Annotated in this window: 92 protein-coding genes, 14 tRNA genes, 3 rRNA genes, 1 pseudogene and 3 riboswitches (2 of these 113 only partly in view); of the genes and pseudogenes, 28 read left to right on the top strand and 82 right to left on the bottom strand. The window is 36.2% G+C overall.

All coding sequences use genetic code 11. The features are described from left to right. From AAG068_RS01425 to AAG068_RS01400, 6 genes are all read right to left on the bottom strand, one after another. Positions 1-63, bottom strand: a tRNA-Asp gene (locus AAG068_RS01425); it reaches 13 nt to the left of the window's first position. 46 nt (positions 64-109) lie between these two features. After that, positions 110-185 (bottom strand) — tRNA-Val (locus AAG068_RS01420). 4 nt (positions 186-189) lie between these two features. Continuing rightward, positions 190-264: transfer RNA gene (locus tag AAG068_RS01415), tRNA-Glu, on the bottom strand. 8 nt (positions 265-272) lie between these two features. Beyond that, positions 273-363 (bottom strand) — tRNA-Ser (locus tag AAG068_RS01410). Between the two features lie 3 nt (positions 364-366). Next, positions 367-441, bottom strand: a tRNA-Asn gene (locus AAG068_RS01405). Between the two features lie 113 nt (positions 442-554). Next, positions 555-1,013, bottom strand: coding sequence for a SprT family protein (locus AAG068_RS01400; RefSeq protein WP_342716682.1), 459 nt, complete (start codon positions 1,011-1,013; stop codon positions 555-557). A gap of 195 nt (positions 1,014-1,208) precedes the next feature. Here AAG068_RS01400 and cmpA point away from each other — a divergent pair, with 195 nt between their 5' ends. Beyond that, complete coding sequence (cmpA, locus tag AAG068_RS01395) at positions 1,209-1,325, top strand: cortex morphogenetic protein CmpA (RefSeq protein WP_001143642.1); 117 nt, start codon at positions 1,209-1,211, stop codon at positions 1,323-1,325. Positions 1,326-1,382: 57 nt separating this feature from the next. On the opposite strand, the gene AAG068_RS01390 is transcribed toward cmpA, so the two are convergent. The 6 genes from AAG068_RS01390 to acpS form a co-directional block, all read right to left on the bottom strand. Continuing rightward, on the bottom strand, positions 1,383-3,551 hold the full coding sequence (locus AAG068_RS01390; RefSeq protein ID WP_342716681.1) for a Tex family protein: 2,169 nt from the start codon (positions 3,549-3,551) through the stop codon (positions 1,383-1,385). A gap of 67 nt (positions 3,552-3,618) precedes the next feature. Then, complete coding sequence (gene ndoA / locus AAG068_RS01385; protein ID WP_000635963.1) at positions 3,619-3,969, bottom strand: type II toxin-antitoxin system endoribonuclease NdoA; 351 nt, start codon at positions 3,967-3,969, stop codon at positions 3,619-3,621. Between the two features lie 4 nt (positions 3,970-3,973). Then, positions 3,974-4,261: an antitoxin EndoAI gene (locus tag AAG068_RS01380; protein ID WP_000004570.1), complete on the bottom strand. Its 288-nt coding sequence runs from the start codon at positions 4,259-4,261 to the stop codon at positions 3,974-3,976. A gap of 309 nt (positions 4,262-4,570) precedes the next feature. Further along, positions 4,571-5,740: an alanine racemase gene (gene alr, locus AAG068_RS01375; RefSeq protein ID WP_000390601.1), complete on the bottom strand. Its 1,170-nt coding sequence runs from the start codon at positions 5,738-5,740 to the stop codon at positions 4,571-4,573. Between the two features lie 118 nt (positions 5,741-5,858). Beyond that, complete coding sequence (locus tag AAG068_RS01370; RefSeq protein WP_342719695.1) at positions 5,859-6,809, bottom strand: LolA family protein; 951 nt, start codon at positions 6,807-6,809, stop codon at positions 5,859-5,861. A 156-nt stretch (positions 6,810-6,965) separates the two neighbouring features. Beyond that, a complete protein-coding gene (gene acpS, locus AAG068_RS01365; protein ID WP_342716678.1) occupies positions 6,966-7,325 on the bottom strand; it encodes a holo-ACP synthase in 360 nt (119 codons plus the stop codon). Between the two features lie 92 nt (positions 7,326-7,417). Here acpS and AAG068_RS01360 point away from each other — a divergent pair, with 92 nt between their 5' ends. Continuing rightward, positions 7,418-7,966 carry a rhomboid family intramembrane serine protease gene (locus AAG068_RS01360; protein WP_342716677.1) on the top strand — a complete coding sequence of 183 codons (549 nt, stop codon included), beginning with the start codon at positions 7,418-7,420 and terminating at the stop codon, positions 7,964-7,966. A 162-nt stretch (positions 7,967-8,128) separates the two neighbouring features. Here AAG068_RS01360 and uvsE read toward each other — a convergent pair whose 3' ends face one another. From uvsE to AAG068_RS01290, 14 genes are all read right to left on the bottom strand, one after another. Continuing rightward, complete coding sequence (gene uvsE, locus AAG068_RS01355; protein WP_342716676.1) at positions 8,129-9,091, bottom strand: UV DNA damage repair endonuclease UvsE; 963 nt, start codon at positions 9,089-9,091, stop codon at positions 8,129-8,131. 95 nt (positions 9,092-9,186) lie between these two features. Continuing rightward, the gene (locus AAG068_RS01350; RefSeq protein WP_098669235.1) at positions 9,187-10,773 is read right to left on the bottom strand and encodes a DEAD/DEAH box helicase; all 1,587 of its coding nucleotides are present in this window, start codon (positions 10,771-10,773) and stop codon (positions 9,187-9,189) included. A 305-nt stretch (positions 10,774-11,078) separates the two neighbouring features. Next, positions 11,079-12,455, bottom strand: a complete 1,377-nt coding sequence (gene murF / locus AAG068_RS01345; RefSeq protein WP_342716675.1) for a UDP-N-acetylmuramoyl-tripeptide--D-alanyl-D-alanine ligase — start codon at positions 12,453-12,455, stop codon at positions 11,079-11,081. A 61-nt stretch (positions 12,456-12,516) separates the two neighbouring features. Continuing rightward, positions 12,517-13,602, bottom strand: coding sequence for a D-alanine--D-alanine ligase (locus tag AAG068_RS01340; protein ID WP_342716674.1), 1,086 nt, complete (start codon positions 13,600-13,602; stop codon positions 12,517-12,519). 232 nt (positions 13,603-13,834) lie between these two features. Next, positions 13,835-15,106: an MDR family MFS transporter gene (locus AAG068_RS01335; RefSeq protein WP_342716673.1), complete on the bottom strand. Its 1,272-nt coding sequence runs from the start codon at positions 15,104-15,106 to the stop codon at positions 13,835-13,837. Between the two features lie 106 nt (positions 15,107-15,212). Beyond that, positions 15,213-16,628: an amino acid permease gene (locus tag AAG068_RS01330; RefSeq protein WP_342716672.1), complete on the bottom strand. Its 1,416-nt coding sequence runs from the start codon at positions 16,626-16,628 to the stop codon at positions 15,213-15,215. Between the two features lie 232 nt (positions 16,629-16,860). Further along, positions 16,861-18,033, bottom strand: a complete 1,173-nt coding sequence (locus AAG068_RS01325) for a homogentisate 1,2-dioxygenase (protein ID WP_342716671.1) — start codon at positions 18,031-18,033, stop codon at positions 16,861-16,863. After that, a complete protein-coding gene (locus AAG068_RS01320; RefSeq protein WP_342716670.1) occupies positions 17,999-18,955 on the bottom strand; it encodes a fumarylacetoacetate hydrolase family protein in 957 nt (318 codons plus the stop codon). The genes AAG068_RS01325 and AAG068_RS01320 overlap by 35 nt, the downstream gene beginning before the upstream one ends. A gap of 66 nt (positions 18,956-19,021) precedes the next feature. Beyond that, positions 19,022-20,140 (bottom strand): 4-hydroxyphenylpyruvate dioxygenase, encoded by a 1,119-nt coding sequence (gene hppD / locus AAG068_RS01315; protein ID WP_342716669.1) that lies wholly within the window; start codon positions 20,138-20,140, stop codon positions 19,022-19,024. Positions 20,141-20,450: 310 nt separating this feature from the next. Continuing rightward, positions 20,451-20,570 carry a DUF3948 family protein gene (locus AAG068_RS01310; protein ID WP_342716668.1) on the bottom strand — a complete coding sequence of 40 codons (120 nt, stop codon included), beginning with the start codon at positions 20,568-20,570 and terminating at the stop codon, positions 20,451-20,453. A gap of 33 nt (positions 20,571-20,603) precedes the next feature. After that, complete coding sequence (locus AAG068_RS01305; protein WP_001984868.1) at positions 20,604-20,720, bottom strand: DUF3948 family protein; 117 nt, start codon at positions 20,718-20,720, stop codon at positions 20,604-20,606. Positions 20,721-20,753: 33 nt separating this feature from the next. Further along, a complete protein-coding gene (locus AAG068_RS01300) occupies positions 20,754-20,870 on the bottom strand; it encodes a DUF3948 family protein (RefSeq protein ID WP_001984868.1) in 117 nt (38 codons plus the stop codon). Between the two features lie 33 nt (positions 20,871-20,903). Beyond that, entirely contained in the window at positions 20,904-21,011 is a 108-nt protein-coding gene (locus AAG068_RS01295; RefSeq protein WP_000664237.1) for a DUF3948 family protein, read from the bottom strand. Between the two features lie 40 nt (positions 21,012-21,051). Beyond that, positions 21,052-21,159, bottom strand: coding sequence for a DUF3948 family protein (locus tag AAG068_RS01290; protein ID WP_000664237.1), 108 nt, complete (start codon positions 21,157-21,159; stop codon positions 21,052-21,054). 450 nt (positions 21,160-21,609) lie between these two features. Between AAG068_RS01290 and AAG068_RS01285 the strand changes: the two genes are divergently transcribed. Continuing rightward, positions 21,610-22,482, top strand: a complete 873-nt coding sequence (locus AAG068_RS01285; protein ID WP_076870259.1) for a Cof-type HAD-IIB family hydrolase — start codon at positions 21,610-21,612, stop codon at positions 22,480-22,482. Positions 22,483-22,521: 39 nt separating this feature from the next. Here AAG068_RS01285 and AAG068_RS01280 read toward each other — a convergent pair whose 3' ends face one another. The 6 genes from AAG068_RS01280 to AAG068_RS01255 form a co-directional block, all read right to left on the bottom strand. Further along, entirely contained in the window at positions 22,522-23,487 is a 966-nt protein-coding gene (locus AAG068_RS01280; protein WP_342716666.1) for an ABC transporter ATP-binding protein, read from the bottom strand. Further along, entirely contained in the window at positions 23,484-24,464 is a 981-nt protein-coding gene (locus AAG068_RS01275; protein WP_342716665.1) for an ABC transporter ATP-binding protein, read from the bottom strand. Before AAG068_RS01275 ends, AAG068_RS01280 begins: the two co-directional genes overlap by 4 nt. A 10-nt stretch (positions 24,465-24,474) precedes the next feature. Beyond that, entirely contained in the window at positions 24,475-25,398 is a 924-nt protein-coding gene (gene opp4C, locus AAG068_RS01270) for an oligopeptide ABC transporter permease (RefSeq protein ID WP_000447987.1), read from the bottom strand. A gap of 13 nt (positions 25,399-25,411) precedes the next feature. Beyond that, positions 25,412-26,368 carry an ABC transporter permease gene (locus tag AAG068_RS01265; RefSeq protein ID WP_000860742.1) on the bottom strand — a complete coding sequence of 319 codons (957 nt, stop codon included), beginning with the start codon at positions 26,366-26,368 and terminating at the stop codon, positions 25,412-25,414. Between the two features lie 103 nt (positions 26,369-26,471). After that, entirely contained in the window at positions 26,472-28,199 is a 1,728-nt protein-coding gene (locus AAG068_RS01260) for an ABC transporter substrate-binding protein (RefSeq protein WP_342716664.1), read from the bottom strand. Positions 28,200-28,440: 241 nt separating this feature from the next. Then, the gene (locus tag AAG068_RS01255) at positions 28,441-30,141 is read right to left on the bottom strand and encodes an ABC transporter substrate-binding protein (RefSeq protein ID WP_342716663.1); all 1,701 of its coding nucleotides are present in this window, start codon (positions 30,139-30,141) and stop codon (positions 28,441-28,443) included. A gap of 237 nt (positions 30,142-30,378) precedes the next feature. On the opposite strand from AAG068_RS01255, the gene AAG068_RS01250 reads away from it, so the two are divergent. Beyond that, positions 30,379-30,576, top strand: coding sequence for a hypothetical protein (locus tag AAG068_RS01250; protein ID WP_342716662.1), 198 nt, complete (start codon positions 30,379-30,381; stop codon positions 30,574-30,576). A gap of 243 nt (positions 30,577-30,819) precedes the next feature. Here the strand turns inward: AAG068_RS01250 and abc-f are convergent, their stop codons facing one another. Together abc-f and AAG068_RS01240 are read right to left on the bottom strand one after the other, a co-directional pair. Then, on the bottom strand, positions 30,820-32,700 hold the full coding sequence (gene abc-f, locus AAG068_RS01245) for a ribosomal protection-like ABC-F family protein (RefSeq protein ID WP_342716661.1): 1,881 nt from the start codon (positions 32,698-32,700) through the stop codon (positions 30,820-30,822). Between the two features lie 125 nt (positions 32,701-32,825). Next, positions 32,826-32,960 (bottom strand): RAxF-45 family protein, encoded by a 135-nt coding sequence (locus AAG068_RS01240; protein WP_000830642.1) that lies wholly within the window; start codon positions 32,958-32,960, stop codon positions 32,826-32,828. 420 nt (positions 32,961-33,380) lie between these two features. Here AAG068_RS01240 and AAG068_RS01235 point away from each other — a divergent pair, with 420 nt between their 5' ends. Both AAG068_RS01235 and AAG068_RS01230 read left to right on the top strand, forming a co-directional pair. Further along, on the top strand, positions 33,381-33,509 hold the full coding sequence (locus AAG068_RS01235) for a hypothetical protein (RefSeq protein WP_003266122.1): 129 nt from the start codon (positions 33,381-33,383) through the stop codon (positions 33,507-33,509). A 21-nt stretch (positions 33,510-33,530) separates the two neighbouring features. Next, the gene (locus AAG068_RS01230) at positions 33,531-34,439 is read left to right on the top strand and encodes a DUF4931 domain-containing protein (protein WP_342716660.1); all 909 of its coding nucleotides are present in this window, start codon (positions 33,531-33,533) and stop codon (positions 34,437-34,439) included. A gap of 11 nt (positions 34,440-34,450) precedes the next feature. On the opposite strand, the gene AAG068_RS01225 is transcribed toward AAG068_RS01230, so the two are convergent. Beyond that, positions 34,451-34,984: a transglycosylase SLT domain-containing protein gene (locus tag AAG068_RS01225; RefSeq protein WP_342719694.1), complete on the bottom strand. Its 534-nt coding sequence runs from the start codon at positions 34,982-34,984 to the stop codon at positions 34,451-34,453. A gap of 251 nt (positions 34,985-35,235) precedes the next feature. Between AAG068_RS01225 and AAG068_RS01220 the strand changes: the two genes are divergently transcribed. Continuing rightward, entirely contained in the window at positions 35,236-36,885 is a 1,650-nt protein-coding gene (locus AAG068_RS01220; protein ID WP_342716659.1) for a polysaccharide deacetylase family protein, read from the top strand. A gap of 35 nt (positions 36,886-36,920) precedes the next feature. On the opposite strand, the gene AAG068_RS01215 is transcribed toward AAG068_RS01220, so the two are convergent. The 6 genes from AAG068_RS01215 to AAG068_RS01190 form a co-directional block, all read right to left on the bottom strand. Then, on the bottom strand, positions 36,921-38,426 hold the full coding sequence (locus AAG068_RS01215; protein WP_342716658.1) for a DL-endopeptidase inhibitor IseA family protein: 1,506 nt from the start codon (positions 38,424-38,426) through the stop codon (positions 36,921-36,923). A gap of 120 nt (positions 38,427-38,546) precedes the next feature. Continuing rightward, on the bottom strand, positions 38,547-39,335 hold the full coding sequence (locus AAG068_RS01210; protein ID WP_342716657.1) for a TatD family hydrolase: 789 nt from the start codon (positions 39,333-39,335) through the stop codon (positions 38,547-38,549). Between the two features lie 745 nt (positions 39,336-40,080). Next, the gene (locus AAG068_RS01205) at positions 40,081-40,437 is read right to left on the bottom strand and encodes a YxeA family protein (protein WP_342716656.1); all 357 of its coding nucleotides are present in this window, start codon (positions 40,435-40,437) and stop codon (positions 40,081-40,083) included. A gap of 139 nt (positions 40,438-40,576) precedes the next feature. Beyond that, the gene (locus AAG068_RS01200) at positions 40,577-41,413 is read right to left on the bottom strand and encodes a YitT family protein (RefSeq protein WP_342716655.1); all 837 of its coding nucleotides are present in this window, start codon (positions 41,411-41,413) and stop codon (positions 40,577-40,579) included. A gap of 118 nt (positions 41,414-41,531) precedes the next feature. Beyond that, the gene (locus AAG068_RS01195; RefSeq protein WP_342716654.1) at positions 41,532-41,861 is read right to left on the bottom strand and encodes a PH domain-containing protein; all 330 of its coding nucleotides are present in this window, start codon (positions 41,859-41,861) and stop codon (positions 41,532-41,534) included. A gap of 148 nt (positions 41,862-42,009) precedes the next feature. Continuing rightward, a complete protein-coding gene (locus AAG068_RS01190) occupies positions 42,010-42,987 on the bottom strand; it encodes a LacI family DNA-binding transcriptional regulator (RefSeq protein WP_342716653.1) in 978 nt (325 codons plus the stop codon). A 305-nt stretch (positions 42,988-43,292) separates the two neighbouring features. Here AAG068_RS01190 and AAG068_RS01185 point away from each other — a divergent pair, with 305 nt between their 5' ends. After that, positions 43,293-43,388, top strand: coding sequence for a DUF3948 family protein (locus AAG068_RS01185; RefSeq protein WP_001060010.1), 96 nt, complete (start codon positions 43,293-43,295; stop codon positions 43,386-43,388). A gap of 73 nt (positions 43,389-43,461) precedes the next feature. Here the strand turns inward: AAG068_RS01185 and AAG068_RS01180 are convergent, their stop codons facing one another. Continuing rightward, positions 43,462-44,067: a lysophospholipid acyltransferase family protein gene (locus tag AAG068_RS01180; RefSeq protein ID WP_098669214.1), complete on the bottom strand. Its 606-nt coding sequence runs from the start codon at positions 44,065-44,067 to the stop codon at positions 43,462-43,464. 337 nt (positions 44,068-44,404) lie between these two features. Here AAG068_RS01180 and AAG068_RS01175 point away from each other — a divergent pair, with 337 nt between their 5' ends. Continuing rightward, the gene (locus AAG068_RS01175; RefSeq protein ID WP_001060007.1) at positions 44,405-44,500 is read left to right on the top strand and encodes a DUF3948 family protein; all 96 of its coding nucleotides are present in this window, start codon (positions 44,405-44,407) and stop codon (positions 44,498-44,500) included. Positions 44,501-44,560: 60 nt separating this feature from the next. Here AAG068_RS01175 and AAG068_RS01170 read toward each other — a convergent pair whose 3' ends face one another. Together AAG068_RS01170 and AAG068_RS01165 are read right to left on the bottom strand one after the other, a co-directional pair. Beyond that, positions 44,561-44,701, bottom strand: a complete 141-nt coding sequence (locus AAG068_RS01170) for a YrzO family protein (RefSeq protein ID WP_000894069.1) — start codon at positions 44,699-44,701, stop codon at positions 44,561-44,563. Positions 44,702-44,722: 21 nt separating this feature from the next. Then, positions 44,723-45,691, bottom strand: coding sequence for a DMT family transporter (locus AAG068_RS01165; RefSeq protein ID WP_342716651.1), 969 nt, complete (start codon positions 45,689-45,691; stop codon positions 44,723-44,725). Between the two features lie 127 nt (positions 45,692-45,818). Here AAG068_RS01165 and AAG068_RS01160 point away from each other — a divergent pair, with 127 nt between their 5' ends. Together AAG068_RS01160 and AAG068_RS01155 are read left to right on the top strand one after the other, a co-directional pair. Further along, a complete protein-coding gene (locus tag AAG068_RS01160; RefSeq protein ID WP_163254643.1) occupies positions 45,819-46,685 on the top strand; it encodes a LysR family transcriptional regulator in 867 nt (288 codons plus the stop codon). A 255-nt stretch (positions 46,686-46,940) separates the two neighbouring features. Then, a complete protein-coding gene (locus tag AAG068_RS01155) occupies positions 46,941-47,042 on the top strand; it encodes a DUF3948 family protein (protein ID WP_001060018.1) in 102 nt (33 codons plus the stop codon). A gap of 217 nt (positions 47,043-47,259) precedes the next feature. Here AAG068_RS01155 and AAG068_RS01150 read toward each other — a convergent pair whose 3' ends face one another. Next, a complete protein-coding gene (locus tag AAG068_RS01150; protein ID WP_342716650.1) occupies positions 47,260-48,207 on the bottom strand; it encodes a helix-turn-helix transcriptional regulator in 948 nt (315 codons plus the stop codon). A gap of 133 nt (positions 48,208-48,340) precedes the next feature. Here AAG068_RS01150 and modA point away from each other — a divergent pair, with 133 nt between their 5' ends. The 7 genes from modA (at position 48,341) to AAG068_RS01115 (ending at position 56,909) form a co-directional block, all read left to right on the top strand. Then, entirely contained in the window at positions 48,341-49,147 is an 807-nt protein-coding gene (gene modA, locus AAG068_RS01145; protein WP_342716649.1) for a molybdate ABC transporter substrate-binding protein, read from the top strand. Positions 49,148-49,152: 5 nt separating this feature from the next. Continuing rightward, positions 49,153-49,827: a molybdate ABC transporter permease subunit gene (gene modB / locus AAG068_RS01140; protein ID WP_064056420.1), complete on the top strand. Its 675-nt coding sequence runs from the start codon at positions 49,153-49,155 to the stop codon at positions 49,825-49,827. 300 nt (positions 49,828-50,127) lie between these two features. Then, on the top strand, positions 50,128-50,979 hold the full coding sequence (locus AAG068_RS01135) for a GRP family sugar transporter (RefSeq protein WP_000353546.1): 852 nt from the start codon (positions 50,128-50,130) through the stop codon (positions 50,977-50,979). Positions 50,980-51,191: 212 nt separating this feature from the next. Beyond that, complete coding sequence (proC, locus tag AAG068_RS01130; protein ID WP_342716648.1) at positions 51,192-51,995, top strand: pyrroline-5-carboxylate reductase; 804 nt, start codon at positions 51,192-51,194, stop codon at positions 51,993-51,995. Position 51,996: 1 nt separating this feature from the next. Further along, positions 51,997-52,830, top strand: a complete 834-nt coding sequence (locus tag AAG068_RS01125; RefSeq protein WP_088609475.1) for an aldo/keto reductase — start codon at positions 51,997-51,999, stop codon at positions 52,828-52,830. A 152-nt stretch (positions 52,831-52,982) separates the two neighbouring features. After that, a riboswitch (SAM riboswitch) is annotated at positions 52,983-53,087 on the top strand. Positions 53,088-53,219: 132 nt separating this feature from the next. Further along, complete coding sequence (locus tag AAG068_RS01120) at positions 53,220-54,860, top strand: peptide ABC transporter substrate-binding protein (RefSeq protein WP_342716647.1); 1,641 nt, start codon at positions 53,220-53,222, stop codon at positions 54,858-54,860. Positions 54,861-55,268: 408 nt separating this feature from the next. After that, complete coding sequence (locus AAG068_RS01115; RefSeq protein WP_342716646.1) at positions 55,269-56,909, top strand: peptide ABC transporter substrate-binding protein; 1,641 nt, start codon at positions 55,269-55,271, stop codon at positions 56,907-56,909. A 41-nt stretch (positions 56,910-56,950) separates the two neighbouring features. Here AAG068_RS01115 and AAG068_RS01110 read toward each other — a convergent pair whose 3' ends face one another. From AAG068_RS01110 to AAG068_RS01095, 4 genes are all read right to left on the bottom strand, one after another. Then, positions 56,951-58,090, bottom strand: a complete 1,140-nt coding sequence (locus AAG068_RS01110; RefSeq protein ID WP_342716645.1) for a YhgE/Pip domain-containing protein — start codon at positions 58,088-58,090, stop codon at positions 56,951-56,953. A 58-nt stretch (positions 58,091-58,148) separates the two neighbouring features. Then, positions 58,149-58,730: a TetR/AcrR family transcriptional regulator gene (locus AAG068_RS01105; protein ID WP_262741436.1), complete on the bottom strand. Its 582-nt coding sequence runs from the start codon at positions 58,728-58,730 to the stop codon at positions 58,149-58,151. A gap of 77 nt (positions 58,731-58,807) precedes the next feature. Then, positions 58,808-58,987, bottom strand: a complete 180-nt coding sequence (locus tag AAG068_RS01100; protein ID WP_342716644.1) for a hypothetical protein — start codon at positions 58,985-58,987, stop codon at positions 58,808-58,810. 11 nt (positions 58,988-58,998) lie between these two features. After that, positions 58,999-59,898 (bottom strand): helix-turn-helix domain-containing protein, encoded by a 900-nt coding sequence (locus tag AAG068_RS01095; protein WP_048562984.1) that lies wholly within the window; start codon positions 59,896-59,898, stop codon positions 58,999-59,001. A gap of 172 nt (positions 59,899-60,070) precedes the next feature. Between AAG068_RS01095 and AAG068_RS01090 the strand changes: the two genes are divergently transcribed. After that, the gene (locus AAG068_RS01090) at positions 60,071-60,538 is read left to right on the top strand and encodes a YusW family protein (RefSeq protein ID WP_001221562.1); all 468 of its coding nucleotides are present in this window, start codon (positions 60,071-60,073) and stop codon (positions 60,536-60,538) included. A gap of 29 nt (positions 60,539-60,567) precedes the next feature. Here AAG068_RS01090 and AAG068_RS01085 read toward each other — a convergent pair whose 3' ends face one another. From AAG068_RS01085 to AAG068_RS01065, 5 genes are read right to left on the bottom strand one after another with little or no spacing between them, the layout of a single operon-like run. Further along, entirely contained in the window at positions 60,568-62,157 is a 1,590-nt protein-coding gene (locus tag AAG068_RS01085) for a peptide ABC transporter substrate-binding protein (protein ID WP_342716643.1), read from the bottom strand. Positions 62,158-62,170: 13 nt separating this feature from the next. Then, positions 62,171-62,944 carry an ABC transporter ATP-binding protein gene (locus tag AAG068_RS01080; RefSeq protein ID WP_342716642.1) on the bottom strand — a complete coding sequence of 258 codons (774 nt, stop codon included), beginning with the start codon at positions 62,942-62,944 and terminating at the stop codon, positions 62,171-62,173. Continuing rightward, positions 62,941-63,951, bottom strand: a complete 1,011-nt coding sequence (locus AAG068_RS01075; protein ID WP_342716641.1) for an ABC transporter ATP-binding protein — start codon at positions 63,949-63,951, stop codon at positions 62,941-62,943. The genes AAG068_RS01080 and AAG068_RS01075 overlap by 4 nt, the downstream gene beginning before the upstream one ends. Beyond that, positions 63,908-64,912: an ABC transporter permease gene (locus AAG068_RS01070; RefSeq protein ID WP_000501546.1), complete on the bottom strand. Its 1,005-nt coding sequence runs from the start codon at positions 64,910-64,912 to the stop codon at positions 63,908-63,910. The genes AAG068_RS01075 and AAG068_RS01070 overlap by 44 nt, the downstream gene beginning before the upstream one ends. Positions 64,913-64,928: 16 nt before the next feature. Continuing rightward, positions 64,929-65,846, bottom strand: a complete 918-nt coding sequence (locus tag AAG068_RS01065) for an ABC transporter permease (protein ID WP_342716639.1) — start codon at positions 65,844-65,846, stop codon at positions 64,929-64,931. A gap of 136 nt (positions 65,847-65,982) precedes the next feature. Further along, positions 65,983-66,088: riboswitch (SAM riboswitch) on the bottom strand. A gap of 173 nt (positions 66,089-66,261) precedes the next feature. Here AAG068_RS01065 and AAG068_RS01060 point away from each other — a divergent pair. Next, a complete protein-coding gene (locus AAG068_RS01060; protein ID WP_342716638.1) occupies positions 66,262-66,477 on the top strand; it encodes a DUF3951 domain-containing protein in 216 nt (71 codons plus the stop codon). Between the two features lie 18 nt (positions 66,478-66,495). Here AAG068_RS01060 and AAG068_RS01055 read toward each other — a convergent pair whose 3' ends face one another. The 6 genes from AAG068_RS01055 to AAG068_RS01030 form a co-directional block, all read right to left on the bottom strand. Beyond that, positions 66,496-66,999 carry a hypothetical protein gene (locus tag AAG068_RS01055; protein ID WP_000756533.1) on the bottom strand — a complete coding sequence of 168 codons (504 nt, stop codon included), beginning with the start codon at positions 66,997-66,999 and terminating at the stop codon, positions 66,496-66,498. 249 nt (positions 67,000-67,248) lie between these two features. Further along, positions 67,249-68,499 carry a multidrug effflux MFS transporter gene (locus AAG068_RS01050; RefSeq protein WP_342716636.1) on the bottom strand — a complete coding sequence of 417 codons (1,251 nt, stop codon included), beginning with the start codon at positions 68,497-68,499 and terminating at the stop codon, positions 67,249-67,251. 128 nt (positions 68,500-68,627) lie between these two features. Further along, on the bottom strand, positions 68,628-70,349 hold the full coding sequence (locus AAG068_RS01045; protein ID WP_342719693.1) for a DUF3981 domain-containing protein: 1,722 nt from the start codon (positions 70,347-70,349) through the stop codon (positions 68,628-68,630). A gap of 78 nt (positions 70,350-70,427) precedes the next feature. Continuing rightward, positions 70,428-70,961, bottom strand: a complete 534-nt coding sequence (locus tag AAG068_RS01040) for an MFS transporter (RefSeq protein ID WP_098669196.1) — start codon at positions 70,959-70,961, stop codon at positions 70,428-70,430. Then, positions 70,958-72,394, bottom strand: a complete 1,437-nt coding sequence (locus tag AAG068_RS01035; protein WP_342716635.1) for an FAD-binding oxidoreductase — start codon at positions 72,392-72,394, stop codon at positions 70,958-70,960. Before AAG068_RS01035 ends, AAG068_RS01040 begins: the two co-directional genes overlap by 4 nt. A gap of 111 nt (positions 72,395-72,505) precedes the next feature. Further along, a complete protein-coding gene (locus tag AAG068_RS01030; RefSeq protein WP_342716634.1) occupies positions 72,506-73,270 on the bottom strand; it encodes a hypothetical protein in 765 nt (254 codons plus the stop codon). A gap of 145 nt (positions 73,271-73,415) precedes the next feature. Here AAG068_RS01030 and AAG068_RS01025 point away from each other — a divergent pair, with 145 nt between their 5' ends. The 4 genes from AAG068_RS01025 (at position 73,416) to AAG068_RS01010 (ending at position 77,112) form a co-directional block, all read left to right on the top strand. Then, positions 73,416-74,324 (top strand): NAD(P)-dependent alcohol dehydrogenase, encoded by a 909-nt coding sequence (locus AAG068_RS01025; RefSeq protein ID WP_342716633.1) that lies wholly within the window; start codon positions 73,416-73,418, stop codon positions 74,322-74,324. A 79-nt stretch (positions 74,325-74,403) separates the two neighbouring features. Continuing rightward, positions 74,404-74,518: riboswitch (SAM riboswitch) on the top strand. An 85-nt stretch (positions 74,519-74,603) separates the two neighbouring features. Then, on the top strand, positions 74,604-75,416 hold the full coding sequence (locus tag AAG068_RS01020) for a MetQ/NlpA family ABC transporter substrate-binding protein (RefSeq protein WP_342716632.1): 813 nt from the start codon (positions 74,604-74,606) through the stop codon (positions 75,414-75,416). Positions 75,417-75,428: 12 nt separating this feature from the next. Further along, positions 75,429-76,469 carry a methionine ABC transporter ATP-binding protein gene (locus AAG068_RS01015; RefSeq protein ID WP_342716631.1) on the top strand — a complete coding sequence of 347 codons (1,041 nt, stop codon included), beginning with the start codon at positions 75,429-75,431 and terminating at the stop codon, positions 76,467-76,469. Continuing rightward, complete coding sequence (locus AAG068_RS01010; protein ID WP_342716630.1) at positions 76,444-77,112, top strand: methionine ABC transporter permease; 669 nt, start codon at positions 76,444-76,446, stop codon at positions 77,110-77,112. The genes AAG068_RS01015 and AAG068_RS01010 overlap by 26 nt, the downstream gene beginning before the upstream one ends. Before the next feature lie 37 nt (positions 77,113-77,149). On the opposite strand, the gene AAG068_RS01005 is transcribed toward AAG068_RS01010, so the two are convergent. Then, positions 77,150-77,953 carry an SDR family oxidoreductase gene (locus tag AAG068_RS01005; protein WP_342716629.1) on the bottom strand — a complete coding sequence of 268 codons (804 nt, stop codon included), beginning with the start codon at positions 77,951-77,953 and terminating at the stop codon, positions 77,150-77,152. Positions 77,954-78,359: 406 nt separating this feature from the next. On the opposite strand from AAG068_RS01005, the gene AAG068_RS01000 reads away from it, so the two are divergent. From AAG068_RS01000 to AAG068_RS00985, 4 genes are all read left to right on the top strand, one after another. Next, positions 78,360-79,652 (top strand): DUF5068 domain-containing protein, encoded by a 1,293-nt coding sequence (locus tag AAG068_RS01000; RefSeq protein WP_342716628.1) that lies wholly within the window; start codon positions 78,360-78,362, stop codon positions 79,650-79,652. A gap of 140 nt (positions 79,653-79,792) precedes the next feature. Then, positions 79,793-80,284 (top strand): RNA polymerase sigma factor, encoded by a 492-nt coding sequence (locus AAG068_RS00995; protein WP_342716627.1) that lies wholly within the window; start codon positions 79,793-79,795, stop codon positions 80,282-80,284. Then, positions 80,284-81,201, top strand: a complete 918-nt coding sequence (locus AAG068_RS00990; RefSeq protein WP_342716626.1) for a sigma factor regulator N-terminal domain-containing protein — start codon at positions 80,284-80,286, stop codon at positions 81,199-81,201. Before AAG068_RS00995 ends, AAG068_RS00990 begins: the two co-directional genes overlap by 1 nt. 240 nt (positions 81,202-81,441) lie before the next feature. Continuing rightward, positions 81,442-81,948, top strand: coding sequence for a DoxX family protein (locus AAG068_RS00985; protein WP_342716625.1), 507 nt, complete (start codon positions 81,442-81,444; stop codon positions 81,946-81,948). Between the two features lie 72 nt (positions 81,949-82,020). On the opposite strand, the gene AAG068_RS00980 is transcribed toward AAG068_RS00985, so the two are convergent. From AAG068_RS00980 to AAG068_RS00880, 21 genes and pseudogenes are all read right to left on the bottom strand, one after another. Then, positions 82,021-82,587 carry a DUF4256 domain-containing protein gene (locus AAG068_RS00980; RefSeq protein ID WP_342716624.1) on the bottom strand — a complete coding sequence of 189 codons (567 nt, stop codon included), beginning with the start codon at positions 82,585-82,587 and terminating at the stop codon, positions 82,021-82,023. A gap of 103 nt (positions 82,588-82,690) precedes the next feature. Then, positions 82,691-84,539 (bottom strand): annotated as a pseudogene (locus AAG068_RS00975) (S9 family peptidase). 266 nt (positions 84,540-84,805) lie between these two features. Then, positions 84,806-86,608 (bottom strand): glutamine--fructose-6-phosphate transaminase (isomerizing), encoded by a 1,803-nt coding sequence (gene glmS / locus AAG068_RS00970; protein WP_029439137.1) that lies wholly within the window; start codon positions 86,606-86,608, stop codon positions 84,806-84,808. A gap of 12 nt (positions 86,609-86,620) precedes the next feature. Then, the gene (locus AAG068_RS00965) at positions 86,621-86,806 is read right to left on the bottom strand and encodes a hypothetical protein (RefSeq protein ID WP_342716623.1); all 186 of its coding nucleotides are present in this window, start codon (positions 86,804-86,806) and stop codon (positions 86,621-86,623) included. Between the two features lie 286 nt (positions 86,807-87,092). Then, complete coding sequence (gene glmM, locus AAG068_RS00960; protein WP_060629225.1) at positions 87,093-88,439, bottom strand: phosphoglucosamine mutase; 1,347 nt, start codon at positions 88,437-88,439, stop codon at positions 87,093-87,095. After that, positions 88,432-89,913, bottom strand: coding sequence for a CdaR family protein (locus tag AAG068_RS00955; RefSeq protein WP_342716622.1), 1,482 nt, complete (start codon positions 89,911-89,913; stop codon positions 88,432-88,434). The genes glmM and AAG068_RS00955 overlap by 8 nt, the downstream gene beginning before the upstream one ends. Next, positions 89,906-90,727 carry a diadenylate cyclase CdaA gene (gene cdaA / locus AAG068_RS00950; RefSeq protein WP_342716621.1) on the bottom strand — a complete coding sequence of 274 codons (822 nt, stop codon included), beginning with the start codon at positions 90,725-90,727 and terminating at the stop codon, positions 89,906-89,908. Before cdaA ends, AAG068_RS00955 begins: the two co-directional genes overlap by 8 nt. Before the next feature lie 248 nt (positions 90,728-90,975). Next, positions 90,976-91,869: an arginase gene (gene rocF / locus AAG068_RS00945; RefSeq protein ID WP_342716620.1), complete on the bottom strand. Its 894-nt coding sequence runs from the start codon at positions 91,867-91,869 to the stop codon at positions 90,976-90,978. A 209-nt stretch (positions 91,870-92,078) separates the two neighbouring features. Continuing rightward, on the bottom strand, positions 92,079-93,224 hold the full coding sequence (locus AAG068_RS00940) for a glycerate kinase (protein WP_342716619.1): 1,146 nt from the start codon (positions 93,222-93,224) through the stop codon (positions 92,079-92,081). A gap of 115 nt (positions 93,225-93,339) precedes the next feature. Continuing rightward, positions 93,340-93,412, bottom strand: a tRNA-Ala gene (locus AAG068_RS00935). Positions 93,413-93,422: 10 nt separating this feature from the next. Then, positions 93,423-93,494: transfer RNA gene (locus AAG068_RS00930), tRNA-Gly, on the bottom strand. 5 nt (positions 93,495-93,499) lie between these two features. After that, positions 93,500-93,575: transfer RNA gene (locus AAG068_RS00925), tRNA-Lys, on the bottom strand. Positions 93,576-93,580: 5 nt separating this feature from the next. Next, positions 93,581-93,655 (bottom strand) — tRNA-Gln (locus AAG068_RS00920). A 65-nt stretch (positions 93,656-93,720) separates the two neighbouring features. Then, a tRNA-Tyr gene (locus AAG068_RS00915) sits at positions 93,721-93,804 on the bottom strand. 17 nt (positions 93,805-93,821) lie between these two features. Beyond that, positions 93,822-93,897 (bottom strand) — tRNA-Val (locus tag AAG068_RS00910). A gap of 5 nt (positions 93,898-93,902) precedes the next feature. Continuing rightward, positions 93,903-93,977 (bottom strand) — tRNA-Glu (locus AAG068_RS00905). A 22-nt stretch (positions 93,978-93,999) separates the two neighbouring features. Continuing rightward, a tRNA-Thr gene (locus AAG068_RS00900) sits at positions 94,000-94,072 on the bottom strand. A gap of 4 nt (positions 94,073-94,076) precedes the next feature. Continuing rightward, positions 94,077-94,151: transfer RNA gene (locus tag AAG068_RS00895), tRNA-Asn, on the bottom strand. Between the two features lie 9 nt (positions 94,152-94,160). Beyond that, a 5S ribosomal RNA gene (gene rrf, locus AAG068_RS00890) occupies positions 94,161-94,276 on the bottom strand. A gap of 86 nt (positions 94,277-94,362) precedes the next feature. After that, positions 94,363-97,285, bottom strand: a 23S ribosomal RNA gene (locus tag AAG068_RS00885). 146 nt (positions 97,286-97,431) lie between these two features. Further along, positions 97,432-97,500: ribosomal RNA gene (locus AAG068_RS00880) — 16S ribosomal RNA — on the bottom strand; it runs 1,483 nt beyond the window's last position. Together the 16S, 23S and 5S rRNA genes with 9 tRNA genes alongside form the textbook arrangement of a ribosomal RNA operon.

Here is a 97,500-nt window from a genome sequence, read left to right as displayed (position 1 = left end):
CGGGGTCGAACCGGCGATCTCCTGCGTGACAGGCAGGCATGTTAACCACTACACCACGGGACCATTTAATCTTTAAATTAATGTCATTTTAATTTTCATTATAATATTATGGTGGAGGATGACGGGATCGAACCGCCGACCCCCTGCTTGTAAGGCAGGTGCTCTCCCAGCTGAGCTAATCCTCCGAAGTGGTGACCCGTACGGGATTCGAACCCGTGTTACCGCCGTGAAAGGGCGGTGTCTTAACCACTTGACCAACGGGCCAATATGAATGGCAGAGAAGAAGGGATTCGAACCCTCGCACCGCGTTCGCGATCTACTCCCTTAGCAGGGGAGCCCCTTGAGCCACTTGGGTACTTCTCTGTATGGCTCCGCAGGTAGGACTCGAACCTACGACCGATCGGTTAACAGCCGATAGCTCTACCACTGAGCTACTGCGGAATAATGAAGACAATTTGTATCTTATAAAATTTCTCATCGTAAGTCAAGAAGTTTTTTACAACATCTTGTACAAACGTGACATGTTTATAATATACTGGATTGCGTTTTCACTGTCAAGATGTTTTCTTTATGAGAATTAGTTTCCCTTTACACTTTCCGCAGACATATTTTTTTGTATTTATTTGACGTCTTCTTACATATTGAAGTAAACACTCCATACATTCATACATATAAACCTTTTTTTCTTTCTCTTCATTTATCATTGGTTTACAAAAGCGTGGTGCACCAACTGCCTTTAATAATTCACGAAAATCCTTATCCCTGTGCTTATACCCTCTTCCTGTAATATGTAAGTGATAATGGCAAAGTTCATGTTTAACGATTCCAACTAATTCTTCTTTCCCATACATTTCGTAATATCGATAATTCAGTTCAATATTGTGTGTATTCAATAGATAACGTCCACCAGTTGTACGCAATCTACTATTAAACATCGCCTTATGTAAAAACGGCATTCCGAAATATTGTAGCGATACTTCTTCCACTAGCCGCTGTATTTCTTGCTCATCCACTTTCATTCCTCCTAAACAAAAAAATATTTTTACACTTTTCTCCTCTCTTATACATATATTAAATAGTACATATACCCATCCTCATTCAAGAAGCGTGGTTTCTAAAAACATAGCAGAAGTAGAAATCCACTCACCAACCTCTCATCAATAGTACCTTACATTTTTGAGAGTAGGATTAAACAAGGAGGGATTCCTATGCCTACATGGCTCAAAAAACAAATGCAACGCGCATATTTTGAAAAAAACCGGTATCAAATTAAATTGTTAAATGAATGCTGGTTTTATTATAGCAAAATACATCAAAGCTCATAATTCATTACACATTTTACCCCATAAAAAAAGAGCAGTTTCATCTGCTCTCTTCTCTTACTATTCAATCGGCAACATTGATAGTGCAACGCGACCTTTTTTCGTATCAATATCATCTACCCATACTTTGACGATTTGTCCGACAGATACGATATCTAACGGATGTTTCACGTATTGTTTGCTTAGTTTAGAAATATGTACCAGACCATCTTGTTTTACACCTACATCAACAAAAGCACCAAAATCGACAACGTTACGAACTGTTCCTTCTAGTTCCATACCACGTTTTAAATCTTCTAATTTCAAAATTCCTTTTTTCAGAAGTGGTTTAGGTAACTCATCCCTCATATCTCGCTCTGGACTAATGAGTGCATCTATAATATCAACTAATGTTGGCTCTCCAACTCCCGTTTCTTGTGACAACTTAGCAATCTCCACTTCTTCTAAGCTCTTTTGTAATTGCGGTTGCCCTACATCATCTTTGGATAACCCTAGATTCTTTAATAACAATTCAACATTTTTATATTGTTCTGGATGAATACCTGTTCGGTCTAACGGATTTGTACCTTCTAATATACGTAAGAAACCTATACATTGTTCATATGTCTTCGCACCTAGACGTGGTATTTTCTTTAAGTCTGTTCGTTTTGTAAATTTCCCTTCTTCTTCACGCTTTGCTACAATATTTTTCGCAACAGTTTTCGATAAACCCGAAACATATTGTAATAACGCAACTGAAGCTGTATTTACATTCACACCGACTTGGTTAACTGCCGTCTCTACTACAAACGTTAATGATTCATTCAACCTCTTTTGAGATACATCATGTTGGTATTGTCCAACCCCAACTGATTTAGGATCAATCTTTACAAGTTCAGCAAGCGGATCTTGCAGACGTCTTCCGATAGAAACAGCACTTCTTTCTTCAACCTGTAAATCTGGGAATTCCTCACGGGCTAAATCAGAAGCCGAATATACACTCGCACCAGCTTCGTTCACAATAATATAGAAGACTTCTCGTTTCACATTTTGTAATACATCAACTATAAATTCTTCCGATTCTCTAGAAGCTGTACCATTCCCAATCGCAATCATTTCAACTTGATATTTATCTATAATAGAAAGAACTTTCATTTTTGCATCTTCATATTTACGCACTGGTGGATGCGGATAAATAACATCAATATATAGAACTTTCCCCGTATCGTCTACAATAGCTAATTTACAACCCGTTCTATATGCAGGGTCTACAGCTAACACAACCTTTCCTTTCATTGGAGGTTGTAATAACAAATTACGTAAGTTCTCAGAGAAAATATGTATCGCTTGTTCTTCGGCTGTTTCTGTTAATTCTTTTCGAATCTCTCTTTCAATAGAGGATTGAATTAAACGTTTATAACCATCCTCAATTGCCAATTTTACATACTGTGCACTTTTTGAATCGTTATCACGAATTACTTTCTTATATAAGAAAGCTACTATCTCATCTACTGGTGGAACGACAGAAACTCTCAATATATCTTCTTTCTCACCGCGATTCATCGCTAATACACGATGCGGCACCACTTTCTGCAACGGTTCTTCATAGCTATAATACATTTCATATATATTCTTTTCATCTTTCTCTTCATCTTTTACAGCCGAAGACATAACACCTTTTCTAAAAGTAACATTCCGAATCCAACTACGATACGACGCTTCATCTGAAACAATTTCTGCAATAATATCTTGAGCACCTTGTAATGCTTCTTCTGCAGATTGCACTTCTTTCTCAGCATTCACAAACTCCATTGCCTTCTGATTTGGATCTTCTTTCGTATATAACAATAACCATTCAGCTAATGGCTCTAACCCTTTTTCTTTTGCAATCGTTGCTTTCGTTCTTCTCTTTTCTTTATATGGACGATATAAATCTTCTACTTCTTGCAACTTTGTAGCTTTCACAATTTGCTGACGTAATTCTCCTGTCAGTTTCCCCTTCTCATCAATAAGACGCAGAACCTCTTCTTTCCTATCTTCAAGCTGCATCATATATTGCCATCTCTCTAAAATTGTACGAATTTGCACTTCATCTAAAGAGCCTGTCCATTCTTTTCGGTAACGAGCAATAAATGGAACTGTGTTACCTTCTTCTGTTAATTGAATAACATGACGAACTTGCTTTTCGGTAAAGCCTAATTCCTTCACTAACATTTTCATTAACGCTTGTCGATTATCTACCATTTCCATATACAACCGTAACCTCCTCTATAATAAAAAAAGTTGCCCTTCAAAGAGAGCAACTTAAACTGCCGATTTAAAAATCTATTAGTCCTAAACTAATTTGTAGCGCTTCATCTACACGAATCATCATCACTTCATCTAAGTGAGTGATTTTGTCCGTTAAGCGCTGCTTATCGATTGTTCGAATCTGCTCAAGTAAAATAACAGAATCTCTCTCAAAACCGTACTTTTTCGCATCAATTTCCACATGAGTGGGTAATTTCGCTTTTTGAATCTGTGCAGTAATAGCCGCTACAATCACCGTTGGACTAAAACGATTTCCGATGTCATTTTGAATGACAAGAACCGGACGAACGCCTCCTTGCTCAGAACCAACAACTGGGGAAAGGTCTGCAAAATACACGTCGCCGCGTTTTACAATCAAAATATTACCCCCCGCTAACTAAGCGTTCTACTGTATGAGCTGCTTCATACTCTGCTAAGAAAGCTTCAGATGCAATACCAAGATTAATTTTTCCCATTTCAATGTACCCACGTCGCATTGATTCATGTTGGTAGCGTTTCTTCGTCTTATGTTGACGCAATAACAGTTGTGTTGCCTGGCAAATTAGTTCATGGCGATTCTTATTCTCTTGTTTTCCAATTCCGTCCAATTCCGTTACCATTTGCTTTGGCAACCGAACCACGATTTCAGTAGTTACACTTGATTCGGACACAAAAATACACCTCCACCGTCAACTACACACCCAAATATATATATGACACCTATTGTAATAATACCATTGTATGGAGCCTGTTGCAAAGACTTCCTTATTCCTTGCTTATGTTTTCCAATTCACAAACAAAACATTCATATTCTTTTATTTTTTATCTCATTACAACAAGAAACGGAAGAGTTTCCGCGCTAAATTCACGTTAAAGTATGTTAAAAGTAATGATAAGTAAAAAGCTTCTCGTCAAAAATGAACTTATTCTTAACTAATGAACAGTCCTCTCAAATGACAAGAAGCAAATCATACTACCTTCTATATATCGTTCAAATAATTAATTACTTCCACAACTTTACCATTCCGTATAAATATTCTCGGCACACGGAAACTGATCGTCGTAATAATTTCATAATTAATAGTTCCTGAATATTCCGCAACCTCTGTAGCGCTAATATATTCATCTCCTTGCCTTCCAATGAGTGTAACTTTCGTACCAAGAGGCACTTTACAAGGAAGGTGTATCATAAATTGATCCATCGTTACTCGACCTACAATCGGTACCCTTTTACCATTTACAAGCACTTCAAATCCTTGTAATCTTCTAAGCCAGCCATCTGCATAACCAATTGCAACGGTCGCAATCCATTCTTCAGTTTTCGTTCGATAAGTGACGTTATAACTAATTCCATCCCCTTTAATCACCTGTTTAATATGAGCAACTTTCGTATGCAATGATAAAGCTGGTTCTAATTTAAACGGTAAAAAAGGGCGTATTTCTACAGATGGAGATAACCCATACATCGCAATACCAATTCGTACTGCATTAAATGTAATCCCTTGAAAACGTAGCGTTGCAGCACTATTAGCTGTATGAACAAACTTAGGATCCACTCCGAATTCTTTCAACCAACTTAACTGCTCCAAAAATGTGTTATATTGCTTATCGAAGTAAGAAGTCTCCACCTCATCTGCTGTTGCAAAATGTGTATAAACTCCTTCTAATTCTAAAAATGGTGCACCTTCTAAGCTTTTTAAAAATCCTTTTAATTCTTTACGTTCACGTATTCCAATTCTCCCCATACCACTATCGAAATTAATATGGTATTTCATCGTAGACGAACCATCCCAAAGTTTGATTGCTTCGTCCACCCATTCTTTTTGAAAAACGGTTAACGCCACATCATTTTCAGCAGCTACATTTATATCACGAGGAGGAGAAGGACCTAACACTAAAATTGGCGCAGTAATACCGGCTCTTCGAAGCACTAAAGCTTCATCTAAGAATGCAACTGCTAACCTTGTCGCCCCCGCTTCTAATGCTGTTTTAGCCACCGGTACATAATCGTGCCCATATGCATTCCCTTTAACTACGGCAAAAATTTCTACATCACTCGGGATAAATTCTTTAATATGTGTAACGTTGTTATAAATGGCATCTAAATCCACTTCCACCCAAGTGTCACGGTAAAATGGTGCTTCTTCCATAAATACACTTCCTTATACACGATATGCGAAGCTTATTCCTTTATATGCTTCTTTTATGAAATCCACCCTTCAAACTAAGAAAAGACGTGGTGCACATATATCACCACGTCTAAGAAGTTTACTTCACTTGCTTCTCTGTAACTGAACGAGCAACCATTAATAGCTCCTTCGGCTCTAAACCTTTAGACACGAGCATATATTCTACTCCATTATGCGACCACGTTAAAGAGTCTTTCGTCAATGCTCCAATTGTAAAGCCAAGGTCAACCAATTCTCCGCTCACACTTATTGCTGACGAAGCCTCTGCAACTTTTGCCTTTTCTTGTATTAAAGTAAAGGATTTCTTACTTCCAGTGTATGTGAGTATCGCACGCTTGCCACTGTCTGTCTTCAACTCTTTTTCATCTTTCAAAGTCATACCTTGCGGCGTATCACGTGGATACAAAATAGCAAATGGTTTTTCTTCTTTCGCTGTCGTTTGAACATCTACTTGCGCTCTAGACATATTTTGTTTCGTATCAAATGCACCTTTATCAAATTTCGCATCAAATTTCACTTTTGAGAAATCTACTTTCACAAGAACATTTTGATCATTATCCATTAACTTCACCGAAACTGGTGTTAAATCACTTTTCTTCAATGTAATCTCTTGCCTCGGCAACATGTTTTGATGTTGATAGTTTGTTTTTGTTTTAAAAATATAATACTTATCTGTTTTTTCAAAAGTAAGGTTTTTCTTATCCTGCAAAATATCTCTCACAAGGGATTCATATAAATAAGCCTGGCTACTATTTTGCGGCCAATCACTTTGGAAACGAAAACTCTTATTAAGCGCTGGTGTTAATACAAATACACCTTCTTCATTTCTTAAAATAATTTGGCTTTGATCTTTTTTCGCATTTTGCAAATTCACACGATAAAAGGAAGGTTCTTTATGCCATATTTCCACCTTATACTCCTGAGGCTCATTCCCTGTTTTAATAGATAATTTTGCTTCAGCTTGATAACTTTTCATTCCTTTTACTTTTGACTCTAAATCTCTCACAACATCATCTTGTTTCTTTTCCATACAACCGACCAACACAAAAACGGTTAATAAACCGACAAGAACTAAAAACAGACGCCTTTTCATCACTTCAGCCCCTTTGCCCCTATAAATGAGTGGAAGATGTGCCTTCCTTATCGCTACCACAAATATATGAGACAAAGATATAAAATATGCAGACTAGCTTGACGAGCTTTCTAAAACCACTTGAGCAACAGCAAATTCCTTACTATGACTAATTGATAAATGAACAATATGCTCTGTACTTGTAAGAAGAATTGGCTTCCCTCTATCATCATTTCTTACTTCAATATCTAAAAAACTTACTTCTTTCCCGATACCAGTGCCTACCGCCTTTGAATACGCCTCTTTTGCTGCAAACCTTCCAGCTACAAACTCTGTAAGACGGCTTCCCTTCAGCTCCTTAGCAACATTACGTTCACCTTCAGTTAAAATACGTTCCAAAAATTTAAGCTTTCCATCTAGCATTTTTTCAATTCGATTCAATTCAATAATATCGATTCCAATCCCTACAATCATTTCAAAATCCCCTTCTTCTATTTAGCTTTCTTTTTTCATATTGTAAGAATAACAGAGAATCTTTCTGATGCAAAAGGAGTGATACTCACAACATGCTAATACCATCCGTCCGCATTTCCTTACAACCAACTGTCATCGCTTTACTTCTCATACAATTATTCATGATTATGTTAGGCGACTTTTTTCTCTTTCCTATGGCAGCTTATAATGAATATATCGCTAAAGGAGAATGGTGGCGTCTCATAACTTCTCTGCTTGTACATGTAGACTTACAACATTTTCTTTCTAATAGTATTTGTTTATTCGTGCTTGGCTCTTCTATTGAAAAACAACTAGGGCATTTTTCTTTCATCATTATTTTTTTCCTTTCTGGCATCCTTGGAAATATTTCTTCTTATCTTATTATGCCTCTTGAATATATTCATGCCGGGGCATCCGGCGGTATTTTCGGATTGCTAGGTGCACAGTTATTTCTATTGTATAGTCGATATCGTTCTTCCAATCCAAGAGACATCACTATTTTTTCAATTATGATATGTATATTATTACTATTCACTTTCTTCAATCCCTCTGCCAATCCTATCAGCCATTTAACAGGATTGATCATTGGTAGTATTTGCACCCCTTTATTGATAAAGTGAAACTTTAATCAGTGGGGGGCCATCCCCCACTGATTATTAGTTGAACCAATCGGGCTTTTACGGGCAGCCCTACTCCCACCTCCCCCTCGTATTCACCAAATTTTAAGGTGGGAGTCTTACTGCCCGTTAATAGCGGGGTAAAAAAACTCGATGGCGCAGAGCTCATTTAATATAAAAGCTTGCACCATCGACAATTTCCACATCTGTTTGTTCACTTAAATCTCTCATGAGTTGAAATAAAGACTCATCCTTCTTCTTCGCTTCAATCATACAATCAATTTGCGGAACACTTCCCTTTATCTTTTTTAAAAAAGATAAAAAAGTATCTACATCAATAAAATCCGCATGCGCCCTCGGGTCTTTTCCCTCTCTAGGACTAGAAATATGCATTTTTACTGGTAACAAAGACGATTCCCACGTATGTACAACACGCACCCAATCTTCATGCCAATCTTCTCGATTATGATTCATCATATGGTGATGCAAATCAAATACAACGGGAATGTCCAGTTTTTCTCCTAAATATAATGTTTCCTCCAGCGTAAAAGTTGTATCGTCATTTTCTAACATAATCATTTCCTGAATACTTCTTGGGACATTAGACCAATTCTCTATAAAACGCTCTAATGCGAGCTCTTTATCTTTATATCCGCCACCAACATGCATTACACATCGTTGCTTATGTTCAATCCCCATGCCTTTTAACAACTTTTTATGCATTTGTAATGTCTTTACAGATTGTTTAAAAATACTCTCCTCAGGTGAATTGAGTACAACAAAATGATCTGGATGAAAATCGATACGCATATTCATACGAATTGCATATTCACCTAGCTCTTTCAGTTTTTCTTTTAAAGGACGAATATAGTTCCAGTCTAATAACTCCTCATGATTTGCCAGAGGGATGAGCTTGGAACTAAGTCGAAAGAACGATATATCATGTCCTCTATTATGCTTTAATAGTCGCAAACAGTTTTCCAAATTCGAATTGGAAATTCTTTCAAGTTTGCGAATCGCCGCTTCTCGATCATCTATTTTTTGAAACTGCGCATACGTCATCGTTTGAGATGGAGATGCGTTTTTCAAATGTACACTCATTGCAACATACCCAAGTCTTACAAGCATGTAGCACCTCATTTCTACACAAGTTATTATGTAGTATGTACAATTACAGAAATAAAAAAAGAGAATACCGGCAAAGGGCATTCTCTTTTTTATTATTAAGCTTGCGGCTTACGACTATGATGCTTTCTTTCCCCGCGTCCGTTTGAAGATCCTGGGCGACCTTGACCTTCTCCACGACGACCACGGTTGCCATCACGGCTACCTTCACGATTACGATCACGGTTACCGTCGCGATTACGACCATCACGGTTACGATCACGGTTACGACCATCGCCACCGCGTCCATCACGACTACGATTACGGTTACCATCACGGTATCCGCCTCCGTTACCACCGCGTTTTTTAGAACCGCCACCTCTTGCAACAACTGGTGGTTCTGATGTTAAAGCGATTGGAGTTGTATCCGGCTCTTTTGTCATCATTTTTAAAGCAGCAGCTACTACTGTTACAGAGTCATTCTCTTCTAACATTTCTTCTGCAATACGCTTGTAGTATGATAAGTTCTCATTTTGGATTGTGTTTTGAAGCTTTTCAGCGATTAAACGTTGTTGACCTTCTAATGCCTCGTCAAGTGTCGGTGCTTCCATACGGTCAACTTTACGTTTTGTTGTACGCTCGATATTTTTTAATTGTCCTGATTCACGTGGTGTTACAAATAACATTGCAATACCTTTTTTACCTGCACGGCCAGTACGACCGATACGGTGAACGTATGATTCTGGATCTTGTGGGATATCGAAGTTGTATACGTGTGTTACGCCTGAAATATCAAGACCACGTGCAGCAACGTCTGTTGCAACAAGAACTTCAATAGCACCTTCTTTAAATTTACGTAATACAGACATACGTTTCGCCTGTGTTAAGTCACCATGAATACCTTCTGCTGCATAACCACGTAAATTTAATGCTTCTGATAATTCATCAACACGACGCTTTGTACGACCGAATACAATCGCAAGCTCTGGAGATTGAATATCTAGTAAGCGTGTTAACACGTCAAACTTTTTCTTTTCTTGCACTTCTAAATAGAACTGCTGAATGTTTGGCATTGTTACTTCTTTTGCTTTTACTTTAATGTGTTGAGGCTCAGTCATGAAACGCTCAGCAATACGACGGATTGGATCTGGCATTGTCGCTGAGAATAGTAATGTTTGATGTGTTTCTGGCACATCTGTTAAAATCGCTTCAATATCTTCAATGAAGCCCATGTTTAACATTTCATCCGCTTCATCAAGAACAACAGTCTCAACGTTTTGTAGGCGAAGTGTTTTACGGTTAATATGATCTAAAATACGACCCGGCGTACCAACAATAATGTGTGGGTGTTTTTTTAGAGCACGAATTTGGCGGTTAATATCTTGACCACCATAAATTGGTAAAATACGAACACGTTTATGTTTACCAATTTTGTATAGCTCTTCTCCAACTTGAATTGCTAATTCACGCGTTGGCGCGATAACAATACCTTGAACTGCTTCTTTATTTGTATCCACTTTATCTAATAGTGGTAATCCGAATGCTGCTGTTTTCCCTGTACCTGTTTGTGCTTGCCCAATAATATCTTTACCTTGCAATGCATGTGGAATTGTTTCAGCTTGAATCGGCGTAGCCTCTTCAAAGCCCATACTTTCAACAGATTGCAGTAAAGACTCACTTAATCCTAATTCTCGAAATGTTGTCAATGTTACTTCTCCTTTTCTATCCTATACTTATCATTTAAAAAAAGGCGTTTTCCGAATTTGCGGAAAAGCCCTTTTCCTGAATGCTCACGTATATAAACGGGCGTATATTCTTCGCGAAAATACTTCTAAACGTTATTACACTTTATCAATTATAAGTTTTGTATGTGTAAAAAGCAAACCCAACTGTTACCTTATTTTCATATTCAGAGCTTTTTTCTTCACTTTTATTTTTTTATATTTACTGTAAGCGCTTATTATAAGTTTCTTCTATTTTCGTAACTATCATCCCTATTTATATACACCAATTATTTCAACATCGTAATTACTTCTTCTAATTTCATACCGCGAGATGCTTTTACTAATACAACATCTTTCGCGTCAACTACTGCTTGCAACTCTTTTACTAACTCCTCTTTATTATCATACGCCTTTACACGTTCATTAGGGAAATTAATTTTCGCTCCTTCAACAATTTGAGCCCCTAATTTACCATATGTGAACACATATGCGATTTTTGCTGGATCGATTAATTTACCTACTTCATAATGAAATTGTACTTCTTGATCTCCAAGCTCTAACATATCACCAAGCACAACTATTTTTTTAGCAAATCCATCTAAACCATTCATTAAGTGGAATGCCGCTTCCATAGCTGTCGGACTTGCATTATAAGCATCGTTGATAATTGTTAATCCGCTATTTGTTTTTACAATTTCCATACGCATACCTGTCATTTGAAGCGTTACTAAACCTTCTTTCATCTCTTCCCACGTTACACCAAAATGTTTCGCAATTGCCATAGAAGCAAGCGTATTATACACATTGTGTTTCCCTAATACCGGTAGATAGAATGAAATATTTTCTTCTCTATTCATTTTAAAGTGTGTCCCAGTCGCTTGTAACGTTACAGTCGTTGGATAGTAATCATTTGCTCTAGCATCACCAAACGTAACTGTTTCAGCTATTAAGTTCATTTCAGGAACACGATTCGTTAATAACGGCTCATCTCCATTATATACGAACACTCCACCTTCTTGTAATCCTGTCACAATTTCTAATTTCGCTTCAGCAATTGCCTCACGAGAGCCTAAGTCCATTAAATGCGCCTCACCAATGTTCGTAATAATAGCTGCATTTGGACGAGCTAACTTAGATAGGAATTCAATTTCCCCACGGCTTGACATTCCCATTTCTAATACAGCTACTTCTGTATTTTCTTCTAAGTTTAAAATAGTAAGAGGCAGCCCGATATGGTTATTGAAGTTTCCTTCTGTTTTTTGAACTTTAAATTTAGTCGCAAGAAGACTTGTTACAATATCTTTTGTAGATGTTTTACCGTTACTACCTGTCACACCAATCACTTTAACATCCAATTGATCGCGATAGTTTTTCGCTAACATTTGTAATGCTGATAGTGTGTCTTCTACAAAAATAACTGGAAGATTCTCAGGTGGATTTGCTACATCTTTCATCCATAATGTCGCTACAGCTCCATTTTCAACAGCTTTATCTACAAAAGCATGTCCATCGAAACGTTCACCTTGAATCGGAACATATAGATTTCCTTTTTCGATTTTTCTCGTATCAATAGACACTCCCTGTATAGTAATTCCCTCATATCGCTCTGCTAATCCCGTACCATTTATCATCTGTTCTACTTGTTTTAACGTTCGATTTATCATGAAAACACTCCTTACATAGAGGAAGCACTATTCCTGTGAATAGTGCCTCCTCCTTTTTTTGTTAGATTGTATATTTAATTTTTTGTTTTTCTTCGTGACGATCAATTGCTAAACGAATTAGCTCTTCAATTAATTCCGGATACGGTAATCCAGTATGTTGCCATAGTAGAGGGAACATACTAAACGGCGTAAATCCAGGCATCGTATTCACTTCATTAATATATACTTCTCCATCTTCCGTTAAGAAGAAATCAGCTCTTGTTAAGCCAGCACCATCTAACGATTGGAATGCAACAATCGCATCTCGTTTAATAACATTAGACTCTTCTTCTGTCATTTCAGCTGGAATAATTAACGCTGTATCACCATCGATGTATTTCGACTTATAATCATAGAAGTCTTTTTTCGGTACGATTTCACCTACAACTGAACATTTCGGCTCATCATTACCTAGTACCCCAACTTCTACTTCACGTCCAACGATATTTTCTTCTACAATAATTTTACGGTCAAATTGGAATGCCTCTTCAAATGCATTCTCAAGTTCTTCACGATTTTTACACTTATTAATACCAACACTTGAACCAAGGTTTGCTGGTTTTACGAAGCAAGGGTATCCTAATACTTCTTCTACCTTTTCATATGCTGTTTCACGATCTTTTTCCCATGCGCTACGAATGAATGATGCATATTTCGCTTGTTTCAATCCAGCTTCTGCAAAGATGTTTTTCATAACAACTTTATCCATACCAGCTGCAGATGCTAGAACACCATTTCCTACATAAGGAATGTTCATTAATTCTAATAATCCTTGAACCGTTCCATCTTCACCATTTGGTCCATGTAGTAATGGGAAAATAACGTCGATGGCATTTTCCTCAGAACCTGCAGATGGAATGATTTCTGTACTTAATGATAACGGAGAAATCGCATTTTCTGCACCGCTCATTTTTAGAACTTCAACATCTGTTACTTCACCTGCAATACGCTCACCACGAACCCATTGACCTTGTTCTGTAATATAAATTGGATGAATCTCGAATTTATCTTGATTTAATGCTTTAATAGCAGCAAGAGCCGTTTGTAGCGAAACTTGATGCTCAGCTGATTTTCCACCATATAATAAACCTAATTTAATTTTTGTCACTGAAATCACCCTAACCAATTGTTTTCATTTTTCTATTTTAGCACTTTTTATAAAAATAGGTAGTTCCTATTTGAAATAAAATGTAACTTCCACAAATAATTAAATGACACTACTTATTGGTTTTCTACACTTTTCCACTTAACTTTCTTCATAAATATATATAATTGTAACCCACTCTAGTTATGTACCTAAAATATGTAGAAATCTCCTTTTTGTGTATGTCATCTACTTATTAAGAAGATTGTTTGGTCAGTGTGCTCTTTTGCCTTTGTTCAACGAGACGATCTAAAGAAACATATACAATACCTGCAACTACACATCCTACAGCTAAAATTGTAAATAGCAAGTGGCCAAGTAATTGATCTAATAAAAAACCTCCAAGCAGTGGACCGAATGCGCTTCCTGTAATCCACTGCAAACTCGCAGCTCCCATATAAGTCCCTCTCAAATGCTCAGGAGCTAAATTTGCTACAAACGTCATCTGTACAGGCGACATAATCATCTCACCTAACGTATATATGGCATACACAAGCATGAGTGTTATTAAAATAACTGTAACATTCGCATCAAATTCCCCAAACCACTTCGGTAACCACCCTATAAAAAATAATCCAATCCCAAACAAACATGCACCATATAACATCGTCTTTCCGACAGGTTTATCTGTGGCCCATTTTGAAATGTGAAATTGGAACAACACAACTAATAATCCGTTTAGCGCCATTAAATATGGGTATGGATTGTTAGTTCCAAAAATATCCTTCATTTCATTATCAAAGTGCAGTGGCAACATGCCTTCTGTTTGAGAAAATCCCATCGAAATAATGATACCTGCTAATAAATAAATCATTAATGCCTTATCTCGCAATACAATTTTCCACACTGCTCCTGATTCCTTTTCTTTATTCTCTTCTTTATTCGTACTCTTTGGCATTGTCTCTTGAATAAGAATGAATACAAGTAATGCATAAAATAACATCGTAGACGAGGCAATAATAAACACGAGGTTCTTCGACAACATAACTACCGAAGCGCCCATTATTGGGCCAATTGCTGCACCTATATTGTGCCCCATTCGTAGTAAACCATATGCTTCTGTTCTTTTTTCTGGCGCTGTTACATCCGCAACCATCGCTGATGCAGCTGGATGAAATAACGAATTACTTAATCCTAAAAAAACAGATAAAATCGCATAAGGAATAAATCCTTCTATAAATAAAAAACCGAGCATTAATACCGCATTACTCGTCATCGAAAATATCATAATCGGCTTTCTTCCATATATATCAGCAATTCTTCCCCCTATAATTGATCCAAAGCTTGCAGCAATTGGAGAAAGCGCCATAATAACTCCAACCTGTAATAATGAATCTACCTTATCTTTTAAATATAATGCAAAAAAAGGCATCAACATCATCATTGCAATTCCATTTAACGTCTCACCAATAAATCGTATCCATACGTTACGGTCCATCTCCCTTAACTCACGCCACGTGTTTTTCATCATTCCCCCCCTTTGTTCACCACCAATTATCTTATAACACATTCAGAAAAATGTAAATTTTCAGAACAAAAATCCACCCTAACAGAATTAGGATGGATTTTTCTACTTATAAATTTGCTACATCGTCTTCGTCTTTACTATTATTTAAAGCACTATGTTTTCGGCTATATAAGAAGTAAACCGCAATACCGATAACCATCCATATACCAAAACTAATCCAAGCTGTTCCGGATAATTGAAGCATTAAGTATAAACAAAAAATTACCGTTAACGCTGGTAAAAATGGTACAAGCGGCGCCTTAAATGCTCTTGGTAAATCAGGATGAGTTCTTCTCATTACAATAACAGCAACAGCTACAAGTGCAAAGGCTGATAAAGTCCCCATATTTACAAGATGCGCCAATACATTTAAATCTATTAATCCTGAAATAAGTGCTGCAATAATTCCCGTTGTCCATGTATTTAAAAACGGTGTTTTAAATTTAGGGTGAACTTTAGCAAGACGCTTCGGCAATAATCCATCTCTACTCATTGCATACGAAACACGTACTTGCCCATACATCATAACTAACATTACTGTTGTGATCCCTGTAATTGCTCCTACCGAAATCACTCCCGCTAAACCATCTTGTCCAATAAATTGAAGTGCAAAAGCAACTGGATCTGATATATTTAGCTGACCGTATGGAACAATTCCTGTCAAAATAAGTGAAACAACAATATAAAGAACCGTACAAATTAATAAAGATGCAATAATGCCAATTGGTAAATCACGTTGTGGACGTTTCACTTCTTCTGCTGCCGTTGAAACTGCATCAAACCCTATGAATGCAAAGAACACTGTAGCAGCTCCAGCCATGACACCATCTAAGCCAAATGGCATAAAAGGCGTCCAGTTTTCAGGTTTCACATAATTAAAACCAGCAAAGATAAAAATAAGAACGACTGCTATTTTAATAAATACCATCACATTATTTACACGTGCACTTTCACGAACACCTCTAGATAAAAGAACTGTCATCACTAAAATAATTAGAACTGCAGGTAAATCAATTATTCCACCCTTTCCTGTACCAGGGGCTGAGGAGAGAATGGTAGGGATATGAATTCCAAATCCCTTTAATAAAGATTGGAAATAAGCGGACCAACCGTTTGCCACAGCAGATGTAGCAAGTAAATATTCAAGCATTAAGTCCCATCCAATTAAAAACGCGAATACTTCTCCCATCGTCGCATATGTGTACGTATACACACTGCCTGAGACAGGAACTGAGGAAGCAAATTCAGCATAACAAAATGCAGCAAAGGCACAAGCTAACGCGGCTATCGCAAACGATAATATAATAGCTGGTCCAGAATGTTTCGCTGCTACCACGCCCGTTAGAACGAAAATACCAGTTCCAACAATTGCCCCAATTCCAAGCATAGTTAAATCCAATGCGCCCAATGTTCTTGCTAACGTCTTTTGCTTACTTTCTTGCATTAATTTTGCAAGAGGCTTCTTTTGAAAAATTTGCTTCATAACATGCTCCTCCAAGTTTTAAATTTTCTGAAAATTTTTAATTCGCCTTTTTATTTTACTCATAGCACTTCCCACAGTCAATACTTTTGTCGAAATAAGTAGAAATCTTTCGGAACATACAATAATCCTTATCGTTGTTTCTATATATCTTTCCCTAACTTTTTTTGGTATTATTATACATGTCGATTCCATAAAAGAGGCATGCTCCCTTAGTGAGCATGCCTCTTTTTACCTATTTCACAGTATGTGAACCTTCTTCAATCCAGCTATACATATACTTTTCATCTTCTGTTTCATGTGCTTGTTTTACAATACGAAGCGGACGGAATGTGTCTATCATAACAGCTAGTTCAAGTGTTTCTTTCTTCCCTATACTTCCCTCTGTTTTCCCAGGATGTGGTCCATGCGGAATTCCGCTCGGATGAAGTGTAATAGAACCTTCTTCCACACCTTTCCGGCTCATAAAGTTTCCTTCTACATAGTACAGTACTTCATCACTATTCACGTTACTATGATAATATGGTGCTGGAATAGATTCTGGATGATAGTCGTATAAACGTGGTACGAAAGAGCAAATAACGAAATTGTGACCTTCGAACGTTTGATGTACTGGAGGTGGCTGATGAATACGACCTGTGATTGGTTCAAAGTCCTCTATATTAAAGACCCACGGATATAAATAGCCATCCCAACCAACAACATCTAACGGATGGTGTCCTAAAACATGTTTATGCATATATCCTCGCGACTTTGTCATTACGACAAAATCACCTTTTTCATCATACGTCTCTAATTTTTCAGGACCACGAATGTCTCTCTCACAAAACGGACTATGCTCTAACAATTGTCCGTATTCATTACGATAGCGACGCGGCGTTGTAATTTGACTATTTGCCTCTACAACAAGAAACTTAGTCTCCCCTTCATCTGGAATAACACGATAGATTGTTCCAATTGGAATCGTTACATAATCACCTTTTCGATAGTGAATCGTTCCAAACATCGTTTCAATTTTCCCTGTTCCGTAATGAACAAATAATATTTCATCGCCATCACCATTACGGTAGAAATAATCCATCTTTTCTGTTGGATTCACTACTCCAATTAATAAATCCTCATTCCCAAGCATAAAGTTTCTTCCACTTACTGCATCGCCAGTTTTTTTATTTTCTTTCGTGCGAAAATGCCGATGAGCAAGAGCTACATCTTCTTCATACTGCAACTGACAAGAATGAGATAATGCCGCATGACCTACTTCCGTTGGCATATAATAATGGTACAAAATAGATTGCGTACCAGAAAAACCTTTCGTTCCCATTACTTGTTCGCGATAGAGCGATCCATCCTTTTTACGGAATTGTACATGTCGTTTATGAGGTAGCTCCCCCATGTGACGATAAAACATGCCCATCACCTGCTTCCATTTCTTTTTTGACCGTATTACGTAATGTACCTAAACCAGTAATCGTAAGTTCTACAACATCTCCATCTTGCAGCCACTCTTCCGTGCCCAGTTCTAAAATACAACCTGTTCCTATTGTCCCAGAACCAATCACATCGCCTGGATATAACGTAACGTCTTCTGAAGCACGTTCAATCATTTCAGCAAATGTATAGTAAATGTCTTGGAAGTTCCCCTTTGATAATAGCTTTCCATTCACATGAGCAGTCATCTCTAACTCATGACGATCACCGTTACGATAAACATCTAGTTCCTCTTTCGTAACAAGCTGTGCTCCTAATGAAGTCGCAAAATCTTTTCCTTTTGCCGGGCCGAGTCCTACCTTCATTTCTGTCGCTTGTAAGTCCCTTGCACTCCAGTCATTCATAATACAATAACCAAAAATGTATTCCTCTGCTTGCTCACGAGAAATATTTCTTCCTTCTTTCCCAATTACGCAAGCAATCTCTAACTCATAATCAAGTTTTTTAGATTTCTTCGGACTGATTACAAAATCATCCGGACCAATTACAGCACGATGGTTCGTAAAATAAAAAACCGGGAAATCGTACCATTCAGGTACAACATCTAACCCTCTTCGGCCACGAGCTGTTTTTACATGCTGTTCAAACGCGTAAAAATCCCGAATACTACTCGGATTAGGAATTGCCGCCGCTAATTGTACTTCCTCTAAGGAATATATCCCCTTTTCCGGATTCTTAATATTACGTAATACTTCTACATACTCATCCGCTTTCTCTAAAAAGGCGAACATAGAAGAAGGTAATTTCCCATCACTAGCAAGATTTATATCAATTACTTTGTCACCTTCAAGCCATCCAGCTCGCATTTCTTTCGAAGGAAGACGAAATGTAACAAATTTCATCATGATTCCTCCCTATGAAAATGAAATTTCCACCAACAAAAGAATTTTTGCTGGTGGATATCAATTTTATAAATTTCCGCGACGCTCTTGTTCTCTTTCAATCGATTCGAATAATGCTTTAAAGTTTCCTTCTCCAAATCCGCGAGAACCTTTACGTTGAATGATTTCAATAAATAGAGTTGGACGATCTACAATTGGTTTCGTAAAGATTTGTAGTAAATAACCTTCATCATCGCGATCTACTAAAATCTTTAATTCTTTTAACCTATCAATTTCTTCATCAATTTTCCCAACTCGTGCAGTTAACTCATCATAATAAGTATCTGGTGTATCTAAAAACTCCACACCATTTTCACGAAGCGCTTCTACTGTTTTAACAATGTCATTCGTTAATAAAGCAAGATGTTGTACACCTGCTCCATTGTAGAACTCTAAATATTCTTGAATTTGTGATTTTCTCTTTCCATCTGCTGGCTCATTAATAGGGAACTTAATACGACTTCCATTTGTCATAACTTTCGACATTAGCGCTGAATACTCTGTACTAATATCATCATCATCAAAATGGATCATTTGTTTAAAGCCCATAACGTTCTCGTAATAACTAACCCACTCTTCCATTTTTTCAACATTACCAACTACATGGTCTACAGCAATTAAACCTGACTCTTCAAATGGAATATCAAACTCTGCCTTTTGGAATCCTGGCATAAATGTTCCTTTATAATTTTTACGCTCTACAAGCGTGTGAATTGTATCACCATACGTACCAATAACTGCTTTTTTCAATGTACCGTTCTCGTCTGTTAACTCTACAGGTGGAGCAATTGCGACGGCACCACGTTTCACAGCTTCTGAGTATGCTTTATCAACATCGTCAACAAGTAATGCCACATCTTTTACACCATCACCATGAGTCTTTACAAACTCTGCAATACGATTGTCGCTACTTAAAGCTCCAGACACAACGAAACGCATATTTTTTTGCACAAGAACATAAGATACTTTTTCACGGTTACCAGTTTCCAATCCAGAGTAAGCCACAATTTTGAACCCGAATGCTCTCGCAAGGTAATAACTTGATTGCTTTGCATTTCCTACGTAAAATTCCAAATGATCTACATCACGTACTGGAAAAAAGTCCTCCATTTGTGCAGCTAGCGTATCCATAGATTTTTGTTTCATAAAATCCTCATCCCCCTGTAAATAGATTAAATGGTTCATACTTAAAACCAACCGAAAACGCTTCCAACATCAATTAATAGAAATTAGTTAGCAAGCTAACAAATTCTGACTTTTAAAATTTTCTATCTTTTCTGTCAAATTCCTCTTTTTTTCTTACATATAAAATTCGACTTTTTTCTCTTTAAAATAAAGAAGGGCTATTTATACTTGAAGGGATATATAGAAGAAAAATAAAAAAGACCCCAACATATTAATTACTTACTAATACGCTAGAGTCTTTATTTTTTTTGAATAATTGTATTTATATGCCTCATACTAATACTTTTGCAAGAAATAGAATCAATGATGTTAATACTACCGCTCCACCTAATGATCCTAATAAATCTGTTTTTGTTACTTGTAACACTTGTTCACTGTTCATATTCCTCATTCTCCTTTCGTTTTATAGGATTTAAAACTTCTATTACACTAATACACTTGATAGAAATACGATTAATGCTGTTAATACTACTGCTCCACTTGCTGATCCTACGAAGTCACCTTTTGTTACTTGTAATACTTGCTCTTTCATATTTTTCATTCTCCCTTCTCTTCTTTTATTACAAAACTTTTATTATACTAACACGCTTGATAGAAATACGATTAATGCTGTTAATACTACCGCTCCACTTGCTGATCCTACGAAGTCACCTTTTGTTACTTGTAATACTTGCTCTTTCATATTTTTCATTCTCCCTTCTCTTCTTTTATTACAAAACTTTTATTATACTAACACGCTTGATAAAAATACGATTAATGCTGTTAATACTACCGCTCCACTTGCTGATCCTACGAAATCACCCTTTGTTACTTGTAATACTTGCTCTTTCATTTTGCATTCTCCTCTCTTTTTCTTTTTTACAAAACTTCTATTATACTAATACGCTTGATAGAAATACGATTAACGCTGTTAATACTACTGCTCCACTTGCTGATCCTACGAAGTCACCTTTTGTTACTTGTAATACTTGCTCTTTCATCTTATGTATCCTCCTTTTTAATCAGTTATCTATATGTAATTTCTAAGAAATGTTTATTTCACAGTTTTTATATTAGCGTTACATTAAATTTAATAACGTAACGTTTGTAACATTAATGTAACATAACTATTATTACCTTGCAATATAATTACGTAAATTTTATTACACTTTTTTTACGTTTTTTTATAAACATCCTCAAAAACCTTGATTTAATGCATTTTCTACTAATTTCATGTTTGTAACATTCATGTAATATTACAGTCATATAACGAAATATCCCCATACCTACCTCTACTTTTGTTACAAAGTAAGATAAATCTTTCATTAATAAAATGGAATCTATCAAATTCTTACTGATAGTTCATGAGAGATAAAATACAATCTTTCCAAGATAAGTTTATATGTTTCCTCTATATAACTATGTATAATAAAAACAAAGAGGTGGTCATTTTGAAATTAATCGCATTAGATATGGATGGTACACTACTATCATCTAATCTTGAAATCTCCAAAGAGAACTTACAAGCTATCCAAACTGCAAAAGAGGCTGGTCATATTGTCATGATTTGTTCTGGCCGTGCAAAAGAGGATGCTTTGAAATTATTGGAAGAGTATAAACTATCTCTTCCAGTTGGAGCGAGCAATGGGGCAATTGTTTATGTGGATGGAAAAGTAATTAACTCGCGTTGTTTACAAAACGATAAAGTATACAAGCTTGCAAAATTACTAGAATCTGAGGGTTTTCCCTATAAACTATATACGAATAAAGGAGTTTATTCTCCATATACATGGCAAGATCAAGTCATGCAAGCGTTCGAAGAAAACAAGCATGCACTAGATGTTACACTTGAGGAACTTGAAAGAATTACAGAAAAACAAAAGAAATCAAACTTAATTACTGATTTCCAAAAGATTGAAGATGTTGTAAATAATCCAGAATTAGAAATATCTAAATTCTTCATTTTGACATTTAATGCAGGGCATCGCGCACAGCTATTAAGTATGTTACAAGAAGACACTGATATTATGGTTACAGCATCTGCTCCTACTAATTTAGAAATTATGGATAAGAATGGACATAAAGGAAATGGACTGAAACAAATGGCAGCCCATTTTAATATACCAATTGAAGATACAGTTGCTATCGGTGACAATTTTAACGATGTACCCATGTTACAAGTAGCTGGTTTATCAGTTGCAATGGGAAACGCTGAAGAAGATGTAAAAAAACTATGTGATGTTGTAACATTAACAAACAATGAACATGGTGTTGCTCATGCAATCGAGCAATTTGTATTAAAACAAACTTCATCTAGTAAATAAAAAAAGGACTCTTTCAACCTCTGAAAGAGTCCTTCTCTTTTATACATGATGACAAGCAACAAAGTGCTCTGCACCAGCATGACGAAATTCTGGTACTGTTTTTTTACAAACATCCGTTGCAAATGGGCAACGTGTATGAAAACGACAACCTGAAGGTGGATTTGCTGGACTTGGAATATCCCCTTCTAGTATAATTCGTTCTCGCTTTACTGTTGGATCTGGTATTGGAACAGCTGATAATAACGCTTTCGTATAAGGATGTAGCGGATTGGTAAATAACTCATCACGCGGTGCTGTCTCCACAATCGTACCTAAATACATAATTCCAATCTTCGTACATAAATGCTCTACCACGCTTAAATCATGTGAAATGAACAAATAAGATAGTCCCTTTTTCTCCTGTAACTCACTAAATAAATTAATGATCTGTGCTTGAATAGATACATCTAGTGCTGCCACAGGTTCGTCAGCTACAATAAATTCTGGGTTTAATACCATAGCTCTTGCGATAACGATACGTTGACGTTGTCCACCCGAAAATTCATGAGGGTACCGGTCAATATGATATGGGGCTAAGCCACATAATTCTAATACTTCTGTCACTTTTTCACGAACATTTTCTTTCGTCGCTAATCCGTGAGCTAACATCGGTTCACCAAGCGCTTCCCCAATTCTCATTCTCGGATTTAATGAGCTAAATGGATCTTGGAAGACCAGTTGCATATTAGGACGATGTTTTCTCAATTCTTCCTTAGATAAAGAGTGAACATCTTGCCCTTTAAACCTCACTTCCCCTTCCGTTTTTTGGACGAGACGTAAAATTGTTTTTCCTATCGTTGTTTTTCCGCTTCCCGATTCACCAACGAGGCCGAATACTTCGCCTTTATTAATAGTAAAACTTACCCCATCAACTGCTTTTACATGTCCAACCGTTCTACTAAATATGCCGCCTTTAATTGGAAAATATGTTTTTAAGTTTTTTACTTCTAATAATGGTTCACTCATTGTCCCGCACGCTCCTCATATAACCAGCAAGCTACTTTATGATTTTCATCATGTACATTCAAATTTGGTGCTTCTTCTTTACATACTTCCATACAATGCTCACAACGACCGCTAAAGTAGCAAAACTCATCCAAACCAACTAAATTAGGAACTTGCCCTGGAATAGAATATAGTTTATCTATTCGTTTTCCCATCACTGGTTTTGATTTCAACAATCCTTTCGTATATGGGTGTTTCGGATTTTGGAATATCTCTAGTACCGGTGCTTCTTCAATAACTTTCCCGCCATACATAACGACAACGTAATCAGCCATTTCTGCTACAACGCCTAAATCATGTGTAATTAATAAAATGGATGTTTTAAATTCCTTTTTTATTTGCCTTAATAAATCTAATATTTGAGCTTGAATCGTAACATCAAGAGCCGTTGTCGGTTCATCAGCAATTAATAACTTAGGATTACAACTAAGTGCAACAGCAATCATAATACGTTGTAACATACCACCGCTCAGTTCGTGTGGATAAGAATGGACGATTTTATCCGCACGAGCTATGTCGACTTTACGAATTAACTCAATTGCCTTCTTATATGCTTCATTTTTACTAAGCAGTTCATGCTCCCTTAACGTCTCTACAATTTGTTCTCCTACAGTAAAAACTGGATTTAGCGATGTCATCGGTTCTTGGAAAATCATCGCAATATCATTCCCTCGTAAACTACGAAGCTCTTTCTCTTTCATTTCTAAAAGACTTTTTCCTTCATATAAAATATCCCCACCTACTACACTGCCTGATTCAGCAATAAGTCCCATAATAGATAAAGCTGTTACACTTTTCCCGCAACCCGATTCACCTACAACACAAACCGTTTCCCCTTCTCGAACAGCAAAACTAACATGGTTTACAGCCTTTACTGTCCCTTCCTCCGTTTGGAAATGTGTTTGTAAATCTTTCAGCTCTACTACCGCTTTACTCATATTCCCTCACCTACCGTCTCATCTTTGGATCTAACGCATCACGAAGTGCATCACCAAGTAAATTAATGGATACAACTGTTATAAAGATTGCAAAACCAGGCGGAATCCATAACCATGGGCGCTTTTGGAAATCAAGTAATGAGTTAGCTGCGCTAATCATATTCCCCCATGATGGTGTAGGTGGAACGACGCCGAGACCTAAATAGCTTAGTGCAGACTCCCCTAAAATGGAACCTGCAACGCCTAATGTGGATACAACAATTAATATTGGTAAAACATTAGGAATTAAGTGATAGATAATTTTTCGGTAATCTTTTATCCCTAACACATCAGCAGCTTGCATAAACGCTTGCTCTCTAAGTGATAAAATTTGACCTCTTACAAGACGCGCAAGCCCCGGCCAACCTACTAAACTTAAAATAATCATAATGACATATAGACGATAATCAGATGGTACTTTCCACTCTGATAAAATCGCACCCATTATAATAAGTAACGGTAATCCTGGCATCGACATTAAAATATCCGCAAGACGCATAATAATATTATCAACGATACCACGATAAAACCCTGCAATAGCTCCTAATACAGCTCCTAATATCACTGATAAAACCATGGAGGCTAGACCAATTGTTAATGAAATGCGTCCGGCTTGCATAAGCCTCGTTAAAATATCTCTTCCCAACTGATCTGTACCGAGCCAATGCGAAAAACTAGGTGGTTTATTAATTAATGTAACTTGTATTTTTCCTGATGCATATGGCGAGAAAAATGGTCCTATAAAACAAAATAAAAACATAAAAATTAATGCATACAATCCTACTAGTGCCATCTTATTTTTCTTTATCTTTTTAAGAGCTTGTCGCCACGGTGATGATTCATTTTTTCTTCTCTTTTTCTCCTTTTTTTCTGTAATCACTGTAATAGTTTCCATCCCATTCCCCTCCTTACTTCAACCGAATACGTGGATCAACAACTGCATATACAATGTCCGCGAAAAAGTTTGACACGATTGTTAAACAAGAAAGAAACATTGTAAATGCCATCAATACTGTGTAATCCCTAAAATTAAGTGCTTCTAATTGAATACTACCAATTCCTGGCCAATTAAAGATTTGTTCAATAATAATCGCTCCTGAAAATAAACCTGGTAATTCAAATGCTAATAAAGTAATCGCCGGTAAAATCGCATTTTTTAATGCATGCTTATAAATAACGGTCTTCTCTTTTAAACCTTTTGCTCGCGCCGTCCGTATGTAATCTTGTCTTACAACCTCTAACATACTCGTTCTAAAGTAGCGCGTTAATGAACCCACACCAAGAAGGGTCAAAATAAATACTGGTAAGACCATATGCTTTGCTACCTCTATTACATAAGCAAACCCTGTTGAATTACTACCAACATCAATCATTCCACCGATCGGCAATAACTTAAGGTCAACTGCAAACACCTTAATTAGAAATAGACCAATAAAGAATGAAGGGAATGACATTGCTGCAAAAATACCAATTGTTACAAGCTTATCGAATAAAGAGTGTTGTTTTGTCGCTGAAAATACACCGATAATAAGTGCAATTAGCCAAATAAAAAACAATGCAACAATTGCTACAATAAAAGAGTTCCAAATAAATTTATTTAATAATGATGTTACAGGTTCTTGATATTGAAGCGAAAAACCAAAGTCTCCTTGTAACGCATTACCTAGCCAGTGAAAATAGCGTTCAACAATTGGCTTATTTAATCCGTACAATTCCCGAAGCTCTTCCGCCCTTTGCGGTGTAATCTTAGGATTCGAATCAATATAATCCCCCGGAAGAAGTGCGAACAGGAAAAAGATAATAATTGACGTTCCAAATAGTGTAGGAATCATTTGTAATAACCTACGAACGATGTACGTTTTCACCCTTTTTCTCTCCAATCTTATGCTTAAAATAGAAGAACATTTTTTCGAATCAGCACATTACTAGCCGAATGAAAAAATGCCTCCTACTTATACATTCTTCTTATTATTTTTCAATAGATAATACTGGTGAATTAGAACTAATACTGTCGTACTTCTCAGGATCAATCCCTTTAATGTTTCCATTGTAAGCTGTGATGATTCTGCGATAATTTAATAAAATTACTGGTGGATCATCACTTAGTTCTTTATATAGTTCTTTATAAATTGGTTTACGTTTCTCAATATCGACTGTACCAATACCTTTTTTAATTAATTCATCTACTTTTTCATTCTTATATCCTAAACTATTACCATCACCTTCAGAAAGATAGCTACTAACCGGTTCACTTGGATCAGTAGTAATCGGTGTAGATACTGAGGCTAAATCATAATCTCCTTTATTTACCTTCGAAAGCATTGTATTAAAATCCATAAACTCTGGATTAAAATCAACACCTAATTCTTTATAATTTTCTTTTGCTATCGGAATAAATAAATCGCCATCTTTTGCTGAGCTTGCACCATAATATATTAGTTTAAGTTTTTGACCATCTTTTTCACGAATTCCATCTGAACCAGCTTTCCATCCTGCCTCATCTAGTAACTTCTTCGCCTTATCTAAATTATATTCATACTTATTGATGCCCTCTTCTGTATACGCCCAAGATGTTGGATGAATTGGAACGTTAGCTACTGTACCGTATCCTTTAAGAGCTGTATCTACATATTTTTTGCGATCTAATCCATAAATAAGAGCTTGACGAACTTTCTTATCTTTTAAATACGGTTTCTTACTATTCATTCTTATATAACTAAATGATGCTGCTGTCTCTATTTCAACATTTGCAAACTGCAAACTCTTCACCTGTTCTAAAATTTCATCCCCATACCCAACTCCTGTATAATCTATCTCACCCGTTTGGAATAATTGGAATTTTGTATCCGGTGATGTAATTTTATAAATAAAGTTTTTGATTTTCGGTTTACCTGCATAATAATTTTCATTTGCTGTAAAACGAACTTCCTGTCCTGGGATATATTTTTCAAACTTATATGGTCCCGCAGCTATCGGTTTCCCATATAACTCTTTTAAATAATCTAAACTAGTATTTTGCTTATATTCTTTTCCATAATAAGCTTTTGATAACACTGGACCACCTAAAGCAATTAGCGCTTGTGAGTTAACCTTTTCAGTCGTAACTTTAATTGTTTGTGGATCAACAACTTGAATTCCTTCAATAGACGTCGCTTTTCCTTCTTTATATTCCTTACCACCTTTAATTGCATATTGTGAAATATCATCGCCGCCTTCATACGCTTTATCATGTAGAAGTGATAATGTAAATGCTACATCGTCAGCAGTCAATGGCGATCCATCACTAAATTTCAAGTCTTTGCGTAAATGAAATGTATATGTTAATTGGTCTGAAGAGACATCCCATTTCTCAGCAAGATCTGGTATCGGTTTTCCTTGTTTATCTGTTGTAACAAGAGAAGCAAAGATAACTGATGTCACATTGCCATCCCAACCATTCTCTTGAAAGTAAGGCAAGAAAACTCCTCCAGGTTTTGAGATACCAGAAATAAAGGTATCTTTTCTATTCTTCGCCTTATCAGGTTCTTTCGTCTTATCTGTAGCAGCGATCTTTTCAATTTTTATATTTTTTAAATCTTGCTGTTTAACCGGTTCTGTAGAAGCCGTATCCTCCTGTCCCCCACAAGCAGATAACACAAGCGAACTACTCAGTAATACCGAAAATACACCAGCCCATTTTTTTGTCTTTTTCTTCATTGTCCCCACCCTAACTTTTTAATAGTTATACCCTGTGAACTTATTACCTTATGTATGCCTCCCACAGCACATTTATAGCCAATCGGAAAAGTCGGTTTTAATCGTAAAAAAATAGATGTTTTTGAGGGGTAACAATCCTATTCCGACCTTTCCGGTAGACTTTATGGTTATTAGCTTATATCTTCCGTTATATTTTGTCAATTCTTTCTAAATAAATATTTTTAGAATTTTTTAAAAATTATTATTCTATCTTTAATTTAGGTAAACTTAACAAGATACCGTTATAGTTATCTTCTTGCAATCCTTGAATGCGTGCATTATGTGCAGACACAACTTTACTATTATTTAAGAAGATTACAGGCGGATCTTCACTCAACTCCTGATACAACTTTTTATAAATCTCTTTTCGTTTTTCAATATCTAACGTTTCTAGCGCCTGCTTCGCTAATTCATCTACTTTCGGATTATGGTATCCATCATAATTTCGTTTACTTGTCGAAACAAACTCCTCAATTGTTCCACTCGGATCGTCAATCATTGGCGTGGATACCATCGCTAAATCATAATCACCTTTTATCACTTTTGAAATCATCGTATTAAAGTCCATATATTCTGGGTTAAACCCTACACCAAGCTTTTTATAATCCTCTTTCATTACTGGAATCATTACATCATTTATTTTACTTGCTGATGAGGCAAAATAACTCACTTTCAATTTTTGACCATCTTTTTCACGGATTCCATCTGAATCAGCTTTCCATCCAGCCTCATCCAATAATTTCTTTGCTTTCTCTAAGTTATACTCATATTTATTAATACCTTCTTCTGTATACGCCCAAGAAACTGGCGTAATCGGTACATTAACGAGTGAAGCATAACCTTGGAAATACGTATCAATAACCTTTTGACGCTCTAATCCGTAAATAAATGCTTGGCGGACACGCTTATCTTTAAAGTATGGTTTCTTATAATTCATTTTAATGTAGCCGTAAGAACTTCCTGTATACACATTAATATTAGCAAAACCTAAATCTTTTAATTGTTCAACCGTCTCCACGTTTGTAGTAAAACCATCATAATCTACTTCTCCTGCTTGAAATTGCTGCAATTTCGTATCACCTTTTGTAATTTTATAAATAAAGTGCTCAATCTTCGGCTTTCCTTCAAAATAATTTTCATTAGCTACAAATCTAACCTCTTGACCAGGAATGTATTTATCTAACTTATAAGCTCCTGCTCCCACCGGTTTTCCATACAACTCTTTTAAATATTCCAGGTGCCCTTGTTTATACTCTTTCCCGTAATAAGCTTTAGATATAACTTCTCCACCGATGAATGATAGTGTTTGAGCATTTACCTTTTCAGTCGTAATCGTAATTGTTTTCGGATCAATGACTTGAATTCCCTCAATAGAGGTTGCCTTTCCTTCTTTATATGCTTGCCCACCTTTTATGGCTGTTTGACTTATATCAGTCGCTCCACTATAAGTTGGATCGTGTAATAGCGTTAATGTAAATGCTACATCATCTGCAGTTAACGGTGAACCATCACTAAACTTTAAATCATCTTTCAAATGGAATGTGTATGTAAGCTGATCCTCTGAAATATCCCACTTCTTCGCCAAAATAGGAATTGGTTTCCCTTCCTTATCGAGTCCAACAAGAGGAGCAAATATAGCTTGCGTTATATTACCATCCCAGCCATTCTCCATAAAGTGCGGAAGGAATATCCCCCCAGGACTCGGCATTCCAACTACAAAAGTATCTTTTCTCTCTTTTACTTTCGTAGGACTTTTTGATTTATCGCTTGCCTTAATAAATTCATCTTTTACTTTTGGTACATTCCCGGCTTCATTTGTACTCGCTTCCTCTTGACCACATCCGGCTAGCAATACTGATACACTAAGAAATGTAGCAATTGCCCCTTTAAAAGCATTTTTCATTGCACGCTCACCTTTACCTTCCTAATTTTTAACGATATAGAAACACAGCCTCCTTCCTGTAACTATCTTTATTTTTCCTATAAAAATAGTATGAATTAATTTCAAGATTATTCCTTTCCTTGAAACATGTCAATTGTTCTCTTTTATTTCGTATGAAAAAACTTAAAAATTCACTTCTATTCGTTCCGTATGAAACATATAATACTAATAACCAATTAACAAAAAGGGGGCGAAAACATGGACAACCTATTCCAGTACGTCCTGCACTACTTATTATTAACAATTATGATAGTCGGGGCGCTATTACTATTCCCATTCTTCCCAAAGTTCGTCCTCTTTTTAGCTTTTTTTATTATGCTCGGGATCGCTATTATCATTTCAGCAAAAGAAGATACGACACAAAAAGAAAACAGAGTTCAGCGCGTAAAGCTGTAACTCTGTTTTTATTTCCAATAATGAGTCTCTGTTTCACATACCTATGTCTCGGGAAATAATTAATCGATGCAAAAATCTCCTAATACCATTTATGTTTTAAAATTTATACAAATTGCGGAACAAAGATTTATAAAATGTACTGTTTCACGTGAAACACATATTTTCTTTTTCTCTTACAGTAAAATATCGATATAAAAAAGCGAATTCCTTCAGCACAACTGAAAGGAATTCGCTTTCTACTTTTCACTCCACAATATTCTCTAACTCATTATATAACTCCGCTCGTAACAACTCTTTCTTCGTTTTTTCCTCATACAATTGTTCAAGCATTTCAACATCAACTACTTGTTCCATCTTACACTCAAGTGTATATATATCTTCTTCTACATGCATTAACTCTGTTTCAATCTCTTCAACATTCCTAAATTCTTTCTTTTTTACAGGAGCTGTTTCCATACCTTTTCTTCCTTGGTGCTTCTGCTTTGTTACTTGTTTCTCGAGCTTTTCTTCCCACTTTTGGCGAGCCCATGCATAGTTCCCTGCAAACTCGAATAATTTACGCTCATCAATCCAATACGTCTTTTCAAATAACTTATTTAAAAAATAACGATCATGTGAAACAGCTAAAATCGTTCCATTATATTGTTCAAGAGCTTCCTCTAAAACTTCCCTTGATTCAATGTCGAGATGATTTGTCGGCTCATCTAAAATTAAAAAATTGATATCTTGATACATAAGTTGCGCAAGTCTTAATCTCATTTTTTCTCCACCGCTCAGTTGCGTTACTTTCTTAAACACCGCTGGACCATAAAATAAAAACTTAGCTAATATATGTCTCGCTTCTCCCTCTGTTACAGCTACATATTCTCTGAAAGCCTCTAATACATTACTCTTCATATTTCCGTACGCATGCTGTGATAAATAACCGATTTTCACACTACTACCAATTCGAATTTCTCCAGCGTCTGGTTCTATTTCTTCTAATAATAATTTTAGTAGCGTTGTCTTTCCTGTACCATTACGACCAACGATGGCCGCACGCTCTTGAAAACGAACATGTAAATTCACTTCGTTAAATAAGGGGTGGTCAGCAAATCCTTTACTCACTTCTTTCATTACAACAACATCTTTCCCACTTCTCTCTTGCCCTTCAAACTGAAGTCCCATTTGTTTTCGCTCTAAAATAGGTTTCTTTAGTTTTTCCATACGCTCGAGTGCACGTTCCATACTTCTCGCTCTCTTATGCAATCCTTCATTCGGAGGATTCGCCTGATTTGCCCATTCACGTAGTCGCTTAATTGCTTCTTTCATTTTCTTTATTTTCTTTTGCTGTTCTTGATAAGCTTGAAACTCCTGAAGCAACCGTTCTTCCTTTTCCTCAACAAACTGAGAATAGTTTGTATGATACACGTGAATCTCTCCATCTTCTAAATCAAAAATCTTCGTTACAACTTCATCAAGGAAATAACGATCATGTGAAATGACCATAACCGTTCCATTGTATTCTTTCAAAAATTGCTCTAACCATTCTACCGCAAATAAATCTAAATGATTGGTTGGCTCATCTAATAAAAGTAAATCTGGTTTCTGCAACAGCATGTATGCAAGGCTTACTTTTGTTTGCTCCCCACCACTTAACTCCAGAAATGATCGAGGGAATAGTTCTGTCACCTGTAAACCATTTGCCACCTTCATAATGTTCGCTTCGATTTCATAACCACCAAGAAACGCAAACTTTTCTTGGATGATTCCGTATCTCTCCATTAATTTTTGTAAAACAGAAGATTCCTGTTCTTCCGCCATATGTTTTTCTAAAGCACGCATTTCTCTTTCTAATTCCTTTTCTATTTTAAAAGCGGAACTCAATACTTCATATACAGTCATACTCTCATCAAATTTCGGAATTTGTGCTACATGACCAATACGTGTACCTTTCTTCATATGAATGGCCCCTGCATCCAAACTTTCCATTCCAGTTAGAAGCTGAAAGATTGTTGTTTTCCCACTACCGTTACGACCAACTAATCCAACACGTTCACCATTCTTTATTTCAAGCGATATATTTTCAAATATGATGTTTCCACCAAAAGATTTCGTTACATTATTTACACTACAAATTGTCATTTTCCGTACTCCTTTCAATATAAAAAACCACGGAAAAGAAACATTCCCCATGGTTTTCGGCATAGAAAAAGGAAGCTAAATAGCTCCCTTTTCACACGTTTATTAAAAAATGGGTGAAGAGATTTCTATCGTTCAATAGCTACTATGCAATTGTTAAAAAAGGACAGACGTATCCCGTTAACAACTACATCATGAAAAATCGCACGACAAAAATAGATAAAATCTAAAAATTTGGCACGTGCAGCTAAAGAACGTTTCATCTCATTCACCTCTTTCGTACGGAATTTAATACTTACTTCTTTATTATACTTTCCCATTTCATGTTTGAATAGTCATTTTTCTGAAAATAATGAAGATAGACTAAACATTTCGATAAGTGACATCAAATCTTACAAAACTGTTATGTTCACGTAATGGAAAGCGATAGTACGAAAAGGTGCCTCCCTATACAATAAAGATGTAAACAAAATAGACAACAAAAGGAGGAAACAATCATGATGAAAGAAATCGTAAAAGCAATCTTTGAGGTATTAGTGAACGGACAAGCAGTTGTAAAAGAATTAAACGAACTATAAAAAGGAGTGAAAGAATATGATGAACATGGTAAAAATGATTTTACACGCTTTAGTTGATGCGAAAGCAGTTAGCCAAGAATTAAACCAACAATAAAAAAGGGGTAAATGAATATGAAGAAAGCCATTATTGTAATCGCAAGTACAGCAATTGCCTTTTACACAATAAAAAATAGAAAAAAGAAACACAATAAAAACGATTTATATTATCCATACACATTATTAAAGAAAAAATAAAAGACAAGGTACCCTATCTTAATGAGGATATCTTGTCTTTTATTTTTCTCATTCCTTTTAAAGGATTTCCTTCCCCTTGTCCCGAATGTATTAAGCGGGATTTTTTACACATATTTTAAAGGGGCATATATACAAATGGATACACAACAACTATACTTTTTAAACGATATCGGCAAACAAAAACCAGAAAGCATCCGGAATAGAAGCGCGGCATGTCCTTTTTGTGACAGAGAAAATTTAACGGATATTTTAGCAACTGAGGAATCAATTATTTGGCTAAAAAATAAATTTCCTACATTAAAAGATACATTTCAAACGGTGCTAATCGAAACAGATAATTGTGAAGACCATATTGCGACATATACAGAAGAACATATGAGATCGCTAATTCGTTTCTCCATTAAACATTGGTTAGATTTACAGAAAAATGAAGAATTCACATCTGTGATTTTATACAAAAATCATGGTCCATTCTCAGGTGGAAGTTTGCATCATGCACACATGCAGATTATTGGAATGAAATATGTAGACTACCTCGATAACGTAGAACAGGACAACTTCCAAGGAGTAATTGTACAAAAAAACGAACACATTGAACTCAATATTTCAGATCGTCCTATTATCGGTTTTACTGAATTTAATATCATCATTGAAGATATTGGATGCATAGATGAACTAGCAAATTACATTCAGCAAACTGTACGTTACATACTGACAGATTTCCATAAAGGATGTAGTAGTTATAACTTATTCTTCTATTACTTAAACGGAAAAATCATTTGTAAAGTTGTTCCTAGGTTTGTCGTTTCACCGTTGTATGTAGGATATAAAATACCGCAAGTTTCTACAAAACTAGAAGAGGTTAAAATACAACTAGCGCGGTATTTCATGCGAGAAAAGGATGAATTTATTCCAAAAAAAACAGAGTAGGTATAAAAAACCTACTCTTTTATTACGCCTTTATTTCGATAGTACACATCTTCTAACCCGACGTTATACTTCATATTATTATCCGTCCACTCTGGACCCAAATTACCTGGCCATCCAGATGTATTTGCTATATATTTTAGTAATGCAAAATCAGTCAAGCCTTTTTGCACCCCGCGCTTATATCCTTTCATTAAATGCGGCATTGCAATTTGCGCATTTGTACGTGGATCTTTCAACTCTTCATCGGTTAAATGATCCGGTGCAAGTCCACCACCGCGATGCAATTGAAACAATCCGAATGAAGTTCCGTTATCTCCAACACTTCTTGGATTTAATCGACTTTCATGTTCGGCAATTGTAAGAGGTATCCATTCTGGAAGATTGACTTTCTTTGCTTCCTCTATAATAATTTGTTTCATCTGTTTTGCTTCTTCTGAGTCAACATAGTTTTCCTCATTTACTAATTTGCCCATTCCTTCAGACTTTCCTTGGAAATATAAGTACACCCCAAGAACAACTAAAAATCCTACAAAGAATTTCTTCACTACCTCTACCTCTTTCTTCGCTGAAATTTGTCCCCTTTCAGCCTTCTTCCCTTTACAATTACCCACATTCTATCATTCTCTTACCCTTTTATCATAGCAAATAACTATACAAATTATCATCATGCTTTAGACCGATTTTGTGAAAAAACAGCTGGTAAATACGTGCAAAAATGTAACTTTCATAGACTGAAACGCATTTTTTTTATATAATTGTAAACTGAATTATAAATATAAACTAGGAGAATAATAATATGAAAAAATGGTTGCTACTCTTATTTAGTTTACTACTATTAATTCCCGTCCCTATTTCCGCACAAAAAAACGAAAATCCAAAAGTCCTTATTTTATACAGTTCGAACGATGATCAAATTACAAGTGATACCCAAATACTGAATACACAAGTAGGACATTTTACTAATGACATAACAATTAGAAACTTAAAACAGTTAGCTGAAATAACTGATACATCTTCATATACACATGTTATTTACATAGGTGAAAAACAGGAAGAACTTTCTACTGAAACAAAAGAATTTCTAGAAAGTTTCTCAGGGTCACTACTAGTTTTAGGTCAAAATATAGAACAGTTATCCAATCGTTTTTCGTTTATCACACTTAAAAATGAAGATATAAACTCTGATACAATTGAATATCCAACACGTAAACTAAAGAATACATTAGAGGAAGAACGATCAATTAAACATCTTAATACGACTGGAACAATTCTTGCCCATGCTTTAAAAGGAAATAATACTTATCCATTAATTGTTCAACAAAATAATTCTTATTATGTTGCAACGTCAAATCTCTTCGACTGGATATCCCATTACATAGGTGAAATGTTATTTTCTTACTTCGAACAAAAGCCAACGAACAATAAGGTAGAGGCCTATTTACGTCTTGAGGACGTTCATCCAGCCGCAGATATAAATCAATTAAAAGAAATTGCTACATTACTAAAAGAGAAAAAGATTCCTTATATAATCACTGTCATTCCTGTATATACAGATCCAGATACAGGTAAAACACTACATTTAAAAGATAAACCCGAACTAGTCGATCTTTTACGTTCTATGCAAGATGATGGGGCAGCAATTATTATGCATGGTTATACTCACCAATTTTATGATAGTGAAACTGGTGAAGGTTTTGAATTTTGGGACGTAAAAACAGACCAACCAATTCGGCAACCGAAGCATGAAAAACCAAAAGCAAAAGATGATTTCCCTAATATAGAGGCTTATAATACATATGTAAAAAAAGGGGAAGAATTTGAAGAAAAATATACGACTGATCATATTGAAAAAGGCATTCAAGAACTTGTAGATGCCAAACTATATCCTGTCGCATTTGAGGCACCTCATTACACAATGTCTCAAAAAGGATATGAAATATTATCAAGGTACTTTTCAACTTATGTAGGACAACTACAATTAAGTGATACAACTTGGAAATCCATGCACTCTCCAGCATACAGAAGTACACCATCATTTTTACATGGCATGAAATTAATGCCTGAAACAGTTGGATTTATTGAAGAAGATAAGCCACATGCTATTGCTAAAATGAAAGCAAATGCTGTATCTGTTGCTAAATTATCCGATGGAGTTATTGGTGCATTCTATCATCCTTACTTAGGTGTGAAACCATTAAAAGAAGTACTAAAGGATTTAGAAAGCATTCCAAATATTGAATGGATTGATTTACAAAAAGAAACAAATGAAGTAAAAATGAAAGATATTCATATTACTACTAATAAAGACGGTATTCACGTTGAAAAACCAACAAGCGCAAGTGACGTAATAGATTATATAAAACAATATGGATTCTTCCTTATACTTGGTTTCTTCATCATTGTCTTTCTTTTATTATTAAGACGTGCGAAAAAATTAGAATCCTAATAAAAAACCACCAAGCAGAATGCTTGGTGGTTTTTTTAACTTAAACCAAAACGTGGCATGTTATTAATAACCCATTGATGATTTTCATAAATAAACTCGACTTCTACTTTTTCCGTTACATTATCATAATCATTATACGTTTCTACCTGCGCTTTTATTTTTCCATCCTTTAATTCGGCAGAAATAATTTTTGTAAATTTAGTTGCTGCTTTTGACCCTGGATCTCCAATAACATAGTGCATCTTCCCATTTAATTCTTTAAGGTACTTACTCTTCATATACTCTGCTACAAATGGTTTTGAGAAGTACGTAGATAGCGTAGTCTCTAAAGTGTTCTTCTTATTATAAGCAGGATTCACTAATTCCCCGTACGAAAAATCCCCTACTCGTTTTGGGTTTCCTGTTAGTGCAGCCATTTGAATACTAGTAAGTTCCTTCTGTGCATTCCATACTTTCTGTAACATAACATCATCTGCTAACTTCTTATCTTGTAGTTCATTTGATTTCTTTGTATCTAAATTCAAAATAGTTCCATTATCCGTATAAAGGTACATATCTCCTGCTACAAAATATAAATAAGATTTAGTTGGTTCAACCGCTTTATTATAAATTACTTTTTCATTTCCACCATTAAATTTCTTCTTATATACTCCATCCTTTTTTAAATAATAAAAAGTATCCCCTTTCACATTCATCTGCAAGGCATCCTTTACCAATAACTTTTCATTATTTTGTTGAACGTCTATTTCATATATGCCATGCTCAGCTTCATTTGTTTCAAAAGGTAACGAGAAGTCGACAACAGCATATAATTTTTCATTATCATATGTAGCACTAGATATTGTTGCATAATTTTCTTTTGACCAAGTTTTATTATCTTTTGTCACTTGTGTTCCACGATTTTTATTCCAATGTAGAATACTATCATCTATCGTTTGAGACCAACCAGAATTTTTAAATGCCGCTTCTTCTTCCTGTCCCGTTTTTAAATCCATTTTTACAATCCCTACAATATCAAAACCACCATGCTCTGAATATTTTTTCGGGTAAAATAAAGTTTGATCTTTTATATAAACATAATTTGTATCCTCTTTTAGCGTATCTAACTTTTTGCTAGATATATCATACTTCATTAAAGAAGATACTCCCGCATTCTTATCTTCATCCGTATGAATAAAATATACGTTTTTGTTTTTTATATTTATGTAAGAAGCATTTACACCCTCTACTACACGTTCCGAAGTCTGAAAGTGATCTTTCGTACGATAAATGCCCCCTGTATTTTGATCACCATTTACCGCGTAGTAAATCCATCCATTATTCTCTGTCATCTTCCCTTTATTCGAACTGTTTCCAACCGTATTCCCATTTTTCTCATTTTCTTTCATCTGTTTTTCAACTACTGGATCAATTTGTTCTTCTTTGTTTTCTTGTGTTGCATTTGGATTTATAACCTTTTTTTCTGCTTCACACCCAAACGCTGCAAGTGAAAGTGCACCAATCATCATTGTAATAGCTATTTTTCTATATACTTTCCCCATTTTCTCCCCTACTTCCTTCATCAAATTAAACACATCATAAATTATAGAAAATATTAGAAAAAATATCCATAATAAAAAGAATAAGAGTAACGCTCCTATCCTTCCAAATAAAATGAAAATTTAATCAGTGGGAGTCTTACTGCCCGTTAATGCGGGGTAAAATTGAATCGTATTTTCATATATCGTTTTCGTAACCTTATCAACAGACATGTTTTTTATAACACTTATTTCCTTTAGTACCTCTCTAATCATTCTCGGATGCGTCATAACACCGTCTTGAAATTCCCATGGTCCATCTGTTTCTACCATCATATATTCAAGAGGATAATACGAAACAATTTTTCTAATCTTCTCCTTATGCAAAACATCTGATGTAATAGAAATATAATAACCATTCCTCATCATCCGTTTCATTGTTGTTTCACTTCCTTTAAACCAATGAAAGTGTGCACGTGAAACTTTATATTTCTCCAGTAAATCACATACAATATCAGCGTCTTCATACACTGCATGCAATATAATTGGTAAATCATATTTACTAGCTAGTTCAACAAACCTTTGTAACACCGAAATATATGAATTGACAGCAATGCGCTCATCTTCTTTTCTTACATAATACGGCAAACCTACCTCACCAATTGCAACTATGTCCTCTACATGATCTTCAATTAATTTATAAATTTGCTCACATTCTTCTTTATGAATCAGTTGCTCCGGGTGAAAACCTATTGCTGGATGAACAAAGGGATATCGCTTTGCTAAAGATAAAGTTTCTTTACATGATTGATAATTCATAGATACTGCAATAAGCCCCTCTATCTCTTTGCTATTTTCCACATCTTTAAGTAATTTACTTTTCTCTTCATCCTTATATTGGTCAACATGTATATGACTATCAATCCACTTCATTTTTATTCCCCCATAAAAAAAACAAGAAAGGATCTCCCTTCTTGTTTTGTCATCTATATTATTTAACAATTAAGTTTGTTATGATATCAAATAATCCAATACATACTACGGCAACAGTAAAGTAGCTACAGAAATCTTTAATTGGAAACTTCACTACTTCTTCTTTACGCATCCCATTCTTCTCCCTTCTTACTATATCCCTAATTATTTTTATCTATTTGTATCTATTATGCAAAAAATATAAAAAATTTACTATCGAATTAACTTACGTAAACCTTACAATGTTGTAAGGTTTAAAAGAACAGCCCCATCTACATAACAGATGAGGCTTATTAAAAAGTAGTTGGTTTTTCATTCTTCATTAACATTATAAACAGAAAGTAATACAGTGAGACTTTCTAATTACACTATATAAAATTCGCTATCTTTTAACCATCGAATTACATTACAGAAGACTTACATGTTTGTAAGCTATGTGTAATGTAATTCGATAGTTTCCCTAACCTACATCTCGTAAAATAAAGTTAACAAGTAAGCCAAATAAGAAGAACACTCAATAACCAAATTACATTGCTAGTAGCTACTCTTCTTATACCTTTCACTCATGCTACTACAATGTACCCCCTTCCCCTTTATATAATAAAAAAGCCTTAGTCTCTAGAGACTAAGGCTTTTTTACGAACCTACAATATACCCATACCTAGTATTTTTATTTTCGACAAAAAATAGGCAGGGGTATATTTTGCTATCTCATCGATAAAAGTTTACTCTTTGCATTAATAGGAATATTTATCGCTTCAATTTCTTCAATTGCCTCGCCGTAACGTCCTTTTGCATACACCTTTAATGTTTCATCTCTCTTTAACATATGCTTAACAGTCTTCTTTATTTTTTGTTCTCTTCCACGTTCGTCAAATGCAATAAATTCATATTCATACCACTCATCGCCAATATGCTGACCAATTGTATTCACAACCGTATAGTATTCTTTCGTCTTATAAAATGGATTATATTTATCGATAACCGGTCCAAGTTTCGTAGGTAGTAACATTATTACTATGACTATCATCGCTATTATTGTAGTGATCATTTTTTTCTTCATAATAAACATTCCTCCTCTGCAGGATATATATACATCCATTTTAAAAAGAAGGAATACAATCTACTATTGAATCTCATTACATTACACTTACACTTTTGTAAGAATTAAAAAAAGGTGAACGAATTTACTCGTTCACCTTTTAGCTTGCTTTAAAGCCTCCACCGAGTACATCACGTACATCATGGATAACAACGAAAGCATCTTCATCTACTCGACTAATAACTTGCTTTAGCTTAACAAGCTCTTGTTTATTAATAACAACATATAAAACTTCTTTATTTTTACCAGTATATCCGCCGCGCCCCTCTAATACAGTGACACCGCGTGTCATGTTTTTCGTAATAGCCTCACGTATTAACTCTGGTTGATTTGAAATAATTGTAACAGCCGTTTTTGTATCCATTCCTTCTACAATGAAATCAATCACTTTCGCTCCGATAAATACCGCAACAAGTGTGTACATCGCTTTTTCCTGCCCTATTATAAATACGGAACCAGCAATTACAACGATATCAATAATAAGTACACCTTTACCGACGCTCCAACCTAAATATTGATTTGCTAACCGTGCTAAAATTGCCGATCCCCCTGATGTACCTCCAGCTTTGAACATACAGCCTAATCCGATACCGACAAATACACCAGCAAATAGTGCCGCTAATAACGTATCACTATTTACATGATACTCAATATGTTCTGTAACATATAAAAACAAGGATGTTTCTACAATCCCTAAAATTGTATAAATCATCGTTTTCTTATCAAAAAATTTATAACCAACAGCTAGTAAAATTGCATTTATAGCAAAGTTCACAATCCCCGGCGACCAATCAAATAAATAGTACGTAACAACCGTTAAACCAATAATTCCACCCTCTGATAGACGGTTTGGAATTGCAAAGTAATTAATACCAATTGCGAATAATAATGAGCCAATTGTAATTAGTGTTATTTCCTTTATACGTTGATTAACCATAGTTCATACCCTCCCCCCATTTGACATTGTATCACTATCTCCTAGAGGTTTAGTAGTTGTTTTTATTGCGCATTTCACCTCTTAAAAATTGAGATATTATGTTTAAACGAAGGGGTGATTAATTATTCATATTTGTTCTCACTGTATGGACAAATCGCTCCACATTCCCTTGCTGAATATACTTAGCTCTAACCGTTTCATGATTACAAGTAAATCCAAAATACGGACGGAAATATATGCTATCTATATGCAAATATGAGTACTCTTTAAATGTTGAAGGATAGTACGGAAATTTCCCGTAAAACAGGAGACGTCTAGTAGTGATAACAAAAATCCCATGTTGATAACATAACGTGAAATTATCCTTCTCAAAAATCCCCACCACAAAGGCTAAAATATTTTCGTCATTCCCCAAATACTTTTTTATACTTAATAAAAGTTCATTCATGCATATCCCTCCAAATACTATTCTTGAAAAGAATCCATGGATTGTTACAAGCCGGTTTAATTCCTTTATAAAGTATGAAACGCGTTTCCTGTCAAAGATATTTCAAAAAAATAATCCGTTATACACTTATGCACATAACGGATTAAAATTACACTGTAGATCGCTCCACAAGTTCATATGGAATTTCCACCTTTTCTAGTTTAAAATTCTCGTCATTGATTTGCCGGTAAAACACTTCAAAAGCCGCTTTCCCTATCCCCTTCAAATTTTGATCAATGGTTGTAAGTTGCAACACTTGCGAAATAGGTTGGTTATCTAAACCAATAATCGCTAAATCCTCAGGAACTTGAATACCCAATTTCCAAACTTCCGTCATAACCCCAATCGCAACTTCATCTCCTGCTACGATTAACGCTTCAGGGAGATTCTGCATACTTTTTAACTTATGAGCGACTCTCACACCATCTTCTAATGTAAAACATTCTGTGAAAATCCATTCTTCATTCACTTCTTCATCTATAGATTGCAATTGATGTTTATACACATCAAAACGCTTTTGACTACTCGGTCCTAGCTTTCTCCCCGTACAATAACCAATTTTTTTATAACCTTTTTCAATAAGGTGGTTCATTCCTAGCTGGAAAGCTGCCGAATGATTTGTATATACACTTGAGATGTTTGAAATATCATTATCTTCACAAGCAATGATTGTGCCGTAAGAAGCATACGGTTCTATCATTTCCCAATCATTCGCACGTGAACAAATAATAAGACCATCCAATTGTTTCGTTTTTAACATATGTAAACTTTTCATTTCTTCTTTTTTATTATAATTCGTTTGGCAAAGTAGCACCCTGTAGTTATGAGTTAACGCTCCCTCCATCATTCCCCCTACCATTGCATCGAAGCTCGGGTGATTAATGTAAGGGAGAATCACACCAACAATATTCGTCTTTCCTTTTGATAAATGAACAGCATTTGCGTTTTGTGAGTAATTCAACTTCTCAACTATCTCCATAACCGCTTTCCTTTTTTCTTCACTTACATACGGATGATCATTCAATACTCTCGAAACAGTCGTAACTGAAACTCCCGCCATCTTTGCAATATCTTTAATATTAGCCATACACTCACCTCTACTTTTAAATTAATAAATTCCATGAACATATGTCAAACCTTCTCATCATTACACCTCCATTCGTTTTTCTTACAAAAGTGTAATTTTCCTGTAAGCTAATTCGATAGTGACTCCCCGCAATATTTCATACAATTAAGTCAGAAACAGGGCAACAACTCTTCGAAAAGGAGCGGATTCATATGATGAACAAAGTGAAATCAAACAATTTTTTAAATACAATGGATATGGTATTTTCCGCTCTTATCGATGCAAAAGCTGTTGCTTCTACATTAAACAAGTAAGGAGAATGTATGATGAATAACATTACTTTCAACAAATTAGATTTTTTAGGACTAGCTAGCGGATCAGTTCTTCTTACTGCTTTTATTTACGCCGCTACGCTTGTATAACTTTTGTGTCCCCTTTCCCCTTTATTATAAATAGTAATAGAAAAGACGACCGTCTATGCCCGGTCGTCTTTTCTTACTTTTGATTTGATTGCAAAGCTTCCTTTAACTCCTCAAACTTCTCATTTAATTGATCTGTCATCATTTTCATAGCTGTTTTTCGATCTATTTGTTCTTCAGCATCAATTTGAATTGGGTCTCCAAAAATCAATTGCGCCTTTTTCCCTTTTATTAATTCTTTTACACTTGATGGGCCAATATAAGCTGCCGGTATTAATGGAACGTTAGAACGCATCGCAATTGTCACGGCACCAGCTTTTAATGAAACGTCTTCTGTTGATCTCGTTCCACTTGGGAAAATCCCTACAACTTTCCCTTCTTTTAATAAGCGTGATGGAATTTTAAGTGTACTCGGTCCTGGATTTGCACGATCTACGGGGAATGCATTTACATTTTTAAAGAACCAATTTTTGAATTTCCCTTCAAATAATTCTTTTTTGGCCATGTAATGAATTTCGGTCGGATACATCCCTGTAGCTAACATTAACACATCCATAAAGCTTGTATGTGTACATGCAACAACATACGGGCCGCCTTCTGGTAATTTTTCTCTTCCTTGCACTTCTACTTTCCCAGCTGTTTTAAATATATATTTCAACAAAAATGTAATTGGTTTATACATTTGTTTCGTTCCTTTCTGAACATCCGAAGTATAATCATTTTCTTAACACAATTATAACACTAAGTTTTAGGAGTTGGTAATAAAAATGAGTATTAATTGTTAAATTTCAATTCTTACAAAAGTGTAATTTTCTTGTAAGCTAATTCGATAGTTACTTCTTGCGATATTTCATACAATTAAGTCAGAAACAGGGCAACCATTATTCGAAAAGGAGCGGATCAATATGATGAACAAGATGAAAACGAACAATTTTTTAAATACAATGGGCATGGTATTTTCCGCTCTTATCGATGCAAAAGCTGTTGCTTCTACATTAAACAAGTAAGGAGAATGCATCATGAATAACATCACTTTTAACAAATTAGATTTTTTAGGATTAGCTAGCGGCTCTCTTCTTCTTACTGCTTTTATTTACGCTGCTACGCTTGTATAACTTTGTGTCCCCTTTCCCCTTTATATAGAAGAAGACGACCGTCTATGCCCGGTCGTCTTTTTAAATGTTTCTTTCTTTTAACTCTTTTAAAAGCTGTATCATTTCAGCTTGTTGTTTTATCTTCTTACGACCATTTCGATTAATTGCTGCAAGCTCACAAGCAACTCCAACGGCGAAGAAAAACAATAAACTTTCTAACATGTGAAATCCTCCCATTGTCTATTAAACAGCTTGACGTAATTGCTCTTCTTGTAATATTTTCTTATTTATATTTTCTTCTTTTCTCTGACAAACGTTATTGCGAATAAGTGCTGCAATAACAAGTAAAGTTCCTACAATATCAAACATTGTAATTTGATATCCTTGCATCATCATAATAACTAAAGTCGTAATAGGTACAAAGTTAATAAATAAAATACCATTAATAGATGATAAAATTTTCACACCGTAATTCCAAGCAAGTAATGCTACAATTCCCGGTAATGTCATCATAAACAATAAATCATATTTCACGACAGAAATCGTTCCCACACTCGGAATTGAAACATATCCAAGCGACGTAATAAGTACCGTTATAATTCCTGTAACAGTCGTACCGAATACACATGTCAATGTAGAGTAACGTAATGTCGACCAATCGCTATACGTTTGACCACCCATCGTATAAATAACCCAACCTACAACTCCAACAAATATACATGCTAGTGAAAACATGTTATCTTTCAATGTAAAAAAGAAACTCATATCGCCCTTTGTAATAACAAATACAGCTCCTAAAAAGGCGATAATCATGCTCGTTATCATATACTTTTTCGGTTTTACATGCTTATATCCCCATAAAATACAAATAGAAATCATCGGCATAAGTGCTTCCATAATTGAGGCTACCATGACGCCTGATTTCCCCATTAACATTTGACCTAAAAATACAAGTACATTATACACAGTAAACGCCATCGTTCCGAAAAAGACGAGTAACTTTCCTCTTCCCTCTAAACGAAATGCCCGTTTTCCCTCTTTCATTAACAACAATACAATCAGTACGATCGCCACCGCTCCATAGCGAATAAGCGAAAAGTAAAATGGATCTATGTATTCTAACGCATGATCAGCAACTGGAAACATTGCTCCCCATGACATACTTGCTATTAAACATGCGAAAGCACCTATTATTATTTGACCTCTTCTCACCACAATCCCCCACTTCTTTCTATTTGCACAAAGAGAATTGTAAAAGAAAAAATATATCACGTAAAATGATTCAAAATGATGTTAATTATCATTTATAATGATAGTTAACATCAAGGAGGATCGTATTATGGAATTAAGAGATTTACAAATCTTCCAGAGCGTTGCCGATCAAGGCAGTGTAAGCGGCGCAGCAAAGGAATTAAATTACGTACAATCAAATGTAACTGCACGTATTAAACAACTAGAAAACGAGCTAAAAACACCGCTCTTTTATCGTCATAAACGAGGCATGACTTTAACAGCTGAAGGAAGAAAAATGCTCGTTTATGTTAATAAAATTTTGCAAGATGTGGATGAGCTAAAACAAGTATTTTTAGATAGCGAAACACCCTCTGGCATATTAAAAATCGGTACTGTCGAAACAGTAAGTACATTACCTACCATTTTATCTTCTTACTATAAACGCTATCCGAATGTCGATTTATCATTACAAGCAGGTCTAACAGAAGAATTAATTAGAGAAGTACTTGATCACCAATTAGATGGTGCCTTTATATCAGGCCCTATTAAACATCCACTAATTGAACAATACGATGTTAGTACAGAAAAATTAATGCTGATAACACAAAATAAAGCTTTTCATATAGAAGAATTTACAACTACGCCTCTACTCGTTTTTAACCAAGGATGTGGATACCGTTCCAAACTAGAACGATGGCTGAAAGATGAAGGTTTGCTACCAAAAAGAATTATGGAATTTAATATATTAGAGACAATATTAAATAGTGTCGCACTTGGCCTTGGAATTACGCTCGTACCACAGTCTGCTGTCCACCATCTTTCTAAAGCTGGTAAGGTGCATTGTCATGCAATCCCTGAAAAATATGGTAGTATTTCAACGGTTTTCATACGCCGTAAAGATAGCTATATGACGAATTCAATGCGTAGTTTTTTAAAAACAATTGAAGAGCATCATCACATCAACATGCTTTAAAAGACATTCTTACACGGATGTCTTTTTTTCTTACAAAAGTGTAAGTCTTTCGTAAGCTAATTCGATAGTTGCAGGCGATCATATTTCCTATAATTAAGATATAAAGCAGGGCAACAACAATTCGAAAAGGAGCGGATACGCATGATGAACAAAATAAAATCAAACAAATTTTTAAATACAATGGGCATGGTGCTATCCGCACTTGTCGATGCAAAAGCTGTTGCAACTACATTAAACAAATAAGGAGAGATTATAATGAACAACATTACATTTAACAAATCAGACTTTATCGGGCTTGCAAGTGGAGCAACTCTTCTTACAGCTTTCATTTACACACTTGCTCAAGGTCTTGTTTAACACTTTGTTTCCCCAAACCCCTTTATATATAGAAAAAGCTGCTCGTCTTATAGACAAGCAGCTTTTTAGTTTGTCCCGCTTTAATGGGCAGTAAGACCCCCACCTCAAAATTCAGCGAAAGCAAAGAAGTTAGGTGGGGGATCAACTGCCCATAAAAGTCCGATTGGTTCAACTAATAATCAGTGGAGGATGAAGAAAACCCCCACTGATTAGAGTTTCACTTTATTTCATATATAATTTGACCTGTTTTCGTCATATCGTATCCGCCAATTGCTGTTAATTCATTATGAAATTCTTCCGATTGCAGAATGTCTTTCACGACTTCAATCAACTCTTCATTTTCTTTATTCTTCAAAATCACTAAATCATACTGTTCTTTCATGATTGGAATAAAGTCTACATTTACAATTTGCGAAAACTTTTCTGATCCTACTCCCACATCAGCTTTTCCATTTGCGACTTGCGTGGCAACACCAAGATGGTTTGATTCTTCCCATTCATATCCACTAATACGTTCTTTATTTAACTTTTGAATGCGCAATTGTTCATCGACTAACACCCTAATACCAGAGCCTTTTTCTCGATTTACAAATCGTATAGATGACTGAGATAAATCAGCCCATGTTTTTATATTTTTCGGATTTCCCTTTTGCACATAAAACCCAACGTTCCTTGCTAATAAATTAATCATCGTACATGGTTGTCCAACTAAAATACGTTTTACGTAAGGAACATTATATGTACCCGTTTCGCCATCAAACAAATGCAAGCTAACGATACTTCCTTCTCCTTGATACATTTTTACTAAGCTCGTTAAACTACCTTGATATGCTCTTAATATATTTGAACTTGGCAGGCGATTTTCTATACGTTTTGCCAACATATCTAACGTTAGTTCTTGTCCGCTAATAATACATGTATCCAAGCCTCTACTATCTTCGCTCTTTACAGGAGTACCTTGTATTTTCCCTGTTTTCATTTGCTTTATATATTGTTCTAAATCTGTTGCATCAATGCGCATCTGTCTACCAATTCTATAAGAAGGAAGTTCTCCTTTTTTAATTAGATCGTATACAGTTAATTTTGATACCTTTAATCGCTTCGCTACTTCTTCCGTTGTGTAGGAATGATGATCCATAGACGATTCCTCACTTTCTTCCTTCATTGTAACAAAGAAAAGAATATTTCTCCTATATTAAAAAACAACTATATCGTTCAAATTATATTCAATTATAACTAGTTATATCTAGTTATAATTAGTTATAATTGAATATATCAAAACGAAAGGGGATTTTTTTATGAACAAGTTTACATTACGATCCATCGGGGCGCTTATACTTTCTTTTCTTCTTATATTTAGCGTTGCATGTACAAACGGAGATAAGAAAGAGAAATCAACTGCTACAGAAGGAAAAACAGTTGAACTCACTATATCAGCAGCTGCAAGCTTACAAGATGCACTAAAAGAAATTGAAACACAATATAAAGAAAAAGAACCTGATATTAAACTTTCTTTTAACTTCGGTGCTTCTGGTGCACTTCAACAACAAATTGAACAAGGCGCGCCTGCTGATTTATTCTTCTCAGCAGCCGAAGATAAATTCCAAACTCTTGTAAAAAAAGGATTCATTAATGAAAAAGAAGGGAAAAATCTTCTTGGAAATGAACTTGTTCTAGTTATCCCAAAAGATAGTTCTCTTACGAAAATTCAAGATTTAAAAGATGAAAAAATTAAGAAAATCGCGCTTGGTACACCTGAATCAGTACCTGCGGGAAAATACGCAAAGGCTTCTCTCACGCATGAAAATCTATGGAATGACATTCAAAATAAAATCGTATTTACAAAAGATGTTCGCCAAGTGTTAACATATGTAGAAACAGGTAATGTAGATGCTGGTATTGTATACAAAACAGATGCTCTTATTTCAAACAAAGTAAAGATTGGTGAGACAGCAGCAGCTACTTCTCATGAGCCAATTCACTATCCTTTAGGTGTTATAAAAGAATCTAAGCACAAGAAAGAGGCGACTTCATTTTATGAGTATTTGCAGTCAAAAGATGCACAATCTATCTTTAAAAAATATGGATTTACAGTCCTGTCATAATTGCCATGAGCTTTGATGCTATTTTGTCACCAATCTTTCTATCTATACGAGTAGCTGCATGCGCCACCATTATCGTTACAATTTTAGGGACGATTATCGGACGGGCGTTAGCACGCTCCTCATGGAGATATAAAGTACTATTAGAAACTATTTTCTTATTACCAATGGTACTTCCACCAACTGTAATCGGCTTTTTTCTCATTATCATTTTTGGAAATAATAGTCCCATTGGAATGTGGATAGAATCAATATTTCAGCAGTCCATTATGTTCACATCTACTGCTGCTATCATCGCTTCTACAGTTGTTGCATTTCCGCTCATGTACCAATCAGCAAAAACAGGATTTTCTATTGCGAATGTACAAATTGAAGAAAGTGCTCGTGACCTTGGTGCCAGTGAATATCAAGTTTTTCTACACGTCACACTTCCGCTTGCATTTCCCGCCTTACTAAGCGGAATGATTTTGAGCTTTGTTCGTGCGCTCGGTGAGTTTGGTGCTACACTCATGTTTGCTGGGAACATTCCTGGTAAAACACAGACAATCCCAACTGCAATTTATATGGCGATTGATGCAAGTAATATGCAGCTCGCCTGGACACTTGTAGTTATCACTATTAGTATGTCACTCCTATTTCTACTATGTATTCAGCTTATTAACAAAAGAATTACTAACCCTTAAAGCAGCTTTTTCTAAGCTGCTTCTTTATTTCTTAGGAAATAAAAATATACCATCGGGAAATAACTGAATTTTACCTCTTATTAAAATATACATTTTATTTGAATTCACTTTCTAAAATAGGCAATTTCCTGTTATTATATGGAGGTGTTTCAAAAAATGAAGAAATGAAAACGCATTTATATCGTGAATTCTTCATCCTGTTTTAGCGATCGGTAATCTTCTACTCTAGTAGTGGGGCATTACCGATCGTTAGAACGATATGTAATTATATTGGTATAGAAAACCGAAGGGAGTCTTGTAATGGACATTTTATTAGCGCTTCTTCCTGCAATTGCATGGGGAAACATCTTATTAGTAAGCGTAAAAATGGGCGGTGGTGCATATAGCCAAACGGTAGGTATGACAATCGGTGCTCTATTCTTCGCAACAATTATGTATGTATTTACTCAACCAGCTTTAACAATGACAGTCTTAATTGTTGGTTTTATTTCAGGTTTATTCTGGGCATTAGGACAAGTAAACCAATTAAAAACAGTTGAAAAACTAGGTGTTTCAACTACTGTAACGATTTCTACTGGTATGCAACTTGTTGCAACTTCTATCTTTGGGGTTATCGCTTTCCGTGAGTGGACTACAACAACAACGATTATTCTGGGAACGATTGCAATCCTATTAATCGTAGTTGGTGTTGTATTCACATCACTAGATGACAAAGAAAATGCACAGCCACCAGGACAATTGAAAAAAGGACTTCTTACTTTAATTGTTTCTACTTTCGGCTACCTTGTATATGTAATTATTATTCGTTGGTATAATATCGATGGTTGGTCTGCTATTTTACCACAAGCAGTTGGTATGTTTGTTGGTGCGGTTGTATTGACATCTAAACATAAACCATTTAACAAATATGCAATCCGTAATGCTTTATCTGGTTTACTATGGGGAACTGGAAACTTATTCTTACTTCTTTCATTACCACGTGTCGGAGTAGCAACAAGCTTCCCATTATCTCAAACTGGAATCGTTATCTCAACATTCGGTGCGATTGTCTTCTTAGGTGAAAAGAAAACAAAACGTCAATTGATCTTTATTGCACTAGGTAGTGTTTTAATTATTGGCGGTGCTGTATTGTTAGGTATGACAAAAGCATAAACTTATAATCTATTAATCCCTGAAGCAGTTATGCTTCAGGGATTTTTTATTACAACTATTTTTTAAGTATAATAATTTTTATAACCTTATTTATATTAACCCTCCTCCCTCCATTTCCATCCTTTTCACAATAAGTCTTTTCTTTTTACAAAATTCTCTTAAAAATGGTATCGTTTTTTATAACATATCTCCACTAGAAAGGAATAAAGGATATGCTAACTAAACATCGAATTCTATTTATTGGTGCTGGTCGTATGGCAGAAGCTATATTTTCCGGATTACTTAAAACAAGCAAAGAATACATCGAAAAAATTATCGTTTCTAACCGCAGCAACGTAGAAAAGCTAGAACAATTACAAGGACGATATAATGTGTCTATCACAACAGATTGGAAGCAGCATGTTACATCTGTTGATACGATTGTTTTAGCAATGCCACCTTCTGCACATGAAGAATTATTAGCAGAATTATCTCCGTTACTATCGAATCAACTTGTCGTAACGGTAGCTGCTGGCATTGGTCCATCTTATTTAAAAGAAAGACTTCCCGAGGGAACACCTGTCGCTTGGATTATGCCAAATACAGCTGCTGAAATTGGAAAGTCTATCTCCTTATATACAATGGGACGATCAGTAAACGAGATGCATCAAGAAACCCTGCAACTGCTTTTAGGAGGCATTGGTACTTCGCAACTTTGCACTGAAGAAGAAGTTCATCAGCTTACTGCAGTTACTGGAAGTGCACCAGCTTTCCTTTATTACTTTGCTGAATGCTTAATTGAAGCAACAAAAAGTTATGGCGTCGATGAAGCAACCGCAAAACACCTTGTCATTCAAATGATTTCTGGATCTGCTTCTATGCTTGAACAAACGCAAGATCCGGCTAACCTCCGCGAACAAGTAACAACGCCAGGTGGTTCCACAGCTGAAGGTCTCAAAGCTTTATATGAATATAATTTTTCAGAGGCGGTTCAAAAAGCAGTAGAAGCAACAAACAAAAAAGCTAGGGGGAAATAATATGAGTTTAACAAGTTTAAAAGACTATACTACATTACATAACGGTGTAAAAATGCCTTGGTTCGGTTTAGGTGTTTTTAAAGTAGAAGATGGTTCAGAAGTAATTGAGTCTGTAAAATCAGCAATTAAAAATGGCTACCGCAGCATCGATACTGCAGCAATCTATCAAAACGAAGAAGGCGTTGGACAAGCGATCCGTGAAGCAGGTGTTTCACGTGAAGAATTATTTATTACATCAAAAGTATGGAATAGCGATCAAGGATATGAAACAACACTTCAAGCATTTGAAACTACATTAGAAAAATTAGGTCTAGAATATTTAGATTTATATTTAGTACATTGGCCTGTAAAAGGGAAATATACTGAATCATGGAAAGCGTTAGAAAAACTTTATAAAGATGGCCGTGTTCGTGCTATCGGTGTGAGTAATTTCCACATTCACCACTTACAAGACGTATTTGAAATCGCTGAAATTAAGCCAATGGTCAATCAAGTGGAATACCACCCACGTTTAGCACAAGAAGAATTGCACGCTTTCTGTAAAGAACATAACATCCAGCTTGAAGCTTGGTCACCATTAATGCAGGGACAACTACTGGATAACTCCACATTACAAGACATTGCGACAAAATATAATAAATCAACTGCACAAATTATTTTACGCTGGGATTTACAAAATGAAGTTGTAACAATCCCTAAATCTATTAAAGAACATCGCATTATTGAAAATGCAAATATATTCGATTTTGAATTAAGTGCTGATGACATGAAAGCAATTCAAGCTCTAAATGAAGATCGTCGCGTTGGTCCAGATCCAGATAACTTTAACTTCTAGTAGAAAAACCACTGCCATATGCAGTGGTTTTTCTCGTTAAATAAAACTGAAAATTTAAACTATATTCCAATTGGTTGACACTTCATCATCCAAGGTGTAAGATTTTGAATTATCAAAGAAACACAAAATTAATAAAATTTATTCGTTTACTCATTGTATCAAGAGAGGTGGAGGGACTGGCCCTTTGAAACCTCGGCAACAGGTTCATTTTGAATACTGTGCCACTTCCTGCAAGCATTGTGCTTGAAAGATAGAATGAGGGACTTCGTTTATATACGGGTGCATAACTTGTACGTAAAAATCCCTCTTTCTCAATATGAAAAGAGGGATTTTTTATTTTTCATTTCCCTCATCATCATCCAAACTTAATTATTTAGGAGGAAAATCAAATGAAAAAGAAGTTTGTACCCGGTATTGCATCAGTTGTAGGAGTAAGTATTTTATTAACTGGTTGCGGTAGTTATAAAAACGAAGCAAGCGGAGCAAATGCAAAAGACGAGGCGCCTAGTAAACAGGTTTTAAACTTATCTTCACCTACTGAAATACGAACAATGGATACAGCTCGTGCTACAGATACTGATTCTGGTCAAGTAATGAGAAACGTATTTGAAGGTTTGTATAATCTTGGTGAAGGTAACAAACCTGTCCCTGGCGTTGCAAAATCTTATGAAGTAAGTGGCGATAAAACGAAATACACATTCCACCTACGAGATTCAAAATGGTCAAACGGCACTCCTGTCACAGCGAAAGACTTTGTCTTCGCTTGGCAAAGAGCTGTTGATCCAGCAACAGCCTCTGAATATGCATTTCTATTCTTTGATATTAAAAACGCAACAAAAATTAACAACAAAGAACTTCCAGCCGATCAACTTGGTGTAAAAGCAATTGATGACCATACGTTTGAGGTAGAATTGGAACGTCCTGTTCCGTACTTTATAAGCTTAACAGCGTTCCCAACATTTCTACCAATTAACGAGGAATTCTTTAAAGCACAAGGTGATAAGTATGCGTTAGAAGACAATACAATTTTGTACAACGGAGCTTTTACACTAAGCGATTGGAAGCATGAGCAAAGCTTTAAATTTAAGAAAAACCCTACCTATTGGGATAAAGATACTGTCAAACTGGAAGAAATCAATTTTAACGTCGTAAAAGAAAAATCTACAGAAGTAAATTTATTCGAGTCAAAACAATTAGATCGTATCAAACTAACATCTGACTTCGTTGATAAATATAAAAAGGATGCTAACTTTAAAGGACGGCCAAACGTAGGGGTACAGTTTCTACGTATGAATCAACAAAACAAAGTACTTCAAAACGTTTCTGCACGCCAAGCAATCGATCAAACAATTGATCGAAAATCCTTTGTAAATACGTTATTAAATGACGGCTCTACACCAACCTCTAGTCTCGTGCCGAAAAACTTTGCAAAAGGACCTGACGGAACAGACTTCCGTGCCGCAAACGGCGATTTAACAAAGGTTGATACAAAATCTGCTCAAGAATTATGGAAAAAAGCTAAACAAGAGCTTGGTTCTGAAAAGATAACATTAGAATTATTAACAAGTGATGCTGACCTTGATAAGAAAACTGGTGAGTTCTTAAAAGGACAACTAGAAAAGAATTTAGATGGATTAACAGTAAATATAAAGCCGCAACCACGTAAACAACAAGTTTCACTTTTATTAAAAGGTGACTACGAAATTGGAATTGACGGCTGGAGCCCTGACTTTGCTGATCCAATTACATTCCTTGAGCTATTTACAACGAATAACCCTTACAACTTAGATCATTACTCTAATAAGGAGTTCGATGAAACAATAGCAAAAGTGAAAACAACTTTAGCCGGTGATGAAAAAGCTCGCTGGGAAGCATTACTAGCATCCGAGAAAATATTATTTAAAGACTCTGTTATCGCTCCTCTTTACCAAAAAGGCGAATCTTATTTAGAACGTTCTTATGTGAAAGGAATTGTGCAAGTAGACTTTGCAGGTCAATTAAACTTCAAATGGGCCAAAATTGAAAAATAAAGCGAAACTTTAATCAGTGGGTTTTTCTTCATCCCCCACTGATTATTAGCCCACACCAATTGTTTTTTTAGCAAAACATATTAAAAGCAGATTCCCTAATACGAGGAAATCTGCTTTTTTAATATATTATTCTAAGAAATTAACAATCAATTTTTATTATTGACATATAGTTCTTTCCAGTTTTAATATTCTAAATAATCAAAGAAACGAAATATTTCACCATCAAAATATAACGTCTACTACGTTGAAACATATAACGATAGATTATAGTTCAACATGTATATACATATGGAACACCTAATTACCTACATACACATATCTATAATAGGTTTTCTCTTCTTCTATAGCTACACTTCAAAACGTGGACATTACGATGTTACGAACAACACATTTAGGGAGGAACGAACAATGAAGAAAAAAGTTGTACCTGTTGTTGCATCTGTTTTAGGGGCAAGTCTATTACTAACTGCTTGCGGGGGAAATAAAGATCATGCAAGCGGAGCGAAAGCAAATGATAAAGCAAATGATAAACAGGCAATTAACTTATCATTCGCTTCAGAAATTCCAACAATGGATGTTGCAAAAGCAACGGATGGGGAATCCATGAGCGTAATGCAAAATGTTTTTGAAGGTTTATATGCAATGGGAGAAGATAACAAACCAATTCCTGGTGTTGCTGAGTCGGTTGACCTTAATCCCGATAAAACAAAATATACATTCCACCTGCGTGATTCAAAATGGTCAAACGGTACTCCAGTTACAGCAAAGGACTTTGTCTTCGCTTGGCAACGTGCCGTAAATCCTGATACAGCAGCTGAATATGCATTCTTATTCTTCGATATACAGAATGCGAAACAAATAAGCCAGAAACAATTACCAATTGATCAACTAGGGGTCAAAGCTCTTGATGATAAAACGTTAGAAGTACAACTAGACCGTCCTGTTCCCTACTTCTTAAGCTTAACGACATTCTCAACATTCTTACCAATTAATGAAGATTACTTAAAATCTCAGGGCGATAAATATGGTTTAGAAACAAATCATTTAATTTACAACGGTGCTTTCATATTAGATAACTGGAAACACGAGCAAAGCTTCCAATTGAAGAAGAACCCTAACTATCGGGATGCTAAAACTGTAAAATTAGAAGAAATCAACTTCAATGTCGTTAAAGATAAGTCTACAGAAGTTAACTTATACGATTCAGGACAAATTGATCGTGTTGCTTTAACTGCAGAGTTTGTTGATAAATATAAGGGTGATCCAAACTTCAAGGACCGCGCTGAAGTTGGTATTCAATTCTTACGACTCAATCAAAAAAATGAAACATTAAAAAATCAACATGCACGCCTTGCTATTAACGGAGCAATGAATAAAAAAGCATACGTAGAAACAATTTTAAATAACGGCGCTGTTCCAGCTGAAGGAATGGTTCCTGCAAAATTTGCAAAAAGTCCAGAAGGCAACGACTTCCGTAAAGAAAATGGAAACCTAGTCAAAGATGATGTGAAAACAGCGAAAGAAAACTGGAAAAAAGCGAAACAAGAACTTGGTACTGAAAAAGTAACAATCGAACTATTAACAAGCGATAATGCTTTAGCTAAAAAGACTGGTGAATATTTAAAAGGTGAACTAGAAAAGAATCTAGATGGATTAACAGTGAATTTAAAACCACAACCACGTAAACAACAGTTGAAACTACTATTAAGTGGTGATTATGAAATTGGAATTGATGGCTGGGGCCCTGACTTCGCTGATCCAATTACATTCTTAGATTTATTTACAACAGAAAGTGCTTATAACTTCGATAAATACTCTAACAAAGAGTATGATGAGCTCATTCATAAAGTGAAAACAGATTTAGCTGGTGATGAAAAGGCTCGCTTTGAAGCAATGAAGCAAGCTGAAAAAACCCTATTACAAGACGGTGCTGTCGCTCCTTTATACCAACAAGGTCGTTCTTACTTACAACGCTCTTTCATTAAAGGACTTGTAACAACTGACTTCGGCGGTGAATTTAACTACAAGTGGACAGAAGTTGCAAAATAATAAAATAAAAACGGTATCCTTCGGCGGATACCGTTTTTATTTTATACTTCTTTAACTACATGACTTCTTCTCTTTACTATTTCTTTTATAGATACAGAAATTACTGCTACCAATTGTGTAACTAATATAATGACTAATAACGAAATAATATTTTCTCCTAAACTAACTCCCCCAAATATTATTGTATAATAGCCATTCGCTGCATATGTTGCGGGAAATAATTCGCCGATTGTTTGATATGTTTTAGAAAGCATCTCATGTGGTACAATTACACCCGAACTTACAAGTTGTAACGATAGTGAAATTATATTAAAGATCATACCTGCATTTCCGAAAACAGTTATGAACATTTGTGTTAATGAAAGAAAGGCGAAGAAGACTATCGCTTGAAACATCCATATACTCCATACTGCTTCGTGTACTTCAATTTGAAATCCTCTCATCAAACCAATTGTAATACATGCAAGTAAAATTGATACTGTACCGTTAATGACCTGTCTTGATACAAAATTACTCCAACCGTTCTTTACTTCCTTTGCAACTTTTGATAGCTCCATACTCATGATCATCGCTCCTACAAATGAAGCTAATACCATCATTAGTGGTACCATATTAGCCGAAAATCCTTTTGCATCATTTACTTTATGAACTGTAAAGCCAATTGAATCTTCAGTTAAACTTTTTATCACTTCTACATTCTCAGGCCCTGCAGCTTGTAATTTCCCAACAATCGCTTGTTTCTTATAACTTGTTATCTCTTTATTTACATTGTCTCTAATTTGCTTTGCGGCTCCTTCCATCATTTGCTTTGCCATCATGGCATTCGCTTGATTAATGTGGAAGTTTAAATTTGATTTTCCTGTTTCATTTATATCCTTTGAAAAGGAAGCAGGAATTTCAATAATCATATCGTACATATGGTCATTCATTTCTTCATTTACTTTTTCCACAGACTGTTCTGCTTTCACCTGAAACGGTAAATTTCTCTGTAAGCCTTCTGCTATTTTACTACCTATATTTCCATCTTCATTCACAATAGCGATACGCATTTGATCTACTCTTTCATTCACTCCATCATATGCCGTTAACCAAACACAAAAGAAAATAAGTTGGAACGATAGCGCAACTACCATTCCTATATACGTACCTGGTATTTTTAAAAACTGTTTTAATGTATCCATCTTCCCGCTCTCCTATTTAGCAAGCAAGCACTTACTTGCATTTTATTTTAAATAAATACTAGGGTCTTAAAGCCCTAGCATATAAAACTATATTATTCTCAATAAATTTCTCATCATCGATTTCCATAAGTCGGTTTTCAAAACGCAATTTAGATAAGAAGTAACCAAAATTAATCCATATAAAATTCATTACTTGCGCTTCAATATTTGTATGAATAATCTTTCCCTGTTCCTGCATTTTAGCAAAATATATGATTAATTCTTCTTTTAACCCTTTTGGAATTTTGGAGATTTCCTCATCTAATTCAGGAAATTCCCTCGCCTCACGTATACCGATAGAAATAATATCTTTTATGCTATCTAAAAATTTATGATAATGCCTTGCTAAGTTCTTTAAATCCGTTTCTAATTCCCACACAATTTCTGTTTGTAAAAACTGTTTTAAATGCGGTACATATGAAAATTCAGCAACCGCCGCTTCAATAACACCCTTCTTACTTTTAAAATTGCGGAATATCGTTACTTCATTAACACCAGCACGCATTGCAATTTCTTTCGTTGTCGCTGCTGTATATCCCTTTTCTTTCACTAATTCAATTGCTGCTTGGATGATTTTTTCTGCTGTCTTTGAGCGCGCCATAAAATCCTCTCTTCCTCATGCAAGTGATCACTTACATTTAGATTATATACCTTTTCTAATCATTGTCAATAATCCTCCTACCTTTCTTTTTGTATTGAACCAAAACTCATCATAAATATAAACCCAAACATCAAATATGTTCTCCACGTCAAAGAAGGTATATGTCCTGACCACAGATAGCTAATGAAATAATTAATTCCCATAATACAAGACGATATTACTAAACTAATACTTATTAGTTTTGCATATTTGAGCATATCTTTTCTCCTTACTTCTCTATCTCTTCAAATTGCAGATTTACCGGCTCTTCTAGTAGTGTTTCATAAAAGTTTTCAGCCAAATCTGTTGAAGGAATTTTTTCATCCACTTCATCAAATCGAATACTATCTAGCCACACACAACCTTCTCCTGATAATAAGACACCAAATGCAATACCAAGCGCTCCTTCTTTTATATCTAATACAACCGAATACGATTGCCAGTTATTCGTATTTTTAATTGGGCGATTTTGCATGTTATCCATAGCGAGTGGTTCTGTATCTTTTCCGTCTACTCGCATCCACAATCCTGCCCAATCTCTTACGTTCTCACTCTTAACAAATGCTGTTAAACGTAATCTTTTACCTACATATTTATCCGCTCGAAACATTTGCATTAATGTTGAAAATCCTCCATGTGTAACATTCTCTTTTGCCTTTATGTATGCAGATACTTTTCCTTGATGGGCAACTTCATAGTCTAAACCCATCTCATATTCAGCAGGATGACTTCCACTTAAGATCCATCCTTTCGGTATACCTTTTTGCATTGAAACACCCTCTCTTTCTATATAAAATGACTGGAAGTACTTTCGATATTTCTTCGGTGGCAATTGAAACATTCTTTTAAAAGCTCTCGTAAATGCCTCTTGTGAGGAAAAGCCGTATTGTACTGCAATATCAATAACAGCCCTCTCTGTTGACACTAAGGCTTGCGCAGCATGAGTTAACCTTCTCTTTCGAATATAATCCGTTACACTCATCCCAATATACCTTTGAAAAATACGATGAAAATGGTACATCGATACCGCACTGTGAGAGGCCACTCTTTCTGTTGTAAGCTCCTCATGTAAATGCTCCTCTATATATTCAATTGCTTTCTTTATCATCTCTTTATATTCTTCATGCATTTTAGTACCTCCTCACAACCTTAATTTACCATATACATACAAATCATTTTTGATTTAAATTGCGGATTAAACTTTGTGGCTACAAGTTAATAATTTATTTTCAACACATACATAATTACATGATTTTGGGAAAAACTTGTATAGAACGAATTTACATAAGGAGGAAATTATAATGAGAATTTTACTATCAGTTTTATTAGCGCTTATGCTAGTACCTGTATTAACAGGATGTAAAGCTCCTGCAAAAGAAGATACAACTTCTAATAAGAAAACTACTGAAGAAGCAAAAAATGAAGCTCCTGCTGATTTAAAACTTAACTTCAATGAATTTAGTTTAGATGCAGACTATCAAGATACGAAGAAAGACTACGAGGCTGATTATAAGAATGTAGCAGCTGATAAGAAAATGGAAGCAAAACTTGAAGACCATAAATCAAATGCAAAGTTTACAGGTGACGAGGCTATTACAAAATTAAGCCCACTTCTACAAGAATTAAAATTTGATAAAGATACTCCTGACCAAGAAGTAATCGATCAAGTAGTAAATGTGTTCAAACTTGATAAAGACTACCAAAAGTTTGATTTAGAAGTTGTCTTCTCTGATGGAACGAAAAAAGAATATAAAAGAGAAATAAAATAAAGAAGTAGGCGGTTGCCTACTTCTTTATTTTATTTTTTAGCATATCGTAAGCTCGGTTGAGATCCTACGTAGTATTCTAATCCAGATACAGATGATTTTTGTAAATAAGAATCTGTTGGGAATACAAGTGGGATTAAAGGATATTCTGTAAACATAATATCTTCTGCTTGATGTAATAAGTCAAAGCGTTTATTTTCGTCTTGTTCTAATTTTGCTTGATTAATTAAATTATCGAAGTCTTTATTACACCATTTTGCATAGTTATTTGGTCCATCACCTGCATAAATTTCTAATTGTGCAGCTGGATCTAATGTAGATCCTCCCCATCCCATATATGCAATTTGGAAGTCACTTTGTTTATACATATCAATATAACTTTTCCACTCTTTACCTTCTATTTTTACATCTACACCAAGATTTTTCTTAAACATCTCTTGAAGTGTTTCAGCTATTTTCTTCTTATCTGAATATTTCACTGTCACTTCTGGAAGAGTAGTCCATCCTTCTTCTTTCATTCCTTCTTCTAATAACGTCTTAGCTACTGCAGGATCATATTTAAAATAATCACCTTTCTCTTTACGGAAGTCGCGGCCACTTTCTGTTTTTGCTCCTTCTGGTACAAAACCATATGCTTCTTTTGCATTATTCTTTAATATTTTCTCTACGATAAACTTACGATCTACAGCTATTGCAAAAGCTTTACGAATTTTTGCGTTTGTAAACGGTGGCTTCTCTGAATTAAACGAGTAAATATGAGTTGAGTAGTCTTGCATTTTTTTAAACTCTTTATTATTTTGTTCTTTTTCAACTAAATCTGTTGGTATGTGAGATAGTAAATCTAATTCTCCAGATTTATATAATTGATACGCTGTTTTACCTTCAGGGATAATACGGAATTCAATTTCTTTTGATGCTACTTTTTTATCATGAAACTCTTTATTTTTTTCTAAAATAATCGCTTGATTATGCTTCCATTCTTTCAATGTGAAAGGACCATTTGTAATTAATTCTTTTGGATCTACTTTTAGTTTACCTTTTTCATCAATAGATTTTTTATTAAGTGGAATATATAACGACTGGGATAATGTTCGTTTAATAGATGTTACCGGATATTCAAATTGTAGCTTTAAAGTTACATCATCTACCGCTTGAATTCCTACTGCATCTTCTGCACCTTTCCCTGTATTAAATGCTTCTCCACCTTTAATGAAATATAGTTCTGTTGCATTCATAGAACCCGTTTTAGGATTTAATATTCTCTTCCAAGCAAATTCAAAATCTTTTGCTGTTAACGGGGAGCCATCAGACCATTTTAATCCTTTTTTCAAATAGAATGTATACTCTTTTCCATCCGCTCCAGCTTCCTCTTTCTCTACTAAATCCTTTTCAAACTTCCCGTCAGTTGTCTGTCTGTACAAAGTTGCAAATAAGTGCTCAATTACATAATTAGAGTTATTATCCGTTGAAATTGCTGAATCTAGCGTATAAGGATCACTACCAAGATTCGTTACAAAACGGTCTCCTTTACTAGCACTTGCTTTTGAAGTATCTTTCTTGCCACAAGCGACAGAAGTAATTGCTAATACGGTCATAATGACAAATAATAAAAACTTCTTCATCTTACATTCCCCTTTAACCTAAAATTTTTGGTGTTGATGCTAATAATGTTTTTGTATAAGAATGTTGAGGATTACGGAACACTTCATCCGTATTTCCAAATTCAACAAGTTCTCCTTTATATAAGACAGCCACTTTTTCACATAAGTAGTGAACCATCGGTAAATCATGTGCGATAAATAAATATGTATAGCCTTGTTCCTTTTGAATCTTTTGCAACAAGTGCACAATTTGGATTTGAAGTGAAACATCTAATGCAGAAATTGGTTCATCCAGGATTAATACTTCTGGCTCACATAATAACGCCCTTGCAATAGCGATCCGTTGACGTTGTCCTCCGCTAAATTCGTGTGGGTATCGATCAATATATTGCCTATCTAATCCAACACGTTCTAGCGCATCACCTGCCACCTTATCTTTCAATTCTTTATCACCTAAACCGAATGAAATATATCCTTCTGTTACGCTATCGCGTACTTTCCAGCGCGGATTTAATGCAGCTGTTGAATCTTGAAAAATGAATTGTACTTTCTGCAAGAAATCTCGCTTATGAGCTGACTTCAACTTGTGAACAACTTGACCGTTATAATCAATTTGACCAGACGTTGGGCTCTCGATCCCAGCTATGAGCTTACCAAGTGTTGTCTTTCCTGAACCACTTTCTCCAATAATTCCAAGCGTCGTTCCTTTCGGGATAGAAAGTGATATATCTTTTAGCGCTATGATTTCTTTCTTTTTACTTCCATACGTTTTCGTTACTTGCTTTACAGTAATTAAATCTGTCGTCATGAAGCATTCACCTTCTCTTTTGATTTTGCTTCGTTATGCTCAAGAATATGCTGCCAGCAATGTGAGCTATGCTCCCCAGAATATGTTGTTCTCTCTGGAAAACGATGAATACATTCTTTGATTGCTACCGGGCAACGATTGACAAAAGGACAACCAAAGCTATTTAGCGTTTCAATTGATGGTGTTGTTCCCTCAATAGCCCTAAGTACCTTTTCGGAATCATCCATATTCGGAATAGCTTGCAATAAACTTTTCGTATATGGGTGCTTAGGTGAACCTATCACTTCTTGTATCGTCCCTTTTTCAACAACACGTCCCCCGTACATCACAACTACTCGATCTGCTACTTCATGTACAAGTGCCAAATCGTGTGTAATTAATAAAATACTCGTATTTTGTTTTTCTTTTCGCTCTTTTAATAACCCCATAATTTGCTTTTGAATCGTTACATCTAATGCAGTTGTAGGCTCATCTGCAATAACGAGCTTTGGATGACAAGCAAACGCAATTGCTAAACAAATACGTTGTCTCATACCTCCGCTTAATTGATGTGGGTACTGTTCAAAACGTTTCTCTGCTTCATGTATCCCTAAATCCGTTAATAAATTAATCGCAATTTCTTTTGCTTCTCTTTTCGACTTTTTCTCATGTTGCAAAATCACCTCTGTAATTTGCCTTCCTACTTTCATCGTCGGATTTAAAGCGGACAGAGGGTCTTGAAAGATAAACGAAATGTCTTTCCCTCGAATTTGATTCCATTCTGATTCTTGTAAATTCGTTAATCCTTGAGAGTGGAAAGAGATGCTCCCGTCATCGATGTGAATAGATTCTTGATTTAATCCGACAATAGATTGTGCTGTAACACTTTTTCCTGAACCACTTTCTCCTACAAGTGCAACGATTTCACCTTCGTTAATAGAAAAGGAAACATGCTTCACAATTGCTTGCTTACTATTCTCTTTTTCAACGGCCAATGTTACGTTTTCTAAAGATAAGAGCTGTCCCATGTCTTTTCTCCTTTCGATTCCGTTTGACGATTTTTGGATCAATTGCATCTTGCAAACCATCACCAATTGCATTAAATGCGAACATAATGAGCGCAATCATCAGCGATGGGAAGAAAAGTTGCCACCATTCCCCACTTAATAGTGTCCCGAGCGCATCATTCGTCATCGTCCCCCAGCTCGCTGCTGGTGATTGTACCCCGAGTCCGATAAAACTTAAAAATGATTCTGAGAAAATAGCTGCGGGAATTGTAAATGATAAATTTACGATAATAATGCCTGTTAAGTTCGGAATGATATGTCCGTATATAATCTTCATATGCGATGTACCCAATCGCTCTGCTGCAATAACAAATTCTCTTTGCTTTAAAGATAAGACTTGCGCCCTAACGAGACGTGCCATACCAATCCACCCTGTTAATGCAAGAGCAATAATAATTGTAAAAAGTCCTGGTTTCATAATGATTAGTAGTAAAATAACAATTAATAAATATGGAATACCGTATAATACTTCAATCCCTCGTACAATCCACTCATCAATTAACGTTCCAAGGCGATTACGCCCTCTCACATATCCACTAAATCCCCCAATCAGTACACCAAGTCCTATATCAAGAACAGCCGCTATTAATCCAACTACTAATGAAATTTTCCCACCAGCCCAAGTACGTGCCCAAATATCCCGACCTAAATCATCTGTTCCGAACCAATGCTCACTACTAGGAGGTAAATTTGTCGCCTCTTTTACTTGTTCACTCGCGGTAAAAGGGGTTAAACTTTCACCGATAAGAGAGAAAATAATAATGAGTAATAATGTCAACGCTCCTAGAACTGCGATCGGATTTGATACAAACTTACGAAACACTTCTTTTTTTCGGCTAATCGTTTGCTGCTCTTTATTTATCGTTAATTCTTTTTTCTCTTCATTCGTTAATAGCTGTTTATTGATTTCATAAGCTCCCATTTAAATGCCCCCCTCCTTACGTAATAGAACGAATACGCGGATCAACAATACGGTGAATAATATCTGTAATGAAAATACAAGAAATTAATAATGCACTATAGAAAATTGTTGTTCCCATAATTACTGGATAATCTCGGTTAAAAATACTATCTACAAAATATTTTCCGAGACCGGGAATCGCAAAGATCTTTTCAATAATGAAAGTTCCTGTTAAAAGCCCAGCCATTAACGGTCCAACAAACGTTAGTACTGGAACAATTGCATTTCGAAGAGCATGCCTTATAATAATCTTCTTAATTGGTATACCTTTCGCTCTCGCTAGCTTAATATAATCACTCTGCAAAACTTCAATCATATTAGAGCGAACAAATCTTGTAATAACCGCGATTGGCCCTAATGCTAATGCGAATGACGGTAATACCGTATGTTCAAATGTGCCCCAAGACGCTACTGGTAAAAGTTCAAATTGTATAGCAAATACTTGTATAAATAATGGTGCTAAAATAAAACTTGGAATAGATATGCCGAGAATCGCAAGTAAACTCACACTATAATCAATTACTCTCCCGTGATAGAGAGCAGCAAATGTACCCGCTGCAATTCCGACTAACAATGAAATAACAAGTGCTTGTAAGCCGATGATTGCTGATGGACCAAATCCTGTCGTTATAATTTCTGATACACCTTGCCCCGTCGATTGAACAGATTCACCAAAATCAAAATGAACTACGCCGTCTAAATAAGCAACATATTGATTCCATAGCGGTTCATCAAGGTGATACTTTGCCCTCATGTTCTGCACAACTTCCGCCGGAAAGATCTTTGCATCCGATGAAAATGGATCCCCCGGAATAATGTGCATAATCAAAAATGTTACTGTTGTAATAATCCATAGTGTAAACACCATAACTGATAGTTTTTTAACAACATACACTCCAATAACCTCCTAAACTCATAAATTTACTTTGTTTTATTAACGTATCTTTCCCATTACTCCCTTTCCTCTTCTTAAAACACAAAAAGCCTTGATCTTAAAAAATAAGATCAAGGCTTAATAAACGAAGGCCCATCACTTATCTTTCAAGACTTGCTTGCTGGAATTAGCACGGTGTTCCTGTTACAGAACCCGCTGCTGAGGTGTCATAGGGCCAGTCCCTCTACCTCTCTGGATAAGTAAATTGCTATATTATTATTTGGTTCAAATTGTATATTTCGAATTATAATTCTGAAAAAATGAAAAGTCAATCAAATTGGATATATTTAGAAAAATCAGTTTTCTGTTATATTAGTTATTGAAATTACAATCTTTCACTTATAATAAAAAGAAATTGTATTAAAGGAGTTATAAAATGGATCCCTTACTTCTTGCTACTATAGGATTACCATTAACAATCGTTATACTTGTCATCATCGGCTTCTATAAACTCTTTATTAAAAAGAAACGTATCACTTCTTTTTATACTCCATTCGATAATATTACCGGACAAAAAATCTCTGCATTTCACGAAGAACAGAATGTATTAGTATCTGAGGATGAAGACGGAGATGGTAAGAAGAAAAAATAACCTTGCGCGTACGCAAGGTTATTTTTTCGTTTCTGCTTGAAAACGTTTATAGTATGTCGATGCTGTTGCAAAGTTAATTTCTATATCACGAATCAATGATGAGTCTTCTTCTTTAGCTAACTTCTGTAATTTTTTCATTGCTTGTTCCGATTCATTCAAGAAACCAGCGTATACCTCATGTTCTTGCTCTTTCGACTTTGGAACACGAATTTCTTTACGTATATTATCAATATCTTCTAACATGCTAGTCGTTACCTTTTGCACATCTTCTTTATATGTAGCATTCGTTATTTCCTTACCGCCCTTTTCTTTTGCCACTTCAAATAACTGTAGTGCTTTATTAATTTCTTTATTCATTTTCATATCGTATTTTTCATGTACTGCACGGTATTCTTTCATCTCTTCTGTTTGCTCAGTAGATTGCTCTACCTTTTCTTTCGGTTCTTTCGTATCTTTATTTCCATTACATCCTGCTAGAAGGATCATACTTCCCATTACAGCAATACCCAAAACCTTCTTCATCTCTTCTTCTCCTTTTATCTACAGCTACTACTCATTATAGTTTCTTTTATCTCCACTTGTTATTATACCGAGAACATCCTACTTTTTACACTTAAGACGCTACCTTAATATACATGCCTACATTTTTGTCACAGTATCGTCACTTTATGCAAATAACTTTTGCATCACCTTACAAAGCTGTATGAGTTATTTCAAAGAAATGAAAAAAGAGCTGATTCAAAAATATTTGAATCAGCTCTTTTTTATAAGTTAAGCCTCTAAATTTTGTCTTTGTTGCAGTTCAAACTGCTTTTCACTTCTTCTGGCCATAAACAAATAACATAACACAGCACCCATTTCACAAAGAGCTATTACAACACCCATCGGTAATGCGGTGTTGCTTCCGCCAATACCCACTAACGGTGCAACAAGCGCTCCTGAAATGAACTGTAATAATCCTAATAAGGCCGACGCTGTTCCTGCGGCTTGTTTCTGATTTCTCATCGCTAACGAGAACCCAGTTGTTGATACAACCCCGACACTTGATACGACAAGGAATAACGAGCATAAAACACCAATTAAACCTATTCCTAGTAAGATTGTCAGTAGTAAAGATAAACCACCAATAGCTGCGATAATAATACCAGCAACAAATAATGTCTTCTCATTCACTTTCCCTGCTAAACGACCCGTTACCTGACTAGCAATAATAATACCAATACCGTTGATTGCAAAGAATAAACTAAATTGCTGTGGTGATGCTCCGTATATGTTCTGTAGCACAAATGGTGAGCCCGAAATGTATGCAAACATTGCCGCCGTTACTAGCCCTTGAGACAATGCATATCCCATAAACAGACGATCCTTTAATAGTTTTCCGTACGTCGCCAACGTCCCTGACAATCCACCTGTTTCTCTCTCTTCAGGAGGTAATGTTTCACGTAATACGAAAGTAGCTGATATTAACATGAATACACTAATTGCTCCAAGAACAATGAAGACACCGCGCCATGTTGTAAACTGTAGCAATTGTCCTCCAATAATCGGTGCCAAAATAGGCGCTGCTCCGTTTACTAACATGAGTAGCGAGAAAAACTTCGTCATTTCAGAACCCGAATACATGTCACGTACCATTGCACGTGATATAACAATCCCAGCCGATCCTGAAGCTCCTTGTAAGAAGCGCAATAACACTAAAGTCCAAATAGATGGTGCAATAGCACAAAGTAAAGAAGAAGCAACATAAATAATAAGAGCAATAATAAGAGGTTTGCGCCTTCCGTAAATATCACTAATTGAACCGACAAATAATTGCCCTACTGAAAGCCCAAGTAAACAAGCTGTCAATGTAAGCTGCGCCAGGGATGCACCTGTCTGTAAATCATCCGTTAATTTCGGTAACGAAGGCAAATACATATCGATAGATAACGGCCCAATTGCCGTAAGTGTCCCTAGTACAAGAATCATCCATAACCTATTTGTCTTTACAGGTTTATATATTTCTTGATTAACTCCATTCACTTTTTCTGTTCACCCTTTCCTATACATAATGAATCGTAACAATTATAGTTACAACATAAACATACGTCAAGTATAGCGCATTTTCCTGTTTTATACTGTAAAAAAAAAGCGATAAAATTTCTATCGCTTTACTTTTTCAAATTGCTATTTGCAAATTTAGATACGGAAGACATCGCCTCTCCTGTATCTAAATATGTGATTTGAATTGGATCTCCCACTTCTGTAAACATAGCATATGGGAATTTCTTCACAGGTATCATAAATACTTTTTGTTCATTCTCTAACAGTACGTACACAATTGTATTTTCACCTGATTTTTCTTTATATACACGTTGTACAACGCCTTCTTTTTGTGCCTCTTTACCATTTGAAGTTGGTCTAAATGAATCCCCACTTCCGCTCAGCGCATTTTTATAATTCTCAAGCGCTTCTTTTTGCGTCGAACCTGTTGCAAATATTTTCGCGTTAGAAGCATAGATAACTGTATGAGCACGTACTAAACCTCCGTCATCAATAACAGGTACAATCCAAGAAGGTTTACCGTACACGTTATAAATAACCGGCATCGTTCCATGCCATTTCTCTCTCTTAAAGGAATTATCCACTACTTCCGAAGCAGCTGAACCGTCCATAATTCCCTTTACTTCTTTTCCGTTATAGTAATACAACTTACCTGTACGCGCATCAATAAGCGAGTAACCTAACGCAGAATCTACTCCTTCTTTCGGGGAGGTGAAATCAGTAAAGTAATATAACGTTCCATCCTTACCGAAGATTGGTGTAACTCCTTCTTTCGTTCCCCACTCAGTCGGGATTTTCATATCAGTTTGCGAGAATTTTGTATTCCAAAATCCGTGAATATATTTACCGAAATACGTATTTAATGTAGATGCAGTCTCGTGATTTAATACGCCATCAACGAATTTAGGTGCCTTTCCTTTTTCGTATCTTTTCACTTCACCTGTTTGTGCATCTACTACTACAACGCCCTCTACTTCAAATCCAGATCTTCCTGAAATAAATTCACCATACGTCATTGTATAATACGGTTTCCCTTTATCATCCACTTCAAATTTAGGTTTCCCTTTAAAGATTAGATTTGGTTCTGCTTGCCTTACAACACGCTCTAAATGATTTCCGAAGAACATGCTTGGCACATATTTCATTTTATAACCAAGGTGCAGTTTCGCTTCCGCATCCGGGTTCGTACCTGACATCGTTACGTATCCTGGAATTGTCTCTGCTTTACGTGCTTTAAAAAATCCTGAAACTTCAATTGGTGCTACATATAAAGCCTCGCCATTTACCATTTGTGGCGTTAATTCTCCTAGCTCAAAATAAGCTACTTTCGGAATATCTCCAAATACTTTTTTCATCTTATTTTCCGCTGTCTTTGGCGGCACTGTAAACGGCTGATCATTTTCAGTAAATGGCTCTGAAATATCTTTCTCTACCTTTACAACAGAATCATATTTCGTTTGCGAGATTACTATATCATGCAAATAACCAAAATAGCCGTAACTTGCGAGTAAAACAAACATTAGAAGCCCTTTTAACGTACCTTCTAATTTCCCTATTTGATCTTGTGAAAATAAAACAAGCCCAATTAAAATTGCTACTGCAACAGAATAATGAGTAAGAATTGAATCTGCTCGATCATCAATTAGCCAAAAATATTCATAGATTGCAATACCTATCCAAAATAAAACAGGAATAACTAAAATGGATGCTTTCTTACCCTTTACAACCTTCTCATCACCTTTCTTATCCACTGCTCGAAGTTTACTACCGCTTCTTCTCGTCCATGGAATCAAAAACAAAGTGAGAATAGCTAAAATCAAAAATTTCATCAAAGGCAATGTCCCCTTTTCTTTTGTCTTCCCTTTTAGTATAACAAATAAAGGGTATTTAGGTAAAAATGGGAATGTCTATATTTTTTTACTACTTAATACAACTCCGCTTACTACATATAAGATAGATGCAATATAAAAAATCGTACCAATCGTAAAGAAATCTACTAAATATCCCGTTGCAATAATTGCTACTGCTCCTCCAATTGATGTCCAAACATGATATTTTCCAATCTCATAACCAGCATTTTCTTGCACAACTTTCCGCGCTAACGATGTCTTCTCCGTATTACGTTGCACAGCTCCTAAAATACCCATTAAAATTTGAAGAATATATACATGCCATACTTCTGTTGCAATGGGGAAACAAAGCATTAACACAGCCATAGACCAGGCGTATATAATTAATAACTTTCTATCACCTACTCGATCAGAGATTCTTCCAACTAGCGGATATACTAGAGCTGAAGTTAAGGCAAATAAGCCATACGCCCAGCCAAACTGCGAGAAGCTATTTCCAACATTCCGAAGCAATAAGATGTAAAAAGGAAATACCATACTTCCCGCCATCATAATGATACTTTGTGACGCCACAAACCTTTTATATGTCATTTCGTATACTCCCTATAAAATAAATTCACAAATCTCTCTTTTGGATCCGCTTCTTTTTTCTTCTGAAGAAATTCTTCTATACGAGGATACGCTCTCTTTAACTGCTCTTTCGTTGGATAAGAATAATACGGTAAATAATAACTACCGTTATGCTTTAACGTAACATCAATCATCTTCTGAATAACATTCTCTGTTTTCTTTATCTCATGTTCAGAACGCCCTTGATTAATTAAAAGAACCAGTGCAAACATATCATCTTTCGCATAGGATAAAACTGCATTTTCATTCTTTTCCACGTAACGAATCGTAATATTGAGCAAATTAAACTCTTCCTCATTTAATACGTTACGTAAATCATCTATGTATTCCGTGAAAGAATCTATAGGCACAAAATATTCTTGTAACACCTCTGTCCTATTCGGATTTTCATATTCCATAAAAGCACTATCTGACCTCATAACATTATTTCGCGTTTCGTACTTACCATTTGTACGTTCAAAATAACTTCTTTGTATATCCCAAAATGTATCTTTTCCCCAATCACTATAGCGTGATAAACCGAGTAAAAACTTTGGCGCAGCTATAATATTTTCTTCTTTTAATTTACTGTACTCTCTCAACTTCTGCTGATCTTTCGCTAACCCATAATCTGTCACATACATTTCTTTCAAAAATGAATGTGGGGCAACAGAAATACGTGCTAAATGCATACGTATATTCTCATCTCTTCGCACTTTATTCTTAAAATATGAAGAGTATTCTTTATAATCTAGTACCTTCGTATGCGTTTCATACAATTCATCGTTTGTTAACTTTAACGTCACATCTAAAATAACACCAAATAACCCATATCCCCCAATTACATACGGAAACAACTCAGCATTTTCTTCTCTACTTACATTACGCACCGTACCATCTGCCATTAACAATCTAAATGACTCTACTGTATCAATCAATGCTTCATGGCGAATATCACGCCCATGTACATTTACACTTAATGAACCACCAACAGTAAAAATATTTTGAGACTGCATCACTTGAACCGCCAGACCATACGGATTTACTTTCTTCTGAATATCATTCCACGTGACGCCACTTTGAACTGTAATTCGCTTCTTCTCTGGATTAAATTCTAGTATTTTATTATATCCCTTCATATCAAGCATCGTACCATGCGGATAATACGTCTGCCCGCCTTGGCTATGTTGCATACCAGCAATCGAAATTTTCTCTCCAGAAACATTTGCATCTTGCACTAATTTTATTAACGAGTGCTCATCAGTAGCACTTTCAACACGTTTTATTTTTGTCGGAAGCAATTTACCTACATCACTCATAATAGGATGATCAAGTTGTTCTTTATATGTATGTACAGACGTTGCAAGCAACACTGTATAAGCTACAACAACCACCGCTATCTTTCTTTTTCTCAAACGACACTCTCCTCTTCTACAATTTTCCCTCTTCATATTGTACATATTTTCCTAAGAAGAAAGTATACAAAAAAGAGGGCACCTTATTTTAGGTCCCCCTCATCAAAACTGTTACTTTGCTGCTGGCAATTGTATTGGGTCAAACTTTTCGTACGACGTATATTTTGCGTTCGTAATAATGTGCGCTTTATCCTTGCCATTACTACTCATAATCATGTCTATCTTTGCTGATTCATATTTAAAATCTTTTGTAATGATATATTCTGCATCCACTTCTTCTATCTTCGCATTTTGTGCTTGTAACATTTTCTTCTGCGTTTCATCCATGCTAGTTAACATACTTTCTGTTTCTTGCCCTTTTAATGTAAATTTCAGTTTATATTTATCTCCGCTTTTCTCCATCTTCATTTTATCTAAAACTACTTCCGGTACTTCTAACTTATCTATAATATCTTGAGTTGCTTTCATTCCACCAGCGTTTAATTGCTCCTCTGGTACGGTTATAACTTCTCCTGTATTAGGGTTTTTTACCTCACCAGCAACTTTACCATCCACAGTATACACTACAACATCTGTACCGGAAATATTCATTTCAGAACGAGAATTCTTTGTCTTTGGCTCTAATTGCATCTTAGCCTTTACTATATCCATCTCTGTTCCCTCAGCTTTTACCCCTACACCATATGTCATCGTTACATGTTCTTCATTTTTAAAAGCTTCGTTCGTTTTCTTGAAAACATCCCTCGCCGTTAATTCCTTTTCTTTTTGAACTGATTCTTTTTTCGGCTCATCCGTCTTTGCTGTTTTCTCATTACTACACCCTACCCCTAGACTGACTGCAAGTACTAAACTTGAAACAAAAATAATTTTTTTCATACTGTCGCCCCCTTTCCCAAAATAATATCACCTCTTTTCCTATGAAATCTATATAATTTTTAATCTATACTCGCTATATAGCGACATGTTTAATAAAGATCTTAAATATGATGTAAATAACGACAACTCATTTCAGGAGGTCATTATGAAGGCGATCATTTGCACACAGTATGGACCACCTAACGTTCTTCAGCTTCAAAATATAGAGAAACCTACACCTAAAAAGAACGAAGTATTAGTTAAAATTCACGCAACAAGTGTATCGACTGGAGATTGTAGAATACGCGGATTTAATAGCCCTCTATTATTTTGGATTCCTATGCGACTTGTATTAGGACTTAGAAAACCGAGAAACCCTATACTTGGCGTAGAATTAGCAGGAGAGATAGAGGATATTGGGACAGATGTAACTCAATTTAAAAAAGGAGATCAAATTTTTGCATTAACAGAACTAAATCTTGGTGGTTATGCCGAATACACATGCGTGCATGAAAGTGGATTAATAACATTAAAACCTACCAATGTAACGTATGAAGAAGCGGCAGTTATTCCTTTTGGTGGAACTTCAGCGTTGCATTTTCTGAGAAAAGGCCGGATAAAAAAGGGGCAACAAGTTCTCATATATGGTGCCTCTGGATCAGTAGGAACAGCTGCCATACAACTCGCTAAATATTTTGGTGCGACCGTTACAGCTGTTTGTAGTAATTCAAATTTTGAACTCGTGCAATCTTTAGGAGCGGATAAAGTAATTGATTATACGAAAGAAGATTTTACTAAGCGGCGCGAGCGTTACGATATTATATTTGATGCAGTTGGGAAGTATAAAAAATCCCTTTGTACAAATACATTAACACCCAATGGAAAATATGTATCTGTTAATGGAATGATGGCAAAAGTAAGTAAAGAGGATATGATTCTACTAAAAGAACTAACTGAAACAGAACATTTAAAACCTGTTATTGATAGAACTTACCGATTAGAAGAAATTGCTGAAGCTCATATGTATGTGGAAATAGGGCATAAAAAAGGGAACGTTTCGATTACCTTAAAATAAAATATATTCAGAAAATAACATTGACAATTCTTTTTGTAAGATTTACTATTAGTACCATATTAAAAACTACATACACATACTCTTATCAAGAGTGGCGGAGGGACTGGCCCGATGATGCCCGGCAACCGAGCTTATGACATATAAGCTAAGGTGCTAATTCCTGCAAAACGAGTTTTCGTTTTGGAAGATAAGAGAGGAACCCATTTTGTCTATTCGGCACCTCTCTTATTTTTGAGAGGTGCTTTTTATTTTGGAACGTATATGAAGGGGGAATTATAGATGAAGAAAGTATTATTAAGCATTGTAAGTGGGACAGTCTTATTATTAGGCGCATGTAGCGCGAGTTCAGATAAAGAAGTAAAAGCACTAGATGAGAAAAAGATTACGGTCGGCGTAACTGGTGGACCGCATGAACAAATTTTTGAAAAGGTAAAAGAAGTGGCAGCGAAAGACGGACTCGAAATCGATGTGAAAATATTTAATGATTATGTAGCGCCAAACGTATCTTTGGATGAAAAAAACCTTGATGTAAATAGCTATCAAACGAAATCATATTTAGACACATTTAAATCTGAACGTAATATGAAATTAACAGAAGTATTCTCAACAGTAACATTCCCTATGGGCATATATTCTAAAGGCATAAAAGATGTAAAAGACTTAAAAGATGGCGATGCGATCGCTGTACCAAATGATCCAACGAATGAACTTCGAGCTTTAAAACTATTTGAAAAAGCTGGAGTTTTAAAAGTTGATCCAAAGGCTACAGAAAAAGCGACTGCAAAAGATGTAATTGAAAATCCAAAAAATTTAAAGATTGTTGAATTAGAAGCATCTCAATTACCAACTCAGCTAAGTGAAGTAAAAGCAGCTGCAATTAATACGAACTTTGCATTAGGTGCAAAATTAAGCCCTGCGAAAGATTCTATCTTCCGCGAAGGAAAAGATTCACCATATGTGAACTGGGTCGTTGTTCGTACTGAAAATAAAGATGATGCTGTTATAAATAAATTAAAGAAAGCTTATCAATCTAAAGAAGTAAAAGAATTTATCGAGAAAAAATTTGATGGTTCTGCTTTACCATCTTGGTAGGGGCTGACGATAATGATTGAATTAAAAAATGTATCCAAAGTATTTACAACAAAAAAAGGGAATGTGGAAGCTCTTAAGTCTACTTCCCTTCAAGTAAAAAAGGGCGAAGTATTTGGAATCATTGGCTATAGTGGCGCTGGTAAAAGTACATTAATTCGATGTGTCAATTTATTAGAAAAACCAACGACAGGAAATATCATTGTAAACGGCCAAGACTTAACAACTTTATCAGCAAAAGAACTAGCGAAAGCGCGACAAAAAATCGGGATGATTTTTCAAGGATTCAATTTACTTAAAACAGTGACTGTTTATGAAAATATCGCATTACCGTTACGTCTTGCTGGCATTCCAAAAGTAGAAATTGAAAAAAGAGTAGAAAAGTATTTACGTATTGTCGATCTTTTTAATCGAAAAGATGCCTATCCGAGTGAACTTTCTGGTGGCCAGAAACAACGTGTTGCCATTGCACGTGCACTATCACATGAACCAGAAGTGTTATTAAGCGACGAAGCAACGAGCGCTTTAGATCCAGAAACAACGGATTCTATTCTTGACTTATTATTAAAGATTAATGAAGAAATTGGGGTCACAATTTTATTAATTACACATGAAATGAATGTCATCCAGCGTATATGTGACCAAGTTGCTGTTATGGAACATGGAGCAGTAGTGGAAAGCGGGACTATGAAGGACATATTCACAAACCCACAACATGCAACAACGAAGAAATTTGTAAATAGCGCATTTGCAACAAAAATTCCAGAAGAAGTACAAAAAGAACTTCAAACTACTGGTGAAATTGTAACTCTTTCTTTTATAGGAAATTCTTCAGGAGAACCAGCATTAGCTGTCGCTACAAAACGATTCCAAGTATATCCGAATATTTTATCCGGTAATATTACTCAATTAAAACATGAAGCTTACGGGAAACTTGTCATTCATATGCAAGGAGAACAAAATGAAATCAACCGTGCTTTATCATTTTTACAAGAACAAGGAATCATCGTAGAAGGAGGTAGAACAGATCATGGAAAACAAGTCCTTTTTGGATGAATGGGGTAAAGTCATATGGGAAGCAACTATTCAAACATTTCAAATGACATCTATTTCACTATTCATCTCTATCCTTATTGCACTACCACTTGGCGTCACACTTGTTTTAGCAAGACCTGGTGGGCAACATGAAAATAAAATCATTTATCCAATTCTTAATACAATTATTAATATTATTCGCTCTCTTCCATTTATCATTCTACTATTCTTTATTTTACCTTTTACAAAGTTTCTAGTGGGAACATCCATTGGTGTTCAAGGTGTCATCGTACCGCTTGTCGTCTTCACTGCTCCCTATATCGCAAGATTGATGGAGACAGCATTATTAGAAGTCGATCGTGGTGTTATTGAAGCTTACCAAGCAATGGGCGTTTCTACTATAAAAATCATTTGGCACGTTATGGTGAAAGAAGCTCGTCCCTCCCTTGTACTTGGGTTAACAATCGCGACAATTGGATTAATTGGCGCAACAGCAATGGCTGGGCTTGTAGGTGCTGGTGGTCTTGGTGATTTAGCATATCGATTCGGACATTTACGCTACGAACCGGAAGTAATGTATGCAACCGTCTTTATTTTAATTATCCTCGTTCAAGGGCTACAGTCTTTAGGGAATGGTGTTGCACGAAGATTGAAGAAAGATTAAAAAAGAAGGTATCTCACCAGGGTGAGATACCTTCTTTTTATCTTTTAAACCCACCTTCAGAATGAATAACTTGTCCCGTAATCCATTCTGCCTCTTCACTTACTAAAAACGTAATGAGTCTTGCTGCATCCCTCGGCTCACCAATTCTACCAAAAGGAAACATCGGCTTTAACCCTTGCTTTATCTCTTCAGTCATCCAGCCTGTATCGGTTGGACCTGGGTTAATTGCATTCACTGTTATTCCTAAATGAGCTACCTCGGCTGACAACGAACTCGTAAGGGCATCAATAGCTCCCTTCGTTGTTGCATACGCCAGTTCCCCAACCATAGGCCCTTGAAATTGCCCCGAAGTCATATTCACAATTCTACCACCAGATTTCTTATCAAATCCTCTTGCAAATTGACTACTTAACAATGTAGTCGCACGAATATTGACCATGTAGTGCTTCTCTAATTCTTCAGCAGTCAAATTAGAGAAGTCATTATTTGTAGAATACGCTGCATTATTAATTAATATATGAGGGTAGCCTAGTTGTTCAGTAACTTTATTTATAAGCTCTTTCGGTGCATCATTCTGAGTTAAATCTAACTCCATACTCGATACTTTAACACCGTTTTTTAGTAACTCTTCTTTTAATTGTGTTTGTTCACTTTGATCAACGCCCCAAGGCATCTCTTTATCGTACGCTGTCCAATACGTAAAAAATATATCGTATCCTGCTCCAGCTAATTCTTTACAAATCGCTGCGCCTATACCATCTAGACGACTTACACCTGTCACAACTGCTACTTTATTTTTTAATTGATTCATTATATACTCCTCCAATTTTAAAGGACGCATATTTTATATAAGAGATATAAAATTCCCTACACATTATCCTTACAAAAGGGATGTACAAGCCAAATATGCAGTCCTTGAATGATTTATAGATAGCTAAATAAACTCTCACTTATGAGAGCAAAATTTATGTATCTAGTTTCTAATCATTACAAGCTCATCCACATATTAAGTCCTTGTCCCCTTTCCATATATCTCTATTTCTATCATACCAATATGATGTAATATTTCAAATGATAAAAAAATAAAAGTCGATATTCCATGCCGACATTCTACTAATTTTAATATATTACAATAACTAAATAATTAAAATACTCAGAAAAACACTGGTAAATACTGGCTTACTTTCTTATAATAAAACGTGGGGCTAATGTGAGAGTTTAGTTTTACACAAATAGGGGGAAGAAACATGTCAAAAAAATTACTTTCTTTATTTTCTACAGTAATCGTAGCAGCTCTTGTAATAACTGGCTGTGGTCAAAGCGATACGACAAATAAAGAACAAAAAGAAAATGCAACAAAAGAAAGCAAACCGGATACAACGAAAGAAAGTAAACCTGCTGAAAAAAAATCTGAAGATAAAAAAACTGAGGATAAAAAGACGGAAAATACCGCTACTAGCTCCAGCGATTATTCTAAACTTATTTCCTATATGGAAAAAGAAACAGGCGGGAAAACAAAAGTTCTTTTTGAAAATAAGGAACCACAAGTTTATAAAGCTGAAGATATTTCAGTATCGATGAACAGTTATACATTAGTTGAATTAAATGGATTCCATACGGACTTTAACATTCCATTTAACCGTCAAACAGAGGGCGGAGTCATTCTTGTGAACTATAGCGTAAAAAATAGTTCAGCTAAAGATATTTATTATATGCCAGCATTGGACATATCGTTTACTGGTGCGCAGAAGGTATATAGTAACTATAAAGATTTAATTCCAAAAGAAGATCAGCTACCAACTAAGCTTGCTCCAACGAATGATTACTTAGTAAAAGCAGGAGAAACTATTTCTGGTTATATCGCGTATCCATTCGGAAAAGATGATCTAGCAAAAATTTCAAGTCTCTCAACAGTCTCAGTCACAGTCCCAACTGCACAAGCTAATAAAGGAAAATTCGACGCTCCAATCGGAAGTCCTGGAAGCTTTTCATTAAGTTTAAACAAACAAGGTGCTGAAAAGGTTGCAACAGATAATGCTTTCTACCAAGATAAAGCTACAGCTAATAACATGGGCGATAAAAAAATGTTAAAAGAGAAATCAAGTATTAATAACAGCCAAGAATTAGGCGCTGTTAATGTTACATTAGATGGATATCAATTTACTCAATTCACACCAAATTCCGCCGAAGCACCGCGCTTTGCAAATTTCAAAAACGGTATTGTTCTATTAACGGTGAAATTCAAGCTTGATAACAAAGATACTCAAGATGTTTCACTATCTCCTATAAGCTCTACATTGAGAGTGAATGATGGTACACAATATACGATTAATGAAGGCATGCTACTAAATTACGACTATAACGCTTCAGTCAAAACGGGAACATCTGGAGAGTTACTGCAAGTGTTTATTTTAGATCAAGAGCAGTATGAGAAGATTTGGAAAGACAAAAGCTTTGAGATTGAGTTAGGACCTATGAGAAATAAAGAAGCTAAAGATATTTCACAAGGTAAAAAAGCTAAGTTTACATTACCTAAATAAATTACTAAATATATAATAGAAAAGGCATATAACATATGATTGTTATATGCCTTTTTTATTTGTATCAAGAACAAAACTTTAATTTAAGTGTATACATTTACTATTACCTATTCGTTGTATAAGTGTAGGGAGGAAAAATGATGGGAAAAGAAAATATATTAACCTCCTATCTTATCAATTTAGGAGAGGAAGTGTTCAAACTATTATTAGCGAAAGGGGCTATAAAAGAAGATGCAGAAGACATCATCCAAAATACCTTCTATAAAGTATACACATTGCTAGATAGCTTAACCGAGGATAACATACGTCCATGGTTTTTCAGAGTCGCATTAAATGAATACATTGACTTAAAGAGAAAAAAAGAGCAACAGAACATCTATTTAACTGAAGAGATTTATTCAAAATTACAATATACAGACCGAGAACTGGATGCTGTTTTAAATAAAGATGAGATTTTCTATCTATTAAAAGATATAAAACTAGAATATAAAGAAGCCTTCTTTTTAAAGTATTATTACGATTTTACATATGAAGAAATCGCCCCAATACTAGATATTCAAGTGAACAGTGTTAAACAAAAATTACATCGCGCACGTAAAACCATTCATGCAAAAATAGGAGGAAAACGTTAATGGATACTTCTTTAAAAGGTGCATTAAAAAAAGCTAAAAGGAAACAGTTATTTAAAAACATCATTACTTCTATTATCGTTGTAATCATGCTTATCCCTATCATTTATAAGGTTGGTAATTACTTCGCAGCGAAAGGCTCTATGAGGCTTCACGAACAACTCTTTTTATATAATTCAATTGCAGAACCGAATGTACAAATTGATTCTCAAGTAACGAGTAACTCCTCTATGTTTGGCGGCAATATTACATCAAATCGTTCTAAAAATATTAATGGTTACGTAGTAAAATGGAATACACTGACAAGCCCTTACGATTGGTTTCGCTCTAACATCGATTACAATGAGGTAATACCAGGAACTCATTGGGGGAGGTCTAATACAGAGTCTTATAATTACGATAAACAAACGAAAAATAAAGTTGCTACATTTTATAATCCGGACATCAAGGAATATTACGATGGAGTCAAAAATGAATTAAGTGCAGTTTCCAAAATGGAAAACTATGTTGCGGAAGTCGCCATCTCTTTCGATCAACCATATACATTAAAAGAAATTCAAACAAAAATACCAGATAACTTAAATATCGTATGGCTATATATGGTCTCACCTATTAGAGATGAAAGTAGAGGTCCTGCCGGTATGCCTGTTTACGGATTCAATCCAGACAAGTCCCCTGAAGAAGCATACAAAGAGTTCATTGATTCACTTAACCAATACGATGACGATGGACATGACAAAGATATGCAGAAGTTTTTAAAATCAAACAAGGGCAAACCATTCGATCAAGTGAAAATTTTAGGTGTTATGCTAACAGGAAAAACAGAAAACTTTAAGGTATTAGAAAACCAAGACTTTATTCGCGGTGCTTCTGTAGGGGTTACTGCACAAGTTGTTCCTTATATAAAACCAGAGAAATAATAAGGAACATACATATGAACTTAAAGAACATACATGAACCTGTTTACTAAGGGAGCTATCCGCTACAATAGATAGCTCCTATCCCTCATTTATTGCTTAATTTTCAAAAATAAACTTCACAATATTTTATGTGCAATTTTATAAATAAAAAATCATAAATTTGTTCACATTATATCCATTGTGAATTTTTTCACAATGGATATATAATAAACTTGTAAATACAATATTGGAGGGATTTCAATGGTTATCAATTTTTTAAGAACTGATAAACGTGCTGCTTTCATATTATTATTTTTACGACTTTACATAGGATATACATGGCTCGCTGCTGGGATAGGCAAAGTCTTCGGACAATCCTTTGACGCAAGTGGTTTTCTAAAGGGCGCTATCGCTCAGGCGTCAGGTGCCCACCCTGCCGTACAAAGTTGGTGGGCAGATTTCCTTCAACATTTTGTTCTTCCAAACGCAGATCTATTTAGCTTTTTAGTTCAATGGGGAGAAATTTTAGTAGGTCTAGGTTTGATTTTAGGCGGATTAACAAAAACAGCTGCATTTTTCGGAATCATAATGAATCTTTCATTTTTATTAAGCGGAACTGTTAGTGTAAACCCAAACCTGCTTATTTTGACTATGTTCATTTTAGTTGCAGGACAGAACGCTGGACGTATTGGATTAGATGGTTATGTTTTCCCAAAACCTTTCCGTAAAAACAACCACGGAACATATAAATTAAGTAAAACTGCGTAGTAACGGTTTACTTTTAAACTATAAATAAGAAAAAGAGCCTACATATTAGGCTCTTTTTTGTTTACTCTAAATTTAAACTCTTAACGAGCCACGAAAACCTCTGGCAGCATAATAAGAGTCTGCCCCATTGTGATACACGAAAACGTGTCCGAAGCGATAATCGCAAAATAGAGCACCACCGAGTTCCCGAATATCTGAAGGCGTTTGTACCCAGCTTGATGATTTCATATCGAAATCTCCAAATTGTTGCAACTCTCGATATTGTTCTTCCGTTAATAATTCAATGCCCATAGCAGCTGCTACATCAATAACGTTATTTTCTGGTTTATGTTTTTTTCTTGCCTCTAACGCTTCAAGATCATAACAAAGACTTCTGCGGCCTTTAGGACTCTCCTTTGAACAATCATAGAAAGTATACTCATCCTTCTCTTCATCATAACCAACAACATCCGGCTCGCCGCCAGTTACTTCCATTTCATGAATTGACCATAATTTTTCATTATTAGCAGCTAGCTTTGCTTCAACTTTAGCCCATTCAAGACCTTCATGGCGGTTCATATTTTTCTCAAAACGAGCTTGTAATACTTTTAATAGCTCTTCACGTTGTTCTACAGATAACTCATTTTTATTCGCTGTCATATTAGTCCTCCGAATTATGTTTCCTTATAATCATAATGGCTTGCATGCAGTTTACAACAATCCGACCCAATTGTACACTGAAAAACCCCTATGCGTATATCCATTATATAGTACTAAAATCTCTCATGCTTTCTCCAAGAATATAGTGTGAAAACCACATCAAGTTCTGCTTCATAATAGCTACTCTCATTCCTGGCTGATCCGAACTATATGCCATTCCTTTAAATATAATTAATTCTGTATCAACTTCCATGTCTCTTAATCCTTCATATAGCTCATATGCATTTGTAATTGGAATTCTTACATCCTTTTCTCCATGTTGAATTAACGTAGGCGTACAAGCTGATTTAATATATGTCATTGGTGATGTTTTCTTATATATATCTGGATCATTCCATGGAGTATTTCCTAAATACATTCTAATAAAGTAAGGGATATCTGTATTTACATAATGGGTACTCCAGTTCGTAATTCCACCTCCAACTGAAATGGCTTTAAATCTACTACTAAATGTAGAACAGAAAGCTGATATATATCCTCCGTTACTCCATCCCATAACTCCTACTTTATCTTTATCTACAATCCCTTTTTCAACTAGTGCCTCCACTCCAGATATAACATCATCATAATCAGCAAATCCTTGTTTTCTATAGTTTGCTTTTAAAAATTCATTACCATAACCAGAACTTCCTCTATAGTTTGGTTCTAAAACGATAAAGCCTTTTTCAACAAACTGTTCAATCGGATATTTCTCATTGAAGCAGTCTGAAAATATCGGAAAGGACGCCCAATTCGGACCACCATGGATTACTACTAATAAAGGATATTTTTTATTTGCCTCAAACTCTACTGGGGTTGATAAAACACCCTCTATTTCAAGACCATCACTACTTTGCCATGAGATGATTTCCATCCTTTGTTATAGAGGCATCCATTATAAAGCCATCTACTTTTTCGCTTAACATTTCCACAGTGCCATCTTCAGATAGCAATCCAATACGGTAATTCGTTTTTTCCTGCCATCTCATTAAAATCCCTTTAGCTGTCCACTGTAATGGTATAACCGTACTATCAAAATCTGTTAAAGGGACAATTCGTTCTCCAGTATTCAGATCATATATCTCTAATGTTCTGTCTTCTATATGTGTCTTATAATAATCTTTCTCCTTTATACTTGCTGAATAACATATTTTGCTGCCCTCAGGAGAAAAACAAACACTCCCGCCCAACAACTTATCTATACTCATCTTTTGCAGTTCCCTAGCTTCAACATCTAATATGTATAGATCACCATTCATATGATCGTTTAGGCTTGGTGTAGCCATACATACAACCTTTTTCCCATCATTTGAAATATCAAAGTTATGTATATAAAAATCCTTACCGTCCGTTAGTTGATAAACACCGTTAATCTCGCGTTCCTCTTTATCATTTTGTATCACCTTTTCTATCTCAATGTAGTATAAACAATTATCCCGATGTTCCTTACCTACATGGTGGAAATCTCCATATCGTTCCTTACGTTTCTTTATTTCCGCACATTCTTTCGACTGTGCAACATAATAAAAACCTTTACCCGTGGGATCCCATTTAAATGTACTAATCCCTTCTTCCTCATCAGTCATTTGAACCTCACTACAACCATCTATTGATTTAACAAAGATCTGATTTGTATTAGCCCCTTCACCACCCGGACTAAGGTATGCAATAGTCTTAGAATCTGGAGACCATAATGGATGCGTACTATCTATACCTCCAGTTGTTAGTGGATAACTCTGCCCTTTATCTTTCTCATATATCCATACATGACTTCTATACGTATTGCCTTCCCAGTTAGCACTCTTCTTAACAAATGCTACATTTTTGCCGTCATCGCTTATATTCGTACTTGATAAGGTTGGTAATGAAATAATCTCTTCTATACTTAAATATGTTTTTGCCTTCACTTTCATTAATAAGCCCCCTTGTAATGACCATGAATCTATCGCCTCTTCTCTTCGTGATAAAGAAAATTGTTCACGCATACTTAAAATAATAACGGAAAATTCAGATAAACAAAAGCGAACCTGATAAAGTAAAACTTTAATTAATAGGATGCTGTCTACTTATCAATTTTAGGTGTTCTTTTTTTGGCATAAAAATACCCCTTTAGATACGTTATCTAAAGGGGTACAAATTCATAAATTTATTTTAAAGCTTTTATTAACCTACTAATCTCCTACTCAACCGTTACAGACTTAGCTAAGTTACGTGGCTTATCAACATCACACTCACGGTGAAGTGCTGCGTAGTATGAGATAAGTTGTAATGGAATAACTGCTACTAGCGGTGCTAGTGCTTCGTGTACAGCTGGTAACACGAAGCTGTCACCTTCCATTTCTAAACCTTTCATTGAGATGATACATGGGTTAGCTCCGCGTGCTACTACTTCTTTCACGTTACCACGAATTCCAAGGTTTACGTGCTCTTGTGTAGCAAGTGCGATAACTGGTGTACCATTTTCGATTAAAGCGATTGTACCGTGTTTTAACTCTCCTCCAGCAAATCCTTCTGCTTGGATGTAAGAAATTTCTTTTAGCTTTAACGCACCTTCTAATCCTACGTAGAAGTCTACGCTACGTCCGATGAAGAAACAGTTGCGCGTTGTTGCTAAAAATTGTTTTGCTAATGCGTCCATTTCTTCTTTTTGATCACAAAGTTGTACCATTGCATTCGCTACAAGTCCTAATTCGTGTGTTAAATCGAAATCAAGAACTTCGCCCTTCGCTTTAGCGATATCCGCTGCTAAAATTGAAAGTACCGCAAGCTGTGCTGTGTAAGCTTTCGTTGATGCAACTGCGATTTCCGGCCCCGCGTATAACGGAAGTGTATAATCAGCTTCACGAGAAAGCGTAGAACCAGGTACGTTTGTAATTGTTAATGCTTTATGACCCATTTCATTTGTTTGTACAAGTACTGCACGGCTATCAGCTGTTTCACCACTTTGTGAAATGTAAATGAAGAATGGTCTTTCTGTTAATAATGGCATGTTATAAGAGAATTCACTTGCTACATGCACTTCAACTGGCATTTTTGCAAATTTCTCGATAAATTGTTTTCCAACAAGACCTGCATGATAACTTGTTCCACATGCAATGATGTAAATACGATCGCTATCTAAAATTGCATTACGAATGTCTTGATCTAATTCAATCTCGCCATTTTCATCTTGATACTTTTGAATTATATTACGGATTACAAGTGGTTGCTCATCGATTTCTTTAAGCATGAAATGAGGGTATGTTCCTTTTTCAATATCACTTGCGTCTAATTCCGCTGTAAACGGTGCACGTTCAATCGTTTCACCCTGTAAGTTTTTAATTGTAATACTTTCTTTCGTTACAATTACAATTTCTTTATCCATTAATTCAATAAATTGATCTGTAACTTGTAACATCGCCATAGCGTCGCTCGCCACAACATTAAAGTTGTCACCAACACCTACTAATAGCGGGCTTTTGTTTTTAGCAACATAAATCATGTTTGGATTTTCAGCATCAAGTAATCCGATTGCATAAGAACCATGTAAAAGAGATAGCGTATTACGGAACGCTTCTTCTACACTTAATCCTGTGCTCACTTGTTGTTCCATAAGCTGTACGATAACCTCTGTATCTGTTTCACTTACGAACGTTACATCTTGTAAATATTCCTTTTTCACTAATTCATAGTTTTCAATTACACCGTTATGAACTAATGTAAAGCGTTTTGATGTACTTTGATGCGGATGCGCGTTTACTTTGCTTGGAACACCATGTGTAGCCCAGCGTGTGTGACCGATTCCCACGCTTGCTGCTACGTTCTCATCTACGATTTCGCGAAGTTTTGCAATACGACCTTTTTCCTTGTATACAACAACACCGTTCTCTGCTTGTACTGCAATACCTGCTGAATCATATCCACGATATTCTAGCTTTTCTAAACCTTTTAATAAAATTTCCTTTGCATCTTGCTCTCCAATAAATCCTACGATTCCACACATGTTTAGTCGCCGTTACAAATGCTTACACTGCTCTGCGAACATGTAACGACATAGTCTGATACCATTTTTATTTATACTAAAAAACGGATTACATATTGCTAGCCCTGTAAGCTTGTAACGGCTTTCACCTTCCTCTCGATTGGGTTTAAGTCCGTATATACTTATACAGCTAGTTTGTATCCGTTCCTTTTCTCTCATCACACTTTCACCTTTGTCCACTAAGTCACCTTAATGATTTAAGTAAAAGCTTGCGGTTGTGATGAACAACCGGGAGTCATCCGCCGAAATCTCGATAAACCCCACCTCGTCAACTACACTGCTTGTAGTTCTGGCGCTTTTATAATTTACAATATTTCCTTTGAGAAAAAGAACAAGACCATCTTATAACAAACTTGGATAAATCGTCAATGAAATTTTTTTCATTATCTATAAAACATATGAAAAAGGAGCACTTCTTGTGCTCCTTTTCAATAAATTTATCGAATTATTCAGCGCCAACTTCAGCTTTTACAACTTCTACAATGCGATGTACATATGCGTCACAAACTTCTTGTGTTGGTGCTTCTGCCATTACACGAATAAGTGGCTCTGTTCCAGATGGACGGACAAGAATGCGGCCATCACCGTTCATTTCTTCCTCTACAACACGAATAATTTCTTTAATTTTTTCATTTTCTAATGCTAGTTTTTTATCCGTTACACGAACGTTTACTAGTAATTGTGGGAATTTTGTCATTTCTCCTGCAAGCTCAGATAATGGTTTTTTCGTCATTTTCATGATGTTTACAAGTTGAAGTGCACTTAACATTCCATCACCAGTTGTAATGTAATCAAGTAAGATAATGTGACCTGATTGTTCTCCGCCCAGGTTATATCCACCACGCTTCATCTCTTCCATTACATAGCGATCACCAACTGCTGTTTTATCACTTGTAATACCGTTAGCTTCAAGTGCTTTATAGAACCCTAAGTTACTCATAACTGTTGAAACAACTGTATTGTGCTTTAGTTGACCAGTTTCTTTCATGTACTTTGCACAAATAAACATAATTTGATCGCCATCAACGATGTTTCCTTTTTCATCTACAGCGATTAAGCGGTCACCATCACCATCAAAAGCAAGACCGATATCAGCACCTTTTTCTTTTACTAATTTAGCTAATACTTCTGGATGTGTAGAACCTACTCCATCGTTAATGTTCATACCGTTTGGTGAAGTTCCCATTGTTGAAATATCAGCTTCTAAATCAGCAAATAAGTACGGAGCTAAAGAAGATGTAGCACCGTGCGCACAATCTAAAGCGATATGTAAACCAGAGAAATCTTCCTCTACCGTTTGTTTAATGTATTGTAAATACTTTTGTCCACCTTCAAAATAATCACTCACTTGTCCAAGGTTAGTACCTGTTGGACGTGGTAATTCATCAACTTCTTTATCTAATAAAGCTTCGATTTCTGCTTCTTGCTCATCTGTTAATTTAAAACCGTCTGAACCGAAGAATTTAATTCCGTTATCTTGTACTGGATTATGAGATGCAGAAATCATAACACCTGCTTGTGCATCTAACGCTTTTGTTAAATAAGCAACACCTGGTGTAGAAATAACACCAAGACGCATTACTTCTGCTCCAGTTGATAATAGACCTGCTACTAAAGCTCCTTCTAACATATGTCCTGATATACGTGTATCACGGCCGATAATTACTTTTGGGCGATCTGTATCTTTTGTTAATACATAACCACCAAAACGTCCAATTTTGAACGCTAATTCAGGTGTTAGTTCCTGGTTCGCAACCCCGCGTACTCCATCTGTACCAAAATATTTACCCATTATGATTCGCTCCTTTTTCTGGCTCTTTTTGATTATCTACTGTTGGCTCTTGATTAGTTTCTTTTTCTTTTTCATTATTTTGTTCCTGTTCCTTTTCTTGGTCAGGCTTAGGCTTAGGTTCAGGCTCAGGATTTTTTGGTTTTTCAGTTTGATTATCTTGGTTATTATTTGAATCTGGTTTTTCAACATTACCTTGTACTTCTTTATCTGGATTTTCTTTCTTCACAATTGTGACTCTAGCACTTTTTTGTTTCGGCTCTATTGAAATATTACCAGGGCCGCTCACTTGAATAGAAACATCCTTCGTCCCCGGAGATACATTTTGCAGATTAATCGCAGCTGTTATTTGAGCAGCTGTTATTTTATCTACTATACTTGTTTCTCCTGAAATTTCAACGCTTATCTTCCCATCTTGCGGCGAAAGTAGCTGAGCAGTAACATCTTTAGAAAGTCCATTTTTTTGAATAGATATACCATCAATTGTTCTTGTTTTCGTTTGTTTTGTTTTTTGCACGCCTACTGAAACCTTCACTTGATTCGGTTTCGCACTTGTTACACCTTTTGGCAATAAAACAGAGGTATCGAATGTTGTAGACTCTGTCAATTGACTAAGATCTACTTCGACCCCCTCTATCGATTGTATATTATCCAATACATCTTTTGGACCTGCTATCGTTACTTCTCGCGGCTCAACGCTAATATTTGTAACGGCCAATCCTTCTGGCAAACTCCCCTTTTTTGTATACGTTATAGGAACAGTTTTTTCCGTATTATTGGCCGTAACTTGCGTCGCCACATTTAACGTTACACTAATTTTAGATGGACTCGTTCTTACATTTAAACGTTTTCCTTCTTTATTGTATAATGTAACTTCAGCTGTTTTGGTAACAGTTTTATTAACACCTTTTAAATCAATATACGCCTTAGCAGATGAAATACTTTCAATTTCTTCTTTCGTTCCAACTACCTCAACCGTATCAGGTTTAATATTTGATTTTTCAAGAGTAGCACCCGCTGGCATTTGATCCTCATTTGATAATTTTAAATCTACATGAACATATTTTCTCGCTTTTTCATGAAGAGTAATTTTAATTGTGGACGGCTGAACTGTTCCTTTCACATCATCTGGAAGCCCGTTCGTTTTCAAAGAAACTTCATACGTTCCTTTTTCGCTATCTCTCAAATCAACTGGTATATCAAATTGTTTCTTCGCCTTTGCTGTAGCAACTGCTGCTTTTGGGCCCTCTAACTTCACTTTGACGCCCTCTGCCGGAATACCGCTTACAATATATTTCTCTTCATCATACTTAAGGTTAATAGCATAATTAGTTAATGTTTCTTTCGCATCATTTGCAAAAGGTAGTATCCCTGATGTCGTATTTTTTTCAGTTAAAGTCGCTGACATAAAAAGCATACACGCCAATAGTAGTGAGATCCCCTTTAGAAACCAATGATTCTCCATTAACTTATCCATGACGCTTTCTCCTCCAATTCCATAAAGACGAAGAAGTCGTTTTTTCGTTCGAACTAAATTCAGCTAACAACATATCTTTCAGTTGTTCTGTCTTCAAATCACGATGTAACTTACCATTTTTCGTTAAGGAAATTTGGCCTGTTTCTTCCGACACAACTACTGTAATACTATCAGTAACTTCACTAACTCCCATTGCAGCGCGATGTCTAGTTCCTAACTCCTTAGAGATAAATGGACTCTCCGATAACGGAAGATAACAAGCTGCTGCTTTAATGGTGCTTCCTTGCATAATTACTGCTCCATCGTGAAGAGGTGTATTTGGAATGAAAATATTAATGAGTAATTCCGATGATACGTTTGCATTTAGCGGAATACCCGTTTCCACATAATCACCCATACCAGTCTCTTTTGACAAAGTAATTAATGCACCAATTCTACGTTTTCCCATATATTCCGTCGCTTTCGCTATCGCTGTTGCAACGATTTCAGGTTCATCATCCTCATGAGTTCCAGTGCGCGAAAATAAACTCCCACGTCCTAGCTGCTCAAGTGCTCTTCGCAATTCTGGCTGAAAAATAATAATAACGGCTAAAAATCCCCACGTTAATACTTGCTCAGTCAGCCAATATAACGTTCGCAATTCAAGGAAAATACTGATCATCCGAACGACAATAATAACTGTAATCCCTTTTAAAAGTTGAACAGCTTTCGTCCCTCGGATTATGAGAATTAGCTTATATATAATAAACCATACAACGGCAATATCTAATGCCGTACTAAGATATTTCAAAATGGTCGTATCTTCAAAAGGCATGCTAACCCTTCCTCCTACTTACGAGCAATTCTATCCATATATTGAAATATTGTTTTATGCTCTATCTGTATGTATTTCCAACAACTAGTTAATTATACCATACATGAAACAAACAACAATTACAAACAACCTCCTTTAATCTAAATTGGTAAGATGTCAAACATTCTTATCGTACAGTATAATATAAATCATTATTATACGCCTATTTTCAAATAAAAAAAGCAACTTCTCAGTTGCTTTTCTTACATTTATTTTAGTTTTTCACCGAATAAAGAACCCATTAAAGCAACCGCTGTTGTTGCTGTTCTATTTCGCTCATCTAAAATCGTATTTACCTCAACAAACTCAGCAGATGTAACAATATCAGCTTCCGCTAACATTTCCATTGCTAAGTGGCTTTCACGATAAGATAAACCACCAATTACAGGTGTTCCAACTCCTGGTGCATCGTGAGGATCAAGGCCATCTAAATCTAATGATAAATGTACACCATCAGTATGAGATAAATACGCGATTGTTTCTTCCATAACGGCCGTCATACCCATACGATCAATCTCGTGCATTGAGAATACTTTAATGCCTTCATTACGAATAAAGTCTTTTTCTCCTTCATCTAGTGCACGTGCACCGATAATTACAACGTTCTCTTTTTTCACCTTTGGATATGCCCCGTATAAATCTACAAGTGAAGGATGTCCATACCCTAAACTTGCAGCAAGTGACATACCATGAATATTTCCAGATGGTGAAGTTTCCTCTGTATTTAAATCACCATGTGCATCATACCAAATAACACCTAAGTTTTTATAATGTTTTGCAACACCAGCTAATGTACCAATAGCAATACTATGGTCGCCACCTAATACAAGTGGAAAACGTCCTTCTTCTATAATATGATCCACCTTACTTGCTAATTCGTTACATACAGTTGCAACTTGTGTAAGGTTTCTTAAGCTTGTATTTACATCTATTTCTTTTTCTCTCTCTATACATATATCTCCCATATCTTTAACGTCATATCCAATTCCTTCGATTCTTTCAATTACACCTGCATAACGGATTGCGCTCGGCCCCATATCAACTCCACGACGCATTTGTCCTAAGTCCATTGGAACTCCAATAACTGAGATTTCTTTTTTCATAGATAGTATCCCCCTTTTGTGCCTTCACTAAATATTTTAAATCTTTTATATAGTCTGACTCAACTCGACATTTTTCTGTATGGATATACAAATTATTCACTTATATTTGCTTTAAAATCCAAATGTTAAGACTATTCTATGTATAAAGTTAACTTAATGAAATAACTACCATCATTATTATTAAATAATAATAAAAAACACTCCTACATTTAGAAGTGTTTTTCTGATGCTATTTTCCACACTAATGCAATATTCTTTGCTGTCATTTCAACATTCTCTTCTGCTACTTTATATGCCTCTTCTAATGTCATCGGACTCGCTGTAATACTAAATACTGCATCAATTCCTTTTCCATGGACAGCCGGATAATTAGGAGATACAGATCCTCCAATAGCGATAACAGGAATATAAAAACGCTTTGCACGCTCCGCAACACCTACAGGGGCCTTTCCATATGCTGTTTGTTCATCTATTCTACCTTCACCAGTTATAATTAAATCTGCTCCTTCTATATGCTTATCAAAATTTGTATAATCTAATACAATTTCAATTCCTCTCCGCAAGTTTCCCTTTAACACTGCAATAACAGCTGCTCCCATTCCTCCTGCAGCTCCTGCACCAGACATTTGAGATACGTCACAAGATAAGAATTGTTTAAAAATATGCGCATAATGCTTTAAATTCTCATCCAGCTCTTTCATCATCTCTGCATCCGCACCCTTTTGCCGTCCAAATACGAAAGATGCTCCTCTTATTCCAACTAACGGATTATCTACATCACATGCTGCTTCTATCTTTATATGCGCTAAACGGGAATCCATTTGGGAAAAATCAATAGCGACAATCGAATGTAACGTCCCTCCAGATGGATCTATGACTTCCCCTTCTCCATCTATAAACCTGACTCCTAAAGCCGACAACATACCCGCTCCACCATCATTTGTAGCACTTCCTCCAAGTCCTAAAATAATGTGCTCAGCTCCTTCGTCTAGTGCATGTAGTATAAGTTCTCCTGTTCCTTTCGTCGTTGTAATAAGTGGGTTTCGTTTTTCTACCGGAACATGTTGTAATCCTGATGCTGCTGCCATTTCAATAAACGCTGTCTTTTTATCTTTAGACATACCATAAAAGGCTTGTACGCTCTCTCTAAGCGGCCCTGTCACACGAAGTGATATAATACTTCCTCCTGTAGCATCAACAAGGGAATCAACCGTTCCTTCCCCTCCATCTCCAATCGGTATCTTTACATATTCTGCATTAGGGAAAATTGTCCCAAAACCTCTTTCTATAGCTTCACATACTTCTATAGCTTTTAAGCTTTCTTTATATGAATCAGATGCAATAACAACTTTCACAATTATCCCCTACCCTTTACTTTTACGTTTTCTTCATTTTAAACGACAAGTATGAAGGTTGTCTTTTCAAACACAAAAAAAGCTTACATCATATGATGTAAGCTTTTCTATTAGATGGAGCCTAGCGGGATCGAACCGCTGACCTCCTGCGTGCAAGGCAGGCGCTCTCCCAGCTGAGCTAAGGCCCCTTAGTAATTAAGCGGAAGACGGGATTCGAACCCGCGACCCCAACCTTGGCAAGGTTGTATTCTACCACTGAACTACTTCCGCGAAAATGGTGAGCCATGAAGGACTCGAACCTTCGACCCTCTGATTAAAAGTCAGATGCTCTACCAACTGAGCTAATGGCTCGTAAATGGCTGGGCTAGCTGGATTCGAACCAGCGCATGACGGAGTCAAAGTCCGTTGCCTTACCGCTTGGCTATAGCCCATTAATATTTACTAGTATGGTTATCTTTTCAAAAAAATAAACCCTCTCAGGTTATTTTAAAGAAAATGGTGGAGGGGGGCAGATTCGAACTGCCGAACCCGAAGGAGCGGATTTACAGTCCGCCGCGTTTAGCCACTTCGCTACCCCTCCGACATTTAAAATATATATGGTGGAGGATGACGGGATCGAACCGCCGACCCCCTGCTTGTAAGGCAGGTGCTCTCCCAGCTGAGCTAATCCTCCAAAAGTGGTGACCCGTACGGGATTCGAACCCGTGTTACCGCCGTGAAAGGGCGGTGTCTTAACCACTTGACCAACGGGCCAAAAATTGTAAAAATCTTCCCAAGCTTCCAACCGGGCTTGAACCGGTGACCTCTTCCTTACCATGGAAGTGCTCTACCAGCTGAGCTATGGAAGCATAATGGCTCCGCAGGTAGGACTCGAACCTACGACCGATCGGTTAACAGCCGATAGCTCTACCACTGAGCTACTGCGGAATAATATTAGCCTGGCAACGTCCTACTCTCACAGGGACAAGGTCCCAACTACCATCGGCGCTAGAGAACTTAACTTCCGTGTTCGGTATGGGAACGGGTGTGACCTCTCTGCCATCATTACCAGACTTTTATCATTATAAACATTTCTTTCGAAATGTCAAGAAGAAAATTATATATTCCTTCAAAACTAGATAACATTGCTTCATATTATATGGTTAAGTCCTCGATCTATTAGTATTCGTCAGCTCCACATGTCACCATGCTTCCACCTCGAACCTATCAACCTGATCATCTTTCAGGGATCTTACTAGCTTACGCTATGGGAAATCTCATCTTGAGGGGGGCTTCATGCTTAGATGCTTTCAGCACTTATCCCTTCCGCACATAGCTACCCAGCTATGCCCTTGGCAGAACAACTGGTACACCAGCGGTGCGTCCATCCCGGTCCTCTCGTACTAAGGACAGCTCCTCTCAAATTTCCTACGCCCACGACGGATAGGGACCGAACTGTCTCACGACGTTCTGAACCCAGCTCGCGTACCGCTTTAATGGGCGAACAGCCCAACCCTTGGGACCGACTACAGCCCCAGGATGCGATGAGCCGACATCGAGGTGCCAAACCTCCCCGTCGATGTGGACTCTTGGGGGAGATAAGCCTGTTATCCCCGGGGTAGCTTTTATCCGTTGAGCGATGGCCCTTCCATGCGGAACCACCGGATCACTAAGCCCGACTTTCGTCCCTGCTCGACTTGTAGGTCTCGCAGTCAAGCTCCCTTATGCCTTTGCACTCTACGAATGATTTCCAACCATTCTGAGGGAACCTTTGGGCGCCTCCGTTACACTTTAGGAGGCGACCGCCCCAGTCAAACTGCCCACCTGACACTGTCTCCCGGGTCGATAAGACCCGTAGGTTAGAATTTCAATACAGTCAGGGCGGTATCCCACCAGCGCCTCCACCGAAGCTAGCGCTCCGGTTTCAAAGGCTCCCGCCTATCCTGTACAAACTGTACCAAAATTCAATATCAGGCTACAGTAAAGCTCCACGGGGTCTTTCCGTCCTGTCGCGGGTAACCTGCATCTTCACAGGTACTATAATTTCACCGAGTCTCTGGTTGAGACAGTGCCCAAATCGTTACACCTTTCGTGCGGGTCGGAACTTACCCGACAAGGAATTTCGCTACCTTAGGACCGTTATAGTTACGGCCGCCGTTTACTGGGGCTTCAGTTCAGAGCTTCGCTTACGCTAACCCCTCTCCTTAACCTTCCAGCACCGGGCAGGTGTCACCCCCTATACTTCGCCTTACGGCTTCGCAGAGAGCTGTGTTTTTGCTAAACAGTCGCTTGGGCCTATTCACTGCGGCTTTCCGTTAAGAAAGCACCCCTTCTCCCGAAGTTACGGGGTCATTTTGCCGAGTTCCTTAACCAGAGTTCTCTCGCACACCTTAGGATTCTCTCCTCGCCTACCTGTGTCGGTTTGCGGTACAGGCACCTTTTATCTCGCTAGAAGCTTTTCTTGGCAGCGGGGAATCAAAGACTTCGCTCCATAAGGAGCTTCCCCATCACAGCTCAGCCTTCACGATAAGCGGATTTTCCTACTTATCAGCCTAACTGCTTGGACGTGCACAACCAATCGCACGCTTCTTCTATCCTTCTGCGTCCCTCCATTGCTCAAACGATAAAGAGGTGGTACAGGAATATCAACCTGTTGTCCATCGCCTACGCCTGTCGGCCTCGGCTTAGGTCCTGACTAACCCTGAGCGGACGAGCCTTCCTCAGGAAACCTTAGGCATTCGGTGGACGGGATTCTCACCCGTCTTTCGCTACTCATACCGGCATTCTCACTTCTAAGCACTCCACCAGTCCTTACGGTCTGACTTCACTGTCCTTAGAACGCTCCCCTACCACTGATACCATTCGGTATCAATCCGCAGCTTCGGTGGTGTATTTAGCCCCGGTACATTTTCGGCGCAGAGTCACTCGACTAGTGAGCTATTACGCACTCTTTAAATGGTGGCTGCTTCTAAGCCAACATCCTAGTTGTCTAAGCAACTCCACATCCTTTTCCACTTAATACACACTTTGGGACCTTAGCTGGCGGTCTGGGCTGTTTCCCTTTTGACTACGGATCTTATCACTCGCAGTCTGACTCCTAAGGATAAGTCATTGGCATTCGGAGTTTGACTGAATTCGGTAATCCGATGAGGACCCCTAGTCCAATCAGTGCTCTACCTCCAAGACTCTTACACTTAAGGCTAGCCCTAAAGCTATTTCGGGGAGAACCAGCTATCTCCAGGTTCGATTGGAATTTCTCCGCTACCCACACCTCATCCCCGCACTTTTCAACGTGCGTGGGTTCGGGCCTCCATTCAGTGTTACCTGAACTTCACCCTGGACATGGGTAGATCACCTGGTTTCGGGTCTACGACCACGTACTAAACGCCCTATTCAGACTCGCTTTCGCTGCGGCTCCGCCTCTTCAGCTTAACCTCGCACGGGATCGTAACTCGCCGGTTCATTCTACAAAAGGCACGCCATCACCCGTTAACGGGCTCTGACTATTTGTAGGCACACGGTTTCAGGATCTCTTTCACTCCCCTTCCGGGGTGCTTTTCACCTTTCCCTCACGGTACTGGTTCACTATCGATCACTAGGGAGTATTTAGCCTTGGGAGATGGTCCTCCCAGATTCCGACGGAATTTCACGTGTTCCGCCGTACTCAGGATACATTCAAGAGAGAACGAAGTTTCGACTACGGGGTTGTTACCCTCTACGACGGACCTTTCCAGGTCGCTTCGTCTACCTCGTTCCTTTGTAACTCCGTATAGAATGTCCTACAACCCCAAGAGGCAAGCCTCTTGGTTTGGGCTATGTTCCGTTTCGCTCGCCGCTACTCAGGAAATCGCATTTGCTTTCTCTTCCTCCAGGTACTTAGATGTTTCAGTTCCCTGGGTCTGTCTTCCTTACCCTATGTATTCAGATAAGGATACCATACCATTACGTATGGTGGGTTTCCCCATTCGGAAATCTTCGGATCAAAGCTTACTTACAGCTCCCCGAAGCATATCGGCGTTAGTCCCGTCCTTCATCGACTCCTAGTGTCAAGGCATCCACCGTGCGCCCTTTCTAACTTAACCAAAATAAAAATTAAAAAATATGAGCTACACTGTTATCTAGTTTTCAAAGAACATACATTTATATATGAGAGATAGTTCTCTCAAAACTGAACAAAACGAAACACGGAAACTTATATTGATGAACAGCGTTCATCAATTCTCCATAGAAAGGAGGTGATCCAGCCGCACCTTCCGATACGGCTACCTTGTTACGACTTCACCCCAATCATCTGTCC

The sequence above is a fragment of the Bacillus paramycoides genome, assembly GCF_038971285.1.
Lineage (GTDB): Bacteria > Bacillota > Bacilli > Bacillales > Bacillaceae_G > Bacillus_A.
This window is presented reverse-complemented; position numbering and strand designations above follow the sequence as displayed.

Coding starts and splice junctions, on each gene's coding strand:
- AAG068_RS00990 (WP_342716626.1), top strand. CDS start 80,284: ATGGATACTTCTTTAAAAGGTGCATTAAAAAAAGCTAAAAGGAAACAG.
- AAG068_RS00980 (WP_342716624.1), bottom strand. CDS start 82,587: ATGACAGCGAATAAAAATGAGTTATCTGTAGAACAACGTGAAGAGCTA.
- cmpA (WP_001143642.1), top strand. CDS start 1,209: ATGCCTACATGGCTCAAAAAACAAATGCAACGCGCATATTTTGAAAAA.
- AAG068_RS01305 (WP_001984868.1), bottom strand. CDS start 20,720: ATGAAAAATATGAAAGAGCAAGTATTACAAGTAACAAAAGGTGACTTC.
- AAG068_RS01075 (WP_342716641.1), bottom strand. CDS start 63,951: ATGGGACAGCTCTTATCTTTAGAAAACGTAACATTGGCCGTTGAAAAA.
- AAG068_RS01255 (WP_342716663.1), bottom strand. CDS start 30,141: ATGAAAAATGCTTTTAAAGGGGCAATTGCTACATTTCTTAGTGTATCA.
- AAG068_RS01150 (WP_342716650.1), bottom strand. CDS start 48,207: ATGAAGGAAGAAAGTGAGGAATCGTCTATGGATCATCATTCCTACACA.
- AAG068_RS01115 (WP_342716646.1), top strand. CDS start 55,269: ATGAAGAAAAAAGTTGTACCTGTTGTTGCATCTGTTTTAGGGGCAAGT.
- abc-f (WP_342716661.1), bottom strand. CDS start 32,700: ATGACAATTTGTAGTGTAAATAATGTAACGAAATCTTTTGGTGGAAAC.
- alr (WP_000390601.1), bottom strand. CDS start 5,740: ATGGAAGAAGCACCATTTTACCGTGACACTTGGGTGGAAGTGGATTTA.
- modB (WP_064056420.1), top strand. CDS start 49,153: ATGAGCTTTGATGCTATTTTGTCACCAATCTTTCTATCTATACGAGTA.
- rocF (WP_342716620.1), bottom strand. CDS start 91,869: ATGAAAAAAGAAATCTCAGTTATTGGAGTTCCAATGGACTTAGGACAA.
- AAG068_RS01135 (WP_000353546.1), top strand. CDS start 50,128: ATGGACATTTTATTAGCGCTTCTTCCTGCAATTGCATGGGGAAACATC.
- AAG068_RS01220 (WP_342716659.1), top strand. CDS start 35,236: ATGAAAAAATGGTTGCTACTCTTATTTAGTTTACTACTATTAATTCCC.
- AAG068_RS01320 (WP_342716670.1), bottom strand. CDS start 18,955: ATGAAATTTGTTACATTTCGTCTTCCTTCGAAAGAAATGCGAGCTGGA.
- AAG068_RS01200 (WP_342716655.1), bottom strand. CDS start 41,413: ATGGTTAATCAACGTATAAAGGAAATAACACTAATTACAATTGGCTCA.
- glmS (WP_029439137.1), bottom strand. CDS start 86,608: ATGTGTGGAATCGTAGGATTTATTGGAGAGCAAGATGCAAAGGAAATT.
- AAG068_RS01070 (WP_000501546.1), bottom strand. CDS start 64,912: ATGGGAGCTTATGAAATCAATAAACAGCTATTAACGAATGAAGAGAAA.
- AAG068_RS01125 (WP_088609475.1), top strand. CDS start 51,997: ATGAGTTTAACAAGTTTAAAAGACTATACTACATTACATAACGGTGTA.
- AAG068_RS01295 (WP_000664237.1), bottom strand. CDS start 21,011: ATGAAAGAGCAAGTATTACAAGTAACAAAGGGTGATTTCGTAGGATCA.
- AAG068_RS01210 (WP_342716657.1), bottom strand. CDS start 39,335: ATGAAGTGGATTGATAGTCATATACATGTTGACCAATATAAGGATGAA.
- AAG068_RS01120 (WP_342716647.1), top strand. CDS start 53,220: ATGAAAAAGAAGTTTGTACCCGGTATTGCATCAGTTGTAGGAGTAAGT.
- AAG068_RS01040 (WP_098669196.1), bottom strand. CDS start 70,961: ATGACATATAAAAGGTTTGTGGCGTCACAAAGTATCATTATGATGGCG.
- AAG068_RS01010 (WP_342716630.1), top strand. CDS start 76,444: ATGGAAAACAAGTCCTTTTTGGATGAATGGGGTAAAGTCATATGGGAA.
- AAG068_RS01020 (WP_342716632.1), top strand. CDS start 74,604: ATGAAGAAAGTATTATTAAGCATTGTAAGTGGGACAGTCTTATTATTA.
- AAG068_RS01335 (WP_342716673.1), bottom strand. CDS start 15,106: ATGAAAAACACGTGGCGTGAGTTAAGGGAGATGGACCGTAACGTATGG.
- AAG068_RS01325 (WP_342716671.1), bottom strand. CDS start 18,033: ATGTTTTATCGTCACATGGGGGAGCTACCTCATAAACGACATGTACAA.
- modA (WP_342716649.1), top strand. CDS start 48,341: ATGAACAAGTTTACATTACGATCCATCGGGGCGCTTATACTTTCTTTT.
- AAG068_RS01090 (WP_001221562.1), top strand. CDS start 60,071: ATGAGAATTTTACTATCAGTTTTATTAGCGCTTATGCTAGTACCTGTA.
- AAG068_RS00995 (WP_342716627.1), top strand. CDS start 79,793: ATGGGAAAAGAAAATATATTAACCTCCTATCTTATCAATTTAGGAGAG.
- opp4C (WP_000447987.1), bottom strand. CDS start 25,398: ATGGAAACTATTACAGTGATTACAGAAAAAAAGGAGAAAAAGAGAAGA.
- AAG068_RS01000 (WP_342716628.1), top strand. CDS start 78,360: ATGTCAAAAAAATTACTTTCTTTATTTTCTACAGTAATCGTAGCAGCT.
- AAG068_RS01195 (WP_342716654.1), bottom strand. CDS start 41,861: ATGAATGAACTTTTATTAAGTATAAAAAAGTATTTGGGGAATGACGAA.
- AAG068_RS01370 (WP_342719695.1), bottom strand. CDS start 6,809: ATGGAAAAGAAACAAGATGATGTTGTGAGAGATTTAGAGTCAAAAGTA.
- AAG068_RS01205 (WP_342716656.1), bottom strand. CDS start 40,437: ATGAAGAAAAAAATGATCACTACAATAATAGCGATGATAGTCATAGTA.
- murF (WP_342716675.1), bottom strand. CDS start 12,455: ATGATAAATCGAACGTTAAAACAAGTAGAACAGATGATAAATGGTACG.
- AAG068_RS01005 (WP_342716629.1), bottom strand. CDS start 77,953: ATGCGTCCTTTAAAATTGGAGGAGTATATAATGAATCAATTAAAAAAT.
- uvsE (WP_342716676.1), bottom strand. CDS start 9,091: ATGCTTGTAAGACTTGGGTATGTTGCAATGAGTGTACATTTGAAAAAC.
- AAG068_RS01160 (WP_163254643.1), top strand. CDS start 45,819: ATGGAATTAAGAGATTTACAAATCTTCCAGAGCGTTGCCGATCAAGGC.
- AAG068_RS01170 (WP_000894069.1), bottom strand. CDS start 44,701: ATGTTAGAAAGTTTATTGTTTTTCTTCGCCGTTGGAGTTGCTTGTGAG.
- AAG068_RS01240 (WP_000830642.1), bottom strand. CDS start 32,960: ATGAAACGTTCTTTAGCTGCACGTGCCAAATTTTTAGATTTTATCTAT.
- AAG068_RS00985 (WP_342716625.1), top strand. CDS start 81,442: ATGGTTATCAATTTTTTAAGAACTGATAAACGTGCTGCTTTCATATTA.
- AAG068_RS01275 (WP_342716665.1), bottom strand. CDS start 24,464: ATGAGTAAAGCGGTAGTAGAGCTGAAAGATTTACAAACACATTTCCAA.
- AAG068_RS01250 (WP_342716662.1), top strand. CDS start 30,379: ATGGACAACCTATTCCAGTACGTCCTGCACTACTTATTATTAACAATT.
- AAG068_RS01045 (WP_342719693.1), bottom strand. CDS start 70,349: ATGAAATTTTTGATTTTAGCTATTCTCACTTTGTTTTTGATTCCATGG.
- glmM (WP_060629225.1), bottom strand. CDS start 88,439: ATGGGTAAATATTTTGGTACAGATGGAGTACGCGGGGTTGCGAACCAG.
- AAG068_RS01030 (WP_342716634.1), bottom strand. CDS start 73,270: ATGAAAAAAATTATTTTTGTTTCAAGTTTAGTACTTGCAGTCAGTCTA.
- AAG068_RS01230 (WP_342716660.1), top strand. CDS start 33,531: ATGAGGATATCTTGTCTTTTATTTTTCTCATTCCTTTTAAAGGATTTC.
- AAG068_RS01110 (WP_342716645.1), bottom strand. CDS start 58,090: ATGGATACATTAAAACAGTTTTTAAAAATACCAGGTACGTATATAGGA.
- AAG068_RS00965 (WP_342716623.1), bottom strand. CDS start 86,806: ATGAGAGAAAAGGAACGGATACAAACTAGCTGTATAAGTATATACGGA.
- AAG068_RS01360 (WP_342716677.1), top strand. CDS start 7,418: ATGCTAATACCATCCGTCCGCATTTCCTTACAACCAACTGTCATCGCT.
- AAG068_RS01260 (WP_342716664.1), bottom strand. CDS start 28,199: ATGAAGAAAAAGACAAAAAAATGGGCTGGTGTATTTTCGGTATTACTG.
- AAG068_RS01310 (WP_342716668.1), bottom strand. CDS start 20,570: ATGAGGAATATGAACAGTGAACAAGTGTTACAAGTAACAAAAACAGAT.
- AAG068_RS01190 (WP_342716653.1), bottom strand. CDS start 42,987: ATGGCTAATATTAAAGATATTGCAAAGATGGCGGGAGTTTCAGTTACG.
- AAG068_RS01080 (WP_342716642.1), bottom strand. CDS start 62,944: ATGACGACAGATTTAATTACTGTAAAGCAAGTAACGAAAACGTATGGA.
- AAG068_RS01015 (WP_342716631.1), top strand. CDS start 75,429: ATGATTGAATTAAAAAATGTATCCAAAGTATTTACAACAAAAAAAGGG.
- proC (WP_342716648.1), top strand. CDS start 51,192: ATGCTAACTAAACATCGAATTCTATTTATTGGTGCTGGTCGTATGGCA.
- AAG068_RS01155 (WP_001060018.1), top strand. CDS start 46,941: ATGAACAACATTACATTTAACAAATCAGACTTTATCGGGCTTGCAAGT.
- AAG068_RS01025 (WP_342716633.1), top strand. CDS start 73,416: ATGAAGGCGATCATTTGCACACAGTATGGACCACCTAACGTTCTTCAG.
- AAG068_RS01085 (WP_342716643.1), bottom strand. CDS start 62,157: ATGAAGAAGTTTTTATTATTTGTCATTATGACCGTATTAGCAATTACT.
- AAG068_RS01235 (WP_003266122.1), top strand. CDS start 33,381: ATGAATATGAAGAAAGCCATTATTGTAATCGCAAGTACAGCAATTGCC.
- AAG068_RS01100 (WP_342716644.1), bottom strand. CDS start 58,987: ATGCTCAAATATGCAAAACTAATAAGTATTAGTTTAGTAATATCGTCT.
- AAG068_RS01055 (WP_000756533.1), bottom strand. CDS start 66,999: ATGAAGAAGGTTTTGGGTATTGCTGTAATGGGAAGTATGATCCTTCTA.
- AAG068_RS01175 (WP_001060007.1), top strand. CDS start 44,405: ATGAATAACATCACTTTTAACAAATTAGATTTTTTAGGATTAGCTAGC.
- AAG068_RS01185 (WP_001060010.1), top strand. CDS start 43,293: ATGAATAACATTACTTTCAACAAATTAGATTTTTTAGGACTAGCTAGC.
- AAG068_RS01215 (WP_342716658.1), bottom strand. CDS start 38,426: ATGGGGAAAGTATATAGAAAAATAGCTATTACAATGATGATTGGTGCA.
- AAG068_RS01290 (WP_000664237.1), bottom strand. CDS start 21,159: ATGAAAGAGCAAGTATTACAAGTAACAAAAGGTGACTTCGTAGGATCA.
- AAG068_RS01095 (WP_048562984.1), bottom strand. CDS start 59,898: ATGCATGAAGAATATAAAGAGATGATAAAGAAAGCAATTGAATATATA.
- AAG068_RS01105 (WP_262741436.1), bottom strand. CDS start 58,730: ATGGCGCGCTCAAAGACAGCAGAAAAAATCATCCAAGCAGCAATTGAA.
- AAG068_RS01300 (WP_001984868.1), bottom strand. CDS start 20,870: ATGAAAAATATGAAAGAGCAAGTATTACAAGTAACAAAAGGTGACTTC.
- acpS (WP_342716678.1), bottom strand. CDS start 7,325: ATGATTGTAGGGATTGGAATCGATATTATTGAATTGAATCGAATTGAA.
- AAG068_RS00955 (WP_342716622.1), bottom strand. CDS start 89,913: ATGGATAAGTTAATGGAGAATCATTGGTTTCTAAAGGGGATCTCACTA.
- AAG068_RS01060 (WP_342716638.1), top strand. CDS start 66,262: ATGGATCCCTTACTTCTTGCTACTATAGGATTACCATTAACAATCGTT.
- cdaA (WP_342716621.1), bottom strand. CDS start 90,727: ATGCCTTTTGAAGATACGACCATTTTGAAATATCTTAGTACGGCATTA.
- AAG068_RS01390 (WP_342716681.1), bottom strand. CDS start 3,551: ATGGAAATGGTAGATAATCGACAAGCGTTAATGAAAATGTTAGTGAAG.
- AAG068_RS01280 (WP_342716666.1), bottom strand. CDS start 23,487: ATGAGTGAACCATTATTAGAAGTAAAAAACTTAAAAACATATTTTCCA.
- AAG068_RS01330 (WP_342716672.1), bottom strand. CDS start 16,628: ATGAAGCAAATTTTTCAAAAGAAGCCTCTTGCAAAATTAATGCAAGAA.
- AAG068_RS01180 (WP_098669214.1), bottom strand. CDS start 44,067: ATGTATAAACCAATTACATTTTTGTTGAAATATATATTTAAAACAGCT.
- hppD (WP_342716669.1), bottom strand. CDS start 20,140: ATGAAACAAAAATCTATGGATACGCTAGCTGCACAAATGGAGGACTTT.